107 protein-coding genes (2 of these 107 running past the window's edge) are annotated in these 115,343 nt (G+C 37.8%); 29 read left to right on the forward strand and 78 right to left on the reverse strand.

Annotated elements, in window-relative coordinates; translation table 11 throughout:
* Positions 1–1,299, reverse strand: partial view of a beta-N-acetylhexosaminidase gene (gene nagZ, locus ACSKT4_RS05445; protein WP_186870355.1) — the 5' portion only. The gene continues 300 nt to the left of window position 1, outside the view; 1,299 of the gene's 1,599 nt are visible here — the first part of the coding sequence; its start codon is at positions 1,297–1,299; the stop codon falls past the left edge of the window.
* Positions 1,300–1,320: 21 nt separating this feature from the next.
* Positions 1,321–2,037: a PIG-L deacetylase family protein gene (locus tag ACSKT4_RS05450; protein WP_186870356.1), complete on the reverse strand. Its 717-nt coding sequence runs from the start codon at positions 2,035–2,037 to the stop codon at positions 1,321–1,323.
* A 321-nt stretch (positions 2,038–2,358) separates the two neighbouring features.
* On the opposite strand from ACSKT4_RS05450, the gene ACSKT4_RS05455 reads away from it, so the two are divergent.
* Positions 2,359–3,927 (forward strand): SpoIID/LytB domain-containing protein, encoded by a 1,569-nt coding sequence (locus ACSKT4_RS05455; RefSeq protein WP_186870357.1) that lies wholly within the window; start codon positions 2,359–2,361, stop codon positions 3,925–3,927.
* A gap of 341 nt (positions 3,928–4,268) precedes the next feature.
* Here the strand turns inward: ACSKT4_RS05455 and ACSKT4_RS05460 are convergent, their stop codons facing one another.
* The 13 genes from ACSKT4_RS05460 to ACSKT4_RS05520 all read right to left on the reverse strand — a co-directional run bounded on the left by ACSKT4_RS05460 (position 4,269) and on the right by ACSKT4_RS05520 (position 20,229).
* On the reverse strand, positions 4,269–5,147 hold the full coding sequence (locus ACSKT4_RS05460; protein WP_186870358.1) for a MurR/RpiR family transcriptional regulator: 879 nt from the start codon (positions 5,145–5,147) through the stop codon (positions 4,269–4,271).
* Between the two features lie 24 nt (positions 5,148–5,171).
* Entirely contained in the window at positions 5,172–6,137 is a 966-nt protein-coding gene (locus ACSKT4_RS05465; protein ID WP_186870359.1) for an N-acetylglucosamine kinase, read from the reverse strand.
* A gap of 11 nt (positions 6,138–6,148) precedes the next feature.
* Positions 6,149–7,024, reverse strand: a complete 876-nt coding sequence (gene murQ / locus ACSKT4_RS05470) for an N-acetylmuramic acid 6-phosphate etherase (RefSeq protein ID WP_186870360.1) — start codon at positions 7,022–7,024, stop codon at positions 6,149–6,151.
* A 12-nt stretch (positions 7,025–7,036) separates the two neighbouring features.
* On the reverse strand, positions 7,037–8,203 hold the full coding sequence (locus tag ACSKT4_RS05475; RefSeq protein WP_186870361.1) for an exo-beta-N-acetylmuramidase NamZ family protein: 1,167 nt from the start codon (positions 8,201–8,203) through the stop codon (positions 7,037–7,039).
* Between the two features lie 14 nt (positions 8,204–8,217).
* Entirely contained in the window at positions 8,218–9,063 is an 846-nt protein-coding gene (locus ACSKT4_RS05480; RefSeq protein ID WP_186870362.1) for a carbohydrate ABC transporter permease, read from the reverse strand.
* A gap of 12 nt (positions 9,064–9,075) precedes the next feature.
* Positions 9,076–9,942, reverse strand: coding sequence for a carbohydrate ABC transporter permease (locus ACSKT4_RS05485; protein WP_186870363.1), 867 nt, complete (start codon positions 9,940–9,942; stop codon positions 9,076–9,078).
* A gap of 244 nt (positions 9,943–10,186) precedes the next feature.
* Entirely contained in the window at positions 10,187–11,482 is a 1,296-nt protein-coding gene (locus ACSKT4_RS05490) for an ABC transporter substrate-binding protein (protein ID WP_465822952.1), read from the reverse strand.
* A 940-nt stretch (positions 11,483–12,422) separates the two neighbouring features.
* The gene (locus ACSKT4_RS05495; RefSeq protein WP_465822953.1) at positions 12,423–13,442 is read right to left on the reverse strand and encodes a LacI family DNA-binding transcriptional regulator; all 1,020 of its coding nucleotides are present in this window, start codon (positions 13,440–13,442) and stop codon (positions 12,423–12,425) included.
* A gap of 29 nt (positions 13,443–13,471) precedes the next feature.
* Positions 13,472–15,805: a glycoside hydrolase family 31 protein gene (locus tag ACSKT4_RS05500; RefSeq protein ID WP_465822954.1), complete on the reverse strand. Its 2,334-nt coding sequence runs from the start codon at positions 15,803–15,805 to the stop codon at positions 13,472–13,474.
* A gap of 47 nt (positions 15,806–15,852) precedes the next feature.
* Entirely contained in the window at positions 15,853–16,692 is an 840-nt protein-coding gene (locus tag ACSKT4_RS05505) for a hypothetical protein (RefSeq protein ID WP_465822955.1), read from the reverse strand.
* A gap of 41 nt (positions 16,693–16,733) precedes the next feature.
* Complete coding sequence (locus ACSKT4_RS05510; protein ID WP_186870368.1) at positions 16,734–17,585, reverse strand: sugar ABC transporter permease; 852 nt, start codon at positions 17,583–17,585, stop codon at positions 16,734–16,736.
* A 2-nt stretch (positions 17,586–17,587) separates the two neighbouring features.
* Complete coding sequence (locus ACSKT4_RS05515) at positions 17,588–18,895, reverse strand: carbohydrate ABC transporter permease (protein WP_465822957.1); 1,308 nt, start codon at positions 18,893–18,895, stop codon at positions 17,588–17,590.
* 65 nt (positions 18,896–18,960) lie between these two features.
* The gene (locus ACSKT4_RS05520; protein ID WP_186870370.1) at positions 18,961–20,229 is read right to left on the reverse strand and encodes an extracellular solute-binding protein; all 1,269 of its coding nucleotides are present in this window, start codon (positions 20,227–20,229) and stop codon (positions 18,961–18,963) included.
* Between the two features lie 410 nt (positions 20,230–20,639).
* On the opposite strand from ACSKT4_RS05520, the gene ACSKT4_RS05525 reads away from it, so the two are divergent.
* Positions 20,640–22,400 (forward strand): glycoside hydrolase family 13 protein, encoded by a 1,761-nt coding sequence (locus ACSKT4_RS05525; RefSeq protein ID WP_211742506.1) that lies wholly within the window; start codon positions 20,640–20,642, stop codon positions 22,398–22,400.
* 145 nt (positions 22,401–22,545) lie between these two features.
* Here the strand turns inward: ACSKT4_RS05525 and ACSKT4_RS05530 are convergent, their stop codons facing one another.
* Together ACSKT4_RS05530 and ACSKT4_RS05535 are read right to left on the reverse strand one after the other, a co-directional pair.
* Positions 22,546–23,301, reverse strand: coding sequence for an acyl-[acyl-carrier-protein] thioesterase (locus tag ACSKT4_RS05530; RefSeq protein ID WP_186870371.1), 756 nt, complete (start codon positions 23,299–23,301; stop codon positions 22,546–22,548).
* A gap of 194 nt (positions 23,302–23,495) precedes the next feature.
* Positions 23,496–24,989 carry a peptide MFS transporter gene (locus tag ACSKT4_RS05535; protein ID WP_186870372.1) on the reverse strand — a complete coding sequence of 498 codons (1,494 nt, stop codon included), beginning with the start codon at positions 24,987–24,989 and terminating at the stop codon, positions 23,496–23,498.
* Between the two features lie 314 nt (positions 24,990–25,303).
* On the opposite strand from ACSKT4_RS05535, the gene ACSKT4_RS05540 reads away from it, so the two are divergent.
* Both ACSKT4_RS05540 and ACSKT4_RS05545 read left to right on the forward strand, forming a co-directional pair.
* Positions 25,304–26,308 carry an SEL1-like repeat protein gene (locus ACSKT4_RS05540; protein ID WP_186870373.1) on the forward strand — a complete coding sequence of 335 codons (1,005 nt, stop codon included), beginning with the start codon at positions 25,304–25,306 and terminating at the stop codon, positions 26,306–26,308.
* Positions 26,309–27,013: 705 nt separating this feature from the next.
* Positions 27,014–29,074, forward strand: a complete 2,061-nt coding sequence (locus tag ACSKT4_RS05545) for a thioredoxin domain-containing protein (protein WP_186870374.1) — start codon at positions 27,014–27,016, stop codon at positions 29,072–29,074.
* 20 nt (positions 29,075–29,094) lie between these two features.
* Here ACSKT4_RS05545 and ACSKT4_RS05550 read toward each other — a convergent pair whose 3' ends face one another.
* The 3 genes from ACSKT4_RS05550 to ACSKT4_RS05560 all read right to left on the reverse strand — a co-directional run bounded on the left by ACSKT4_RS05550 (position 29,095) and on the right by ACSKT4_RS05560 (position 30,237).
* Positions 29,095–29,454, reverse strand: coding sequence for a carboxymuconolactone decarboxylase family protein (locus ACSKT4_RS05550; RefSeq protein WP_186870375.1), 360 nt, complete (start codon positions 29,452–29,454; stop codon positions 29,095–29,097).
* Positions 29,455–29,768: 314 nt separating this feature from the next.
* Complete coding sequence (locus ACSKT4_RS05555) at positions 29,769–30,038, reverse strand: DUF2691 family protein (RefSeq protein ID WP_366481223.1); 270 nt, start codon at positions 30,036–30,038, stop codon at positions 29,769–29,771.
* A gap of 46 nt (positions 30,039–30,084) precedes the next feature.
* Positions 30,085–30,237 (reverse strand): hypothetical protein, encoded by a 153-nt coding sequence (locus ACSKT4_RS05560; RefSeq protein WP_186870378.1) that lies wholly within the window; start codon positions 30,235–30,237, stop codon positions 30,085–30,087.
* A gap of 118 nt (positions 30,238–30,355) precedes the next feature.
* Here ACSKT4_RS05560 and trpB point away from each other — a divergent pair, with 118 nt between their 5' ends.
* Positions 30,356–31,522 (forward strand): tryptophan synthase subunit beta, encoded by a 1,167-nt coding sequence (gene trpB / locus ACSKT4_RS05565; protein ID WP_465822960.1) that lies wholly within the window; start codon positions 30,356–30,358, stop codon positions 31,520–31,522.
* Between the two features lie 117 nt (positions 31,523–31,639).
* On the forward strand, positions 31,640–31,774 hold the full coding sequence (locus ACSKT4_RS05570) for a hypothetical protein (protein ID WP_255488130.1): 135 nt from the start codon (positions 31,640–31,642) through the stop codon (positions 31,772–31,774).
* An 85-nt stretch (positions 31,775–31,859) separates the two neighbouring features.
* On the opposite strand, the gene ACSKT4_RS05575 is transcribed toward ACSKT4_RS05570, so the two are convergent.
* The 4 genes from ACSKT4_RS05575 to ACSKT4_RS05590 all read right to left on the reverse strand — a co-directional run bounded on the left by ACSKT4_RS05575 (position 31,860) and on the right by ACSKT4_RS05590 (position 35,408).
* On the reverse strand, positions 31,860–32,099 hold the full coding sequence (locus tag ACSKT4_RS05575) for a DUF362 domain-containing protein (protein ID WP_186870380.1): 240 nt from the start codon (positions 32,097–32,099) through the stop codon (positions 31,860–31,862).
* A 113-nt stretch (positions 32,100–32,212) separates the two neighbouring features.
* Positions 32,213–32,653 (reverse strand): GNAT family N-acetyltransferase, encoded by a 441-nt coding sequence (locus tag ACSKT4_RS05580; protein WP_186870381.1) that lies wholly within the window; start codon positions 32,651–32,653, stop codon positions 32,213–32,215.
* Between the two features lie 113 nt (positions 32,654–32,766).
* Positions 32,767–34,944 (reverse strand): DNA topoisomerase III, encoded by a 2,178-nt coding sequence (locus ACSKT4_RS05585; RefSeq protein ID WP_465822962.1) that lies wholly within the window; start codon positions 34,942–34,944, stop codon positions 32,767–32,769.
* A gap of 50 nt (positions 34,945–34,994) precedes the next feature.
* Positions 34,995–35,408, reverse strand: a complete 414-nt coding sequence (locus tag ACSKT4_RS05590; protein ID WP_186870383.1) for a hypothetical protein — start codon at positions 35,406–35,408, stop codon at positions 34,995–34,997.
* 184 nt (positions 35,409–35,592) lie between these two features.
* Here ACSKT4_RS05590 and ytaF point away from each other — a divergent pair, with 184 nt between their 5' ends.
* The gene (ytaF, locus tag ACSKT4_RS05595; RefSeq protein WP_186870384.1) at positions 35,593–36,231 is read left to right on the forward strand and encodes a sporulation membrane protein YtaF; all 639 of its coding nucleotides are present in this window, start codon (positions 35,593–35,595) and stop codon (positions 36,229–36,231) included.
* 147 nt (positions 36,232–36,378) lie between these two features.
* On the opposite strand, the gene ACSKT4_RS05600 is transcribed toward ytaF, so the two are convergent.
* The 12 genes from ACSKT4_RS05600 to ACSKT4_RS05655 form a co-directional block, all read right to left on the reverse strand.
* Positions 36,379–36,756, reverse strand: a complete 378-nt coding sequence (locus tag ACSKT4_RS05600) for a 5-carboxymethyl-2-hydroxymuconate Delta-isomerase (protein ID WP_186870385.1) — start codon at positions 36,754–36,756, stop codon at positions 36,379–36,381.
* An 11-nt stretch (positions 36,757–36,767) separates the two neighbouring features.
* Positions 36,768–37,523 carry a fumarylacetoacetate hydrolase family protein gene (locus tag ACSKT4_RS05605; RefSeq protein ID WP_186870386.1) on the reverse strand — a complete coding sequence of 252 codons (756 nt, stop codon included), beginning with the start codon at positions 37,521–37,523 and terminating at the stop codon, positions 36,768–36,770.
* Positions 37,520–38,311, reverse strand: a complete 792-nt coding sequence (locus ACSKT4_RS05610; protein ID WP_186870387.1) for a fumarylacetoacetate hydrolase family protein — start codon at positions 38,309–38,311, stop codon at positions 37,520–37,522. Before ACSKT4_RS05610 ends, ACSKT4_RS05605 begins: the two co-directional genes overlap by 4 nt.
* Positions 38,312–38,405: 94 nt before the next feature.
* Entirely contained in the window at positions 38,406–39,638 is a 1,233-nt protein-coding gene (locus ACSKT4_RS05615) for a dihydrolipoamide acetyltransferase family protein (protein WP_211742425.1), read from the reverse strand.
* 10 nt (positions 39,639–39,648) lie between these two features.
* Positions 39,649–40,791 (reverse strand): Leu/Phe/Val dehydrogenase, encoded by a 1,143-nt coding sequence (locus ACSKT4_RS05620; RefSeq protein ID WP_186870389.1) that lies wholly within the window; start codon positions 40,789–40,791, stop codon positions 39,649–39,651.
* A 31-nt stretch (positions 40,792–40,822) separates the two neighbouring features.
* Positions 40,823–41,299, reverse strand: coding sequence for a flavin reductase family protein (locus ACSKT4_RS05625; protein ID WP_186870390.1), 477 nt, complete (start codon positions 41,297–41,299; stop codon positions 40,823–40,825).
* Between the two features lie 197 nt (positions 41,300–41,496).
* Positions 41,497–42,480: a 3,4-dihydroxyphenylacetate 2,3-dioxygenase gene (gene hpaD / locus ACSKT4_RS05630; protein ID WP_211742423.1), complete on the reverse strand. Its 984-nt coding sequence runs from the start codon at positions 42,478–42,480 to the stop codon at positions 41,497–41,499.
* 12 nt (positions 42,481–42,492) lie between these two features.
* The gene (gene hpaB / locus ACSKT4_RS05635; protein ID WP_186870392.1) at positions 42,493–43,959 is read right to left on the reverse strand and encodes a 4-hydroxyphenylacetate 3-monooxygenase, oxygenase component; all 1,467 of its coding nucleotides are present in this window, start codon (positions 43,957–43,959) and stop codon (positions 42,493–42,495) included.
* Between the two features lie 15 nt (positions 43,960–43,974).
* Positions 43,975–45,459: a 5-carboxymethyl-2-hydroxymuconate semialdehyde dehydrogenase gene (hpaE, locus tag ACSKT4_RS05640; protein ID WP_465822966.1), complete on the reverse strand. Its 1,485-nt coding sequence runs from the start codon at positions 45,457–45,459 to the stop codon at positions 43,975–43,977.
* 13 nt (positions 45,460–45,472) lie between these two features.
* Complete coding sequence (gene hpaI / locus ACSKT4_RS05645; protein WP_186870394.1) at positions 45,473–46,393, reverse strand: 2,4-dihydroxyhept-2-ene-1,7-dioic acid aldolase; 921 nt, start codon at positions 46,391–46,393, stop codon at positions 45,473–45,475.
* A gap of 177 nt (positions 46,394–46,570) precedes the next feature.
* Entirely contained in the window at positions 46,571–47,245 is a 675-nt protein-coding gene (locus tag ACSKT4_RS05650) for a GntR family transcriptional regulator (protein ID WP_255488131.1), read from the reverse strand.
* A 320-nt stretch (positions 47,246–47,565) separates the two neighbouring features.
* Complete coding sequence (locus ACSKT4_RS05655) at positions 47,566–48,465, reverse strand: AEC family transporter (protein ID WP_211742420.1); 900 nt, start codon at positions 48,463–48,465, stop codon at positions 47,566–47,568.
* A gap of 163 nt (positions 48,466–48,628) precedes the next feature.
* Between ACSKT4_RS05655 and ACSKT4_RS05660 the strand changes: the two genes are divergently transcribed.
* From ACSKT4_RS05660 to ACSKT4_RS05680, 5 genes are all read left to right on the forward strand, one after another.
* Positions 48,629–49,009 carry a GntR family transcriptional regulator gene (locus ACSKT4_RS05660; RefSeq protein WP_186870395.1) on the forward strand — a complete coding sequence of 127 codons (381 nt, stop codon included), beginning with the start codon at positions 48,629–48,631 and terminating at the stop codon, positions 49,007–49,009.
* Positions 49,006–49,854 carry an ABC transporter ATP-binding protein gene (locus tag ACSKT4_RS05665; protein ID WP_186870396.1) on the forward strand — a complete coding sequence of 283 codons (849 nt, stop codon included), beginning with the start codon at positions 49,006–49,008 and terminating at the stop codon, positions 49,852–49,854. The genes ACSKT4_RS05660 and ACSKT4_RS05665 overlap by 4 nt, the downstream gene beginning before the upstream one ends.
* Positions 49,855–49,859: 5 nt before the next feature.
* Positions 49,860–50,498: an ABC-2 transporter permease gene (locus tag ACSKT4_RS05670; protein ID WP_465822969.1), complete on the forward strand. Its 639-nt coding sequence runs from the start codon at positions 49,860–49,862 to the stop codon at positions 50,496–50,498.
* Positions 50,499–50,510: 12 nt separating this feature from the next.
* The gene (locus ACSKT4_RS05675; protein WP_465822970.1) at positions 50,511–51,173 is read left to right on the forward strand and encodes an ABC-2 transporter permease; all 663 of its coding nucleotides are present in this window, start codon (positions 50,511–50,513) and stop codon (positions 51,171–51,173) included.
* A 418-nt stretch (positions 51,174–51,591) separates the two neighbouring features.
* Positions 51,592–52,437, forward strand: a complete 846-nt coding sequence (locus tag ACSKT4_RS05680) for a CvfB family protein (protein WP_211742417.1) — start codon at positions 51,592–51,594, stop codon at positions 52,435–52,437.
* Between the two features lie 40 nt (positions 52,438–52,477).
* On the opposite strand, the gene ACSKT4_RS05685 is transcribed toward ACSKT4_RS05680, so the two are convergent.
* Complete coding sequence (locus tag ACSKT4_RS05685; protein ID WP_186870400.1) at positions 52,478–52,768, reverse strand: hypothetical protein; 291 nt, start codon at positions 52,766–52,768, stop codon at positions 52,478–52,480.
* Positions 52,769–52,932: 164 nt separating this feature from the next.
* Between ACSKT4_RS05685 and ACSKT4_RS05690 the strand changes: the two genes are divergently transcribed.
* Both ACSKT4_RS05690 and ACSKT4_RS05695 read left to right on the forward strand, forming a co-directional pair.
* Positions 52,933–54,135 carry a dicarboxylate/amino acid:cation symporter gene (locus ACSKT4_RS05690; protein ID WP_186870401.1) on the forward strand — a complete coding sequence of 401 codons (1,203 nt, stop codon included), beginning with the start codon at positions 52,933–52,935 and terminating at the stop codon, positions 54,133–54,135.
* Positions 54,136–54,397: 262 nt separating this feature from the next.
* Positions 54,398–54,586, forward strand: coding sequence for a hypothetical protein (locus ACSKT4_RS05695; protein ID WP_465822973.1), 189 nt, complete (start codon positions 54,398–54,400; stop codon positions 54,584–54,586).
* A 208-nt stretch (positions 54,587–54,794) separates the two neighbouring features.
* On the opposite strand, the gene ACSKT4_RS05700 is transcribed toward ACSKT4_RS05695, so the two are convergent.
* Positions 54,795–54,923: a hypothetical protein gene (locus ACSKT4_RS05700; RefSeq protein WP_281413789.1), complete on the reverse strand. Its 129-nt coding sequence runs from the start codon at positions 54,921–54,923 to the stop codon at positions 54,795–54,797.
* A 166-nt stretch (positions 54,924–55,089) separates the two neighbouring features.
* Between ACSKT4_RS05700 and ACSKT4_RS05705 the strand changes: the two genes are divergently transcribed.
* The gene (locus ACSKT4_RS05705) at positions 55,090–56,787 is read left to right on the forward strand and encodes a M3 family oligoendopeptidase (protein WP_186870403.1); all 1,698 of its coding nucleotides are present in this window, start codon (positions 55,090–55,092) and stop codon (positions 56,785–56,787) included.
* Positions 56,788–56,821: 34 nt separating this feature from the next.
* Here the strand turns inward: ACSKT4_RS05705 and ACSKT4_RS05710 are convergent, their stop codons facing one another.
* Both ACSKT4_RS05710 and ACSKT4_RS05715 read right to left on the reverse strand, forming a co-directional pair.
* Positions 56,822–57,244 (reverse strand): DUF7878 domain-containing protein, encoded by a 423-nt coding sequence (locus ACSKT4_RS05710; RefSeq protein ID WP_186870404.1) that lies wholly within the window; start codon positions 57,242–57,244, stop codon positions 56,822–56,824.
* A gap of 36 nt (positions 57,245–57,280) precedes the next feature.
* Positions 57,281–57,733, reverse strand: a complete 453-nt coding sequence (locus ACSKT4_RS05715; protein ID WP_211742412.1) for a GNAT family N-acetyltransferase — start codon at positions 57,731–57,733, stop codon at positions 57,281–57,283.
* A 161-nt stretch (positions 57,734–57,894) separates the two neighbouring features.
* On the opposite strand from ACSKT4_RS05715, the gene ACSKT4_RS05720 reads away from it, so the two are divergent.
* Positions 57,895–58,680 carry an HAD family hydrolase gene (locus ACSKT4_RS05720; RefSeq protein WP_465822975.1) on the forward strand — a complete coding sequence of 262 codons (786 nt, stop codon included), beginning with the start codon at positions 57,895–57,897 and terminating at the stop codon, positions 58,678–58,680.
* Between the two features lie 135 nt (positions 58,681–58,815).
* Here the strand turns inward: ACSKT4_RS05720 and ACSKT4_RS05725 are convergent, their stop codons facing one another.
* From ACSKT4_RS05725 to ACSKT4_RS05735, 3 genes are read right to left on the reverse strand one after another with little or no spacing between them, the layout of a single operon-like run.
* Positions 58,816–59,349, reverse strand: coding sequence for a chromate transporter (locus tag ACSKT4_RS05725; RefSeq protein ID WP_186870407.1), 534 nt, complete (start codon positions 59,347–59,349; stop codon positions 58,816–58,818).
* Positions 59,349–59,909, reverse strand: coding sequence for a chromate transporter (locus tag ACSKT4_RS05730; RefSeq protein WP_186870408.1), 561 nt, complete (start codon positions 59,907–59,909; stop codon positions 59,349–59,351). The genes ACSKT4_RS05725 and ACSKT4_RS05730 overlap by 1 nt, the downstream gene beginning before the upstream one ends.
* Before the next feature lie 28 nt (positions 59,910–59,937).
* Positions 59,938–61,482 (reverse strand): gamma-glutamyltransferase family protein, encoded by a 1,545-nt coding sequence (locus ACSKT4_RS05735; protein WP_465823026.1) that lies wholly within the window; start codon positions 61,480–61,482, stop codon positions 59,938–59,940.
* A gap of 270 nt (positions 61,483–61,752) precedes the next feature.
* On the opposite strand from ACSKT4_RS05735, the gene ACSKT4_RS05740 reads away from it, so the two are divergent.
* Both ACSKT4_RS05740 and ACSKT4_RS05745 read left to right on the forward strand, forming a co-directional pair.
* On the forward strand, positions 61,753–62,202 hold the full coding sequence (locus tag ACSKT4_RS05740) for an Lrp/AsnC family transcriptional regulator (protein ID WP_186870410.1): 450 nt from the start codon (positions 61,753–61,755) through the stop codon (positions 62,200–62,202).
* A gap of 576 nt (positions 62,203–62,778) precedes the next feature.
* Positions 62,779–64,086, forward strand: coding sequence for a trypsin-like peptidase domain-containing protein (locus ACSKT4_RS05745; protein ID WP_465822977.1), 1,308 nt, complete (start codon positions 62,779–62,781; stop codon positions 64,084–64,086).
* A 41-nt stretch (positions 64,087–64,127) separates the two neighbouring features.
* Here ACSKT4_RS05745 and dhaM read toward each other — a convergent pair whose 3' ends face one another.
* The 16 genes from dhaM to ACSKT4_RS05825 form a co-directional block, all read right to left on the reverse strand.
* Complete coding sequence (gene dhaM / locus ACSKT4_RS05750) at positions 64,128–64,496, reverse strand: dihydroxyacetone kinase phosphoryl donor subunit DhaM (RefSeq protein ID WP_211742408.1); 369 nt, start codon at positions 64,494–64,496, stop codon at positions 64,128–64,130.
* Entirely contained in the window at positions 64,497–65,114 is a 618-nt protein-coding gene (gene dhaL / locus ACSKT4_RS05755; RefSeq protein ID WP_465822979.1) for a dihydroxyacetone kinase subunit DhaL, read from the reverse strand.
* Positions 65,115–65,129: 15 nt separating this feature from the next.
* Positions 65,130–66,119: a dihydroxyacetone kinase subunit DhaK gene (gene dhaK, locus ACSKT4_RS05760; protein ID WP_465822981.1), complete on the reverse strand. Its 990-nt coding sequence runs from the start codon at positions 66,117–66,119 to the stop codon at positions 65,130–65,132.
* Positions 66,120–66,188: 69 nt separating this feature from the next.
* Entirely contained in the window at positions 66,189–67,685 is a 1,497-nt protein-coding gene (glpK, locus tag ACSKT4_RS05765; RefSeq protein ID WP_465822982.1) for a glycerol kinase GlpK, read from the reverse strand.
* Positions 67,686–67,712: 27 nt separating this feature from the next.
* Complete coding sequence (locus ACSKT4_RS05770) at positions 67,713–68,543, reverse strand: MIP/aquaporin family protein (protein ID WP_186870417.1); 831 nt, start codon at positions 68,541–68,543, stop codon at positions 67,713–67,715.
* Positions 68,544–68,809: 266 nt separating this feature from the next.
* On the reverse strand, positions 68,810–70,057 hold the full coding sequence (gene fdhA, locus ACSKT4_RS05775) for a formaldehyde dehydrogenase, glutathione-independent (protein ID WP_343221467.1): 1,248 nt from the start codon (positions 70,055–70,057) through the stop codon (positions 68,810–68,812).
* A 397-nt stretch (positions 70,058–70,454) separates the two neighbouring features.
* Positions 70,455–72,299 (reverse strand): asparagine synthase (glutamine-hydrolyzing), encoded by a 1,845-nt coding sequence (asnB, locus tag ACSKT4_RS05780; RefSeq protein ID WP_186870499.1) that lies wholly within the window; start codon positions 72,297–72,299, stop codon positions 70,455–70,457.
* A 389-nt stretch (positions 72,300–72,688) separates the two neighbouring features.
* Positions 72,689–73,642, reverse strand: a complete 954-nt coding sequence (locus ACSKT4_RS05785) for a dipeptidase (RefSeq protein ID WP_186870419.1) — start codon at positions 73,640–73,642, stop codon at positions 72,689–72,691.
* A gap of 141 nt (positions 73,643–73,783) precedes the next feature.
* Complete coding sequence (locus ACSKT4_RS05790) at positions 73,784–74,497, reverse strand: gamma-glutamyl-gamma-aminobutyrate hydrolase family protein (protein WP_465822983.1); 714 nt, start codon at positions 74,495–74,497, stop codon at positions 73,784–73,786.
* A gap of 203 nt (positions 74,498–74,700) precedes the next feature.
* Complete coding sequence (locus tag ACSKT4_RS05795) at positions 74,701–76,197, reverse strand: tripartite tricarboxylate transporter permease (protein WP_186870421.1); 1,497 nt, start codon at positions 76,195–76,197, stop codon at positions 74,701–74,703.
* Between the two features lie 12 nt (positions 76,198–76,209).
* Entirely contained in the window at positions 76,210–76,668 is a 459-nt protein-coding gene (locus ACSKT4_RS05800) for a tripartite tricarboxylate transporter TctB family protein (protein WP_186870422.1), read from the reverse strand.
* A 79-nt stretch (positions 76,669–76,747) separates the two neighbouring features.
* Complete coding sequence (locus ACSKT4_RS05805) at positions 76,748–77,752, reverse strand: tripartite tricarboxylate transporter substrate binding protein (protein WP_186870423.1); 1,005 nt, start codon at positions 77,750–77,752, stop codon at positions 76,748–76,750.
* A 154-nt stretch (positions 77,753–77,906) separates the two neighbouring features.
* Positions 77,907–78,590, reverse strand: a complete 684-nt coding sequence (locus tag ACSKT4_RS05810) for a response regulator (protein ID WP_186870424.1) — start codon at positions 78,588–78,590, stop codon at positions 77,907–77,909.
* Complete coding sequence (locus ACSKT4_RS05815; protein ID WP_465822985.1) at positions 78,583–79,059, reverse strand: sensor histidine kinase; 477 nt, start codon at positions 79,057–79,059, stop codon at positions 78,583–78,585. The genes ACSKT4_RS05810 and ACSKT4_RS05815 overlap by 8 nt, the downstream gene beginning before the upstream one ends.
* Before the next feature lie 115 nt (positions 79,060–79,174).
* Positions 79,175–80,185, reverse strand: a complete 1,011-nt coding sequence (locus tag ACSKT4_RS05820; protein WP_465822986.1) for a PAS domain-containing protein — start codon at positions 80,183–80,185, stop codon at positions 79,175–79,177.
* 159 nt (positions 80,186–80,344) lie between these two features.
* A complete protein-coding gene (locus tag ACSKT4_RS05825) occupies positions 80,345–80,542 on the reverse strand; it encodes an alpha/beta-type small acid-soluble spore protein (protein WP_186870426.1) in 198 nt (65 codons plus the stop codon).
* 182 nt (positions 80,543–80,724) lie between these two features.
* Here ACSKT4_RS05825 and ACSKT4_RS05830 point away from each other — a divergent pair, with 182 nt between their 5' ends.
* The gene (locus ACSKT4_RS05830; RefSeq protein WP_186870427.1) at positions 80,725–82,752 is read left to right on the forward strand and encodes a LuxR family transcriptional regulator; all 2,028 of its coding nucleotides are present in this window, start codon (positions 80,725–80,727) and stop codon (positions 82,750–82,752) included.
* A 47-nt stretch (positions 82,753–82,799) separates the two neighbouring features.
* Here the strand turns inward: ACSKT4_RS05830 and ACSKT4_RS05835 are convergent, their stop codons facing one another.
* The 4 genes from ACSKT4_RS05835 to ACSKT4_RS05850 form a co-directional block, all read right to left on the reverse strand.
* Entirely contained in the window at positions 82,800–84,128 is a 1,329-nt protein-coding gene (locus ACSKT4_RS05835; protein WP_186870428.1) for an FAD-binding oxidoreductase, read from the reverse strand.
* A gap of 147 nt (positions 84,129–84,275) precedes the next feature.
* Positions 84,276–85,826 carry a Na+/H+ antiporter NhaC family protein gene (locus ACSKT4_RS05840; RefSeq protein ID WP_186870429.1) on the reverse strand — a complete coding sequence of 517 codons (1,551 nt, stop codon included), beginning with the start codon at positions 85,824–85,826 and terminating at the stop codon, positions 84,276–84,278.
* 100 nt (positions 85,827–85,926) lie between these two features.
* On the reverse strand, positions 85,927–86,790 hold the full coding sequence (locus tag ACSKT4_RS05845; protein WP_465822987.1) for a chemotaxis protein: 864 nt from the start codon (positions 86,788–86,790) through the stop codon (positions 85,927–85,929).
* Positions 86,791–86,871: 81 nt separating this feature from the next.
* Positions 86,872–87,369 (reverse strand): hypothetical protein, encoded by a 498-nt coding sequence (locus ACSKT4_RS05850; protein ID WP_465822988.1) that lies wholly within the window; start codon positions 87,367–87,369, stop codon positions 86,872–86,874.
* A gap of 191 nt (positions 87,370–87,560) precedes the next feature.
* On the opposite strand from ACSKT4_RS05850, the gene ACSKT4_RS05855 reads away from it, so the two are divergent.
* Positions 87,561–87,872 carry a hypothetical protein gene (locus ACSKT4_RS05855; protein WP_186870432.1) on the forward strand — a complete coding sequence of 104 codons (312 nt, stop codon included), beginning with the start codon at positions 87,561–87,563 and terminating at the stop codon, positions 87,870–87,872.
* Between the two features lie 446 nt (positions 87,873–88,318).
* Here the strand turns inward: ACSKT4_RS05855 and ACSKT4_RS05860 are convergent, their stop codons facing one another.
* The 3 genes from ACSKT4_RS05860 to ACSKT4_RS05870 form a co-directional block, all read right to left on the reverse strand.
* Positions 88,319–89,362 (reverse strand): C39 family peptidase, encoded by a 1,044-nt coding sequence (locus tag ACSKT4_RS05860; protein WP_465822990.1) that lies wholly within the window; start codon positions 89,360–89,362, stop codon positions 88,319–88,321.
* Positions 89,363–89,416: 54 nt separating this feature from the next.
* The gene (asnB, locus tag ACSKT4_RS05865) at positions 89,417–91,270 is read right to left on the reverse strand and encodes an asparagine synthase (glutamine-hydrolyzing) (protein WP_465822992.1); all 1,854 of its coding nucleotides are present in this window, start codon (positions 91,268–91,270) and stop codon (positions 89,417–89,419) included.
* A gap of 274 nt (positions 91,271–91,544) precedes the next feature.
* The gene (locus ACSKT4_RS05870) at positions 91,545–91,676 is read right to left on the reverse strand and encodes a hypothetical protein (protein WP_255488135.1); all 132 of its coding nucleotides are present in this window, start codon (positions 91,674–91,676) and stop codon (positions 91,545–91,547) included.
* A gap of 313 nt (positions 91,677–91,989) precedes the next feature.
* Between ACSKT4_RS05870 and ACSKT4_RS05875 the strand changes: the two genes are divergently transcribed.
* Positions 91,990–92,454, forward strand: a complete 465-nt coding sequence (locus ACSKT4_RS05875; protein ID WP_465822994.1) for a CoxG family protein — start codon at positions 91,990–91,992, stop codon at positions 92,452–92,454.
* A gap of 62 nt (positions 92,455–92,516) precedes the next feature.
* Here the strand turns inward: ACSKT4_RS05875 and ACSKT4_RS05880 are convergent, their stop codons facing one another.
* Positions 92,517–92,780: a YciI family protein gene (locus ACSKT4_RS05880; protein ID WP_465822995.1), complete on the reverse strand. Its 264-nt coding sequence runs from the start codon at positions 92,778–92,780 to the stop codon at positions 92,517–92,519.
* Between the two features lie 133 nt (positions 92,781–92,913).
* Here ACSKT4_RS05880 and ACSKT4_RS05885 point away from each other — a divergent pair, with 133 nt between their 5' ends.
* On the forward strand, positions 92,914–93,369 hold the full coding sequence (locus ACSKT4_RS05885) for a YndM family protein (RefSeq protein ID WP_186870437.1): 456 nt from the start codon (positions 92,914–92,916) through the stop codon (positions 93,367–93,369).
* 62 nt (positions 93,370–93,431) lie between these two features.
* On the opposite strand, the gene tkt is transcribed toward ACSKT4_RS05885, so the two are convergent.
* From tkt to ACSKT4_RS05905, 4 genes are all read right to left on the reverse strand, one after another.
* Positions 93,432–95,426: a transketolase gene (gene tkt / locus ACSKT4_RS05890; protein WP_186870438.1), complete on the reverse strand. Its 1,995-nt coding sequence runs from the start codon at positions 95,424–95,426 to the stop codon at positions 93,432–93,434.
* 117 nt (positions 95,427–95,543) lie between these two features.
* On the reverse strand, positions 95,544–96,896 hold the full coding sequence (locus ACSKT4_RS05895) for a PTS ascorbate transporter subunit IIC (protein WP_186870439.1): 1,353 nt from the start codon (positions 96,894–96,896) through the stop codon (positions 95,544–95,546).
* 31 nt (positions 96,897–96,927) lie between these two features.
* Positions 96,928–97,209 carry a PTS sugar transporter subunit IIB gene (locus ACSKT4_RS05900; RefSeq protein WP_186870440.1) on the reverse strand — a complete coding sequence of 94 codons (282 nt, stop codon included), beginning with the start codon at positions 97,207–97,209 and terminating at the stop codon, positions 96,928–96,930.
* Positions 97,209–99,242 (reverse strand): BglG family transcription antiterminator, encoded by a 2,034-nt coding sequence (locus ACSKT4_RS05905; protein WP_465822998.1) that lies wholly within the window; start codon positions 99,240–99,242, stop codon positions 97,209–97,211. The genes ACSKT4_RS05900 and ACSKT4_RS05905 overlap by 1 nt, the downstream gene beginning before the upstream one ends.
* A gap of 196 nt (positions 99,243–99,438) precedes the next feature.
* Here ACSKT4_RS05905 and ACSKT4_RS05910 point away from each other — a divergent pair, with 196 nt between their 5' ends.
* Complete coding sequence (locus ACSKT4_RS05910) at positions 99,439–100,293, forward strand: Cof-type HAD-IIB family hydrolase (RefSeq protein ID WP_186870442.1); 855 nt, start codon at positions 99,439–99,441, stop codon at positions 100,291–100,293.
* 87 nt (positions 100,294–100,380) lie between these two features.
* Here the strand turns inward: ACSKT4_RS05910 and ACSKT4_RS05915 are convergent, their stop codons facing one another.
* The 3 genes from ACSKT4_RS05915 to ACSKT4_RS05925 form a co-directional block, all read right to left on the reverse strand.
* Positions 100,381–100,725, reverse strand: a complete 345-nt coding sequence (locus ACSKT4_RS05915; protein WP_186870443.1) for a hypothetical protein — start codon at positions 100,723–100,725, stop codon at positions 100,381–100,383.
* A 104-nt stretch (positions 100,726–100,829) separates the two neighbouring features.
* A complete protein-coding gene (locus ACSKT4_RS05920) occupies positions 100,830–101,780 on the reverse strand; it encodes an ABC transporter permease (RefSeq protein ID WP_186870444.1) in 951 nt (316 codons plus the stop codon).
* Complete coding sequence (locus tag ACSKT4_RS05925; RefSeq protein ID WP_186870445.1) at positions 101,773–102,696, reverse strand: ABC transporter ATP-binding protein; 924 nt, start codon at positions 102,694–102,696, stop codon at positions 101,773–101,775. Before ACSKT4_RS05925 ends, ACSKT4_RS05920 begins: the two co-directional genes overlap by 8 nt.
* 226 nt (positions 102,697–102,922) lie before the next feature.
* Here ACSKT4_RS05925 and ACSKT4_RS05930 point away from each other — a divergent pair, with 226 nt between their 5' ends.
* Positions 102,923–103,639, forward strand: coding sequence for a response regulator transcription factor (locus ACSKT4_RS05930; RefSeq protein ID WP_186870446.1), 717 nt, complete (start codon positions 102,923–102,925; stop codon positions 103,637–103,639).
* Positions 103,636–105,378, forward strand: a complete 1,743-nt coding sequence (locus ACSKT4_RS05935; protein WP_465822999.1) for a sensor histidine kinase — start codon at positions 103,636–103,638, stop codon at positions 105,376–105,378. Before ACSKT4_RS05930 ends, ACSKT4_RS05935 begins: the two co-directional genes overlap by 4 nt.
* 73 nt (positions 105,379–105,451) lie before the next feature.
* On the opposite strand, the gene ptsG is transcribed toward ACSKT4_RS05935, so the two are convergent.
* Together ptsG and glcT are read right to left on the reverse strand one after the other, a co-directional pair.
* Complete coding sequence (ptsG, locus tag ACSKT4_RS05940) at positions 105,452–107,509, reverse strand: glucose-specific PTS transporter subunit IIBC (RefSeq protein WP_465823001.1); 2,058 nt, start codon at positions 107,507–107,509, stop codon at positions 105,452–105,454.
* Positions 107,510–107,685: 176 nt separating this feature from the next.
* Positions 107,686–108,531 (reverse strand): glucose PTS transporter transcription antiterminator GlcT, encoded by an 846-nt coding sequence (gene glcT / locus ACSKT4_RS05945; RefSeq protein WP_186870449.1) that lies wholly within the window; start codon positions 108,529–108,531, stop codon positions 107,686–107,688.
* 161 nt (positions 108,532–108,692) lie between these two features.
* Here glcT and corA point away from each other — a divergent pair, with 161 nt between their 5' ends.
* The 3 genes from corA (at position 108,693) to ACSKT4_RS05960 (ending at position 112,350) form a co-directional block, all read left to right on the forward strand.
* Positions 108,693–109,640 (forward strand): magnesium/cobalt transporter CorA, encoded by a 948-nt coding sequence (corA, locus tag ACSKT4_RS05950; protein ID WP_186870450.1) that lies wholly within the window; start codon positions 108,693–108,695, stop codon positions 109,638–109,640.
* A gap of 130 nt (positions 109,641–109,770) precedes the next feature.
* Positions 109,771–111,369 carry an esterase/lipase family protein gene (locus ACSKT4_RS05955; RefSeq protein ID WP_465823002.1) on the forward strand — a complete coding sequence of 533 codons (1,599 nt, stop codon included), beginning with the start codon at positions 109,771–109,773 and terminating at the stop codon, positions 111,367–111,369.
* Positions 111,370–111,573: 204 nt separating this feature from the next.
* Positions 111,574–112,350 carry a hypothetical protein gene (locus ACSKT4_RS05960; RefSeq protein ID WP_211742390.1) on the forward strand — a complete coding sequence of 259 codons (777 nt, stop codon included), beginning with the start codon at positions 111,574–111,576 and terminating at the stop codon, positions 112,348–112,350.
* Between the two features lie 28 nt (positions 112,351–112,378).
* Here the strand turns inward: ACSKT4_RS05960 and ACSKT4_RS05965 are convergent, their stop codons facing one another.
* Positions 112,379–112,993 carry a hypothetical protein gene (locus ACSKT4_RS05965; protein ID WP_186870453.1) on the reverse strand — a complete coding sequence of 205 codons (615 nt, stop codon included), beginning with the start codon at positions 112,991–112,993 and terminating at the stop codon, positions 112,379–112,381.
* Positions 112,994–113,109: 116 nt separating this feature from the next.
* Here ACSKT4_RS05965 and ACSKT4_RS05970 point away from each other — a divergent pair, with 116 nt between their 5' ends.
* Positions 113,110–113,976: a YitT family protein gene (locus ACSKT4_RS05970; protein ID WP_465823005.1), complete on the forward strand. Its 867-nt coding sequence runs from the start codon at positions 113,110–113,112 to the stop codon at positions 113,974–113,976.
* 275 nt (positions 113,977–114,251) lie between these two features.
* On the opposite strand, the gene ACSKT4_RS05975 is transcribed toward ACSKT4_RS05970, so the two are convergent.
* A protein-coding gene (locus ACSKT4_RS05975) for a UDP-glucose dehydrogenase family protein (RefSeq protein WP_465823007.1) crosses the window boundary here: on the reverse strand, positions 114,252–115,343 show its 3' portion. Its footprint extends 225 nt past the window's final position; only the last 1,092 of its 1,317 coding nucleotides appear in the window; its start codon lies off the right edge, out of view; the stop codon is at positions 114,252–114,254.

Genomic DNA, 115,343 nt, shown 5'->3' on the forward strand with positions numbered 1-115,343 from the left:
ATCGGTCGGAGGATTAGAAAGCTCGATTACTTCGGTGTTTTCATGGAGCTTCGCTACCGCTTCTCCTAGACTAAACGTCGAATATCGCTTATCCTCAACTTGCATGGCGTAGCTGTTCGTTGCATATACTACTAAAACTCGATCTGTACTTTCTAGATGTAGGGGAATCTGATTATCATTTTTCACCATGGTAATCCCTTGCTTATAAATTTCATATGCTTCAACCTCATGTAGTTTAGCTCCCACATCCTTTGAGACAATCGGTTTAGCATCCAATGAAATATCATTCCAAGATAAGTAGTTATGCTTTAAAACCATCACGCGGTTATATGCCTGTTCGATGATTTCCTCTGCGATATCCCCCGTTTTAACTGCTTCCTCTATTAGACTTAAGGCTTCATATTGCCTAGATTGCAAGTGTGAAATCATGATTAAATCGACTCCAGCCTTTAGGGCTTCAACTGCTCCTTCTGCTGTTCCAATTCCTTCTGAGATTGCATTCATTTCCATACAGTCTGTTGTCACAACACCGTTAAATCCTAATTCTTCACGCAGCAATCCAGTAATTACCTTCCTAGAAAGAGTTGCTGGTACATTTTCTTGATTTTCAATAGCTGGAAAATACACATGTGCGGACATAATCGTATCTGCCCCTTGCTCGATTACATCTACAAATGGTTTTAATTCGATTTCCTTGAGTCGTCCTATAGGGTGGGAGATAGTGGGCAAATCAAGATGAGAATCCACATTCGTATCTCCATGTCCTGGGAAATGCTTTAATGTCGTAATGACACCAGCATCCTGCATTCCTTTAACCGCTTGCTTTCCAAACGCTGAAACAAGTTCCGCCTTTTCACCAAATGATCGAACACCGATAACTGGGTTATCTGGATTATTGTTCACATCTAGTACAGGAGCTAGATTCCAATTGATGCCTAATGCTTTTAATTCCCGCCCAGTAAGCAGGCCAGTAATATAGGCATTTTCACTTCGTCCAGTTGCCCCAAGCAGCATAGCACCAGGAAGTATTGTTGCTCCTTCACCAAGTCTACGCACAACTCCATTTTCTTGATCAATACAAATTAGGAGTGGCTTTTTATGTCCTGCTTTTTTAGCTTCGCGTTGCAGTTCTGTCGTCAGGGCTAAAACTTCCTCTGTTGTTCCTATATTCCTTCCAAAAAGGATAATTCCACCAATATGTCGTTCACGAATAAGCTTCTTTATCTCTGGTGTTGCGGTTTTTCCTTTAAATCCAAACACCATGAGTTGACCAATTTTTTCTTGTAGTGTTTCTGTCATTATGTATCACTCCACATTCCGTTATAATTCAAAACCTGGGATTGCAATTCCTTTTCGAATGTTCGCACCAACTGGATACTTCAATGTTTGGGCATAGATTGTTCTAGCTAAACAACCACGCATCGTACCTAGAGCTTTATAGTAATCGTAATAGCGAAAATCACTAGAATTCATGATGAACCAATATTGGGATAATGCCTCTAAATACGTATCAAATTCATCGGAAACATCCACATAAACATCCGGTATATACCCTTCCATGTCTTCCCAATTCTCACTATGAAACATTCTAGTTAACGAATGAGGTGGTAATCCATCTATATCAAATCCAGCCAGCGCAGCTTTCAGCCATGCAGCTTGAACAATTCGTGGGCAACGTGCATGGTCTGGATGCATACTATTTTCCCAATGGGTTATCACGATAGTTGGCTTTAACTCTCGAAATATTTTCGCAACCCTAGTTATCGTTTCATCCTCCTCATTTAGTTCTGCATCCTTATAATCAAGGGTAATACTTTTCCCACCGAGTATTGCTGCAGCCTTTTCTGCCTCCTTCATTTTCTGCTCTCGATAGTCCTCTACAGAAATATGAGGTGGATTCCCCTTCTCTCCAGCGGTTAAATGTAAAAATGTTACGTCATGCCCTGCCTTTGCATATTTATAAGCAATTGCACCTGCTTGAATTTCCGCATCGCCACAATGTGCTCCAACTACCATTAGATGAATTTTCTCACTCATCTTTCACACCTCATTTCAGAAATATAGTGCCAGCTTTTGATATCGCTTACATTTCAAAATAGATAAATAATTTAAAATAGAATTAATGTTATATCCCTTTAAAAACTACTTTTATTATACATGAAAATAATCACTTTAAAATAGTAATTCATGATTTTTTTATTAAAAATGTCATCATATTTCATTTCTATTATGCCGACAGACCTATTAGAACAATGAAAAAGGTTCTTTTTGCCTACAAAAGTGAAAGAGGATTCTTGGTCTATTTGTTGAATAGTTATATTGTAAGCGTTTTATTTCATTAAAATGGAGGTGGAATGGTTGAAGAAACTAGCTATGGTATTATTGATTAGTTTATTAGCTTTTTCTGGAATTTTTTCAGGTGGGATTACTAGTTTTGCAGAAAGCAACACCCAGATGATTCGGATTGGGGTTGTGCCGACAGCTGAATCGGTTAACATCGGAAGCAATCAAGGCTTCACCATTACGGATAAAGAAACAGGTGAAGTGATGTATACTGGTGAAAATGATGAGGTTCGTGTGGAATTAGCTTCGTCTGGAACAATCGAAACGAATTATCGTTTGCAAACTTCTTGGACAACGAGTGTTCCATATATGCAGGATTGGTTAAACAGAGCCGAAGCTGCAGGATATGATACGTTTGTCGAGGACTATAATGGTGGATGGCGTCTATTAATCGGAAAGTTCCCGCAGGATGCTAGCTGGGGAGATCGAGAAACATTTCGTCAGCAAATGATTACGGAAGGGTTTGCCGGAAGTGATTCCTATTGGCGCTTGATTACCGAATCGTCTGGAGAAACACAAATTCGCATTGTTGCAGATGACGTTGAGGCTCTTGTTTCTAATGCGGTACAAATTAGTTCCGAAAATGGTATCGTGAAAATCAATGGTAGTCAATATCGTGGAATTGGTGAGGTCGGATTCAACAGTGCAGGTACGTTAGCGGGAATTAATGAATTACCTTTAGAAGAATATTTATATGGAGTAGTACCACGAGAGCTCCCACCAAATCCATATGGGGAATTAGAAGCGCAAAAGGCTCAGGCAGTAGCTGCTAGAACTTATGCGATTAGAGGGCTTGGAAAGCGTAGTGCAGACGGGTATGATTTATTACCAACTACTTCTGACCAAGTATACGGTGGATATGATGTAGAGCACCCAATTTCTACTCAAGCAGTTCAAGAAACAGCGGGGATTGTGGCAACCTATAATGGAGAATTAATTGATGCCGTCTATCATTCTACTAGTGGTGGACATACAGCCAATAATGAAGATGTATGGAACTCTGACCCAATTCCTTACCTTCGTGGCGTACCAGATTCCCAGCGTGGTAAAGCATTAGATAATGTACCTAATTTGAATGTCTTCAAAAACAGTGCTAATCCGAAATCCCTTAGGGCACAGCGAAATGGAGATTTCGAATCCGATTGGTCCAGATACCATCGTTGGTATTTTGAATGGACAAGTGAGGAGATCAGCCAAGTATTAAGTGACTATTTCAGTACAGATGTCGGGCAGGTCTATGAAATTAATGTGTTAGAACGAGCTAATTCCGGTAGAGTACTAGAAATTGAATTTGTAACTGAAAATGGAACCTTCTATGAATATAAAGATCGTATTCGTTGGGCTCTGCAGTATTTTAATAATGCTGGAGCAAAGAGTGTTTTATTAAGTACGCTATTTTACATCGAACCAGTAAAGGAAAAAAGAACAAAAGAGGTCATTGGGTTTGAAGTATATGGCGGAGGCTGGGGCCATGGTGTTGGTCTATCACAAACAGGCGCAATGGGTATGGCTACTAAAGGATTTACGTACGACGAAATCTTGAAGCATTACTATCAAGGTATTGAATTGGAAGAAATCTATTAAAAAAGCTTATAAAAAATTACTATAAGGTGGGGACTGGGACAAAACTAAAAGAATTAAATGTAAAACCGAGTAATATACGATACTAGCTCCGGAAATATAGGTAGACTCCTGCGGGAGGAAAGGGCAAGGTTGAGACCCCTAAAGAAGTAGCACGAGGAGGCTCACCAGCCGTCCGGCGGCAAGGTAGACACTGCGATGGTTCTATCGAGCAGATGTCGCCCCTGTACTGGAAGTGAAAGCGAGGTATACTTCCGGAGCGTGGTCGTAGCTCATCATTCGTTTTTTCCTTTAAGGTAAATCTTTTGTCCCATCCTCTCTTCATTATTAAAGAAAAACGTCAGTTAATCTCTTCGCTTCCCATTTAACTGTCGCTTAACATAACTTGCTGCTTCTCTTGTGGAATCCAAGTATCCAACCGTCTTTTCATATTCCTCTGAGGCCACACACATAAATAGAATATCAATTAAATGGAGTTGGGCAATTCTTGATGATGTAGCTCCACTTCGATTAACTGCCTCTTTAGCAGTTGATGTAAATAAATTAATATCCGCATGACTCGTTAACATGGAATTGCCATACTTCGTAATACTTATCGTCCTCACATTCCTTGATTTAGCAAGATCTAACAGCTTCGCAACCTCCACCGTATTACCAGAAAAAGAAATCCCAACTACCACATCATGTGAGCCCTTATTCGCGATAGCCGTAGATGCCATATGAATATCGGAAAATGCATGAACTTGTTTATTAATTCGAATAAATTTTTGCTCTGCATCTTTTGCGGTGATAAAGGATGCCCCGAACCCGATAAACGTAATCGAATTAGCATGGATTATCGTATGGACTGCTTCTTTTAGTTGGTCAAAATGGATCATATTGACTGTATCCTTAATCGCCTGAATGGTATTAGAGGTAACTTTTTCAATAATCTTCTCATAATCTTCCTTCGGTTCAATATCACGAAATTCGCTCTGGCTATCTTCCTGAAGATCACCGGCAACGCGTAGCTTTAATTCCTGAAACCCATTAAATCCAAGTGACTTACAAAGTCGAATTACCGCAGCACCACTCGTTTCACTATTCTTCCCTAGTGCTTGGGCTGTTAATAAAACCGCTTCTCTAGGATGGTTTAAAATGTATTCTGCAATCTTTCGTTCTGAATTTGGTAGACTCTTTACCATTTCTTTGATAATCGTTAATCCACCTTTTAAATTGGCCATCCTTTACACCTGCCTTTTCGACATTCACATCTTACGGAGATTATCTATGATGCTAGTAGAAATTGTTTGCTTATTTTCTAGTAATGCACCAATAATTGAGCCTGCGACTGGTAGAAGTTCTGGTAATATAAAAGAGACTGGTTTAGAATAGCTTTTAAACTCCAATTCTAATAAAGGTGGTAAAATCATTCGATTAGAAAATAATCCACCACATAAAATGACCTCTAATTCATTATTAGTAGTAAAAAGCTTCTGGTCTAGTGTTTTAATACTATGGCTAATTTCCTTTGCTACATGCTGCATCATAGTTGCCACCACAGCATCACCGGCCTCGTAGGCTTGGAAAACTAGCTTGGATACTTGTGCTATAGTCATTCTAGGTGCTCGGGAATGGTAGATTTGATCAATAAGCTCTCGACCAGAAGTAACTTGAAAATAGGAGAAGAGTATATCCTTTAGCATCGTACTTGGTCCCCGACCATCTTCATGTTGTAATACTGCCATAATCCCTTTTCTTCCTAAATCATAACCACTGCCTTCATCACCTAGTAAATATCCCCAACCACCAACACGGCCATGTTGGTTATTCTCATTTACTCCAAATGTGATGGAACCAGTCCCTGATATTTGCACGATTCCAGGCTTCCCATAAGTACCAGCGTATAATGCATTGACCGAATCAGGTTCTACTTTAACTTTTACATCTGATGGAAGAGTGGATTGAATTACTTCCGTTACTAGCGATGCGGATTGCTGACTACCAGCTCCTGATATCCCTGCAAATATAGTCGATACGTTACGTACGACATCTGGTACACTTTGCTGGAGATCATGAAAAATTGTTTGAAACGTATCGATTAGTTCACTCTTTGAAACGGCATTAGGATTCGTAGAACCATATTGTGTATGGGATACTACTCTCCCCTCCATATCGGTTAAGACGACTTGTGTTTTTGTTCCTCCACCATCAATCCCAATTACATACTCCATCTCTCATCACCCTAATATACAGCGCTTATGGCATCCAAATATTCCATTGAATCTCTTAGATTTTCCTCGTAATCTTTTAGAATCTGTAATGCTTCGGTAGCAGATATATGGTATTTGCATACTAAGACAGCTCCTTTCAATTTATTCCCACAAGCCACAAGGGCTTCTCTAGCAACCTCTTCCTCTACACTTGTAATGTCACATATAATACTAATCGTCCGCTTTCGCAATTTATCATTGGATGCTTGTACATCAACCATATAATTTCCATAAACCTTGCCTAAGCGAATCATCGTAATCGTGGAAATCATATTCAAAGCTAACTTCTGGGCTGTACCAGACTTTAATCTAGTTGAACCCCGGAGAATTTCTTCGCCTACCAGTAATTCGATTGGGCTATCAACAAGGGATGCTATTTCAGAATTGGGTTTACAGACTATCCCTACTGTATGTATCCCCATTTCTTTCGCTTTCTGGATTCCACCGATAACATATGGTGTTTTACCACTTGCTGCTATCCCAATTAGGACATCCTTTTCCGTAGCGTGCATTTCTATTTCTAAAGCTCCCTGAACCTTATCATCTTCAGCATTTTCTACTGCATATCGAATTGCCTGCTCCCCGCCTGCAATCATCCCGATAAAGACGTCTGCTTTTACACCAAATGTAGGAGGGCATTCGGATGCATCTAGTACACCGAGTCTACCACTGGTACCTGCTCCCATATAGATTACCTTTCCACCATTCTTAATTGCCTCGACACAAGCATCAATCACCGGTTTTATTTGAGGGAGTGCTTTTTCCACCGCTAATGGCACTTGTTTATCTTGCTCATTCATTGCAGTTAATAATTGATCGACCGACATTGTATCTAATTCTAGTGCCATATTACCACTTCCTTATGCCATATCGTTTGTTGGATATAATAAATAATTCTCTCTCATTGCCATAAATTGTTGTACTGCGGTTGGTAGTTGTTCACGAAAATCCGTCGTATCCCCTTGTATAATCTGTTTTCTTAACTGATCTGTTCCAGCTAATAAATCGATGAAATAACGGTTCTGTTCCCCTGCTTGAATAAACGTCATTTGCTCTGGATAAAGACGATAAATGGTTTCTAATATGGAAATTCCAATATCAAAAGCGGAAAGTGTATCTTTATTAGAAATATGAACCTGGATTCCTTCACATACTTCACCGGCAAACTTTTGATACATTGGTTTAAAAACTGCCGGTCTAAACTGTACACCTGGTAATGATAGAGATTTCAATGCTTCAGCAAGCTTCCTTCCATCAATAAAGGGCGCGCCAATCACTTCAAACGGTTTCGTCGTTCCTCTACCTTCCGATATGTTCGTTCCTTCTATTAAACAAGTACCAGGATAGAGCATACACATATCAATTGTTGTTGTATTCGGGGTTGGGGAGACCCAGTATAAATCTGTCTGATCAAAGTACTGTTCTCTATTCCAGCCCTCCATCGGAATGACTTCTAAGTCACATGCTATATTAAATTCATGTTTAAATAACCTTGCTAACTCGCCAATAGTCATTCCATGGCGCACCGGAATCGGAAACTTACCAACAAAGGAGCGAAACGCGTCTTGAACTAGATTTCCTTCTACGTCTATACCATTAATTGGGTTCGGGCGATCAAGAACGACAACCTTTTTCTCTTCTTGACCACAAATTTGCATCGTGTTTGCCATAGAATAAATAAAGGTATAATATCTCGTCCCGATATCCTGTAAATCGCAAAAGACAACATCCACGTCTTTTAACATCTCGACATTAGGCTTCTTATCCTTATTATAAAGACTATGAATTGGAACACCTGTATATGGATCAACACTCGAATCAATTAGCTTTCCTTCTTGAACCTCACCACGTAAACCGTGCTCCGGTCCGAACAACGCAGTTAAGTTTAAATGTTGATGTGAATAGAACAAGTCAATTGTTGATTCTAGTTGGTGATTTACACCAGTTAAATTCGTTAATAGACCAATTCTTTCCGTACTATAATCTTTCGTATATTTTTCTAAAAAAACTTCTAAGCCAAGCTTCATTTGCTTCCCCCCTCTTATCCTTTAACTGCACCTTTCATTGCCCCACTAATAAAGAATCGTTGTAACAGAAGGAAAATCGTAATAATTGGAATCATCGAGATGATTGCACCAGCGGCAATTAATCGCCAATCAGATGTAAATGTGCCAGATAACATATTTAAACCAAGTGGTAATGTAAACATATTCTGATCATTCACTATGATTAATGGCCATAGGAAGTCACCCCAAGCCGAAACAAATGTAAAAATGGTCAATGTGACAATCGAAGGTTTAACCAGTGGTATTAATATCCGGTACCAGATTTGGAAGCTATTTGCACCATCCATTCTTGCTGATTCATCCAATGAATTCGGAACAGTCATAAATGCTTGTCTCATTAGGAATACACCGAAAGCAGTTGTCACATGTGGTAAAACCATTCCTAAATACGTATTTTGAAGTCCAAGCTTTAAGGAAATAACATATACCGGAATCATTAATAGCTGGAAAGGAATCATCATCGTTGCAATAATAAGAATGAATATGATATTTTTTCCTTTAAAATTCATTCTTGCTAATGGATATGCTGCTAGGGAACAGAATAATACGTTCAATATAACCGTTAATACTGCTACAATGACACTATTCAATAAATATCTCCAAAAAGGGAAAACATCTAACACCTTACCGAAGTTTGCTAAAGTAGGTTCTTCCGGTAATAATTTCGGTGGATATTGGAAGATATTTTCACTACCTGATTTTAATGCAGTGGACAGTAACCATAGAAATGGACCAATCATAAAGAGCGTGATTAATACTAAAAGAATATATGAGGATATCTTTTTAACTGCTTTTCTAGATGAGTTTGATTGTTTCGCCATCATGATTCCCCCTTATTCCGAATTATCCTTACCCATAACTTTTAAGTTAATGAGTGAGAATACTAAGGTTAATAAGAATAAAATTACGCCTGCAGCACTAGCATAGCCCATGTTCAGACGCTCAAATGCTTGTGTGTAAATATAAAACACTAACGTTTCCGAGCTATGTAGCGGTCCGCCACCTGTCATCACATAAATTTCTTCAAACACTTTCATCGCCGCAATGGAAGACATAATCGTAACGATAAGAACAAATGGCATCAGCATTGGAATAGTTACACGCGTCATCTTCTGCCACCAGTTTGCCCCATCAATATCAGCTGCTTCGTATAAACTCTCTGGAATAGATTGCAAGCCAGCTAAGTAAATAATCATATAGTAACCTAAACCTTTCCACACCGTCACCACCATGACGGCAAATAAAGCAGTCTGGGTTGAAGTTAACCAAGGAATAGGTTCAGTAATTATATTCAATAGTTCAAGTACATAATTAAGTAGCCCATTTTCTTTATACACCCAGTCCCAAGCAATACCTGCGACTACTAAAGATGTTACAACAGGGATATAGTAGGCACTACGGAAAAAAGCAATCCCTTTTAATTTTTGATTGACTAGTACAGCTAAAAATATCGGAATGACAACTAATGCAGGTACTACCCCTACTAAGTAAATCAAGGTATTCGTTAATGTTTTCCAAAATAATGCATCTTGGAAAAGATTTTGATAGTTATCAAACTTTACAAATGACGCTTCCGTTATCATATTATAATCAGTAAAACTCAACCAAATCGCCTGTAGCATTGGATAGAAAATAAATGCTCCTAATATAAGACAGCCAGGTAATAAAAATAAATATGGTGTAAGCTTATTCGTTCTCAAGGATTCCACCCCGTTCTCTTAAGCGGTTCTATATTTAAAACAGTTAAGTTTAGAACACAACTGTTTCGATTAAAAGAAAAACCGAATGAATAACATTGCCCCCGAACCGGAAATATCATGCATCATTCGTTTCTTATGCACAGCTTTTTCGATGCGTCCTAACCTCGTAATTTGTTCTTATCCAGATCGGAAAATTTCTACTTACTAAACTAATAGAGAGGGGATAATCCCCTCCCTTGTTAAGTTATTGTGCTAAAATCTCATTCCACTCTGCTTCTGCTTTATCCAGTGCTTCTTGTGGAGTCATCTCACCAAGCATCGCAGCTGAAATAGCATCATACATCGCTTGTCTTAATTCCGTATAATTGTTCATTGGAGGAACTAATAGTTCAGCACTTTCTAATTGTGATGCTGATACAATACGCACTAAATCCGTAGGCTCCGCATCATCATCAGCTTCTGTAAAGTAAGGATCAGCTAACGATTCTACATTTGATGGTAGAATTGGTGTTAATTTGGAGAATTCTAATTGGTTTTCACCATTCGTTAAGAATAATGCAAATTTAACTGCTGCCTCTTGATTTTTAGTTTGTTTTGGTACAACCACGTTTTGTACGGACATGGTTTTCTTGCCAGATTTACCTGTAATTGCTTCAGAAGGTAATGTATTTTCATAGATTTCAGGTGCATTTTCTTTAACCTGTACGATGAACTGAGATCCATCAAAGAATGCTACTTGTCCAGCTTGGTACATATCGATTGTAGCACGTTGATCGCCAGTTAATGCTTCACGCGGGATTAGTCCTTCGTTATATAAATCAGTGAAATATTCAAAAGCATAAAGACCTTCTGGAGTATTGAAAGCTGCTTCTGTTCCATCTTCATTCGTTAATTCAGCACCCATCATAACCATATGCTGTAGAACTAAAGATAGGTCAAGAGATGGGAAATATCCATACTTTCCTGTTTCATCTTTAATGATTTTGGCATATTCTGCTGCTTCTTCATACGTAGTTGCTGGTTTTTCAGGATCAAGTCCTGCTTCTTCAAATATTTGTTTATTGTTTAATGTAACAGAAGTTGATAGATACCAAGGAATCGCAAATGTAACATCGCCAATTTGGTTTGCTTCCCAAGCACCTTTTACATATAATGCTTTATCATCTTCAGATACAGCTTCTTCCATATTAACAAGTGCATCAAGTTCTGCAAGCTGAGATGCAAATGTCGGATTCAAGTTGACAACATCAGGCGCTGTGTCTGTACTTACCGCTGAAAGAATTTTCTTATCTAGATCCTCAGCCGGTACATCTAGCCAATCGATTTTTATGTTTGGATTTTCTGCTTCGAAGTCTTCAATAATACCATTAATGTAATCGGTGAATGTTGGTTGCAATTGCATCGTCCAAAATTCAAGTGTAATTTGCTCACCATCTGAATCCCCACTCTTGTCTGAGGCACTGTCATCATTTCCACATGCAGCTAAAACCACCATAGACATAGCCAGCAAAAAGGCTAAGAAACCTAATTTCTTCTTCATGCTTTTTCCCCCTTTGATCCATATCAAATTTGTATTAAATAGTGGATAATCTACCAATCTACTATTTAATCTCGATAGAACGCTTTTCAACGCAAAATTGAAAACCCTTTCAAACATAACCCATTATATTAAATATTATTCCAATAGTCAAACTGTATTTTTGAAATAATATTTCATTCATGATAGATTAAATTAGATTATATAAGAACCTTTATATAATAATTGGCTATATTCGAAGTCTATCTGTTTTATCAATCTTTCATTATATTGAAATGATTTTTTAGAAGCTTTTTCTTTGTATAGAGGGCGGTTATCTGACTCCCATCAAAAGGAGCACGAGGGGGATTTCTCTGTTACATTTTCTTCTTTTCCTTTCTATTTTGGGGCACGGAGAAGCTCTATCTGTTACCTTTTCTCCCTGTTCTCCACCAAAAAAGGGCTCCGAGCAAACTCCCTTCCTTTCCATTTAGGGAACTGAGGCTTTCTCTCTGTGCCCTTTTTCCGCTTTCCTTCCTCATTTAGGGCACTGACAACCTCTCTCTGTGCCCTTTTTCCGCTTTCCTTCCTCTTTTAGGGCACTGATAACCTCTCTCTGTGCCCTTTTTCCGCTTTCCTTCCTCATTTAGGGCACTGACAACCTCTCTCTGTGCCCTTTTTCCGCTTTCCTTCCTCATTTAGGGCACTGACAACCTCTCTCTGTTACCTTTTTCCGCTTTCCTTCCTCATTTAGGGCACTGATAACCTCCCTCTGTGCCCTTTTACCGCTTTCCTTCCTCATTTAGGGCACTGACAACCTCCCTCTGTTACCTTTCTCCTTGTTCCTCACCAAAAAGGGCTCCGAGCAAACTCCTCGATTACCTTTTTCCTTTGTTTCCCCACACAAGGAAATAGACCAGACGCCATTCTTTCCTACTAAAAAAAGCTATCCTAAGGAATTCCCTTAAGATAGCTGACTAACCGAGTCCCGATAAACAATTTCATATGGAATAATGATTCGTTTGGCGGGCTCATTTTTATTTAATGTTTTTTCAATAAGCGCCTTAGCTGATTGCGCACCTAGTGTATAGATTTGAATGTCAACCGTTGTAAGTGCCGGTCTTGTGATTTCGGAAAGATAGACATTGTTAAAGCTTACTAATGAAATATCCTGTGGGACTCGTAAACCGTAGCTCTCTAGCATACTTAAAATCCCTAAACTTATTAAATCGTCACTAACTACTAAGCCGGACGGTGGTGTTGATAAAGACATTAGATGCTCTACAGCTTCTCGTCCACCAGATTTCAGAAATTCCGTATGAATTTTATAGCCTTCACACTCCTGAATTCCTGCCTTTTCTAAAGCAGCGACATAGCCACTTTCACGGTCACGTGTAACTAGTAAATCTCTAGAACCACCGATAAATCCAATCTTCTCATGCCCCATATCTAATAAATGCTGCGTGATCTCTTTTCCAGCTCTAACATTATCATTATCGACGTGGGTTATTTCGGTATCATGCTCTTGGGGCTTACCAACCATAACAAATGGAAACCCTTGCTCCCTTAAAAAATTGGTAACCTTATCATTAATACGGGAATAAAGAAGAATAACACCATCCACATAGCTACCGTACACCATTCGCTGAACTTCACTTAGAATCTCTTTTTCTGTCTCCCCTGTTGATAGATACATGGAATACTCGGCTTCATGAATAACCGAGCCAATTCCTCTTAAAATTTCTGGAAAAAAGGGGTTTTGTAAAGCTACATTTGCAGAAGATGGCATAATAACCCCTATTGCTTTAGTCGATTTTGCGACTAAATTCCGAGCATTTACATTGGGGTGATAGCCTAACTCTTTCATTGCTTTACGGACTTTCTTCTTTGTGTCTTCACTTATTCTTGAGTTATTGGCAATAACACGAGAAACTGTAGAGGGGGAAACCCCACTAACTTTTGCTACATCTTTAATTGTTACCACTCTTCCCACCTCTACCTCTGAACGTAATTTTATAGTTTAATTATACTACTTGGTTTCCCATTAACGAATATCGTACGATCTGTACCGATTAGTTCTACCTTTATTTCATTATATGCAGGCTGATAATTTCCTTCTTTTGAGACCACCTGGATATCTACTTTATCGGCAAAAGATTGAATATCAAATGTCATTTTAACAAATTCTAAGGCTTCATAAGCAAATGTTTCACCATCATCATCATAGAATGTGAAGGAATACTTCTCTTCCAAATCAGATGGAGCTACTTTCATCGTAAGCGTCTTTGTTTGTTTATCGTGATTGAAGCTCCATTCACCTTGCATCAGGGCTGTACCTTTACGAACAAAGACTGGTAAATCCTCTAATTCTGCATGTATAAGGTGCACCCTTTCCCCTTCATAGGATTCTTTAGTAGTATATTCTATCCATTCACCTTTAGGAAGATAGACCACTCGATCTGTTACAGAAGGATTTAAAATTGGTGCCATAATAACGTTATCTCCTATCATGAATTGGTCATTCAAGTTATAGGTTTTCTCATCCTCTGGATACTCCATTAATAATGGTCGCATCACTGGTAACCCTTCTTTACTAGCTTGATAGAATAGTGAGTAGAGCTGCGGCATCCATTGATAACGCATTTGAATATATTTTTTCATAATGGTTTCATATTTCTCACCGAATTGCCATGGTTCTTGATAACGGAAACCAATTGCTGAATGGTTACGGAAGAATGGTGTAAATGCCCCGACCTGTGTCCAGCGCGTTAATAATTCTGCATTTGTATCATGGGCAAAACCACCAACATCAGGACCAGTAAATGGAACGCCAGATAAGCCTAAATTCATCACCATTGGTAAAGACATTTGTAAATGCTCCCAAAAGCTTCGATTGTCACCTGTCCACACAGAGCCATAACGCTGTACACCAGCATAACCAGCACGAGTTAATAGGAATGGACGTTTACCATTTAGCTGCTCTTTCATTCCTTCATAGGTTGCTTTCCCCATTAATAGCCCATACACATTGTGTAGTTCTCGGTGGGTAGTCGGATTCCCATCATTACGGTGCATAACGGTTAAATCCATTGTTTTCGTTTCATTAAACACTGCCGGCTCGTTCATATCATTCCAGATTCCCTCTATCCCGATGGAGGTATAGAAGGCATGCTTATCCCCCCACCATTTACGAACCCTTTCCTCTGTGAAATCAGGGAAAGCACTCACTCCTGGCCAAACATCACCATAGTAAATATCGCCTTCGATATACTTACAGAAATTGTCCTCTAAGACACCCTCTTGATAAATCTGATATTCAGAATCCTTTTTAACACCTGGATCAACAATCGGCACAACACGAATACCCATTTCTTTTAAATCGGCAATTAGCTGTTTAGGATTAGGGAATCTTTCTTTATCAAAGGTAAATACCCGGTACCCATTCATATAATGAATATCTAAATGAATAACATCTATTGGTATATTTTTTTCAATAAATGTTTTCGCAAGTTCTCTAACTTCCTTTTCTGTTTCATAGCTATAACGAGACTGGTGATAGCCGAGTGACCACTTTGGCGGTAGTGGCATTCTACCTGTTAAAAAGGTATATTGCTCAAGTACTGTTTTTGGATGAGGTCCAGCCATTACATAATAGTCTAGCTGCCCACCCTCTGCCGAGAAGGAATAGTATTCCTCCGATGATTGCATATCAAAGTATGTTTTAAACGTATTATCAAGGAAAATCCCATGAGCCTTCCCATCTCGAAGTGTCATAAAATAAGGAATGGACTCGTAAAGTGCATTCGTTTCTGGATTATGCGGTGCATACACATCGGTATTCCACATTTCTAATTTTTCACCACGTTTATCTAAATGCCCTGACTTTTCACCAAAGCCATAGAAGTGATCGTGATCATACATTTCTTTAAAGGCTATTACTTCACCGTTTTCTCGGAAAGCCATACCGTGTTTGTCCTCGGATACGATTACCCTACCGGTCGTATCTTCTATCGTTAAACGAAATGGTGACTTCGTTATACGAAGTACCAGTTTATCTGTACGAAGTAATAGGGTGTCTTCTGTATTCACTTCTTCAATCGCTACATCTTGAGGTTGTCCAACTACCGCCTTGGAATTAGTCAATAACGGTTTTTCCTCTGGGTTCATGATTATGCGAACGATTGAATCCGTATAAAACTGTATGTGAACGAATCCGTTACGACAAGAAAATAAATATCCATCAGAGCTTGTTGAATAAGAATCTACGTTTCCAATATCACGGTAGACGACTGCCCCATCCTTTTTTTCTTTTCCTGGGTGTATGGCAAAGCTTGTATCTTGAAGCATGGATGTACCTCCTAAAAATATAATGTTAAGTAATCATTCATAACCGGTCATCTGTTGTTCCCCAGTTGTGCTACGACCTCATCACTGAAGCGAGTTTTCATAAATACGAAAAGTAGCATCATAATAAAACCGAATGTTTGTATCATAATCATCGTAATAATATTAAATTGAATTAAACCAAGGATCAAAGCCACTACTGTCGGCATTCCTAACGTATTCACAATTAAATTCACCGATTCTTTATACGTTCGAATCGTAGATATCTGTCCTTTCTTCGTAAGATAAACAAAGATAGAAGATCCTAAGCTTATAACGACAATACTTACAAGCAATAAATTAAATAAAGATAATAATAGACTGCCAACAATGAAACCTTTATTTTGAATAAACCATTGTCTTGACAGTTCGTCCTTTAACATCTGAACCGTCGTTATCTCTTCAATGGCAAAATCATTCGTATACGTTACCGATGTTACTGGATTTTCCTGGTCCTTTATAACAATTTCTTCCTCTTGAAAAATCAGTGCATTTTCTGCTTTTAAAGCATGCTCTTCATCAGAAGTGGATATATTTCCCCCAACTATTCCATGTTCATTTTCTACTAAAAACCTATTTGGCAAAGTCAGTTGACCTTGTGCATATGCTGCATCCTGCAACTCACCAATCACAGCTTCATTTAGTAACGAAAAGGCATTTGGATAGGTCTCTTCTACAGGATAGGATTCCATTTTCGCTATATTAATGGATAACGGAATCATCATCAATCCATTCAAAAATAATAAGACAATGATGATTTGAAACCAATTCAGTTGTTTTCTACCAGTAAACACGCGCTTCGGCGATATAATGCTTTTAAAATAATTGATTGGAAATATATCTTTTTTCATTGTTCACTTCATTCCTTCAGAGATTCTGTTTTCACCTAGGACTATCCTTTGGTACCACCTGATGTTAACCCAGCAACGAAATGTTTTTGCAGCATGAAGAATAATATGGTGATAGGAATAGCGATTAAAATCGCACCCGCTGCAAATAGAGCTACCTTTTGATTTTGTGGGTTGTTAATAAATGTCTGTAAACCAATTGCAACCGTATAGTTTTCTGGCGTTCGTAGTAAGAACTTCGCTAACATGTACTCACCGAACGGTGTCATAAAGGCCCATAATGATTGCACAGCAATCATCGGTTTAACCAATGGTAGTACGATTTGGGCGAAAATACGGAAGTGGCCCGCACCATCCAATTTTGCTGATTCGTCTAAATCATATGGAACTGTATCGAAATATCCTTTCATTAACCAGGTGTTCATCGGAATACCACCACCAATATATAGGAACATTAAGAACCAGCTTTGATCTAAAGCTCCCATCAATAACGCCATAACATAGAAAGCAGTTAACGCTGCAGTCGTTGGAACCATTTGTATAATTAAGAAAAAGAGCAAACTCTTCTTCCGACCAACGAAACGATATCTACTATAGACGTAACCTGCCAGTGTAATAAAGGTAACCTGAACAATCATGGTCACGAAAGCAATGATTAATGTATTTACATACCAACTACCATATAACGTTTCTGTAAATAGTCTTTGGAAATTGACTAGTGTCCATTCCGCATTAAAGTTTAAATTAAATGCAGTTACGTTACCAGCTTTAAAAGCAGAACTTGCTGTAATAAGTAGCGGATAAATGATGATCACCGCTAATAGGATTAAATAAAAATAAGTGAATATTTTGTTGATGATCCGGGAGGTTTTTTGCGATTTCATTATTCTGCTCATATCTAATCCTCCATTTCAAATGCTCTCGTTTTCTTAAAGACAATTAACGAAATAATAATGACAAATAAGGAAATAAACAATGTCACAGCAGAAGCAATCGAATACTGTGGAGATGTTCCTGTTGTCAGCTTATAAATCCATGAAATAAGAATATCGGTTGAACCGGCACCAGCTCCTATACTTCCAGGTCCTCCCTCATTAAATAGATAAATCATCGAGAAGTTATTGAAGTTACCGGTATACTGTGTAATAAAAATTGGAGCAGCAATCGTAAATATTGCTGGCATCGTAATATGTTTAAAGCGCTGTATCATACCAGCCCCATCAATTCGTGCAGCTTCATACTGTTCTTCCGGAATGGATTGTAAAATACCAGATACAAGTACATAAATAAACGGAAATCCAAGCCACCCTTGAACTAAGATGATAGCTATTTTAGTGAAAAATGGATCTGTCTTCCATGGAAGACTTCCGATCTCAACAAAAGGTACTAAGGCATCGATTAGCGGAATAACTTGTGTATTAATGGCGCCAATACTATCATTGAACATATTGGAAAAACTCATAATCGTAATAAATGCTGGTACTGCCCACGGTAATAAGAAAATAATACCGAATACACGCTTGAATTTAATGAATTTCTGGTTTAATACAAGCGCTGTAAAAATACCAATTACGATTTGTAGTGTGGTTGCTGCTAAGGTCCATATTACAGTCCATCCAAAAACTGCAAAAAAAGTATCCCGATAAGAGCTTAAGAAAAATATATCGGTAAAGTTAGAAAAACCAACCCAGTCAATTAGCTTAGCTGGTGGAATATGATAGAAATCATAGTTTGTAAAAGCGATAAATATGGTAACTAATACCGGAAATACAATTGCAAATATCATCGCGATATAAGCAGGTATAGTAAATAAATATGGAAAACCTTTATCCACCATATTCGTTAGAATGGTTTTCGTCTTAGTATTTACTTTCTTGCCCTCAGCCCATAATCTTGCAACTTTTCTAGCATCATTTAAATTAATTACGTAAAAAAGTATAAATAGCAGAAGAATTAATAGTTGCAGTGAACCTTCAATTAACATAAACAGTGAATGGTCTGTACCAGGAGTACTACCTAGTGTTACTAAGCCTACTAGCGCTTCTGCACCAAAATTAATCATTTCTATAATAAATAAAACAAATATGGCAAGAAAGGCTATCCCTTTAAACATCTGTTTGTTATACATTTGTCCTATACCAGGAATGATCGAGAGTAATATTGCTTTTCTAATGCGTTGTTTGCCATCTGTTTCTGTATAATCCACCAGTTCTCACTCCCTTTTAAATAAACTTTGGCAGAGAGCTGATCTCTGCCAATTAGATTACATTATTAGTATTTTTGAGAGATATTTTCACTAATAACGTCTACCGCATCATTTGCTGATTCTTCTGCAGTTTTGTTACCAGAAGCAGCATCAAACATTAATGTTTCTGCACCTGTCCAAACTTCAGCCATTTGAGGAATATTTGGCATAGGAATTGCATTATTATATTGGTTAATCACCGCAGCAGTCAGCTCATCTCCAGCTTCTGCAACTGTTGCTCTTGTCATTTGATTCGCTGGTACCTCACCTTTATCATCATATAGCTTTTGTTGATTTTCTTGGTTAGTCACAAAGTCTAACCATTTTTGTGCAGCTTCAGGGTCTTTAGCATAGTTGCTTGCAATCCAAGCTTTACCACCAGCAAATGGTTGATATTCTTCACCATTTGGTAATGTAGGAATCATGGAAACACCATAATTTATACCAGCTTCATTATAGTTGGAAGCGGACCATGGTCCACCGATAATAGCAGCAGCTTTACCAGTTGTGAATTGTTCATCAATAAAGTTACCTGCTGTTGTAGAATCTAACATCCCTTGTGGCCATTTGTTGAACCATTCTGTTGCATATTCAATACCTTCAATGGCACCTTCTGTATTTAGTCCAATATCAGATGGATCAGAACCATTGTCACCGAATACATAACCACCGTAAGCAGAAAGTAATCCGTATGTGCTATAGAAATCTAACCAATTAGCTAAAAATGCTGTTGTTCTTCCAGATTCCGAAGAAAAAGCGAAACGATCATCCTCTGCTAACGCTTCTAAATCTGCAAATGTTTGAGGAGCTTGATCAACTAAATCTTTATTGTAGTAGAGTACTAGTGACTCAATTACGAATGGAGCACCGTAAATTTTGCCGTCAATCGTAACCTGTTGTTTATCTAAGTCATCATAGCGACCATCATCAGGAAACGTGTACTCCGCTAAATGACCTTGTTGACCTAAGTTACCAACTCTGTCATAAGGGGCAACCATAACATCAGGAGCTATTCCAGCAGGTCCATCCAATGGAAGGGCTTCCAATGTTTCGAATAAATCTCTTTCTGTTACTTTTACTTTAATTCCTGTCTCTTCTTCAAATGCCGGAACGATTGATTTTACATAATCAATATATCCATCCTCTACACCAATTTCTAATGTACCAGCACTACTGCCGCCATCCTTCTCAGAACTAGAGTTATCACCATCTTTATCTCCGCCTCCACATGCAGCTAATACAAGTAAACTCGTTAACATTGCTACAAAAGCAAGATTCTTCCATTTGATTTTCATAATTTACAAGTCCCCTCTTTCATTTTTGGTTATCACGTAACCAATAGATTATTATTTTTGTAAAACGCAATATCTATTTATCTTGTAAGGTAATGCATCAGACAAATAAAAGTCCACTTTATTACAAACTAATATTGCCCCCTTCTAAAATTGTTTACTTGGTATAGTGAAAACGTTTGCGCAACCTTACAATGAAATTGTACCCTTATTTTATTTTTTATGCAATCGTTTTCATAATTTTTTCTTTAAATTTTTTTACAACTACTTTACGTTTCAAATTTTATTTGACTTTATAAAACGCTTACAGTAGATTAATAGTATAAATTTAAGGGCAATGCTTTGTTATTAAACAACAACCCCGTTTACAAATAAAAGTAAACGGGGTTATTTTTATGAAAAGGAGAATTGTGATGATTAAGGAAGCCATTTTTCACAGACCAAAAAACAATTACGCCTATGCCTATGACAACGATACACTACACATCATGTTGCAAACGAAAAAGGATGATATGTATTCTGTTGAACTCTTATTTGGTGATCCATATGATTGGGTAGATGGGAGTTGGCAAACTATTACTAAACCTATGACCAAATCAGGTTCGACCTCTCTTTATGATTATTGGGTTATTGCAGTTAAGCCTGAATTTCACCGTATGCGTTACGGATTCAAATGCTCTGATTCAAACGAGACTTTATATTATATGGAAGGAGGCTTCTTCACCTCTGCTCCAACTGACATCGCGAATTATTTCTGTTTCCCTTATGTAAATAATATTGATGTATTTCAAGCACCAGCGTGGGTTAAAGATACAGTCTGGTACCAAATATTTCCTGAGCGATTTGGAAACGGGGATCCGTCTATTAATCCAGAAGGTACATTACCATGGGGGAGTACTGACCCGACTCCATCTAACTTTTTCGGCGGGGATTTCCAAGGAGTCATCAATCATTTAGATCATTTGGAGGAATTAGGCATTACCGGAATCTATTTTACGCCTATTTTCAAAGCATACTCCAATCACAAATATGACACGATTGATTATATGGAAATAGACCCACAATTTGGAGACAAAGAAACATTCCGTCGCCTTGTCCAAGCATGTCATAAGCGAGGAATCCGTGTCATGCTAGATGCTGTATTTAACCATAGTGGCTATTATTTTCCTCCATTTCAGGATGTCTTAACACAGCAAGAGGAATCTAAGTATACGAACTGGTTTCATCTATGGAACTTCCCAGTTGTGACTGAACCTAGACCGAATTATGATACATTTGGGTTTGTTCCTTCCATGCCAAAGCTTGATACAGAAAACCCTCAGGTTAAAGCCTATTTACTAGATGTAGCTCGTTACTGGGTGGAGGAATTTGATATCGATGGATGGCGTTTAGATGTAGCGAATGAGGTAGACCATGCATTTTGGCGGGAGTTTCGCAAGGCTGTAAAAAGTGTGAAGCCGGATGCCTATATTCTAGGTGAAATTTGGCATGATTCGATGCCATGGTTGCAAGGAGATCAATTCGATGCCGTTATGAATTACCCATTCACAAATAGTGCAATCGATTTCCTAGCAAAGGATTGTATTTCTGCACAAGATTTTGCCGATTCAATTGTAAAAGTGCTTCATATGTACCCTAAAAATGTAAATGAGGTAGCGTTTAACCTATTGGATAGCCATGATACACCACGTATTCTAACACTCGCTAATGGAAATCGTGACCGAGTTAAACTCTTGTACTTATTCCAATTAAGCTTCATAGGATCTCCATGTATTTATTATGGTGACGAAATTGGAATGGACGGAGGACAGGATCCTGGCTGTCGTAGTTGTATGGAATGGGATGAGAAAAAGCAGGATAGAGACTTATTTGAATACGTCCGATCTTTATTAAAATGGCGTAGAACCGAGCCAGTCTTTGGGAACCATGCAGATATCCGCTTCATCGATGTTAATAACGAAAAGAACTATATCATTTATGAGAAATTCAATCAGGATACTTGTTTACGATTTATTATCAATAATAGTCTAAATCCCGTCGAAGTCTCTAGTGATGCGTTGAATATGGCTACCATTCAGGAGTGGGATATAGAAAGTGACCAGAAGAAAGAATTCACTTTAGGTTCAACGATTCATGTTAGCCCACTAAGTTTTCGTATTTTCGAATTATCATAGAGGATGAAAAGTACCCGAATATATGCCATAAGGTATTCGGGTACTTTTCTTTGCTATTATATTGCTAATTAGTGTCGTTAGACTAAATCCCATTGCCGGTGAATTGTTACCTGGTACTTGGTTAGCTATCAACACTCACATATGTTTATTTTCCCTCTACGATCACTTTAGAACGAAAAACAATCTTTTCATCCGATTCGCGAACACCATCTACGAAAAATGTATGATTCGACTTATTAGTAGAATCTTTCTTTAAAACAAGTCTATCACCAGGTAAGACTTCATTTAAATAATTCACCTCAATCGAACGAATAGGATAGGTATGAAGATCCTCTAAAGAGAAGCAATCCATAATAAAATCGACATATTTGGCATTATTCAAATGTCCATTAAAATCAATATCACTATAGCCAATCGTTTTCTGATAAACATCTTCTAGATTCGCTGATACTTTTATCTTCCCTAACGTTATGTTAATTGCTCTATCCTCCGTATATTCCGGGTAATCTAAATTAATTGCTTCACTTCGTTTTAAACGACGCTTTTTCAAGTCCATAATAACCCAGACAGATACAGCACGGGCAATCACTTCACCATTTTGGTCACGGACCAGATAATCCCGTTCAAACTCGAGCTTCCCTGGCCTCAGTGGCCACGTTTCAATCGTAATCTCCTCGTCTAATATTGGATTACGGATCATATCAACCCGAATTCGCATTATTACAAATGCTACACCATACTTTTCCAATAGTTGATTGATTCCTACTCCCAGATTCTCAGCTGCTAAATTTGCTATATCTTGAAAATACCCAAATAATGCACTTAGCCTTAATTCCTTTTGAAAATCGACATCGCTTAAGTCTACATGGTAGTTTTTCTTATATCGAATTGTTGGTTGCATGTTTATCGCTCTCCTAAATAATTTCCCTATCAATAGATTACCATAAACTGGTTGAGAAAGTGGGCCATGGCATTCTATCTTTCACTTGTACCCTATTCCCCCTCCATTTTACAGTTAGTGGATTAGCTTCTTATACCCAAAAGAGCTGATACGTAAATGGAACGGTATCCATTCACGTATCAGCTCTTTCATTACTAGTTTAACCCTCTCATAAATTCTTTCAGCTTAGGAGAGAACAAATATAGAATAATACCCAATAGAATAGCAATACCACCAATAACACCGAAGTACATAACTTCTGTTTCAGTTGAGTAAAATTTCACGACCTGTGCATTGATTGCTTGTGCTGATGAGTTGGAAAGGTTCCATAAACTCATCATTTGTGCAGCAAAGGCAGCTGGAGCAAGTTTCGTTGATGCAGATAACCCAACTGGTGATAATAGTAATTCACCTAATACTACTAGGAAGAAACTTAGTACTAACCATAAAGGACTTACTAATGATTCGGTTCCGTTGAAGTAAGCAGGGAACATCATCACAATAAAGGATAATCCTGCAAAAACTAATCCAAACGAGAATTTCTGTGCAACAGATGGTTGTCTATCTCCTAATTTTGTCCACATGCCTGCGAATAAAGGAGCAAACATGATAATGAATAATGGATTAAGTGACTGGAACCATGATGCTTTCAATTCAATTCCGAGGAAGTTCAAATCGGTACGCTCATTAGCATAGGTTGCAAGAATGGTTGATCCCTGTTCTTGGATTGCCCAGAACATCATTGCGGCAACGAACAAAGGGATATAAGCAAGTAAGCGTGACTTTTCCTCTGAAGTTGTTTTAGGACTGCGGAACATAAAGATAAAATATGCAGTCGGAATAATAACCCCAAGAATACTAATAGAGAAAATAACGCGATCAACAGTTAGCCAACCACCGTTTATACCTAACCAGCCAACTATACCTAATATCACTATGACCGTTAAGATAATAGATAATAGGCGACCCTTTTCTTCTTTCTTCAATGGATTAGGAACAATTGTACCTGCTAAACCTAGATATTTCTTACGTGTTACAACATATACAATTAGTCCAACTAACATCCCTACTGCAGCAACACCAAATCCTAAGTGGAAGCTAACACCTTCCCCTAATGTTCCTACAATATATGGCGCAATAAATGCACCCATGTTAATTCCCATATAATAAATACTAAATCCTGAATCACGACGTGGGTCTGTCTTACTGTATAGATCCCCAACCATACCACCGACATTCGGTTTAAGTAGACCAGTACCGATGATAATGAATCCCATGGATACGAATAGACCAGGTGCTCCAAATGGTAGAGCAAGAATAATATGACCAATCATAATAAGTACTCCACCATGGAAAACAGTCCGTGCAGTACCTAATATTCTATCAGCAATCCAACCACCAATGATACCGGACATATAAACAAGTGAGCCATATATCGCCATAATGGAATTAGCTGTTGTTTGATCGATACCAAGTCCACCGTCGGAAACCTCATAATACATATAAAATAGTAGGATAGCACGCATTCCGTAATAGGAAAAACGTTCCCAGAACTCAGTGAAAAATAGCGTCGATAAACCTTTTGGATGCCCGAAAAATCCCTTCTGAGGAATGGTCTTTAGAATGGCATCTCTATCTAGTTTTTTCATTGATGAAAAGCCTCCTGATGTTTTTAAATTTCTTAAATAAACTGAAAACTATTTCGAAGTCGACTTAAACATTTTAGGACAAATTAGTATTGACGTAAAGGGGTTTTAATGAAATGAAATTGTTCTAAAAAATAGTAAAATAGCCAATCATTTTAATGTAATCGATTAACACACCGATATTATAACGTTTTACTTTTTTTCGTATAGTAAAATATGGTAATCATATTAATTGTTCCCTACAATTGTAATACGTGATTCTAAACATGAAATATGAGATACTCTATAAAAATGAATTGTAGAAAGGTGTCTTTTCGGTGGACAAGCAGGAATTACAGAGAGAATTATTGAACAAAGGCTTTACCTATACGGCACATAATTTGCAAAATATAGCATTTAGGAACAACCCTATCGTTGAGATACAGCAAATATTAAACGAATGTATTTCTCCTAATATAGAATTACCAGATGATATCTATATGTTGTACAAGCAATTGCATCATGTATCCTCTATACAAGAAGAAACGAAACCGATGGTTATTCAAGATTTGCGGACAATTGTCATGGAAATAGTGATGCCTTCAGATGAAGAGTCCATTATTTATATGGAAGATGAGGAATTAGATGAAGCGGTTTCCCTTTATAGCGAAGCAGCAAATGGGGTTCAAGAGGCACAGGTTCAGCTCGGGCATTTGTACAGACTAATAGAACGGAACGAATGGGCTTTTCCGTGGTTTAATATCGCTGCTCAAGCTGGAAGTCCTGAAGCCCTCTATTGGCTAGGTAATTATTATTACATGGGTAAGGTAGTGAAAAAGGATTTAGAGAAGACATTTTTATGCTATAAAGAGGCAGCCGAAAAAGGCTATCCAGATGCGATTAACAATTATGCCGATATGTACTTACGTGGTGAATATGTTGAAAAGGATAATAAGAGGGCTCTTAAACTATTCAAAAAAGCGGCAGAACATGGAGTACCTGAGGCGATGTATACATTAGGTTATATGTATGAAAATGGTGTCGGAACAGATATTGATTTAGAACAATCCAAAGCATGGTTTACGAAATCTGCCCTAGCTGGCGATGTTTATGCAGCAAACCGCCTAGGTCATGAGGCAGTAGAAAATGGAAAAGGCGAAGAGGCGATTTCTTGGTATATAATGGCGGCAGAACAAGGCGATTCCTATGGGGAATTTAATCTCGGACTATGCTATGAGAACGGAATCGGAACTCCTATGAACATAAAGAAGGCAAGAATCTGGTACCAAAAAGCGGCGTTAAAAGGAGATGAACAAGCTAAGGAGAGACTGAAAGGATTATAATTACCTTTGATGAATGACAATATGTTCTATTGTCTTTCTTGTATAACAAAATAGATTAGAACGATAAAATGAGCCGATTATGAATGAAAAACTAACACATACTTCCTTTCGTGAATGTGTTAGTTTTTCTTATTCTGGCGGGAGAGATTTTATACAAGACAATCCCCCGCTATAAGCTTCTGTTACCTTTTTTCGCTATTCCATCCCAGTAAGGGCACTGATGACGCTTCTCTGTTACCTTTTTCCACTATTCCATCCCAGTAAGGGCACTGACCAACTGCTCTCTGTTACCTTCTTCCGCTTTTCCTACCCATTATGGGCACTGATGACTGTTCTCTGTTACCTTCTTCCGCTTTTCCTACCCGGTAAGGGAACTGATAACCTCTCTCTGTTACCTTTTTTCCCTATTCCACCCCAGTAACGGCACTGACAACTCCTCTCTGTTACCCTTTTCCGATACTCCACCCCAGTAAGGGAACTGATAACCGCTCTCTGTTACCCTTTTCCGATATTCCACCCCAGTAAGGGAACGGACATTCTATCTACCTTCTCATCCCTTTACCTTTCCTCATTAAAGGAAAAAATCTCTCTTACCCTCCCCAGAAATAATGTCATATTCCCAACCAAGACTATTCATTTACTTTCCGTGTACCAATCGCGCACATAGGATATACTTAAAACAAGAATGAATGAAAGGCGGATTCCATGCAAGAAAATACTAATCCTAACTACTTGATTAACGAAAAATCACCTTACCTACTACAACATGCCTACAACCCCGTAAACTGGTACCCTTGGGGTGATGAGGCATTTGAAAAAGCAAAACAAGAAAATAAACCAATCTTTCTATCTATCGGCTATAGCACATGTCATTGGTGCCATGTCATGGCTCATGAATCATTTGAGGATGAGGAAGTAGCACAAATATTAAATGAGCATTATATTTCCATTAAGGTGGATCGTGAGGAACGCCCAGATGTGGATTCTATTTATATGAAGGTATGTCAAATGATGGCTGGTCATGGTGGATGGCCACTTACGATTTTTATGACTCCAGAAAAAGTACCGTTTTATGCGGGAACTTATTTTCCTAAAGAAAGCAAGTACGGGAGACCTGGTTTATTAGAAGCATTAGAACAACTGCATATCAAATATACCTCAGATCCTGAGCACATTTCTGAGGTAACCGAAAGTGTGAAACAAGCCTTAGATAGCTCTACTCGTGCCAAAAGCGAACATCGTTTAACAAAAGAAGCAGCTGATCAGGCCTATCAGCAGTTAGGAAGAGGGTTTGACTTTAATTATGGTGGGTTCTTTGAAGCACCTAAGTTTCCACAGCCACAGAATTTACTATTTTTACTCCGTTATTATCATTTTACTGGGAAAACGGCTGCTTTAAAAATGGTGGAAAGTAGCTTGCAAAACATGGCTGCCGGTGGGATATGGGATCACATAGGTTTTGGTTTTGCTCGATATTCAACAGATGAAAAGTGGCTTGTACCTCATTTTGAGAAAATGTTATATGATAATGCGCTTCTACTCATCGCCTATACCGAATGTTATCAAGTAACAAAGAAACCGTTTTATAGAAAAATTGCCGAGCAAATTATCGATTTTGTGAAACGGGAAATGATGAGTACGGAAGGTGCTTTTTACTCCGCTATTGATGCTGACTCGGAAGGGGTAGAAGGTAAGTATTATGTTTGGGACGATGAAGAGATATTTGACATTCTCGGGGAGGATTTAGGAGATATTTATACGACCGCTTACGGTATCACTCCTTATGGTAACTTTGAAGGAAAGAATATCCCGAATCTAATTCGCTCGAGTCTTCAAAGTGTAGCAGAAGAATATGATATAACAGTAGAAGCTTTAGAAACACAACTGGAAGAAGCAAGACAAAAGCTCCTTCAAGAACGGGAGAAACGTGTCTATCCACATGTAGATGATAAAATACTAACCTCATGGAATGCTATGATGATTGCTGGCTTAGCCAAGGCTAGTAGAGTATTTCAAAACAATCAATATTTAGATATGGCGAAAACAGCAATTTCATTTGTAGAGAAAAAGCTCTATGAGGGCGATAAGCTCATGGCCCGCTATCGTGATGGGGAAACAAAATACCATGCTTATCTAGATGATTATGCCTATTTAGTTTGGGCATATTTAGAATTGTATCAAGTTGATTTCAACCTAGAATATCTATCCAAAGGAAAACATCAACTGGATGTAATGATTGATTTATTTTGGGACAAGCAAGATGGTGGGTTCTTCTTTAGTGGTAAAAATAATGAACAGCTAATCTCGAATGATAAAGAAATTTATGACGGGGCAACTCCTTCTGGAAATAGCGTTGCAGCACTAATGCTCGTCCAAATGGGGAGCCTAACTGGAGAAACAAGTTACTTAGATAGAGTAGCGGAGATGTCCTCCACCTTTTATGAAGATATCACCAGACAACCTTCTGCTGGGGTATTCTTTCTCCAAAGCGTACTACTTACTGAGAATCCGTCAAAAGAAGTTGTTGTTCTAGGTGAATCTGATTCTTCCAGAGCTAAACTCTTACAATTACTCCATGATCGTTTTATACCGGAGATAGCATTACTAGTAGCAAATGAACCAGAACAATTTAGAAATATTGCTCCATTTGCAGCAGAATATAAAACACTAAATGGACAAACAACTGTATATGTATGTGAGAATTTTGCCTGTCAGCAGCCAACAAACAATATGGACATCGCTCTAGATTCGATCACTACAAAGTAAAAGAGGTGCAAGTGCACCTCTTATTGTTTTAACTGATTTAAATCTTGAATACTATCTTGTACAAGGGTAACCGCTTGGCTCATTGCTGCTCCGCCACCAAAGGCAGCCGTAACACCAATTGCCTCTAGGATTTCCTCTTCTGTACATCCTTGATCCAGGCAACCTTTTGTATGATAGATCATACAATACTCGTCCTGTGCGTATAAACTAACTGCTAATGCAATTAATTGTTTATGCTTTTTAGATAACGCACCTTCTTTGAAGCATTCTTCTGTAAAAGCATTATATAATTCGGCTAGCTTTGGCATCTTTTTCGTGAACATGCCTATTCCTTCTTTATAGTCTATTAAAGCCTCTTCTGTAAGATTTCTTGCTTCCATTTGATCATCTCCATTATTCCAGATTTGAAAGTCTACTGTTAGTATGAACGAAAACAATCAGCATAGTCGTTAAATTAATTAATTTATAAAGCTGTTTTCTATTAGACACTTCTGTCCTCTCTGCCACAAAGACAACTGTTATACCAATTAGAAAGAAATTAATAGCGTCCACTAGTCCCCCTCTTACACCGTTATTTTACAATGCATCCAATACCCAACAAATAAATTGTCAATCCTCCCATTTAGTGTTAAGCAAAAATAGACTGTCGATAAAAGATTTTATACTTTAGTAGCAGCAACATTTGATGATAGAACTAATCGAAACGTAACTTTACACAATCCTCTACATCCATATATCTAAGATCAGAGAAATTATATTGAAAGTATTTTTTCTCCATATCTGTAATAACATCATTATCCTTTGATAGAAATGTCACTTCTGTAGTATCTACAATACTAATTAACACATTGCAAGATGAATTCAAGAATTCTTTCCCATTTAATATTGAACTACCAATTTCTCCATTCGTTAAATATCCGGAAATGTAGCTATTATGGGATAGTAACTTCCAAACGAAACATATCTTTTCATTTGATCATTATTCAGCGTCTTTAGCCTCTCTATATTTTTCATTTCAGAATTAAAATCGTCAGAAACAATATTTCTATATGATTCCCTTTTCTCCATATATACTTATCTTCTTCTAATAAACTACCTAACAGATCTGATAGTACTTTTCCGTACGTATTTGGTACCCGAAAAAATAGACCTATCTTTTCCAATGTAACGCCCCCCTTTCGAACTAAATGCTTATTGGTGTTGGCCCACTTTTATGTTACAATAATGAGCAAGTATTCTGAATAGAATACAAAAAAATAGAATAGAGGAGAGTTTAGAGAGATGAGAGAGCAGAGTGTAGTGGAGACAGGATTTTATGGTGAATTTGGAGGTAGCTTCATCCCTGAAGATTTGCAGAAGGTGTTAGATCATTTAGCACTGGAATTCGAGAAGTACAAGGATGATCCAGAATTTCAAAGGGAATTCCGGTTCTATCTTAGGGAGTATGTGGGGAGAGAAAACCCATTAACGGAAGCTAAAAACTTAACCAAAAAATTAGGCGGAGCAAAAATCTATTTAAAGCGTGAGGATTTAAATCACACAGGAGCCCATAAGATTAATAACGTAATAGGGCAAATTCTACTGGCTAAGCGAATGGGAGCAACAAGAGTCATTGCAGAAACTGGGGCAGGTCAACATGGTGTTGCTACTGCTACTGCTTGTGCCATGTTTGATATTCCTTGCACCGTGTACATGGGTAAAGTGGATACAGAAAGACAGGCTCTCAATGTGTTTCGTATGGAGCTGTTAGGAGCTAATGTTGTCCCTGTAGAAAAAGGGCAAGGTCGTTTAAAGGATGCTGTTGATGCTGCGCTAGAAGACCTTGTAGAAAATTACCAAAACACATTTTATCTGCTTGGATCTGCAGTTGGACCACATCCATATCCGTCCATAGTGAAGCATTTCCAGGCTGTCATCAGTGAAGAATCAAAACGGCAAATACTGGAAAAAGAAGGCAAGCTACCTACTGCAGTTATTGCTTGTGTAGGTGGTGGCAGTAATGCCATTGGAGCATTTGCTCACTACTTAAATGAACCAAATGTCCGATTAATTGGTGCTGAACCTTATGAAGCTCCAGCGATGACAGAAGGTGTAGCCGCTGTTATTCACGGATTTAAATGTTTAACATTACTTGATGACAATGGGGAGCCGAAACCGACGTATTCCATTGCCGCAGGGCTTGATTATCCAGGTGTTGGGCCAGAACATAGTTACCTAAAAACGACTGGAAGAGCAGAATATGTAACGGTTACAGCAGATGAAGCTTTAGAAGCTTTTCAAATACTATCAAAAACAGAGGGAATTATCCCTGCTTTAGAAAGCTCTCATGCCATTGCCCATGCGATAAGGCTTGCACCAACACTAACTGACGAGGACATCATCATCGTCAACCTATCTGGTAGAGGCGATAAAGATGTTAATCAAGTATTTGATTTATTAAATAAATAAATAATTCTATCCCCCCAAGATTTCGCTTTGGGGGATTTTACATATCATTTCCATTACATAACATTAGCTTCACTACTTGCAGTTCGTTATAATGAGAATAGGAAGGGGTTAGAGCTTATGATTAAAGTAAAAATGAATGTTCAAACTGCTTACCATGGAGAACTATTTCGGGCAGGGAAAGTATATGAAGTAGATGAAAAAACAGCCAAACGCTGGATAGCAAGTAAACTAGCAGTAGCTGTAGAAGAATAAGAAATGATAATCTTAAAAATTCAAGGAAACCTACATAAAAATCCCGTTAGTCTCTTATGAACTGACGGGATTTTACTTATACTGATTAACGGTTGGCAAAGAATTCTTCTGCTTTTTCTAAAAATACTTCTTGTTCTGGAGTCAAATCATATTCTTCCTCAATCGCATTTACTGGGCAGGCTGCTTTACAAGCACCACAGTCAATACAAATATCTGGATCTATGTAGAATTGATCTGGACCTTCTTCTATACAATCAACTGGACAGACACTAACACATTCAGCTGCTTTTTCTTGTCTGCATGGATCTAAAATAACAAAAGCCATCTATGTTTACCCTCCTAATCTATTCAAGGTACATCTTCATTTTAATGATACATCTACTATTAATTCAAGTAAACCGTTTCAAAAAAGAAAATTGGCGCTAACGAAAATAAGCTCTATACCATCAAATCCTTCACCATCACAATATGCGGTCCAATTGGTGGATAATCAAATACGTTACCATGTGGTTGAAAACCTAACCGCTCATAATAGCCTTGTACCGATGTCCTACCCATACACCACAATAATTCGATATTCTTTTCTCTTATCCGTTTCTCTGCATAATCAATCACTGCTCTTCCTGCTCCTAGCCCGCGATGAGTAGGTAGAGTTGCCATCGCCCGTAGACGATATTGCTTCTCTTTAGTAAACTCGGGATTCTTTTCTTCATAAAAAGATGCAACACTTATTAAGGTACCTTCGTAAAAAGCACCAACATGAAAAGTAGTTACATCACGGTCTGTATCATATATGCAGGCCTCAAATGGTTGATGTGGCCTTAAAATAGCATGTCTTAGTTCATAGGTAGTTTCAGGACTAACCTCTCTAACCTCCATCTCTCTATCTCCTCCTTACAAACATTACTTACCATATATATTCTTGTTTTTCTCTAAAAATCCTTCCATGAAAAAATGCCTAAGAAAAAGTTATCCTAGGCATCCATTAACTATTATTTTTTATCCTTTAATTTCGCTAATGCTTCTGCTAATGCATTATTTGTAAATCCGTCATCTTGCTTTTTAAGATATTTATTGACATCTTTCTTAGAAACTTTACCCTTCTTCTCTTGTTCCTTACGCTTATTAAAGGTTGATAGCTTTTCACGGTGACCACAGGAGCAAGTGAACATTTGCCCTTCTCCTTCACCACGCAACTCTAATCGTTTATGACAATTCGGGCAACGGGCATTCGTCTTTTTGGCAATATTCTTCTTATGACCACAAGCACGATCCTGACATACTAGCATACGACCATGCTTATTATTCACTTCAAGCATCAACTTGCCACAATCCGAACATTTAGTGCCAGTCATGTTGTCATGCTTGAATTTACTATCATTTCCTTTAATTTCTTGAACAATTTCCTTCGTGTAATCTTTGATTTCCGTTATGAATTTATTCTTGTCCAGTTTACCTTCTGCAATCAAGCTTAGCTTTTGTTCCCATTCTGCTGTTAAAGCTGGAGAACGTAAATCCTCTGGAGCAAGCTCTAGCAACTGCTTACCCTTTGAAGTAAGGAAAATATGTCTTCCCTTCAGTTCCATATAGCCACCATTGAAAAGTTTATCAATAATGTCTGCTCGCGTAGCTACGGTGCCAATACCTCCAGTTTTTTGCAGTGTACCAGCTAAGTGTTTTTCATCTGGATTCATGTAACGTACCGGATTTTCCATCGCTTGTAAAAGGGCACCCTCTGTAAAGCGTTCTGGTGGCTTCGTTTCACCTGTCGTTACAGCTAACTTAATAGTAGTAAAAACATCTCCTTGCTTCACCATAGGTAACTGTTGATCATCCGAGTCCTCTTCTTCAAAGGTGCGATCATAGATTGCTTTCCATCCTTGCTTCTTCACTACTTTTCCTTTAGCAGTAAAGGATTCATTTCCGATAACAGCATGAATCACGGTCTGCTCATACTCATAAGCATCCATCAGAACTGCCAAAAATCGTTTTACGACTAAATCATATATTCTACGTTCCTTATCATCTAGGTCTGCTAAAATAACAGGTTCTTCAGTCGGAATGATTGCATGGTGATCACTTACCTTCGAATTATCTACGACCGACTTCGGTAGCTTGTTAATCCCATTTCGAAGGATTGTTTGGGCAAAGCGAGCATATTGATCAACGCCACAAGCTTGAAGACGATCCTTTAACGTAGGGACTATATCTGTTGAAATTACCCGTGAGTCGGTTCTTGGATAGGTTAATACTTTATGACGCTCATAAAGCTTTTGCATAATCGATAAGGTTTGTTTACCAGAAAAGCCAAACATCCGGTTCGCATCACGCTGTAATTCTGTTAAATCATATAGTTGTGGTGAATATTTCTTTTTTGCTGTTTTATCAACTTTTACAATTTTTAATGGTTGATCTTTCAGTTTACCAAATAGACTATCTGCTTTTTCCTTAGAAAAAATTCGTGTATTACTTTTGTTATCCTGCCAAGTATAGGTTACTTTTCCTTGTGCTTTCGCTTGGACACCATAATAGGTTTGTGGCTTAAAATTCCTAATTTCCTCTTCTCGTGCTGCTACCATTCCTAGTGTTGGTGTCTGTACACGACCACTGGAAAGCTGTGCATTAAATTTAGTGGTAAGTGCTCTTGTCGCATTAAGACCGACATACCAGTCCGCTTCCGAACGTGCTACAGCAGAAGCATATAGATTCTCATACTGTTTGCCTGGCTTCAGCCGTTTAAACCCATCACGAATTGCTTTATCTGTTACCGAAGAAATCCAAAGTCGTTTAATTGGCTTCTGGATACGGGCCTTCTCAATAATCCATCGGGCAACAAGCTCTCCTTCACGACCTGCATCCGTGGCAATAACAATTTCACTTACGTCCTTCCGAATCATTTGGGTTTTGACGGTACTAAACTGCTTCCCCGTCTTTTTCATTACAACTAACTTTAGATTAGATGGGAGCATTGGTAAATCCTCTAATTGCCATTGTTTATATTTATCATCATAGGTCTCTGGATCAGCTAATGTAACAAGATGTCCAAGCGCCCAGGTCACAATATATTTCGATCCTTCCATAAATCCATTTCCTTGCTTGGAGCATTGAAGTACTCGTGCAATATCACGACCTACGGAAGGTTTTTCTGCTAATACTAATGTTTTACTCATTTTTGTGTATTTCCTCTCTTAAAACTTCTATCCTAACACTATATCATATTTTAATTCGAACTATTTCTATCTGTTAGGAGTGATACATAATAATAAACTAAAGCGGCAAGAATCCCACCAATAATGTAGGTTAATGAAGCTTGGGATAACATGACAAATCGATCGTCCGTTATGGAGACTATCACAATATAAATAATGGCAACGAATACCCCTGCTACAATATATAGACCATACTTACTATAGTGACGCGCTAATTGGGATGAAAAGTTTCTTTTCTTTAAATAGGATTCAATTAGATAAGATAGTGGAATTCCACCAATTACATATACTGGGGCAGCATATAGTATAAAGTAACCCATCGACACCCATAGGTTATCCGATGTGTACGTCAGATAACTGATAAGACTTAATAAAAAACTAAAAATCACAGCTGATAAAAACGCTGTTAATAATTTCTTCCACATTAATTTTCCTCCATCATTTCCTGAACAAATTTTCATTACTTGCCTTTCCTTATTCCAACGATACCAAAATCTTGCGAACAAGAACAGGATTAAGTAACATTTTGTTCAGTCCAATGTAGGAAGCACATAACTGCCCATTTTTCATACAATACAATACACTAGAACAAGAAAAGGATATGGTGCTATGATTTTATTTTACACAGGATTATTATTCCTAGTAATTGCAGTAAGTTTGGATGGTTTTGGAGTGGGGATTACCTACGGGATGCGTAGAATAGTAGTCCCAAAAAGTGCCTTATTCATTATCATGATGTGCTCAGGGGTTGTAGTGCTTCTATCTATGTTAATTGGTACTGTATTAAATTCGTTCCTATCTGTCAGCGTCGCTGAAACGATAGGTGGAGTGATTTTAATCGTAATTGGTTTATTTTCCTTAATTAACATTATTCGAAATCAACTAAAGCAAGGGGAAATAGATGAAGAAGAACACCAAGCAACCACAGCAGGAAATTTCCAAAGCTTTAGAACGGTTATTGCCAAACCAGACAAAGCAGACCTTGACCGTTCTGGAACTATTTCTTTAGGTGAGGCAACATTGCTTGGTACCGCTCTAGCGCTAGATGCCTTTGGTGCGGGTATCGGAGCCGCTATTTTAGGCTATTCTCCATTCATTACACCAGTTTTAATCGCCATTATGAGTGGTGTTTTCGTTCATCTAGGAATAAAAGTTGGCGTTATCCTATCCAAGAACAAACGACTAGAGCGAATGAACTTCTTACCTCCGATTTTATTAATTACACTCGGTGTGTTGAATTTGATTTAAGAGATGATTCTGCGCGTAATGCTTGTAAAAAATTATCTTATATTAACTTCGGGATACTATTGTGGGACGTTTTAATTCCACACTGCAAAAAAACGATAATCCGAGGATTATCGTTTTCTTATTTAAGTCATATAATATAATCATCCATCACCGATATCGATGATGGATATTATTTTTCTTGTATGTCGGATACATAAACTCAAATAGTTCTAGTGATAATGCAATATAACGCGTGGCAAATTGCTTTTCAAAATGATTTTCTAGTAAAGCAAATATTCGGTCGCACGTCACTTTTTTAACCTCTTCTGTTCTACCTGGACCTATTTTTAATGTGACATGGATAAAACTATCCTCTTCAGACGTTCCATCTGCTATAACATAATCCTTTAATTCGACTGCTCTTGAACGGATGCCCCCAATTGGAAAGCCTTCATCAATCAGAATTTCATTAATACGCTGTAACAATTCTTTCATATTACCAGCTTGTTTTAGATTATCGGTATACTCTACTGTAATATGTGGCATCGTTACACTCCTTATCTCGAAAAGACCTTATCACTAACAATTCTATTTCGTAGTGACCCGATTCCTTCAATTTCTACGACAACTTCATCCCCTTCGTTTACATTGACCGTTCCCTTAGGTGTACCAGTTAAAATAATATCGTTTTCATATAGTGTCATAAAGCTACTTAAATATTCAATTAAATACGCGATATCAAATACCATATCCTTCGTAGAGCCCTCTTGCTTTAATTCACCATTCACATAAGTAAAGAGCTTCAAATTCATTGGGTCTGGAATATCTTCTTTTTCCACAAACCACGGGCCTATTGGGGTTAGCGTGTCTCGATTTTTCACCGCTAAGTTAGGGCGATAATAGTTCTCCAGATAATCCCGAATGGCATAGTCATTAGCAATCGTATAGCCAGAAATATATTCATAGGCATCGTTCTGCTTAACATTTCGAGCGGTTCTTCCAATCACCACAGCCAACTCACACTCATAATGCATCATTTCAACATCTACTGGTCTTCTCGTTTCACCATTATGTCCAATTAATGTATTCGGGCCCTTTAAGAAAACAAGTGGTTCCTCTGGTGCCTGAAAGCTAATTTCGCTCGCGTGGTCTGCATAATTTAGTCCGAGTGCAAAAATGGTCCCTGCTTCAATTGGTGGTAACCAAACAACCTCATTTTCATCTACTAAACGCCCACTACTTAATTTCAGCTTATTTCCGGCTTGAACAGCTTCATGTATTGCGCCAAGACAAGCAACTCTTGCATATTTCAACGCTTCTCCCCTCCTGCAATCTGGACATTTTCATAAACAAATCGATTCTCTAAGCTACCAATATAATCAATTTCTATCCGGATAGTATCTCCATGCTTAGCAGTTGGGGGGTGATTCGGCAAACCAACTAGTAACAAATCACCTTTTGCAAGTGTCATATACTCCGTGACATCTTGAATAAGACGAGGGATAGGTCGAATTAAATCCTTTGTGTTATTTACTTGAATCAATTCATCATTTTTAAATGTCCAAATCATTAAGGAATCTGGTTCAGGGACATTTTCCTTTGGAACAACCCACGGACCGATTGGACAAAATCCATCACGAGCCTTTTGTTTAATAGCAGGACGAAAATAACTTTGATGTGGAATGGAAACATCATTGACAATCGTATAGCCTTCCACATAATCAAAGGCATCTACCTCCTTTACATTGGTGGCCGTTTTGCTTATCACGATCCCAAGTGTCCCATTCACTTCGATTTCGTCTACATCCAGAGGAATTGCCACCTCTTTCAAATGCGCGTTAATCGTGTTTCGTGGCTTAATATATAACACTGGGCGCTCTGGTGCTTGATGATAAGGTGGCTTCTCAAATTGATTCTTTAAGGCATCCATCTGTTCCTGAAAATTTAGTAATGTACCATAAACTGTTCCAGTTACAGGAGATTGCCAGGATAAGGCATCCTCAGTAAGCTTTTCACCCTTCCACTCAATATAAGACTGTGCAACAGCTATATCCTCGAGGCCAATCCCGTTAGCAAATCTTGCTTTTGCATGATACATCATGAACGCCTTCCCCCTAACTATTCATGTTATTTTCATAGTTTATTCCAAGGTGAAAGGGCAGAGAACAAAAATTAGCTGCAAGCTGCCCGTACTGTTAGTGTAAATATAATAGAAGCTTTTTTGGATGTTCGATTAATTCTATAAAACGGTTCGTAAACATAACAGAGTCCGCCCCATCTATAATGCGATGATCAAAAGATAAGGACATCGTCATAATAGAACGAATTTTGATTTCATCATCCCCCATTACGACTGGCATTTTTTTGGTCTTATGGAAAGCAATAATACTTGTCTGTGGATGATTAATGATTGGTGTTGCTGCTATACCTCCAAGTGGACCTACATTGCTTATCGTAAATGTTCCACCCTTCATATCGTCTGCAGCTAGTTTTTGCTCCTGTGCTTTCTTTGTTAATGCTTTCATTTCATCCTGCACCTGTTTCAATGACTTCTTATCGACATCACGTAGTACCGGGACAAGTAATCCTTTTTCTGTATTCGTTGCCATACCTATATGATAATCCTTCAATAGTTTAATCACATTATTTTCTTCCTCTAACCGTGCATTGAATAAAGGAAATTCCTTTAGTGTAATAGTGAGCGCTTTTAGAAAAAAGGCCACAACAGATATATGCTCCCCTGCCTCTTTTAGCTCCCCACGATATTCTAATAGATTCGTTAAATCCACTTCATCAAAGTGGGTTACATGTGGAATCGTAGAAAGTGACGCCGTCATTTTCATGGCAATTTGTTTGCGAATACCAATGAAAGGTATTGTGTCTGCTGCCGATACTTTCGTTTCTTCGGCTTCCCTTACTTCTTTCTCTACTGCAACCTCCTCTTCTCCCTTTCTTCCCCTATCTCGAATAAATCGATAGATATCCTCATCTGTCACTCTTCCTGCTGATCCGGAGCCAACCACCTGTTCAATATCCACATCATTTTCCCGTGCAATTCTTCTTGTATGTGGTGCAGCGATAATCCGCTTAGGAGCTTGTTTGACAATTGGGGGATGAACTGGTTTACTCCTCTTTTCAGGTGCTAGCACAGCAGCAACCTCTTGCTCTGAACTTGATTCCGCCACCACTGCTATGCCATCATCAATTTCTAATAATACAGAGCCGATTGTAATGGTCGTACCCTCTTCAACATGAATCTTTTTCACGATGCCAGAAGTTGGCGAAGGGATTTCAGCGACCATTTTATCGGTTTGCATTTCCACTAATGGCTGATCAACCTTTACCCTGTCCCCTACCTTTACTAAATAATTTACAACTTCGCCCTCTGTCATTCCTTCGCCAATATCATGAAATTTTACTTCAACCATTGGTTACACCTCATTTATAAAATGTCCATTTCGGGCTTTTTTCTCTTTTAAAGAAATTATTACGACCTTGCTGTTCTTCTAAGCGTTGCTGGCATTTACGATTGGCCGCTTCGAGTGTTGTAATCGCATCTAATTCTGATTGATGATAAATCGCCAAAATCGATTGATAAATTGCTTTAGTCTTCAATAAAACACGAGCTTTATTTGCTCCATATAGTTCATCGGCAACTTGGATTAATCCTCCTGCATTGACGATATAGTCAGGCGCATATAATATTCCTTTATCATGAAGTGCTTTTGCATGAAAATCTTCCTTCAACTGGTTATTCGCTGAACCGACAACTGCCTTAACCTTTAGCTTTTCAATCGTTTCATCATTTAAAATCCCACCCATAGCACATGGAATGAAGATATCTGCGTCAACCTCGTAAATGTCATCCAACTCAACTACGGTTACCATGCCTGGATAATTGGTAGCTTTTTCACGGATAGCAGTAATTGCCTCTTCAGAAATATCGGTTACGATGATATGTGCTCCAACCTGTAGTAATTGTTCCGCAACTTTAAATCCTACCTTACCCAAACCTTGGATTGCGTAAGTTTTCCCAGCTAGAGTTTCATTGCCAAACAAATATTCATTTGTCGCTTTTAATCCGTAAAGCACGCCCTCTGCAGTAGGGACAGACGAGTCACCTCCACCGCCGAATTCTTCTGGAATACCATTAATGAAATTCGTTTCCTTCGATGCTTGCACAAAATCATCCATTGTAGTACCCATATCTGTTCCGGTATAAAATCGACCATTCAAGGAATCTACAAACTGCCCATAAGCTCGAAATAGTGCTGGTGATTTATTCGTTTTCGGGTCTCCAATGATTACACCTTTACCACCACCAAAATCAATATCCGCGGCTGCACATTTATAGGTCATTCCCTCTGACAGACGTAACACATCCTCCAATGCTTCCTCTACATTGGCATAAGGATACATTCTAGTTCCACCAAGTGCTGGGCCGAGTGTCGTGTTGTGTATCGCTATAATTGCCTGTAAACCTGTACTAGGATCATTGCAAAATACGACCTGTTCGTGCCCACTTATCTTTTCAAATATATCGATTGACTTCACGGCTGATTGATCTATTTGCTGTTTCATGGTCAACCCCCCATTCAGCAAGAATATGAATCTATTTAACTCGTTCACTACTCACTAATTCCCGATATTTCCCTTCATAAAATGCTAGAGGTTCTCCATCTCGCACCTCTAAATCAGTAACCTTCCCTATAAAGAGGGTATGGTCGCCAGCGTCAACAGCATCATGCAGCTCGCAGACGAGATTCACTAGCGCTTCTTTTATCGTTGGTAATTCATGAAACCAATGAAAATCGATTTCTCTGGTTTCTTTCATTTGGCCTGCGAAATAGGCTGAGAGTTCTTTTTGGTCTTGATTTAAAAAACTAATAGCGAATTTCCCAGAATGATTGATATAGTGTTTCATCGTCGCTTTATGGTCAACAGATACAAGTACTAATTTTGGGTTTAAGGATACGGACATGAAAGCATTTGCGGTCATGCCGTGGATATCGTTTCCAAGCTTTGTTGTAATAATGGTAACTCCAGTAGCGAATTTCCCCATTGCATGACGGAATGCACGATCATCCATTAACTAACCCCCTTTTAAATGTTTTCTACTCATACATGGCATATACCTATACTTTTCATATGGTGATGCTCCATTTTTTAGGAATCCCTGAGCTTATACTGTGGATTTAGCCGCCCTAATTAATCTCATAAAAGTATAGTCAGACTGCTCCATGTATAAGCTTCTATTCCTAACCACTATGCCAAGCCTTCTAAACATCAAATCACAAATGTCGGTTTATGTTGTTTTAGTTTAGCCGCTTGTATAGGTACTTCTTTACCAGTGTGTACATGTAAGACAGATGATGCCTCGGTGAACCATTTATCTGGTGCTGCATGCCCCCAGAAGGTCTGACGCATAGGATCATTGATATCCCAACGTATCGGTTCAAAATCTGGGTCACTTGTTAGGTAATCCCCGCTATATAATTCAATTCTATGTCCATCCGGGTCACGTAAATATAAGAAGAAAGCATTGGATAGTCCATGTCTGCCCGGTCCACGTTCAATTGATTCCCCGTAACCACTGGCCGCCAGTACATCACACGTATGGATAAGTGATAATTGATCAGGCAACCAGAAGCCTATATGATGTAATCGAGGTCCTTTTCCGTTCATAAATGCAACATCATGTACATTTTGCTTCCGGTGTAGCCATGCTGCCCAAATACTACCTTCAGAGGTCTCGGTATATTCAGAGCATGCAAACCCTAATTTTTCTTTATAAAAATCATATGCTGCTTCTACATCTGGAACAGCACAATTAAAGTGGTCAATTCGTTGCATCTTGGAGCCTTTGTATAAATCATAACGCTGTAATAGCCGGTCTACCGTATCCATCTCCGCAAAGAACTCTAATGGTAAACCAGAAAGATCGTTTACACGTAATGCCCGCCCCATCGCATGCTGCTCTCCTTTTTCGATCCATTTCGTTGGATAGCCTTCTTTTTCAAACAGCAGTGCTAACGCTTCTAAATCATGTTCTGATGAAACCTTATACCCTAATGCCTCCACTACAGGCTTATCGGACTTTTTCAGCAGTAAACTATGGTGATTATGCTCCTCTAATCCTCGAAGAAAAATATGTTCTTCATCAGATTCTGTTTCAATAAACCCAAGCGTATCGACATAAAACCTTCTTGATGCTTCAAGATTGGTTACATGAAGAATAGCCCTAGCACAGCGAATCACATTATAATCCATCGTAATCCTCCTTTAATTAGAAGCGTTCACACTGCTAGTTTTTTTCAAAAAATCCTGGATATATTGTTTAAATGGCTCTTTATCGTATTGATCAAAATATGTCATTCCCATACGTATTGGGTCGCCAAAGAAGTAGTATTCGTAATGTGTCTGTCTGCTTCCAAAGGCACTTAAGGTCATATCCCAAGCAAGACGGAATAATTGTACTCGTTCATATCCTTCTAAATTCTTTCCTTGTAATCCACGGTGGATGATTGGACCGATTTCCTCATGGTTGAAATCTTTTTCTGTCGGGATTCCCATTAGCCCTGATGCTCCTAAAATACGAATTATCTCAGATAATCTCGGATACACTCTTGGGTACCAATTACGTGCCGCATCTAATGCTTCAAAGTCCGGTGTCATCGTGCCTGATTGATCAAGCTTAGCATTATGCTCTGCACGATACAGATGCGATTTCATCGTCTCCAGTGTCAGCATTATCTCTGATCCCTTATCCTGAACATGCTGGAATCCGTCAATTCCAATTACATCCATCATACTTAGTGCAACCCCAAGAACAAATTCGGTTTTTACAATATTTTTGGCAACTACTTGATGGGCCATATGGACAACCGCATTCGTTTCTTTAAATGTCCGGTTACATACAGAGGAGTTTCCACAAACGAAAACTCGCTCCCACGGGACGAATACATTTTCAAACGAAACAATGGCATCGCCCTCTTCGAATCGTGCACCTAGTGGATGATCCCATTCACTCTTGCCATAATCGAAGGATTCACGGCTAATGAATTTCAAGCCAGGTGTATTGTTTGGAATCGCAAATGCTAAAGAATAAGGATCATCTAGCTCGCCGGCTTTTTTTACAGTGGAAGGAAATACTAAAATCTCATCGGTAATACCACCTTGAGTAGCCAGTAGGCGAATACCGTCTACAATAATTCCATCTGGCCTTTCTTCCACTAGATGAAGGGCAACATTAGCATCCTTTTGCTGATGCTGTGCCTTTGCACGGTTAACTTGTGGGTGGATTAATGTATGGGTTAAACTAATGTCATTCTCTCGAGCGAATTCATAATAATTACGAGCATTATCTGCAAACTGTGGATTCCCCTCGGCAAATAGGCTATTATTTACTCCCATTGCCATCACTTCTGCATTTAAATAATCAGGTGATCGCCCCATCATTCCACCCGATGTTCTCGCCCACTCTTGCATCGCTTCACGTCGCTTAATCAAATCATCGACAGTTCTCGGTTGTAAGAATGTCATTCCTACTTTGTCCCCGGTAGTTGGGGATGTATATAGCATTTTCTCAGGTTTCTCGTATTGTAAATCATATAAATTTGCCATCGATTTAATGACATTTTTAAATGCTGGATGCTCTGTAACATCCTCGACTCTTTCCCCGTGAATATATATATTATTATTTGCCTTCTTCAATCCCTCGATATATTCTTTCCCTTTTTTTGCTGGCATGTTAGTCCCTCCTTATTATTTTATTCCAAATTTCGGTATAGGATGGTCTCCAATGGCGACATGAATCGCTTTTGGTTCAGTATAAAATTCAAACATCGCAAAGTGTCCACCTTCTCTACCAATCCCGCTAGCTTTCATTCCACCAAATGGAATGCGTAAATCCCGAACATTTTGCGAGTTTACCCAGATCATTCCTGAATCGATTGCTTGTGCTACACGATGAGCTCGCTTAATATCATTCGTCCATACATAGCCTGCAAGGCCATATTCTACGTCATTGGCCATACGAACTACTTCTTCTTCCGTTTTAAATTCCATAACTGCCATTACAGGTCCAAATATTTCTTCCTGGCAAACTCGCATATCATTCTTCGCATTTAGTAATAAAGTGGGCGGTACAAAGTTGCCTGCTTGATATTCTTTCGGTACTGTTCCTTGAAACACGTCACACCCCTCTTCTTTTGCCAGTTCAATATATCCTGTTACCTTCCTGAAGTGACCTGTATCGATAAGCGGCCCAAGCTCTGTATCGTTTTCTTTCGGATCACCAACAATAATGTTTTGGACACGCTCTTTTAAAGCTTCAACGAATTGCTCTTTTATAGCTTGATGAACAAATACTCTAGAATTTGCTGTACAGCGTTCCCCGTTAAAGGAGAATATTCCCCAAACCGTCGCATCAAGGGCTTGCTGAAAGTTTGCATCATCAAATACGATTAATGGTGACTTCCCCCCTAACTCCATCGATGTTTTTTTCAACGAATCTGCGCTATTTTTAATAATTCGTTTACCAGTAGTTGTTTCCCCTGTAAACGATATCGCCTTCACGATAGGATGCTTGACAAGCGCTTCTCCAGCCGTTTCTCCAAATCCATGAACTACATTAAATACACCTTTAGGTAGTTCTGCCTTTTGGATAACATTTGCAAGTATATTAGCGGATAGTGGTGATAGCTCAGCTGGTTTTAGTACTACCGTATTACCAGTAGCTAAAGCAGGTGCAACCTTCCATGTTAATAACATAAATGGCGCATTCCAAGGCGTAATTAAGCCCACTACACCTAACGGTTGGTAAACCGTGTAATTCATAAACTCATTGTCAACCTGATAGGCATCTCCATGTAATCTTGCCTGAACCATTCGAGAGTAAAAACGGAAATTCTCAGCACCTCGTGCCGCCATTTTACGAGTTTGACTAATTGGTAATCCAGAATCGAGCGACTCCAGTCGTGCAATTGTTTCTGATTCCTCTTCAATTAAGTCTGCAATTCTTTCAATATATTTCATTCGTTCTTTAACCTTCATCTGTCCCCAAGGTCCGTTTGTGAAGGCTTCTTTTGCCGCTAAAACCGCTTTATTAATATCAGCCGCATCACCTTTAGCGATGTGATTCATTACCTCATTGGAGAAGGGGTTTTTATTTTCAAAGGTTTCATTTGTTGTTGCATCCACAAATTCTCCATTGATAAAGAGCTGGATATTCTCTAATCTCTCTTCCAATTACAGTCCCTCCTTACAGTTGGACATCTTCTGTAATAAGCTGGTAATTTAATAATACTTCTCTAATCTCAGCCCGGATTTCAGGTGAAGGAACATCTAAAGGCTTTCTAAGTATCGGCTTAATTTTCCCCATCATCCCTAATGCAGCTTTGACAGGGGCTGGATTAGTATCCCGGAAAAGCACATCATTTAATGGCATTAATTCATAATGTAAATCCTGAGCGCTCTTTATATCCCCCATTGCCCATCGGTTATATACCTCTGCAACTTCCCTAGGAGCTACATTTGCAGTCGCACTAATATGGCCAGCTCCTCCAATAGCAAGCATTGGATAGCAAAGCACCTCAATTCCAGAATATAAGTTAAAATCTCGCCCACAATGAAGTAGTACGCTATTGACATGTTCAAAGTCCTTATTCGATTCTTTCACTCCGATAATATTTGGACAGTCCTCTGCAAGTCTTGAAATTGTAACCGCTTCCAAATTTATCGCTGTTCGACCTGGTATATTGTATAAAATGATAGGAATGTCTACTGAATCTGCGATTGCTTTGAAGTGTTTGTATAATGCGTGTTGGTTAGGTTTATTGTAGTATGGGACAATGACCATAGCAGCATCTGCTCCCATTTCTTGTGCTGCTTTTGTCATGCGGAGTGTTTCTTGGTGGTTAGTTGATCCAGTTCCTGGTATAAAGGGAACTCTACCATTCACTGTTTTACAGGCAATTTCCATTACTTGAATACGCTCTTCTTCGGACATGGAGCTTGGTTCACCCGAAGTACCTGTTACGGAAATACCATGACTTCCACTAGCAATTTGCCAATTAATTAATTCCTGAAACTTATCAAAATCAATCTGCTCATCTTCCTTAAAAGGTGTAATCACCGGTGCAATCGAGCCTCTTAATCGTTCCTTCGCCTCTTCAAAAGCCATTTGATTACCTCACCTCATTGTTTTCATTAATATTAATTTTCAGAACAATTAAATCATATATGATTTCATATGTTATGTCAACATAGAATTTTTGTAGTTTTAGCTGGATATGCCACTAGCAGTTTGCTAGGATTCTAGTCTAAAAAAAAGAACTAGATCTTATCTCTAGTTCTCCTCTTATGAAGGAAAAATATTGGTATCAATTAGGTTCTTTCTTCTTTTTTCGAAGTTGAGAGCCGTTTTTATTTTATGTTCTCTAGCAACCACTTCTAATTGTTCTCCATCCCCTGCTTCTAATAGGTTAATAATTTCCTTATGTTCTTCAATTGATTCTTTTACCCGCTTTGAATAAAGTGTTGATCCAGTCCCTCGGATGGAATCAATACGATTCCACGTATTCTGAATCGTTTCTAATAAGTATGTATTACCACATTGTTCGCAAATGATTCGATGAAATATAGCGTTTCGTTTGCTAAACTGGATAATGTCAAAATCCTCTAAAGCCTCCTCCATTTGCTCATTTAACTGCTTTAACTGAACTAGCTTTTCTTGCGGAAAATTCCGTGCTGCAAGCGATGCTGCATAGCCCTCCAGTAACGCTAGAACACGAACAGTATCCAAATAGTCCGACTCATTTACTTCTGCTACAACAGGCCCGACATTCCGCTTATAGACAACTAAACGCTCTGCTTCTAATTGCCTAATCGCCTCACGTACTGGTATCGAACTTGTTTCCAGCTCCTTCGCTATTTGGTCGATAACAATTCGTTGACCTGGAACATATTCTCGTTCTATAATTCTTCCTTTTATTATTCGATATACTTTTTGCTGTTTGTTTTCTTTTATCATCATACTTATTATAGTATAGGAAATGATATATAATGTCAATATTCTGAAAACAAAACTTGAAAGGTTGGTGCATAAATGAAAAACCGAATGACACGCGGTCACACTCCAGCGGGTGGATAGGAAAAGGGTGACTCCTCTAGTCGACTAACCACCCTACGGAGTAAGGTCTTTAGTTATCATTCGTTTTTTCCTTTAAATAATTATTTTTTGTCCAACCCTAGTCTCTATAGTGATAAGTACCATATAGAACTATCATTCTAATTCTTAGTTGGCATGGTGTAAACACTTGGAAATCATAACAAGAGACCTTGTCTAATCTACTATTAATATGGAATCATATTTAATAACACAGTTATCGAAACTATACTGAATAATGTGGAAACCAATGTAATACTTGATACTAATTCTGGTTCTGTATCGAACTGTATTGCATACATCGTTGTCGTTGCTGCACTAGGCATGGATGCTACAATTATTAAGACCGCTGCGACTATTGGATCGACATCTACTAGATTTATAAAACCGAACGCAATTAGAGGCCCAATTAACATTCTTATCGATACGGTAGAAATAATGACTTGCCAATTAAATGTAATAGAAGTGATTGATGCTAACTGCATTCCTAGGATTACCATCATTACTGGAATTGCCGCTCCACCGACCATCGAAAGTGTGGAATAGACAGTTTCCGGTATTTCCCAGGAAATATTTTGTAATATTATGGCGATTAATGCCGCATAAGTAGCTGGCAATGTAAAGACCTTCATAACCGCTCGCCTAATCCCACTAGAACTCCTCGATGCATAATACACCCCAAAAGAATTCATGAACATCGTCTGAATAACCATAAAAAATATGGCATATGGTAATGCTTGTTCTCCAATAGCAAACATAATCACAGGTACTCCGTAATTACCGGCATTCATAAATCCTGCTGTTAATATTGAAGCACTTTCCACTGAATGGGACCATTTAAATATGTGCTTAGCTAATTTGCTTAAACTTATCATCAAACCCAATTGAACAAATGCAAAAATCAATAATATCGTATAGCTTCTATCAAATGTCGCTTCATATAATTTCGTAAATACTAATGCTGGTAGAAATACATAGATAAATAGTGTTGACACTGCCCTAATATCAATTGGTTTAAACCGCTGCAATATAAATCCTGCACCAAATACCGCTATTACTGGAAGGATGACATTAAAAAATATGCTCATTTCTTCTCGACCCCATTACGCTTCATTTACACTATACATTGTATCTCACTTTTTGTTTATCTTGTAAATTAATTTCAGAATTATGGTTGACTTTTTTATTCTCAACTTATATATTGTGTATATACAATATATACAATATAAACATTTATTAGGAGGTGTAAGCATGAACCTAATTATCTCATCTAGCAACAAGGATCCATTGTTTCTCCAGATTAAAGAGCAAATAAAACAGCAAATTTTCTCCGGTGATCTAAAGGAAGGAGATGCACTTCCATCGATGCGTTCTCTAGCAAAAGATTTAAAGGTTAGTGTCATCACAACAAAACGAGCGTATGAAGAGTTAGAAAAGGAAGGTTTCCTCGTTTCAACCGTTGGAAAAGGAACTTTCGTTGCAGGGCAACAGCCGCATGTTTTACGCGAGTGGCAAATTCGAGAATTGGAAAATGAATTAGAGAAGCTTGTAATCGCCAGTAAACAACTTGGACTTTCAAAGGAAGAATTACTAGAAATGCTTAACATCTATTACGAGGAGGAGAGCCGATGAATACTGTTGAATTCAAAAACGTCGCAAAAAATCGAAAGGACTTCACCATCCAAAACCTTTCTTTTACGATACCAACAGGCTTTATAACTGGCTTTATTGGACCAAATGGAAGCGGAAAAACAACTACTATCCAAATGATGATGAATTTATTACAAATTGACAAAGGAGACATACGAATCTTTGGAAACTCCCATAAAAATCATCACAACAAACAAAGAATTGGCTTTGTTTATGATGATCTCTACATGTATGAGGATTTTACAATTGCTAATATGAAAGCTTTTATTGCACCACTCTATAAAACATGGAATGAAAATCTTTTTCAGCGATATTTGGCGCAATTTGAACTTCCATTAAGAAAGAAGGTAAAAAAGTTTTCAAAAGGGATGAAAATGAAGACCTCCCTCCTATTTGCCTTAAGTCATGAACCTGAATTTATCGTCATGGATGAACCTACTTCTGGCCTTGATCCGATATTCCGTAGAGAGCTTCTTGATTTATTACAAGATCTCATGATTAATGAAAAACAAACCATTTTCCTTTCCTCACATATCACAACAGATTTAGATCGAATTGCCGATTATATTATCTTTATCTATCAAGGAAAAATTCTCTTCCAAAAAAGTATGGAGGAAATTAAAGAGACTTTCCATGTAGTGAAGGGGAAAAAAGAGCTGATAGATGATGATACAAGAGAACTATTTTCTGGGTTACAACTATCCAACACTGGTTTTCAGGGCTTATTCGAGGGAAATCCAGCCTTATTTGAACCTTTCGGACAGGATGTCTTCATTGAAAAAGCTACATTAGAAGATATTATGTATTTCATGACGAGGAAGGAGTAGTGCACTTGAAACAATTATATGTTAAAGATTTAAAGATTTCTCGTCTATACATCATTCTCTTTGCCTTGTTTATTCTCCTAACTTATCTATTCCATGTAAACAGTATGGGAATAAACATGACTGTCATATTAGGATTTCTAATTTTATTGTTTTATTTCGATTATCAGCATCATGTACTGCGCTCTCTAGTCAGTATGCCACTAAATCGAAAGCAAATCGTTCGAACAAGATACGTATTTTTGTATTCATTGACAATCGTATTCATGCTTTTCATTTGGTTAGTCGATTCGATTGCAATCAACAACCTATACCTAGGAAACTTTACTTACTTAACTGCAAAAGATATCGTCCATTATTTTGTCATTGTTACGGTACTGTTAGCTATTTATTTACCAATTTTTTATCTTATTAAAAACTTTATGCATGCCGTGTCGGTGTTTATGGTTTCCCATTTTGTTATCGTCTTCACGTATAGCATCAGTAGAGGAAATCCATATATCACACTAGATGACAAAATTGCATCTCTCATTGAAGCCCTTTGGAATATACAACCTTTCGTCATACCTTTGGTTGTTTCGTTACTCGTGATGTTTGTATCTTATCTAATATCTAATTGGTTCTTTATAAAATTCGATTTGGAATAGGAGGTTAATCCATTGAAATCTTTATTAATTCGGGACCTAATCCTTTCTAAAGGTCTAATACCCTATACGCTCATATTAATCCCGCTAGGCTATATCTTATCATTGCCTCCATTTATGATTAGCTTAGCATTCATATTACAGGTTATTATCCTATCTATATTCTTTCTAGATCATCGAGCAGGAATAAATTCCTTTGTAACTAGTTTACCGCTAAAACGTAAAACCATTATGATAAGCCGGTATTTTTCTTTCGCCATCGTATGGATTTTCACCGTGTTATACCAGTTTGCAGTTGGTCAGCTATTAGAAAACTTAATTCCTTACGCGATATATACCTTTGGTTGGAAGGAAATAGTCGTTTTACTAAGCTTAGGATTATTAATTATTGCCATTTACATCCCTTTATTTGTCGTGACTCGCTCTTTCGTCATTCCTTCTACCCTAATATTGGTATGTTTCTTTATTACCTTTTTAATATCAATCGATGCTTTAGTGACTGTATCAGGAATGACAACAAGCCTTATCTTTAATGATCTAGACCAATGGATCATCCCATTGATTGAAGAAAAAATAGTCGTATATCCTTATCTAGTTTTACCTATTTTTGGGCTACTCTTTTATGGCTTATCTATTGCCATTACTACGAAAGCCTTTCAAACTAAGAGCTCAATTTGACAATTACAGTAATATATGCCATAATGAACTAGTTACTAAAGTAACATTCGAATCTGGCATTCTACAATGTTTTTGTTGATGCTTATTCACACTGGCGCGACTAAGGGGTCGCAAGGACGTAAGAGCAGGTAGGGCTTACGTTGCTTAAGTTAGAAGACATCGGATTGATTCCTTGCTTTTGGCAAAAGCTAAACAATCCAGTGGAAAATTTACCGCGGTTAAAGTGAAATTCTATGAAATTCGGAAGCGTTACCGAATAAAACAACTAATAATAAATCTTAATTACGAATTGAATTTCCCACCCAAAACAAATTGGGATAAAATATAAATAAACGATGTGTTACTTTAGAAATATAAGGGGTACCCTATAACTTGGGTATCCCTTTTCCAATACATATAAGAAAGAGGGTTAGCGTAAATGGAAATTGGTACAATTCAAACAATGACAGTTGATCGCAAAATTGATAGTGGTTACGTACTAAAAAAGGATATGACAGAAGCGCTTTTACACCATAATGAAACAGAAAGCGTATTAGAAGTCGAGCAAGATGTAGATGTTTTCTTATATCAAGATAAAAAAGGTAATTTAACTGCAACTACTAAGCTTCCGGAAGTCGTTATGGATCAATACGGATGGGCAAAGGTTGTTAGTGTTCTTCCTAATTTAGGGGTATTTGTTGATATTGGGACGACAAAGGAATTTCTAGTCTCTATAGATGACTTACCGTTGTTTGAAAATGTTTGGCCTAAAGAAGAAGATATGCTATTTGTAACTTTAGGTAAGGATAGAAAAGGAAGATTACTGGCCATTCCCGCAACAGAAGGCGTCATGCAGCGAGAATTCGAGCATGCACCTGAATCATTGCTAAATCAAAAGGTTACAGGTCGTGTTTATCATACGAGCAGGGAAGGTACAACCATACTTACTAATGAACATTATCGTGGATTTATCCATCATACCGAACGAAAAACCGAGCCTCGTTTAGGTGAGCTTGTCGAAGGACGAGTGATTGAAGTTCGTTTTGACGGTACATTAAATGTTTCCCTTCGCCCGCTAAAACAGCATGGAATGATCGATGATGCTGATTTAATTTTAACTCATCTAGAGGAACATGATGGTGTAATACCATTCAGTGATAAAAGTGATCCTGAGGACATTCGAGGGACATTTAATATAAGTAAAGCAGCTTTTAAACGAGCGCTCGGTAAGCTAATGAAAGAAGGAAAAATAGAACAACGAGATGGAAAAACATATCTGAAATAAGGAAAACATCGCACAGTTAATCAATCTGTGCGATGTTTTTTTAAGCTTCGTTATCATGAATTTGAAAAGCATGGCTAACACTAGTAACGATAAAGCTAATACCTGCTGCAAAAAGAGCTGCTATTGCCCATCCTCCTAGTCCAACTTCTCTTACCATTACGTCCATCGGAGCAGCAATACAAGCAAACACTATCCCTGCTAAAGTTAGAAGGGCACTTGGATAATAAGGTACATACCCCTCGCCTCCGGTCATTTTTAACAATACAAACCCTAAAACAATGCCAATTACAGCCAAGATTGCTCCAATAGTTATAATTGTCTGTACTAACATGTTTACACCTCACTTTTATTACCTATTTATATTAGTATCGTAAATTTTTTATGTTTTACTAATATATTTTCAGAAAAATTTGAATAGTTATAAACAATCGTTATTTTAGTTAACCTTAATAAGGTTTTCTTGTTTAACATACCAAAAGAAAGGAGTATTTATTTATGAAAAACCGCTTTTTGTGGCAATTACTTGCTGCTTTTGTATTAGCTATTATAGTTGGGTTGTTATTAGGTGATAGAGCGGCATATGTTCAGCCACTCGGGGATTTATTCTTACGTCTCATCCGTTTCATTATCGTACCATTAATCTTAGCCACGATTATAGTTGGTGTAACGAGTGCTGGTAGTATGAAGAAACTCGGTAGATTAGGTGGGAAAACTATCTCCTTTTACCTTGTGACTAGTTTTTTTGCGATTACCATCGGTCTAATAGTTGCATTACTACTATCTCCAGGCACAGGGGTTGATGTAAGTCTAAATGAAGAAAATATCCCATCAGGTGAAACACAAAGTGTGATGGATACACTGCTCAATATTATTCCTACGAATCCCATTGAATCACTTGCAACCGCTAATATTTTACAAATTATCTTTTTCGCTATCTTTCTAGGACTAGGTATTACACTGGCAGGTGATAAGGCAGCACCTGTACAACGATTTTTCGATGGGCTTGCTGAAGTAATGTATAAAATTACCGCAGTAGTAATGAAGCTAGTTCCCCTTGGTATCTTTGGCTTACTTGCTCCAATTGTCGGGCAATACGGTCTTGATGTCTTAATGCCATTAATGAAGCTAATAATCGCCATATTAATTGCTAGTGTGCTTCATATCGTCGTAATCTACTCTATTGCTCTTAAAACAATAGGAAAAATGAGTCCCTTACAGTTTTTAAAAGGCATACTCCCCGCTGTAACAGTAGCATTTACAACATGTAGTAGCTCAGGCACACTTCCTGTTACCATGAAAAACACACAAGAAAATCTTGGTGTATCAAAAGAGACCTCCAGCTTTGTCTTGCCATTAGGTGCTACCATTAATATGGATGGAACTGCAATCTATCAAGGGATAGCTGTTATGTTTACTGCCCAATACTTTGGCCAATCGCTATCTATCGGGCAACTTCTAATTGTTGCTCTTGTTGCAACCTTAGCTTCTATCGGTGCAGCAGGTGTTCCTGGTGCAGGCATGGTTATGCTAACCATGACATTAGCAGCCGTTAATCTCCCACTAGAAGCCATTGCGCTTGTTGCTGGAATTGACCGTATTTTGGATATGATTCGTACAGCGGTTAATGTGATGGGAGATGCCACGGCAAGTGTAGTAGTGGATCAATCGGAAAATAAAAATAAGGCTGTAGCGGCATGATGCAACAAGACCATCAGTGTTAACTGGTGGTCTGTCCCTTATTCCCTAATAACAGCCCCTCCTTTTCCTATTTACCTAGTAGTAACAACATAGAAACCTATATCGATATACAAATGGTTTATTTTACATTTCATCATTTTCAAATAAAATGGATGATACGTTAATATGAAAATATAAGGAATTAAATGCACATTTAATAAACTGCTATGTTACGGGAAGCTTTATTGAATAGAATTAAGTATTAAAACGGAGGGGTAAAGTGATGGGCAATAACAAGCTTGCAGTTGTTTATTTGTTACTATTTGTTGGTGTTTTTGGTCTACTAAACTTGGTATTAGGATTCACCGACTTCTCTTTTATCAAAACCATTTTATTTATTGGCGGCATTGTTTTACTTTATATTGCTATACATAAGCAAAAGTCAAAACCGCAATATGTAGAAGCAGGATAATTTTTGAGCGAACCGCATGAAACAGATGTATTATGAGAGAGTGGGACATAACTAAAAGAATTAAATGTAAAACCGAATGATACACGATACTAGCTCCGGAAATATACGTAGACTCCTGCGGGAGGTTAAGACAAGGTTGAGACCCCTAAAGAAGTAGCACGAGGGGGCTCACCAGCCGCCCAGCGGCAAGATAGACACTGCAATGTTTTTATCGAGCAGATGTCGCCCCTGTGCTGGAAGCAACCGCAAGTATATTTCCGGAGCGTGGTCTTTGCTCATCATTCGGTTTTTCCTTTAGGATAAATTCTTTTGTCCCGGCCTCTTTTCGTTTTACCATAAACGAGATTTAGTATTTAAGAAACCCCCTTTCCCTTTCCTCCATTCGCTATCAATACTGATAAACAAATATTCACATTCTTCCAACCAAAAAAGTCTTCATTTCCTCCAAAATAGTGTACACTATAATAGAAAATTGATTTCATTAATTTTAAGGGGGAATTTATTTGCTAACGTTTGAAAATTATACATATGAAAGACCAGATTTTGAGCAAGAAAAAGACAAGTTTGCAAAGCTATTAGAAGCTTTTACCAAAGCTAAATCGGTAGAAGAACAGAATGAAGCTATTGAAGCAATCAATGCTTTCCGAAATCACATTTCCACTTTATTTAATCTTGTTTACGTTCGTGCCTCCATTGATACAAATGATGAATTTTATCAAAAGGAACGTGATTATTGGGATGAGATTTCCCCTGAGGTGCAAAAATTAAATACTGATTTTTACAAAGAATTAGTAAAGACACCATTCCGAGCAGATTTAGAGGAAAAATGGGGATCACAATTATTTGAAATAGCGGATTACTCGATTAAAGGATTTGCTCCTGAAATAATGGGACTACTGCAAAAAGAAAATAAATTAACATCCGAGTATTCGAAATTAGTTGCTTCAGCTGAAATAGAATTTAATGGCAAAACGTACACATTAGCTCAGCTTGGTCCATTCCTACAGGATAAGGATCGTGAAGTCCGTAAAAACTGTGCTAGAGCTTCTGCTCGCTTCTTCGAGGAAAATGCCGAGAAATTTGATGACATTTATGATCAATTAGTAAAAGTTCGTCATGAAATCGCGACCACGCTTGGTTATAAAAACTTCGTAGAATTAGGCTATGTTCGCATGATGCGTATTGATTACAATGCAGAAATGGTTGCAAATTACCGGAAGCAAGTACAAGAATACATTGTGCCTCTAGTAACGAAGCTTTATGAAAAGCAAGCTAAACGCATTGGGCTTGATTCCTTGAAGTTCTATGATGAAAGCTTCCAATACAAAACAGGAAACGCGAATCCAAAAGGTTCACCAGAATGGATTATCGAAAATGGGAAAAAGATGTATGAAGAGTTGTCACCAGAGACGAATGAATTCTTTAATTTTATGATTGAACGTAATCTAATGGACCTTGAAGCGAAAAAAGGAAAAGAATCTGGTGGCTATTGTACATTTATCGAGGATTATCAATCACCATTTATCTTCTCTAACTTCAATGGTACTTCAGGAGATATAGATGTATTAACACACGAAGCAGGTCATGCCTTCCAAGTGTATCAAAGTCGTAGTATTGGTATCCCTGAATACATTTGGCCGACCTATGAAGCTGCTGAAATACATTCTATGAGTATGGAATTCTTCACTTGGCCATGGATGGAATTGTTCTTCCAAGAGGATACAGACAAATATAAGTATTCCCATCTATCAAGTGGATTACGTTTTCTTCCATATGGAGTAGCTGTTGATGAGTTCCAGCATTTAGTTTATGAAAATCCAGACTGGACACCTGAAGAACGAAAAGCAGCTTGGAAACAAGTAGAGGAAAAATATCTACCACATCGTGATTATGATGATCTGCCGTACTGGAGTACCGGGGCAATTTGGCAGCGCCAAGGACATATTTATGATGTGCCATTTTATTACATCGATTACACTCTAGCACAAATCTGTGCCTTCCAATTCTGGAAACGCTCAAGAGAAAACCGTGAGGAAGCTTGGAATGATTATTTGAAGCTTTGTAAATTAGGCGGTTCTAAACCTTTCTTAGAATTAGTAAAAACAGCAAACTTAAAATCTCCATTTGAGGAAGGTACTGTCGAATCCACTGTGAAAGCAATAGAAGCATGGTTAGATAGTGTGGATGATAAGGCTTTATAATTAGGAAAACCGGAGAGCTATCTCTCCGGTTCTCTTATGTTCTTGGTAAATATTTATCCAGTTTTACAGCGTAATTAATCGAATTCAATTCTGCGTGTAACTCATGTAAAAAATCATTCGTAGCTTGCAGTAAAGTGTTTGTAGGAATAATCTCATCCACACTAAATTTTTGCCAAATTGACGTAAGCTTCCACTGATGATTATCCCTATACACAAAGTTAATGATCGGCTCATCATGATCAATAGATAGATAATTCATATCCATCATGCGACCACTATTTACATTTTTAATCCATTCTCCTAATTGAACTCCAAGCTCCGCTATCGTTATATAGGGTTCGTGAAAGAATACATGGCCATTCACTAAAATCGTTAAATCCGCTTCAAGAAAGCCAAGCTGATAGGCATCCTTTGTTGTACTTTCCTTCGTTAATTGAAAGCAGAATTTTATATCCATTTTACCGTTCCTCACTATTAATACTTCTCCCTTCCCCTATAAATCTAGCTTTAACCGAATCATATCTCTACATTGAATACCATATTCAAAGATTTCTTCCGAATAATTACGGATAAAGAAGTCTGGATCGATTCCGATAATGCGAAATCCACATTTTTGATATAGCGCTAGTTGATTAATACTAGAATTACCAGTACCAATTTCAACTGCGTTATATCCACCTATTTTTGCTTTTTCAATCGCATCTTGAATAAGTTTTTTCCCAATACCTTTACTCTGATATTCTTTTGAGACAGCAACATTTACAATCTCCATCGTTCCAGGTCTTGTCGGAAGTAAAACAAAAACCCCTACTATTTCACTATCTAACTCCGCTACATAGCAATCTCCACGTTGTAAGTATCCCATAATCATTTCTTCTGATGGATCTGCAAGTAGTAATAAATCAATTGGGGGCACTTCATCTTTTAGCAATTTTCGAATGATCAAACTATATCTCCTACCTTATGAGAAATTAAGTAATATTAAGTTATCCCTATTATAAAAGATATTAAAATAGTATTACAATTATTTATCTTTACAATCTGTTTTCGATTCCTTAATCGTTCTATGATACACTATAGTCATCACTACATTAAGAGGAGATTGACATGACATATCAAGTATTATTTCTAGACATTGATGGCACGATTTTAAAACCAGATCATACGTATCATCCAAAAACAAAGGAAGCGATCGCTCAAGTACAAGAATTAGGAATGGAAGTTTTCTTAGCAACTGGCAGGCCTTCCCACGAATTAAGTGAGCTTGCTGCGGATTTAAATATTGAATCTTTCATCGGCTATAACGGAGCCTATGCCATGTATAAAGGTAAAAACATATTAGATGCTCCAATGGACCCTACCATTGTAAAAAGATATCTAGCAATTGCCGAAGAGCATGGCCATGACATCATTTTCTATTCCAGTGAAGATAATTTCGTTACGTCATTAGATTCACCTCCGTTGATAAAATTCGCTGAAATGTTTGCATTATCAAACCTAAAACCAATGAATAAGGATATTATCGAACATATTTTAGGTGCAACCTTAATTAATGTAACACCTGAAGAAGTGAGTTTATACGAAATAGATGATGATATTAGGCTATCACAAGTAAATGTTAATGGTGCGGAGCAATGCTATGATGTCATTCGAAGATCCGTTAATAAAGGAGAAGCTGTTAAAATAGCATTAAAACATCTAACTATTTCTGCTGAAGCGTCTATCGCCTTTGGAGATGGAATGAATGACAAAGAGATGCTGGAGACAGTCGGTGCAAGCTTTGCCATGGGTAATGCCAATCCGGAACTATTTCAGTACGCCAAATATGAAACGAAGACTGTATCTGATGCAGGTGTATTCTATGGATTGAAGGAACTAGGATTAGTGAAGTAGCGTACATATTAAAAAGATGATGAGAACAATGTCTCATCATCTTTTTTGATTGAAAATGTATAATACGATAGCCGACTTATCCCATTTTTAAGCCAATATGAAGAAAGCGCAAGCCATCCTATTAGGAATTTCTCCTTATAATAACAATCCACCATATAAAAATGCACCTAAAATAACAAAGGCAGGATTTATTTTAATTCGTTCGATTAAGAGGTAGCTCGCTAGTGCAATGATAACTGTATGTAACAATCCAATACCTTCATACGACTCAAAGAAGAACCTCCATGCCATATATCCAAGTAAGATTGCTATAACAGGACGAACAAATAATGTAATACGTTTTACTTTAGGAGAGTGTTTAAATTTATTCAATAAGTTCAATAGTATAATCAAAATAATTAATGATGGTGCTACAGTGGCAAAAATAGCAATAAAAGCACCTATTATTCCACCAACTTCATATCCAACATAACCTGCCATTTTTGTATTGATGGGGCCAGGTAGTGAATTTGCTAAAGCCAACACCTCACTAAATTCCTGAACGGTCATCCATCCGTATCTACCAACCACTTCATTTTCAACTAGTGGAATAGCTGCTGGACCGCCACCATAGCCAACGATTCCTGGAATAAAATGGGATATAAAAATTTGCCAATACGTTAGCAACATTAACGGTCCCCTCCTTTTTCACGTTGTTTATCTCGGATAAGCAGAGCAGCAACTATGAGTATGACAATTATTATTGCTGGGTGGATATCTAAAATATATAAAAATATAATAGTCCCAATAGTCATTAATATCGCTCGAATCCAGCCCATCCCTTCTCTTGCTTTATCAAAGAATTGCCAGGTTAATGTAGCCATCATCATTCCAACAACAGGGACGATTGCTGCAGTCATTCCTTTTACCCAGTGGATATCTTTAAAGGATGCTAGTGTTGATAATAAAACAATCAATAATACGACAGTCGGTAATATCGTTGCTATCAGTGCATTCATCATCCCTAACCAACCAGACATTCGGTAGCCAATATATCCAGCTAATTTGGTAGCAATTGGACCTGGGAGTGTATTCGCTATCGCTAATACATCCCCGAATTCCTCATCATCCATCCACTTGTATGTACTCACAACTTCCTTATGCATCAGTGGAATGGATGCCGGGCCACCACCATATCCCAGCATTCCCACTCGAAAGAAAGCTAAAAACAAATGCCATTGTGTTTTCATTTAAACCTTAACAACCTTTCTGTTCATATTACCAAGCTGCAACTGTTCCATCTGTTCTAGTTTCCGTACCACCGACTAACACTCCCGTTTCAGGGTCACGCCAAATAATCTGCCCGCGTCCAAAGCTATTCGGTTCAAGAGCTATTTTTATATGATGCCCTTTTTCTGCCAAAGCTTGTGCTAAATGATGCGGGAAACGATTTTCTACTTCAACGACTTTCTCCTTCATCCATTGCCAACGAGGTGCATCGAGAGCAGCTTGCGGATTTAAACCAAAGTCTACGGTATTCATAACTACTTGCACATGTCCTTGTGGTTGCATAAACCCACCCATTACACCAAATGGTCCGACTGGTTGGTCACCCTTGGTCATAAATCCAGGAATAATAGTATGGTATGTACGTTTTCCACCTTCTAAAGCATTGGCATGTTCAGGATTCATTGAGAAATTATGTCCACGGTTTTGCAGTGCAATTCCTGTACCTGGAACAACAATACCAGAACCAAATCCCATGTAGTTACTTTGAATATAGGAAATCATATTTCCTTCTCCATCAGCCGCTGCTAAGTAAACCGTACCACTTAGTGCTGGATCACCAGCTTCAGGAAGGAGTGCTTCTTCACCAATTAGGCTTCTACGCTTTTCTGCGTACTCTTCACTTAATATTTGCTCAGAAGTAACCCTCATATGCGCTTCATCTGTAACATATTTTTCAGCATCAGCAAAAGCTAGCTTAATTGCTTCAATTTGTTTATGATACGTATCAACAGATTCTTTCTCTGGGAACTCAAAGCCTTTTAAAATATTTAATGCTTGTAATGCAACAATTCCTTGACCATTAGGTGGGATTTCCCATACCTCATAGCCTCGGTAATTCACATGGATTGGGTCAACCCATTCTGCGTTAAAATCTACAAGATCTTCCGCTGTTAAATAGCCACCAGTTTCTTTAGAGAATTGGACAATCTTCTCTGCTAGCTCACCACGGTAAAATGAAGCTGCCTTCGTTTTTCCAATCGACCTTAGTGTAGCTGCATGCCCTGGTGAAGACCACATCTCACCAATCTTTGGCGCCCGACCGTATGGTGCAAAGGTATCAAACCAATGCTTGAATTCATCACCTGTTAGACGTTGTTTAAATGCTTTATAGGCTAAGTTCCAATACTTCCCTAATGTTGGTGAAACAGGATATCCTTCCTCGGCATAACGAATGGCTGGTGCTAACACTTCATCCAGTGGAAGCTTGCCAAATCGCTCTGATAATTCAGCCCATGCGCCCGGAACACCTGGAACCGTTACTGGAATCCAGCCGTGAGTAGGAACTTCCTCATGGCCAGCTTCCTTTACAGCTTCAATGGAAATATTCTTTGGTGATTTCCCACTAGCATTTAGTCCATGGAGCTCTCCCTTTGTCCAAACAAGGGCAAAGGCATCACCTCCAATACCATTAGAGGTTGGTTCTACAACAGTTAAACATGCAGCAGTTGCTATTGCAGCATCAATTGCATTCCCGCCCTTTTTCAAAATTTCTAGACCAGCCTGTGCAGCAAGTGGCTGAGATGTTGCTACCATTCCATTTTTTCCATATGTAGAATGTCTCGTGTTCGCATACGGATATGATTGATGATTAAATGTAACCAACTAAAACCCTCCCCAATAAATGCTCGAAATTATATATCATATTACGAAAGAAAAACTAATCTGTCAATCTAGGAATCTTCTATAATAAAGTAAAATTTCATTCATACTTTCCTTTCAATCAAATTAACGATGATTTACTTTCATTTTGTTTAGACATCTTCTATAATGTTAACAAAATATCTACTCAGGGAGCGATCAGAAATGAAATACGATGAAATAGATAAAAAATTACTATCCCTATTAGCTGAAGATGGACGTTTATCTTATGTTGAGCTTGCAGAAAAAGTAGGCTTATCCCGTGTTGCGGTAAAAGATCGAATACAAAACCTAAAAGATAAAGGCGTCATCGAAAAATTTACTGTTGTCATTAATTCAGAAAAGATGGGAAAAAAAGTTTCAGCGTTTTTCGAAGTAGATGTCGAACCAAAGCAATTACAAACCGTAGCACAAAATTTAGCAGACAATCCAAATGTCGCAAGCATTTATCAAATGACTGGTCCAAGTACGTTACATATGCACGTATTAGTAGAGGACTTCCAAAAATTAGAAACATTTATTAACGAAGAGCTTTATTCAGTAGAGGGAATTACACGTGTGGAAAGCTCTGTTATTTTAAAACGATTTAAGAGTAGAACAGGGTATAAATTGTAGCTTACATATTTCATTTTGATGGCTACTAACCTAAGGGTAATCTGGTATAGGGGGGAGGTGGGCAACTATTTGGCTTTGGGGGTGTGTATCTATACTTACACACATTATTTGACATCCCCTATATTACACTCCCTGATACCCGCTTTGGGCACATGTAATTTAGGTTTGGGAGCATCTGTATTACTTTTGGCTTATGCTCTCCTACTTTGGTGATCATGCTCTCCTGACGCGGGCTTATCTTTTCTCTTTTGGGCTCATCTCTCCACCCGTGGTATCATCTTTCTCCTTTTCGGGCTCATGCTCTCCACCCGCGGGCTTATCTTTTCTCTCTTTGGGCTTCATCTCTCCACCCGTGGTATCATCTTTCTCCTTTTCGGGCTAATGCTCCCCTCCCTCGGGATCATCTTTCTCCTTCTCAGGCCCATGCTCTCTTTCCCCCGGCTCATCTGCTCCTCCCTCAGCCCCATACACTATTACCAATCTCCATATCTATAAAAATGTGAAACAGCAGGCTTAAGATTAAATTAATCATGATATAATAATAGTATCTACTACGAAGAAAGAAGGAGTTCGAATATGTACTGTCAATCTTGTGGGAAAGAGAGACGGCCAAACTCAAAATTCTGCTCTTATTGTGGGTCCAAACAAGTACAAAAGCTAAGTCCTTTTACCGTTATATTTCTATCGTTACTATTATTTGGTGCCATTGGGGTTAGCATTTTTATTGTGACAAATTTTTATGGAAACAGTGCAAATAGCTTTTTCGCTGGGGCACCTGTTACGGAAAATCAGTTGAATGAAAAGGGCCCCGAGCAGGTAGCAGAGTTTACAGCTCCTGAAATAGAAAAACAAGAACTGCAGGATGAACAAAAACGGGAACTAACTGAAATCATTGCGGCTGCTCAAGAGACCGTTTATACCGTGTTTACACCATATAGTCAAGGCTCGGGCTTCTTATACAATACGGAAGGAGCAGTAATCACGAATGCGCACGTAATTGAAGGGGAAACCGATATATATGTTAAGACAATTAATGGAGTCGAGTATCCTGGTACGGTTATTGGTTATTCGAACGAAACCGATGTTGCAGTCATTCTTGTACCAGATTTAATAGGGGTAGAACCTTTTAACTTAGAAGTCTCAAATTCTTCTAATATTGGAGAGGAAATTATTGCACTTGGTAGCCCATTAGGGTTAGAGAATACTGCAACAATGGGGTATATAACAGGGAAAAACCGTAGTTTTGTCATTGATTCTTATGTCTATGAAAATTTATATCAAATCTCCGCACCTATCTCACCTGGCAGTAGTGGTGGGCCACTTATTTCGAAGTCCTCTGAAAAAATTGTTGCGATTAACTCAGCTGAAAGTCTAGAGGATGCTATGATTGGGTTTAGTATTCCACTGTATACCGTACATTCTCTTATTGAATCTTGGATTAATCAACCAATGACAGAGAAGGAGATTCTCGCCCAATATTATGGAGATGATGTTCGTTATGATTCATGGAGTGATGGATATTTTGACGGTGGCGAGTATTCAGATGATGAAGGGTTTTATCACTATTGGGAATACGGTTATAAAGATTTCTGGTCAGAGCTAGGGGATGTTCTTTGGGAATACTTTGGTGATGATGACTCATACTACGATTACTGGTATGATGAGGAGTACGATGATTATTTTGAGGAGAAATGGTCAGAGGATGGCTATTTCGATGAAAATATCTATTATGATGAAGATACTGGTGAGTGGAGTTATTATGATGAAGTAGAGGATATATGGTATTACTATGATGGTTACCTAGATGCATGGACATACTATGATGAGAACGACGGCATGTGGTATTACTATGATGAAGTGTTAGATGAATACATTCCATATTAATAAACTAAGGCCAGACTTGGATCGGTCTGGCCAGATTATGATCAAAACTCTTTCATCACCGCTTCGTATACCTCTTCCAATGATTTAGCCATATTGGATTCTACTGCCGCAACATATGCCCCCTCCACTAATGGTGCATCAACGATTTTCACGGTAGACTCTGCTAATTCCAATGCGACTTCGGCATTCATTTTAGCACTACCAAGGTCATAAAAGAGGACTACTCCTTTTCCAGTATCCGCTTTTTCAATAGCTGCCAAGACCTTTTCTACACTCGTGCCAATATCTCCTTCTTCTGTTCCACCAGCTATTTCTACTGGAACCTCATGAATGACTTGACGGATAATATCTCGTAATCCTTCAACTAGCTTTATACTGTGGGATACGAGTACAATACCAACATAACTCATCTATTCCTTCTCCTTTATCACTTCTGCCAAAGCTTCAAAAATCAAATAAGAGGAAGCAGATCCGGGATCAATATGACCAATAGATTTTTCTTTAAAATAAGCTGCCCTGCCCTTTGTAGCGATTATATCCTTGGTATTTTCCATTGCTTTTCGTGCCGATTCCGTGAGATCGTCTGGCTGAAAACCGGCTTTATGAAAATAGTCTACAACGGGTCCCCATACATCAATAAGTGTCTTTTCCCCTATCTCAGATTTCCCGCGTTGCTTAAGCCCTGTAAGTCCTGCTTCTAAACCATTAGCTAAATCTTGAAGATTCAGTACTTCTTTCACTTTAACCTCCATAGACAATTTCAAAAAAGCCGTACCATATAATGGACCAGATGCACCTCCAACTTTGGACAATAATACCATGGAAGCATCCTTCAACACCTCAAAAGGAGCGTTATACTCTTTAGCCTGTAATGCAAGAACAGCTTCTTGATATCCTCTAGCCATGTTAATTCCATGGTCGCCATCACCAATTGGTTGATCTAGTTTTGTTAAGTATACTTTATTTTCTTGGATTTTTTCATTTGCTAACCCGAACCACTTAATCATATCTTCTACATTTAGTTCCATGGAATCACTCCCTTCCTAGATTCGAAATGCAGGAGCTAATGACTCTGCATCTAGTAATTCCTTTAATTCCTCGTCTAATTTTAGTAGGGATACAGAGCATCCCGCCATTTCTAATGATGTCATATATTCGCCTACAAATGTTTTATAAATTCTAATCCCCTTATCAGCTAAAAGGGCATGAACCTTTTTGTTCACGATATAGAGTTCCATTTCCGGCGTTGCCCCTAATCCATTTACTAGTACAGCTACCTCACCAGAAAAATCATAGTCTTCCAGAATTTTCTCTGTTAACGTCGTAGCAATTTCATCGGCGCTAGCTATTAATCCACGATTAATCCCCGGCTCTCCATGGATTCCCATTCCAATTTCCATTTCATCTTCCGCTAGCTGAAAGCTTGGCGTTCCTGCTGCAGGAACCGTACAAGGCGTCAAAGCCATCCCCATGGAACGGACATTGGCTACTACCTTTTCTGCAACAGATTTCACCTCTTCCAAGCTTGCGCCAGATGCAGCCTTCGCTCCTGCAAGCTTATGAACAAAAATAGTTCCAGCTATACCACGTCGTCCTGTAGTAAATGAACTATCCTCTACAGCAACATCATCGTTAACAATGACCTTCTCCACTTGAATACCTTCCATTTCTGCAAGCTCAGCAGCCATTTCAAAATTCAACACATCACCGGTATAGTTTTTAATTACTAATAATACTCCTGCACCACCATCTACTGCTTTTATTGCTTCCAACACTTGGTCAGGTGTTGGTGATGTAAACACCTCACCACAAACCGCAGCATCTAGCATTCCCTTTCCTATATATCCAGCATGGGCAGGCTCATGTCCACTACCACCACCGCTAACAATGGCCACTTTTCCCTTTACCGGTGCATCCTTTCTCACTACTACAAATGTTTCAGGCACTTGCTTTAATGTAGTGGGATTAGCAGCGACAAGTCCGTCCACCATATCTTGTACGACTTGATTGGCATCATTGATAATTTTTTTCACTTGGCGTTCCCCCTTTGTCTCTATATAGTATGAATGGCCCTAGCGGTACATTCGTTAGGGCCATATCTATTATCGTTTAAATTCTCTTGTAGCCGCCACGGCCTTTTGCCAACCGGCATATAAATTATCTTTTTCCTCTGCATCCATTTGGTTTTCAAATGTTTTATCAATTTGCCATTGCTTAGCGATTTCTTCTTTATCCTTCCAATAGCCAACAGCAAGCCCTGCAAGATATGCTGCCCCTAGTGCTGTTGTTTCTTGTACGACTGGGCGGTCTACTGGTACACCTAAGATATCACTTTGGAACTGCATTAAGAAATCATTCTTAACCGCGCCACCATCAACACGCAATGTTTTTAACTCAATTCCAGAATCTGCTATCATCGCATCCAGCACGTCCCTTGTTTGGTAGGCTAGCGATTCTAATGTAGCTCGAATAAAGTGTTCTTTTGAGGTTCCACGAGTTAAACCAAAGACCGATCCACGTGCATCACTATCCCAATAAGGTGTACCAAGTCCGACAAATGCCGGTACTAAATATACCCCATCAGTCGACTCAACCTTTGAAGCATAATCTTCACTTTCTGGGGCATTTTTAATAATTCGTAGCCCATCCCGTAGCCACTGAATTGCAGAACCTGCAACAAAGATACTACCTTCTAAGGCGTACTCCACTTTTCCATCAACACCCCATGCTAATGTTGTCAGAAGCCCATGTTCTGACTTCACACCTTCTTCCCCCGTATTCATAAGCATGAAGCAGCCAGTACCGTACGTATTTTTTGCCATACCTGTTTCAAAGCAAGCCTGACCGAATAACGCTGCCTGCTGATCCCCTGCAATTCCAGCAATCGGAACTTCATGACCGAAGAAATGGTAATCTACGGTATGGGCATAAACTTCAGATGACTGACGAACTTCTGGAAGCATTGATTTAGGAACGGTTAGAATTTCCAACAATTCATCATCCCATTTTAGCTCATAAATATTAAACATCAATGTACGGGATACATTTGAATAATCTGTTACATGGGCTTTTCCACCGGAAAGCTTATACACTAGCCATGTATCAATTGTTCCAAACAAAAGATCACCGTTCTCTGCCTTTTCCCGTACGCCTTCCACATTATCAAGTATCCACTTTACTTTTGTTCCAGAGAAATAAGCATCGATTAATAGTCCCGTCTTATCTCGAAACAGCTCATTGTAACCCTTTTCATTCAATTCGTTACAAATATCTGCAGTTTGACGAGATTGCCATACAATCGCTTTATAGACTGGTTTTCCTGTATTCTTATCCCATACAACCGTTGTTTCGCGTTGATTCGTAATACCGATTCCCGCTACCTGACTTGGATCAGCATCCGCTTTTCTTAGTACCTCCGCAATACACGCTAATATCGAAGTCCAAATCTCATTTGCATCATGTTCTACCCAACCTGGTTTCGGGAAAAACTGTTCGAATTCCCGCTGAGCTGTTTCTACAATTTCTCCCTTATGATTAAAAAGAATCGCTCTTGAGCTTGTTGTACCTTGGTCTAAGGCTAAAATATATTTCTCTTCCATCAAGATATCCCTCCCTAATAATGACTATTATACCGCTTCTTTGTTAGTCTGACTTCTACTTGCTCCTTGTTTTTTAAAATCTTCATTCACTGCCCCTACAATAACAAGTAACATTAATCCACTCATAATCCAAAATAATACGGAAAAGTCTCCTTGAAATATGGCATGATAGAAAACCGCCCCATAAACACCACCAAAGATTGGCCCAAGCACTGGTATCCAGGAATACCCCCAATCGGAGTCCCCTTTACCAGCAATAGGTAATACCGCATGAGCAATTCTTGGTCCTAAATCACGAGCAGGATTAATCGCATAGCCCGTAGGACCACCTAAAGACATTCCGATTGCTACAATTAACAGACCAACAATTAACGGATTTAGCCCCTCCGTAAATTCATTTGCCCCAATAAACATTAAGCCTAATAATAAAACAAATGTACCTATTGTCTCCGTTAAGAAGTTTGCAAACATGCTACGCTCTGCTGGTGCGGTCGAGAATACGGAAAGCTTAGTCGCAGGGTCATCCGTTTTACGCCAATGTGCAATATATGTTAAATATACAATGACTCCTCCTATTATTGCCCCTAGCATTTGGGCTGTTACAAATAATGGAACCTTAGCCCACTCAAGCTCTCCAACAGAAGCAAAACCAATTGTTACTGCCGGATTGACATGCGCTCCTGAAATACTACCTACAGCATAAATTGCCATCGTTACTGCAAGACCCCATCCGATCGTAATAACTATCCAACCGGCGCCTTCTGCTTTGGAGTTTTTCAGTACAACGCCCCCGACAACTCCTCCACCAAAAATGACCAAAATCATCGTGCCAATTAATTCCGCCATAAACTCTGACATCTTACCCAACACCCCTTTTTCAGTTTATAAGTCCTACTACAGGAAATTTGGCCTGTTTAGGAGAGTAAACTAGAACCAAATGTCCTATTTTAAATATATTCTATTAATCTAATGAACATGTCATTATCTTAAGAAAACCCACATGATACAGCTACTTTTTCTTGTAAAGGTGTGAAACTATTTTCGCTAATTATTAGTTGAAAAAGCCTACACTTTCCTTTCCCGTAAGTGTAGGCTTCTATTTGCTAGATATAATAATCTATTTCTTATTCTGCATGGGCACTTGCAGAAGCAGAGACACGATTTTTCACCGAACCATGTGGGTCAATAACAAATTTGCGAGAAACGCCTCCATCAAATTGCTTATAACCATCTGGTGCCTCATCAATAGATATTAATGTTGCATTTACCGCTTTCGCAATTTGGGCTCTTCCACTAAGTATTGCCTTCATTAGATCGCGATTGTAACGCATTACTGGTGTTTGACCTGTTACAAAGATATGTGCCTTTGCAAATCCAAGTCCAAAGCGAATTTTTAAGGTACCTTCTTTCGCATCATCATCCACTGCACCTGGATCTCCTGTTACATACAGCCCCGGAATACCTAGCCTTCCACCTGCTTTCGTAATACCCATTATAGAGTTAAGTACGGTAGCTGGTGCTTCGCCGGCATTTTTACCATGGCCACTAGCTTCAAATCCTACTGCATCAATAGCACAATCTACTTCAGGAACCCCTAGAATCTCGGCAATTTGCTCTCCTAGATTATCATGCTCACGTAGATTAATAGTTTCACATCCGAAACTTCTTGCTTGCTCTAGACGAGCCTCATTTAAGTCACCAACAATAACTACAGATGCACCTAATAGTTGGGCTGAATGTGCTGCAGCTAATCCTACAGGTCCAGCTCCTGCAACATATACGGTAGAGCCCATTTTGACTCCAGCACTTACCGCTCCATGGTAGCCGGTTGGGAATATATCCGATAACATTGTTAAGTCTAGGATTTTATCTAATGCTTGCTCACGGTCAGGGAACTTAAGTAATTGGAAGTCCGCATATGGTACCATGACATATTCGGATTGTCCACCAACCCATCCCCCCATATCTACATAACCATAGGCAGATCCTGGACGGTCCGGATTTACATTCAAGCAAATATGGGTATCCTGACTTTTACAATTTACACAACGACCACAGGCAATATTAAACGGTACGGAGACAATATCACCCTTCTTAATAAATTCAACATCGCTACCAACTTCTACTACTTCACCAGTAATCTCATGTCCTAAAACCAATCCACTAGGAGCAGTAGTACGACCACGCACCATATGCTGGTCACTACCACAAATATTCGTTGTAATGACCTTCAAAATAACCCCATGATTACATTTTCTCCCAACATTCAGTGGGTTTACACCAGGACCGTCTCGTAGCACTAAATCCGGATAGCCAATATCCCGTACCTCCACCTCACCAGGCTTCACATAAACTACCGCTTTGTTACTCACATGAACCACTCCTTTATAATTGATGGATATTATTTGTAAGCGATTACACATTCTATCCCAACTATATCATCTTGTAACACTATTTTCAATAATCAGTAAATTGAATATTGATTTTATTTTATGACCATTTAACTGTTATTTCGACTTAATTTTCATATTACATTTAGAATATACAACTTATTCCTCGAATCTTGTTGAATTAATTTTGGGAAAAGGGACTGTTCTAACGAAGGAAAATGAACCGAATCTAAAATGAAGTAGCTTGTCCCTGTTTATTAGAAAGCGCTTTTCTTGTGGCACATATAGTGGATGCCTTCATTTTCTCATAGGGTGGTTTAGTTAATTAGCCAGTAAAAAAAGTGAACCATTATAAAAGATGATTCACCATTTTTACTAGCTATTCCGATATTTTAACCTGATATGTCCTTAACCAATAATCAATCTGACACAAATGAGCAATCAGTTGTGGCCCTTTCATCAACTGACCATACCAAGGATCTTTAAATTCCTTTCCTTCGCTTTGAACTATCGCTTCGACTTTCTTTTTATCTAGAAATTCGAATAATGGTGCATCCTTATCCGAAAGTATTTCCTTCATCCAGTTTATTACTTGCTGTGTATATTCAGGCTGGAAGGTCTTTGGATAAGGACTTTTCTTACGGTATAAAACCTCATCTGGTAAAACTCCTTCTAAAGCCTTACGCAGAATTCCTTTTTCTCGATTATTATACATCTTCATCTCCCAAGGAATATTCCAAACGTATTCTACTAAATGATGATCAGCAAACGGAACCCGAACCTCTAGACTTGCCCCCATACTCATCCGATCCTTCCGATCAAGAAGCTGTTGCATAAACCAATGAATATTTAGATAGAATAATTCTCTTCTTCTTGCATCCTGCTTCCCTTCTCCATCTAGTCGAGGAGTTTCTTCAATGGTTTCCCGGTATCGGTCATGGACATATGTTTTTAAATCAAGCTTTTCTTGCCATTTTGGCTTTAATAAATCAATTCTAGAATCAAGCGAACGTACCCATGGGAAGCCGTCCTCCGCCGAATCCGGGTCATGGAACCATGGATATCCACCAAATATCTCATCCGCACATTCACCAGATAAGCTTACCGTTGTATGCTTCTTCACTTGCTTACAGAACCAAAGTAAAGAGGAATCAATATCCGCCATTCCTGGTTGATCACGTAGTATAACCGCTTCTTTTAAGTAATGTGCCAATTCTTCCCCAGAAATTATCTCGTCATGATGATCTGTTTCAAAAGCTTGCACCATTTTGTCTATAAATGGTTTATCAGTGGATGGCTGAAATTTACTAGCGACGAAGTGTTTATCATTTCCTTCATAATCAATCGAAAAAGTAGTCAGTGTCCCTCTCCCATTATCTTTAAAATACTCCGATGCTACTGCGGTAATCGCACTAGAATCCACACCACCTGATAAGAAAGTAGATACTGGTACATCTGCTACTAACTGGCGCTGTACTGCATCAATAAAAAGTTCTCTCACTCGTTGAATCGTCTCTTCAATAGAATCCGTATGCTCCCTACTCTCCACATTCCAATAACGCCAAGTCTTTAACCCATCTTTTGAAAAGGTTAGCGAATGTCCCGCACGCAATTCTTTCATATGTTTAAAAATCCCATGACCAGGAGTACTTGATGGACCTAATCCAAAAATTTCTGCTAAACCACTATAATCAACTTCTGCTTTTACACTATCATGAGCCAATATTGCCTTTATTTCCGAACCAAATAGAAAACGATTTTCATCTTCTAAATAAAATAAAGGTTTTACCCCTATTCGATCACGTGACATAAATAGCTGTTGTCTAGCATCATCCCATATCCCAAAGGCATAGATTCCATTAAGATACTCTACACAATCTTCCTTCCATTCGATATAGGAAGTCAGTAATACTTCTGTATCAGAAGTCGTCTGAAACGTATAGCCGCGATTTAGAAGCTCTTTTCTTAATTCCTCTGTATTATATAACTCGCCATTATAGACAAGTGTATACGTATTGCCACCAGCTTTCTTTTGCATTGGCTGTTTCCCACCTTCTAAATCCACAACCGCCAATCGCTTATGTCCAAAACCCACAAAAGTATTTAACCAAAGATTCGTATCATCTGGACCTCTTAATGACAACGTATCTGTCATACGTTGAAGTATTTCCTTTTCTTCACGCACAAAATTATTCCAACTTACAATACCGGTTATCCCACACATCGCTGCATTCACTCCTAATGAATTAATTGCACCGGTATTTTCCCTGTTATCAGGAAAAATAGGCCACATATCATCATATGCAAACAAATAAACGTACATGACAAACAACTTAATATTATATGATTGGAAGGGTTTTCTATGCATGAAAAGATTTGGATTTGGTTAATTTGTTGGGGGGGTTGGCATGTGAGAAGAGTTTGGGTGGGTGGGGTGGGTTCATCTTCTTCCGCTTTAGGCCCATGTACTCGCGGAGTGGGCCCATGTACCCGCGGATGAACTTCACCCTCCTACAGGACATGCGCTCCCTTCTGCCAATCAGCCTCTTCTACCCGCGAATCAGGTACGTCCAGCACAACACTAAGTCATTTATTCTATGTAGACACTCTACATTAATCAATTACATTCACATATTGATTAATAAAATTTAGGTAGGCAAAACCTTTTACTTCTTCCTCTGAATAGTACTTTAATAAGTCATTTATTAGATTTTGATATTTCGAGGCGTCCTCTAAATCTGTGATAAAGGATGAGATACCATCAAAGTCTGATCCAAACCCGATGTTCCGTACGCCACCGAGCTCACATAGATAGTCAATATGACGAATTAAATCTTCTATACTCCCATCTTGGCGCTCATGGTTAATAAAAGGAGGCCAAAATACAACATCAATCATCGCATTTCGTTCAAACATCGCTTTAATCTGTTCATCATTTAAATTACGAGGATGTGGGCAGAGGCTATAAGCATTGGAATGACTTGCTATTGGATATTTTGCTAGTTCCATTACATCCCAAAAGGCTTTAACAGATAAATGGGATACATCTGTCAATACACCGTGCTCATTATTTAATTGGACAACCTCTTTACCAAATGCAGTTAGGCCCGCACCTCTAGGTTCTTCCACACCATCGGCACATAAATTAGCATTATTCCATGTAAGACCAATGGACATGACACCTAAACGGTAAAGTAATCGGAGCTTTGCTAAATCACTACCAAAAGCATCTGCACCCTCGAGTGTTAATACTGCACCGATTTCTCCATTTTTTAACTTCTTTATATCTTGCCACTCTTTAATATGCTTCATCTCTGGATTTGGTTCAAGAATATCGGTATGAAAAATATCAATTTGCTCAAGGGCATGCTGCCATTTTGCTTCGACAGGAATGTCCGGCATAATAAAAATAGCAAAAAACTGTACCTTCACCTTTCCTTTTTTAAGAAATCCAAGATTAGTATTTAACTCCTGTGCGTCCTTAAACTGAAGTAGTTTTTTATCATATTGTCTTTTGGAATATTGTATTTTTAATAAAGCGTCACAATGGGTATCGATTATATTCAATTTAATAATCCTTTCTCCATATAGAAAATATTACATACTCCCTTTATAGCATGCTTAGTATTATCTTAACAGAAAAAAACATAAACATTTTCCCTCCCAGCAATGGAAACACTACCGCATTCACTTAAGACAAGTAAATGCCTAGTTTTGCTTACAAGCGGAAATAAATCCCTTAAATATTGCCGCGGAGGGCGTGTCATTCGCCATAAACATATTTTCTGGATGCCACTGCAGCGCAAGGGCGAACTGGTGTTCCGCGCTTTCAATTGCTTCGATAACACCGTCACTGGCGGTTGCACTAATTTGAAGCGGATTGGGTACGTTTCGATTTGCTTGATGATGTCTACTATTTACCCTTAGTTTCGTCTCACCTGTTAAGCGATGCAAAAGGGAACCCTCTTTAACCTCAACAAAATGGGAGCCGTGGTATTTCGGCGCATTCTGCCGGTGCTGTAGTAACGTACTTGGAATTTGTGCATAAATATCCTGATACATATCCCCACCTAGTGCAATATTTAATGTTTGACTTCCACGACAAACCCCAAGAATCGGTTTTTCCAACTCCAGCATTTTCTTCATGATCGATATTTCAAATGTATCTCGTTCTGGTAAAATTGTTCCTAGATTTGGATGAGGTTCTTCTCCAAACAGAGTTGGATCAATATCGTATCCGCCTGTTGCATAAAGCCCATCTATCATCCCTGCAATCGCTGTTAAATCCTCCTCCTGCTCATAGTAAGGAAGTAATATTGGGACTCCACCAGCTTTTAAAATAGCATTCACATTATCTTTTCCTTCATAATACACATCTCCATCAAGGTCTGTCGAAGTAATCACACCAATTAACGGTTTCATTTTGGCATCCTCCTCGTAACTCTTTTGATTACTATGATACACGTACTCGTAATATAATGGGACTATTTTTTTGAAAAGATAAAGTTTTCCATTTATTATTCGACAACTATGTAAAAAGCTCCTTAGACACTACAACCCTAAAAGCTTGATCTTACTTTCGGTCTAGCGCCATAAGGAGCTTTATTATAGGGAGTAACCCCCCCCTAGCTTACTTCTTTCCGTTTACGACGAAAATGTCCTATGATTGGGAACAAGAATGATAATAAACCAAAGATTAATAACGTTAACGCTATCGGGCTATTGACAAAGACCATATAGCTTCCGTTAGAAATGGTTAATGATTGTCTAAATGCTTGCTCCATCATACCACCTAATATAAATGCTAGAATAAACGGTGGTGCGGGGAAGGAGAATAGTCGCATTAAGAATCCAATAACCCCAAATAAAAGCAGCATATACAAATCAAAGGTATTAAAACTAATTGCATACACCCCAATAATACTAAACATGATGACCAAGGATATTAGTAATGGGCGTGGTATTTTTAGTATTTTAGAGATGTACGGAATCAATGGTAGATTTAAGATTAATAGAAATACATTACCGACATACATACTAGCAATAATGCCCCAAAAAATCTCTGGACGATCGGTCATTAACAGTGGTCCTGGTTGAACATTCAAAACTAGAAAAGCACCTAGCATAACTGCAGTCGTACCCGAACCGGGAATTCCTAAACTTAATAAAGGAACAAACGCACCACTTGTTGCTGCGTTATTCGCTGTCTCTGGTGCTGAGAGACCTCTGACCGAACCCTTTCCAAACTCTTCCGGCTTTTTAGAAAGACGTTTTTCAGTAATATAACCGATGAAGGAAGCAATCGTTGCTCCTGCGCCTGGTAGAACACCGAGAACAAAGCCTAGAAAAGATTGTCTCGTCATCGGTCCTTTCATCTCTTTAAATTCTTGTTTCGTAATCTTTAGACTTCCTAGCTTATGTTTATTATCAAAGGATAAATCCTTCCGCTTAATAATGAGTGTACAAACCTCAGCAAGTGCAAATAGTCCAAGAGCAATAACTAAAAAGTCAATCCCCTCTAGTAAATTAACATTTCCAAATGTAAAGCGTTGTGTCCCTGTTTGTGCATCAATTCCAATCGTCACAACCATAAAGCCAATTACAGCTGAAATTAACGCCTTAATAGTGGATCCTTCTGACAGACTAGTAATAGCGGTTAGACCTAAGAACATTAATGCAAAATAAGCAGGCGGATCAAATGATATCGCTACACTTGAAAGGACCGGTGCAAAGATCATTAATAGTACAACACTAATTGTACCTCCAACGAAGGAGGAAACAGCTGCAATCGCTAATGCTTTTCCAGCTTTTCCTTGCTGTGCCATTGGATACCCATCAAAAGATGTTGCAACCGCCCCAGATACACCTGGTGCGTTTAATAAGATGGAGGAAGTAGAGCCACCAAATATCGCACCATAATAGACGCCCGCCATCATGACAAGGGCTGGAGCTGGATCCATTCCAAATGTTATTGGAATCATAACCGCAATGGCACTAATTGGTCCGAGACCAGGTAGCATACCAATAAATGTTCCAACAAGGACCCCTATTAAAACAAACATAATTCCTTCAAGACTTAACGCTACTTGAAAACCAGCTAAAATACCTTCAATCGATCCCATATGCTCCCTCCTTTAGAACGGCAATATTCCTTGTGGTAAATTTATCTTTAGAAAATTAGTAAATAAAAGGTACATGAATAGAGGAAACAAAATAGCTACAAGTCCATTCGTAAGATGTTTTTTATATCCTAAGAACCAAGAACAACCAAAAACAAACATGGCGGTTGTTACAACAAATCCTAATATCTCTAAGAAGAATATATATAAGAATACAAATGCGAAAACAGCCATTAATACCCCAATATCTTTTTTAGGTATATTTCTACGTGCTTTTTGCTCCTCCGTCTCGGAATCCTTCGTAAAAAATAACCCAATCGATAGTGCAATCAATAAAAATCCTAATCCCTTTGGCACTACATCAGCATCGACAATCGAATAGGAAAATGAAGGTAATTGATAAGCAAGTATGAGATATAAAGTGGCCAGCACTAGTAATACCAGGCTTACTCGTTGGTTTAATGTTTTGAACATACTTTCACCACCTCTATAAAAATAAAAAATAAACGGAAGTCAATGACATGGGAATCATTGACTTCACAGAATGGTTATTTTACTGACCTAGTCCTAACTCATTTAATAAGATTTGAACAGTATCATTTTGCTCATCTAAGAAAGCCTTATAATCTTCCGTACCTAAGAACATTTCATCCCATCCATATTGGTGACGAATAGTAGCAAATTCCTCTGATTCACTTAACTCCTTAAATTTTGCTTCATAGTAAGCAACTGCTTCCTCACCCATATTTGGTGGCCCAAAGAACCCTCGCCAATTAACAAATGAAGCGTCAATTCCTTGCTCCATCGCAGTCGGAAAATCTTCTAGAACTTCTCCAGATAATCTTTCTTCTGCCGTAATACCAAGAACCTTAATAGTTCCAGCTTTTACTTGTTCTACTGTTTCCGCAACACCAGTTGAAAATACTTCAACACTACCATTTAATAACTGGGTTAACCCAACGCCATCCGGGTCGGTAACATATTTAATTTTTGTAATATCGACACCTGCTGCTTTGGCAATCTGTACGAATTGGATATGGTCCATACTACCTGGTGAGGATGTTCCAACTACCGAAATACTCTCTGGATCCGCTTTCATATCTTCAAATAATTCATTTAAGTTATCCCATGGTGCATCTGCTCGGACAGCGAACGCTCCATAATCGGCAATAACATTAGCAATCGGTGTGAAGTCATCATAACCATATTCTGATTGTCCGTTTAATGGAACTAGAATAATAGGTGGTGAAGCAACAAATAAGTGATGATTGCTTCCATCCTGTCCTGCAACATATGCCCAACCGACAGCACCACCGCCACCAGGCTTATTAATTACGCCAATACTTTCATCAATAATTCCTGCTTCACTAAATACTTTAGCAGCCATCCTTGCTGTTGTATCCCAGCCACCACCTGCTCCAGCTGGTGCAACCATTTCAATGGCTCTATCTGGCTCAAACTCTCCCGATTCATTATCACCAGAAGTGTTATTCGCCGAACAAGCAGCAAGAATCGTTATTAAGATAACAATTGAGAAAAGTGCTAAATACTTCTTCATATTTATATCCCCCTTAAAATTCTGAAAAATCAGTGCTTATTTTCCACTATAATTCACTACTAATCTAATGTAACCGTTTTCAAAATAATGAATAAAAAAACAAAAAAATACATTTTGTTCATTTTGTTCACAGAAAAAGAGACTGTCGCATTAATCAGTCTCCTTTGTTTACTACGTGATATTTTCTTTCTGGTCGTCCCACAATCCCATATTCTAATTCCGCCGCTACTTCTCCTACCGAAATTAGATACTCTAAATATCTTCTAGCAGTGGTACGTGATGCACCTATCTTGGCTCCCATCTCTTCTGCTGTTATTCCCCCTTTTAACGTGTTTATAATGTCAGATACCTTCTCTAATGTTAATGGATCAATTCCTTTAGGAGTTTCTTTCTGATCTAACGTAGCCGATTGGTGGCCAAAGTACTTATCTAAAAATGATTGATCAACCTCCTTTTTCCTCTCGAGGTTTTCCTTCATTTCCCGGTAGCGTTGTAATGTCTCAATAAACCGTTCCATTTTTACTGGCTTAATAATATAGTCAAACACGCCATTTCGAATGATTTCACTCACCAGTTCTGTTTCCGTAGCCGCCGTAACCATAATAAAATCGATATGTGAATTTGTTTCTCGAATCGTATCTATTAGATTCGCTCCGAGAATATCTGGCAAGTAGACATCTAAAATTACTAAATCTACACGCTTCTCAGCTATTAGCTGGATAGCTGTCTCTCCATTTAATGCTCTGCCTACTACCCGAAAGCCCGAAACCTTCCCAATAAACTCTTCATGAATTTTAGCGATTCGAAAATCATCTTCCACTATGACAACATTAATCATATTCTTCCCCCGATTTTCCTTGTTTTGGAATAAATACGGAAAACACCGCTCCCCCACTTGGTTGATTATGAACTTCAATTTGACCGCCTAGCTCCTTCACCGTATCCTTAACAATGGCTAGACCATATCCTCTTTCTACATCATTCTTACTGGAATAACCTAGTTCGAATAGTTTTTGTACATCCTTATCTGGTACACCATCACCAGAATCCGCTATCTCGAAGACAATATCCGCTCCTATATCTGTCCCAAAAAAAATAACTTCTTTCTTTTCCTTTTTCTCCACTGCCTCCAATGCATTATCTAGTAAATTTCCTAGAATGGAAATCATCTTGGCCATATCTATATGCTTCGGCAACTCGCTTATATAACTGTTTCCATCTACTTTAAACTCAACCTTCTTCTCCGATGCTTTCCCCATCTTGCCCAACAATATTGCTTGTATTGTTCGGTCCTTTATCTGTTCCATTAATATTCTATTAGCATGAATCGTTGCCCTTGATTCTAGTTGAATTAGATCAATTGCTTCTTTATAATGCCCTAATTGTAACAGTCCAGATAGAACATAGAGTTTATTCGTATACTCATGGGTTTGTGCCCTTAGATCTTCTGAGTATTTTTCTTACCTCTGATAACGTATTGAGCATTTCATTAATTTCCGTCTTATCCCGAAAGCTCGCTACCACTCCAACTACGTTTTGCTTCTCATCCAATATTGGTGTTCGATTAACAATTACAAGGCGGTTATTTAACACCATTTCATCATCTCTGACTGCTTTCCCTGATTTTAAAACGTCATACATTTTAGTATTAGGAAACACTTCTTCAACTCTTTTATTCGTATAATTATCTATTAATCCAAGTATCTTCTGGGCAGATTCATTCATAACCGTAATTCTACCATGAGAATCTATTGCAATGATCCCTTCTTTTATCGATGACAAAATAGCACTTCTATCCTGAAACAATGATGCTATTTGATAAGGTTCTAGACCAAACGTGTCTTTTCGTATATTACCGGCAAGCATCACACTGCCAATTATCCCCAACACTATAATCACTACTGCCGAGCCACTAAATTTTTGTAAGCTATTATAAATAATCGCTCGAATATCATCGAGCATAAATCCAACAGAAATAATGCCAACTACTTCTCCATCCTGATTGAAAACCGGAGCTTTTCCTCTTAGAGATGGACCTAGACTACCATCTGCTTTGGAAATATAGTATTCGCCATTGTTTAACGCTCGGTCATTATCACCACCAACCATCCGTTCCCCAATTCTCTCTCTATCTGGATGTGCATAGCGAATACTATCTGCATTTCCAATCACAATAAACTCTGCCCCAATTACCTCTCTAATTTCTTCCGCAATTGGTTGGAGAACCTCTGATGGATTTTCCAGTTCAAACGCTTCCACTACAGTTGGTATGATGGATATCGTCGTTGCGGCATTTAAAGCACGCTCCCCAATATGCCTCTCTGTATCCTTTGATTCTAAATAGGCGAAAATACCGATTAGAGAAATTGTAATAAACGTAATTAAACTAACAATTAACACTAGTATTTTGGATTGTAAGGAAATTTTCTGCAAGTAGCACCACCCTAGAGCATTAATATTCTAAATTTACCATATTCATAGTCTTATTTAAATACAGAAGATTACGTGAAGTATTGTATAATTTGATTGTAATGTAGTATAAAACCATTTAAAAAGGAGCCTCCATAATGGAAGCTCCTTTTCCAGAGCAAGCTACTTGTTCCCATTTTGCATACTCTGTTCAGCGATTTTGATCATTCGTTTGACCATCTCGCCACCCACGGATCCGTTTTCGCGTGCAGTTGTGTCCGCACCAGGCTGAACACCAAGTTCATTTGCAATTTCCTCTTTCATTTGGTCAATTGCATTCCTTGCACCAGGCACTAACAATTTATTATTGTTTCTAGCCAAAACCGATCACTCCCTTGTGGGTAATGGAACAGAAGATTCTGTTCCATATTAGGGTGCGAATAATGGTTACTTATTATACTTTTAATCGAGTTAACATAAGCTTGACAGTACTTTTTTACTACTTTATATTTTTAATAATAAGACTCTTCTAATATAAAACATTAGAATTGGGGGCTATATGATTGAACGTTTATCAAGATACTACAGAAAGCGAAGAGCGTATAAATGAACTGATTCAAGATGTAGAGGAAAAATATTTTATTGGTAGAAGTAAAGAGTTAACGTTCTTTCAAGAGTATATTCGAGAAGACAATCCAGGTCAAAAAATCATCCATTTTTATGGTGAAGGTGGAATCGGTAAAACCTTTTTATTACATGAATTTGCTAGAGTTGCAAAACAAAAACAGATTCCTTTTTTCCTACTCGATAGTCAGGACTTTGTACAAAACGTTCAAGGGTTTATTGATCATTTATATCAAACTTTGGCTTGTCATCAAAACGAACCATTGAACTATTCACCACAAATAAGCTTACAAGATTGTCTTTCTCTAATTGATCGGTTTCAATGTCGAGTAATCATTACAATAGATACATTTGAACAAATGGAGTTAGAACGTTGGTTTCGAAATACCTTTATTCGATTTTTACATCCAAGTGTCACGATCATTCTAGCAGGAAGAAAACCTTTAATCGGAGAATGGCTGGAATCCCCTGCATGGAGAAAAATTACTAGACAGATAAAATTAGAGCCCTTTACCGTGGAGGAAACAAGTAATTTACTGGAACTAAATGGTTTTAATAATAATCAAGAAATAAGAAAAATATGGGAGTTTACTAAAGGTAATCCATTACTATTAACACTCGCTACTATAATTAATCTCTCAGAGGAAGAGCATAATCGAAGTTTTAACAATAACATAGATATTTTGACTACCCTTACCAAAAGATGGTTAAGAGAGGTAACCAATGAAGGATTAACAAGAATGGTAGAAGCTGCTGCCATGTTTCATCAATTTGATCAACATTGTCTATCCGAGGTACTAAATCGTGAAATACCTAATCAAGAATTCTACCAACTTACCTCTCTATCTTTTGTAAAAAGGTCACGAAGGGGATGGAGTATACATGATTTAGTTCGTGATGCTATTCGTATAGAACTCCAACAACGTAATCCCAACCAATATGAACGAATAAACAAAAAAATTATTGATTTTTATTACCATCGAATTGCCAAACGACCAACGGAAGAAGATATTGCTTCTTTTTTTTATCATCTTGGAGATGATGTTATTCAATCGGTCTTCTTTCACGATGCCACATTTGATAACGCTATGTATTTAGAACCGATTGGCGACCATAATTTTCATGCTGTAGAGGATTTCTTTGCCTATCTAAAAAATAATCCAACAATGACAAAGACCCATTATTTTAATCGAACAACTAACCATTCCTTCCAATTCCATTCACCATTAGTACATAAACAACATGAGCAGGAATTAGTTGGACCTGAATACATTAAAAAAATCGGTTATAACGGTTCAAGCTTACTAAAAAACATTCATGATGAGGTAATCGGTATATCCATTATTGTTCCAGTTAATGAACAGACATTACCCTTCCTTGCAACTCAGCCTGTTTCTAGTGCATATTTTGGTAATTTGACCAAGGAGGAAATAGACTTTTATAATGTACCAGTAGAAAAGACTGCCGGATATTATATCCGTTACCAAGAATATAAAGATCCAACTAATAATTCTGCCCGTTCATTTTTATTATATAGTCTATTACCATTAATCTTTTCAGGTGGAAAAATTTCTACATCCACCCCTTTACGATTCTATCAGGATTTGCTATACAAATTTGGGTTTCAAACCGTACCAGGGGCAGAGCATCGTGATTTTGAAACAGATGTCCCAACCCCGACATTCTTATTGGATTTGAGCGGACCGAAACTACTACCATATCTCAAACAATTCTTACACGATATTACCCAACAACAGAAGTTAGATATATTAGCAGAAAAGTTTTCCTTAACAGAAAGGGAACAGGATATTACGAAATTGATTCTAGAAAACAAAACGATTGCTGAAATTGCTAGTGAATTGTTCATTGCTCAAATTACGGTCAAAAAAAGTCTAAGCAGGATATATCATAAAGCAAATGTCCGAAATAGAAGTCATTTCTTAAAGAAGATGATGGATATTCTATAGAAAAGACGTCTCCAAGAGCCTGAATTCTTTGGATGACGTCTTTCATTTTAGTCTATTAAATTATGCTCTGAGCAAAAAAGATTATTCGGGTCATATTCCTTTTTAAGCGCTACTAATTTATCCGCAATAGCTCGATAAGCATTTCGAGTTACTTCCTCGTTATCCTGTGTGCTATTTAAATAAGATATTTGATTATAAGAATAGGGAAGAAGCTTTTTATATAAGTTATCGAACCATGTTTGCGTTTTTGATGGATCGCTACTAATCTCAGCTTCAATTACTAGAAGGTAGCTCGCATCACGAATATAAAATGCTGTTTCTTGATGGGAGATTTGGTTTACTTTACCATGCATTTCGATAAGATGAATGACGACGAGTAGTTCACTCTCATTGACTTCATCCATAAGCAGTTGAATAACATCCGGGTGTAATTCATTAAAGAATAAGGAAATTCCTTCAAACGTAATCCCCTCTTGAATATACGAGTCAAATTTACATTGCATGTCACCATACAGGGTGATTTCTGTATTATCAGCAAGTGGTGTAGCTAGCTCCAACAATGGTTGAATTATTTCTTGTTCTGACTTTATATTTAACTCCCCGACATACATTCCAACTAACCTTACACATGGAAAGTTTTGGTTCATTTTTGTTATGATAATATTAAATGAGATATCCTCAACCGCATGCTGACGATATCTCTCAGCTTTTTCTAGTATTTGTTTACAATCTTTATAATCATAAACAACATCTATGCCTAGAATATATTGACCGACAGGATGTAATTGAAATTCAAATTTTGTTACTACACCAAAGTTAGCCCCAGCACCTCGAATTGCCCAAAAAAGCTCTTGATGTTCGAATTTATTAACGTAGAGTAATTGACCTTCTCCCGTAACAAGATGAACGCCGACGACATTGTCACTTGTCAGTCCGTATTTCCCTCTCAAATGTCCGATTCCACCACCTAATGCAAGGCCTGAAATGCCGATTTGAGAGTTCATCGATAACGGAACTGCCAATCCATATTCTTGAGTTATCCTATCTACCTCTGCCGTTATCGCGCCAGCTCCAACAATGGCCAATTTACTAATTTCGTCTACTTGAATCTCATTCATCTGGGAGACATCTATGAGCACGGCATTATCTTTAACCGTTTTCCCTGCCGGATGAAAACCTCCCCCTCTTACACTAACCTTTAATCCATGTTCATTGGCATAATGGACAGCCTCCAGTACATCTTGTACACGTTGGCATTCAAAGATCACAGCAGGATATCGATCAACATGAGAATTCCATACTTTTCGTTTTAAGTGATATAAAGGGTGATCACATTCAATTTTCTGGCCAGACTTTTGTTCGATATCTTGACCCATGAAAATTCCTCCATTTACTAGTAACGATAGGGTACACCTACTCCGTATTTCATAGCTAGAAATTAATACACCCCTGTTAAAACTAGAATATCATATGACAGTATATTTGTAATGTATACCTAGGTATATATTTTAATAGACTACTTATTATGTTATGGAATAGTTGTCTGGTATTTTCTGCCCCCATTTTCTTTGTAACAAGTATGTTAGAACAATAAGTACAACAATTCCAATTGCAAGAGACAATAGTGCTGATCCTGTAACTCCTGCTATAAAGAAAGAAACTAATCCGCTAATTCCAGCAGTGATGGCAAATGGTGTTTGGGTATTAACATGATCAATATGGTCACTGGCACTTCCGGCTGATGAGAGAATTGTTGTATCAGAAATTGGCGAACAATGATCACCAAAAATACCTCCACTTAATACCGCAGCAATGGCTAAAAACATAGACATCTCATCCATTGCATGTGCTAATGGCATGGCAATCGGTACCATAATGGCAAAAGTGCCATAAGATGTTCCAGTCGTGTAGGCAACCACTCCTGCTACAATAAATAATAGGATAGGAATCATTGCTGGTGATACAGACTGCTCAGCAAGACCTACAATAAAATCTGCCGTACCAAGTGCTTGTGTTACGCTGCCTATAGACCATGCTAATGTTAGTATAATATAAACTAACATCATACTTTTGAAACCGTTTACAATTAATTGCATGGATTCTTTAAAATTAAAAAGTTTCTGTTGTAGGCCCATTAGCAATGCTACTACAATTGCGGCGAAGGCAGCAATTAATATGGATAGTCCTCCATCCGCTTCTCCTACAGCAGTAACTAAATCATTTTCTGGAAATCCACCAGTCCATAGAAACATTGGCGGTATCATACCAAGAAGTACAATGATTGGAACTAAAAAATTGCGTTTCTTTGGATTCCCCGGTATTGTCTCGAACTCATGCATCGAATCATCTGAAGGAGGCTCAGCTCCATCTCTGAGAACTTTCCCTGTCGTTCTTGCCCTGTATTCTGCCTTTGCCATTGGACCGAAATCCCACCGTTTGAAGATAACGATAGCAACTAAAAGTAGTGCTAATATCGAGTAAAAATTAAACGGTATTGTTGCTAAATACGTAACATATTCCGAACCTGAAATTCCAAGTTCCACAAATTGTGCGCCAATTAATCCCATCACAAATACGACCCAAGTCGATACTGGAGCAAGTAAACATAATGGTGCTGAAGTCGAATCGACTATATAGGCGAGTTTCTCTCGCGATACACGCATCTTATCGGTTACCGAACGCATAACACTTCCTACAGTAAGCGCATTGAAATAATCCTCAAAAAAGATAATAACTCCAAATAGCATCGTCGACCCCTGTGCACCACGATCGGTTTTTACTCTTTTCGAAATGGATTGAGCAATCGCCTGAGCACCACCTGTTTTTTGTAAAAATGCAACTAATACGCCAAACAAACCACAATAAAGCAATACAGTAGCACTCCACTCATCCCCTAAATTTGGTAAAATAAATTCACTAAAGCTAGCATACATGCCGAGTAATGGGTTCCAATCATGAACCATAGTAGCCCCAATCCAGACGCCGGCAAATAAGGCAGGTATGACACTTCTAGTAAATAAAGCTAGCAGTATCGCCAATACTGGTGGTAAAAGTGATAATATCCCAAATTCCACTGTTATTCCCCCTCTTTCCATTTTAGAGATATACTCCCCCTATACTTTATGTATGGAACAGTTTAGTAAAAAATTCCTTCAATAAGAGGAAGCGATGATTTTACACAGTTTTTCTATTCACTTTCTTCCATGTTCGAACAAGTCCATTCACTATTGGTTTAATAACCTCCTTTTCAGTATCATATTTAAGATGAGATAGTGGATTCCAGCTAGTAAAAATGCCACCTACATTTACTTGAACATCTTCCGTAACCGCTTGGTTATAAGCTTCATTTATTCCTTTTAAAGGAAATGCGAGAATATCATCTTTATCATAGAAGTTTAGCCATTCCCCTTGTAAATTGGGATAATATAGTTGAACTAATGGCGAGGGGACCGCTATCGGTGAACCAAAATCAATATAACGTAGGGACCACATCGCCATCGGACTACCTAATGTATAAAAAAGTGTTAGCGTCTGACATTGTTCAATTGCATTCTGACTCGTACAATATTTCGTTTCCTTGCCAATGTTTTCTTGCTTGTATTGCAAGTCATAAAAGTAATTACTTGCGATAATCGTACCAAGGCTATGACTTATTACACATAGAGGTGCCTTCTCACCGGCCTTCTCCCGTAAACGTTGCATCGACTTTGCCAGTAAAGCGTGAACCTTATCATAATTTTGATTCTCCATTTTTGTAGGTTGATAGGCTACAGCATCTGCAAGAAATTCTAATACAAATCGGCGCAGCCGCGAATATCTTAGTTTCCTGTATGTCTTGAGTTGTTCCCATAACTTCACTTGTTCAGCAGCAAAGACACTAGACCAAAACACTGGTTCAAATACAATCTCTTTATCTGCTTTTTGTTCTGGTAGCATATTGTTAAATTCTTTCGTAATTCTAGCTATTAACTTATCTGCAAAATTCACCTTAGGAGTGCCAGCGCCATGAAGAATCAATACGGCAATTTTTTGACTCATCAAACCTCCCCCTTGGATTCATAAGACATGCCTTTTTCTTATTTTACAGAAAAGTGGGTAATTTTAAAAGATAAAGATTAGTTATTTTTCTTCTAGATCTTCTATAATCCCTGTCTTTTTATAATCCCAAAGTATCGTCCACTTTCCATCTAAAGAAGTAGCATAAACATCCTGTACAATCTCAAAGTTCCCGTACAATCCTTGGTAATATTGGACAACAGTAACTTTATAAACTTCATCGATTGGTTCAACTTCCTCTTCTATTTGCCAATTGCGAATCAGCTTTGCTTTTTCCAACGTAAAGGTAAACGTATTAACTCCAAAATGATGAAAGAAAACATGCGGCCTATCTTGTAAGTAATCACCTTTGTCAAATCGTTCCTTCATATATGGATGGAACATTTCCCATGATTCAGAAAACGCCCCCTCCTGTTCATATTCGTAAAACTTCTCAACTGCTTTCTCTGCATGATTGGAAGGTGTTTGAAAAATAAAAAAATAAACAAAACCACTAAGAAGTAAGACAATAATTACGAAGAATATAACGATAAAAACCCTTCTGTTCCTATTTCGGTTCATTCGTAACCCTCCCATTTGAGATTGGACTACTTCATAACTATTCGATGCAAAAGATAATTATAAGTAATTTACTAATAAACAAGTTCCACAATAGGTTAAGGATATTTGTCGACTTAGTACCAAAGTTTTGCCATAATTTTGTTGCACTATTTAAAATATTAATACATATAATTTCTTGGAGGTGAAAATTCATGTCAACTTCTCGAATCATGAAATGGATAACGGGTGGTTTAGAAGCTTTGTTAGGGTTTCCGATTTTAGGTGCTACCATAATTGTTGGATTACTTTGGACGCCACTTTTAGTCATGTTATTTCTACATATCATCACTTTAGTTCTGACACAAAGAGATGGTGGCGCATCTACAGGAAGTATCCTCGGTATTATTACTTCTTGTATTGGTTGGATTCCATTCGTTGGAATGATTATGCATATTCTTTCTGCCATTTTCCTCATGATTAATGCCGCAAAACCAGATAATGCTTCAATAGGTGTAGCTTCTTAACAGTAAGATGGGGTTCGGACAAATTTAAACAAAGGTAATAAAAAACGAACCATCACCACATTAGCCCCCGGAAATATACGGAGACTCCTGTGGGAGGAAAGGCATCGGTGAGACCCCAAGGGAGCGTTAGCTCCGAGGAAGCTCACCAGCCACCCGACGGTAAAGAAGACACTGCGAGGTTTTCTCGAGCAGATGTCGCACTTATACTGTGATAAAGTGTAAAGAAGACACTGCGAGGTCTTTTCAAGCAGATGTCGCCCCCTGTACTGGAAGCAACCGCAAGTATATTTCCGGGGCGGTTCTGATGCGCTAACTTTAATGTTTGGTTTATCCTATGTTAGAAATAGTTTTGTCCCATCCTCTTTTCTGATTTATTCCTTTCCATATTCTAGTAAATACATGTAAACGTAAAAAAACCACAGACAACACATAGTCCGTGGTTTTCTTTACCGTACAACCATTGCATGGCTTCCAGCTTTCTTATAAATTTCAAAAAATTGATCCATCGGATAGGATACATTTCCTTTTAACGGATCCATTACAAATACTTCCTCTTCACTAAATCCAGTCAACACTACCGTATGCGAATTTCGGATAACATCGATTGATTTTTCAGTCCCATGCACATACCAAGAATAATTAAATAATGGCTCCTTAAGATCAATCGTAGTCCAAACAACTACTGGAATCCCTTCCTGAACATAATTGTTTAACAATTCTTCCGGACTACTTCCTGTTATGTCTTCTGTTTTATGATGTCCCCCCACCTCTTTAAAATAGCGGTTGACTGTCTCTATAATAGGTGGGGCATAACTAAAGAACCCTTGGTTTCTACTTCTTGGTTCACCTGCATAAGCATTATATGGGTCTGCACCATATAGCTTACCATTCTTAACCTCGAAGGGAATCTTTGGTAAATACTTATCAGAAAGTACCGTTTTGTCTACTTCATACCCATAATAATGTAAAACGGAAGCTAATGAGGTAACCTCACAACCATTCGGTAGCTCTGGTTCTTGTAACACAGTATCTACCGATAAATTCATTTCAGTCACAACGACTTCATCTTGATCTGTTCGTTCATAAGTGGTAACGGAGGGTTGAACATTATTCTCTATAGCAATTTCTTCCTCCTCCGATAACAATGCTATGGTTTGAGGATCTGTATTTAATTGATATGGCCAGTAAATATCCGTTTGGATAATTTGATAAGTTTTATTTTGTGGAAGGTCATTAGTCCGTACAACACCGTCACTTCCGGTAGTGAGCTCTGCTAGAACTTCTTCTGTTTCTGAATCAAGCAGTTGAAATGTAACATCTTTAATTGGAAAGCCTTGTTGAGCATCGATACTCACAATGGTTATTACTCCTTCATTCTTATCAAATACCTCAGAGACAAAAGCATTTATCTTTTCGCCTTTTAACACGACAAGAATAATACTTAAAAACAGAAAAAAGAAGAGTATCGAATTTCTAATGATAAGTTTCACCTATGAGCAACTCCCTACCATGCTCTGATTTCATCATCATATAAAACTGCTTGCTTAGTCCTCCATATCAATAAAGAAACGTTTATACCACACTAAAAATACATAAACCGTCCAAATATAGCGAGCACGGTTAGCTTGCCCGTGATAGTGCTCATCCAGAAACTTTAATAACATATCCGTATGGAAGAATTGTTTCGCAATATCAGATTCAAAAACTTCTCTCACTTTATTATAGTACTTCGATTGTTTAAGCCATTCTCGGAATGGTACAGGAAATCCAACCTTTGGACGATTTGCCCATTCATCTGGTAATACTTCATTTGCTGCTTTACGTAAAACATATTTTGTATCAATATCATTTACCTTTAAATGTGCTGGAATTTTTCCTGCCATTTCCATCACTTCTTTATCCAAGAATGGAACGCGAAGTTCAATAGAATGTGCAGAACTCATTTTGTCTGCCTTTAATAGTATATCTCCAGGTAACCAGTGCTTCATATCGACATATTGCATCTTCGTCACATTGTCTTTACCTGGAACTCTTTCATAGGATTCACGTACAATTTCAACTGCAGTTGGTGCATCCTTATAATCATCCTTTAGGACTTTCATGGCATCCTTCTCATCAAATACCTTCGCCTGGCCAATAAACTTCTCCTCAACCTTTTGACCACCTTTTACGAAGAATGTAGTAATTCGATTTTCTGGAAGTTTCTTGGCAATATTAGATAAAATGCGTCGGAAAATAAATGGTATTTTCTCATAGGCACGCATTTCTTTTGATGTTTCATACCATGCATACCCACCAAAAATTTCATCTGCACCCTCTCCGGAAAGAAGCACTGTTGCATGCTGACTTGCAAGCTCTGCTAAGAAATATAGCGGCACAGAAGAAAGATTAGATTGTGGCTCATCCATATGATATTGAACCGTAGGAATGATATCAAAGAACTCATCTGCACTGATTATTTTCTTATGATTTTCAATTCCTAATTGCTTGGACAGATCTGCAGCGATATTAGTTTCATTGAAAATACCTTCGTAATCCTCAAAACCGACTGAGAAGGTTTTGTCTGGCTTTAGAAGTGCTGTAATATAACTAGAATCCACACCACCAGATAAGAAGGATCCCACTTTCACATCACTGATACGATGGTACTTAACAGATTCCTCCATTGTTTCTTTGATTTGTTGAACATAGTATTCTAGTGAATTTTCCTCTGTTTCAAATGGCACATCCCAATATTGGTTAATTTCCATTTCACCATTCTTATAAATCATATAGTGACCAGGTCTAAGCTTGTAAACTCCTTTAAAGAACGTTTCATCAAGCGCAGAATATTGGAACGTTAAATATGGCTTTAATGCTTTTTTATTTAATTCCTTTTGGAAACCAGGGAATTTCATAAACGATTTAATTTCTGATCCAAAAAGTAAAGAATTATCAGTAGTATTTTGTGTATAATACATAGGTTTAATACCAAAGAAATCACGAGCGATAAATAACGACTCATCTCTTTTATCCCATAATGCAAAAGCAAACATTCCTCGAAGCTTTTGAAGGATTTCTACTCCATATTCTTCGTAACCGTGGATGATTACCTCTGTGTCACTTTGGCTTTTAAATACATGACCTTTTTCCTTCAAATCATCCATTAAAACTTGGTAATTATAAATTTCCCCATTAAAAATTAAGGCAATCGAGTTATCCTCATTAAACATTGGCTGACTAGCATCGGGTGTTAAATCAATAATTTGCAATCTTCTAAAGCCTAATGTAACATTTCCATCTACATGATAGCCGTCACTGTCTGGACCTCGGTGCCCAATAGTATTCATCATTTCTTGTATAACGGTTGCTTTATCTATATCAATTGTCTTGGTTGCGAATCCAACAAAACCACACATGGCAGTATCTCCTCATATTTCCAATTCTACTATGTTATCTAACTAGTAGTTTATTTAATTCTTCCTTAAATTTATACCTATTAATTTTACCAAGTTAAGGAGACAATCTCAAGAGGGAACACAACAGTATTCGGCATTATTCGACTAAACTTAAAATAATGTGGAATAAGAATCAATCGGGGGACGACTGATTCTTATTTATTTTGACATGATGAGGATGCCTTGCGAGGAGGATTGAGGGATTTTATTGGATTATGTAGTAAGAATGAGAAGATTAGAGTGTATTCAATAGTTTTATTTCGGATAGGCGACGGTTTGTAGCGGCAATAATTTCAAGAAGTTGTACAATTGTTTTTTCGTGTTGCTCCACCTTCCTTTTTAACTCTAAAAATTCATTATAGTTCACTTTACCCCCTCCTTTCTTCCTTGGTTATATCATAAACAAAGACAATAGAATTTTTCCAATTGCGATTTTTAGTATTTTTGACCTAATTCGACAAGAAAAAGCTAATAATCATACATTTTAAGGGAAATTTTTATAGGATAATTTTATTTTAGACCGCTTAATTTATAAGAAAACAAATTAATTTCTTTTTTTCAACATCATTCGACATTTTCATTAGGTAACTTGTCCTATAACCGATTAAATTGCAGTTTTCTCGAATAAAAAATGATATTGCTAATATACTTGGTAACATGGATTAAAGGAGGTTATTGGCATGCCTGGAGGTTCATTTTCAAAAGAAGTAGATGTACCTATTGAAGTTGTATGGGGATTTGTCAGCGATATGAACAAATGGGCTCCACTGGTCCCTGGTTATATCGAGCACAAGGTTCTCAATGAAAAGCAGTCCACTTGGAAATTTAAAGGAGATGTTGGAAAGCTACAGAAGACAGTTAGTATGAGAATTGATATTGTCGACTGGAAAAGGCCAACTACAGTAAGTTTTACGTTAACGGGATTAAGTGAAAATGTAACGGGTAGAGGGTATTTTGAAGCAAGAACGATAACAGACTTCCAAACCGAGATGACTGGAAATTTGAACATAACAGCAAAAGGTTTGATGGGACCTGTCATTAATCCTATTTTAAAAACATTAGTTCCAAAAGCAGTAAGGCGACTAACAGAATCAATTGTAGTAAAAATAATGGATAATCAACGGCAAGTGGCAAGAGGTTATTAAACAGAGCGAACCTTCAGAGATTAATGAGAGGCCAAAACGAGTCAGTTCGTTTTGGCCTTTTCTTATGCTTGTGTCATTTCCCATTCATGAATTTCATAGCCTCTTGCACCTTTTAGAACATAAGGATCCTTTTTCACCATGTCTTCTACTTGTTCTAATAAATCAGCTTTATATATTACTAATCCACCTGCTCCATCCACAAATCGTCCCTTTGCAAAAATAAAGCCTTCCTCTTGTTTCTCCTGTAAGAACTGTAAGTGTTCTTCGCGATACTGTTTACTTTTCTCTTCATCCTTCATCGGTAAAAAAACGGAAAAAAATTTCATAAGGTAGTCCTCCATCTAAGGATATTTATTTGTTATTGATATCATATTTTCAGGCAGTTTGCCAAATACTACTACCAGCACTTGTGTAATTTCCCAATTCTATCTTAACTCTCCTGAAAGGATGTTTCGTTAAATGAATTTAAAAGCACTTGGGATTAAGTTTATCATAAATATGATTATCGTTTTTTCGATTTTTGGCATATTTTATGATGCTTCCTTAGTTAATTTATTTATTATCAGTGTATTAACCACTGCAGTTGCATATGTTGTTGGTGATTTGTTTATCTTAAGACGTTTTGGAAATGTCGTAGCAAGTATTTCTGATTTCTTTTTAGCTTTTGTAACGTTGGCAATGCTTGGGATTATATTTATTCAAACGGACATGCCTATCGTATTAGCTTCCTTATTCGCAGCTTTTTTCATTACAATCACCGAACCCTTCCTACATGCGTACATGCAAGAAAAAGGACCGGATGAAAAGAGTACCCGTCCACTAACTAGAGGAAGATATCAAACCGAAATTGCAGAGGAATCCACACCAAACCGTATAACAAGAAAGACTGATAAGAGAAGAGATCCAACCAAATAATAATGATGCTAACAAAAGTGCCAGTACTATCTTGGAGCATATATAGTATCTGGCACTAATCATTATAAACGTTTAAATTGCTCTACAACATGATCCACCGTGAAACCATATTTCTCCATCACTTCCTCGCCTGGTGCTGATTGACCAAATTTATCAATACTCATCACTTTCCCATTTAAACCAACATAGTCTTTCCACCCAATTTTGGAACCCATTTCAACAGAAAGCCGTTTCGTTAGTTGTCTTGGAAGAACAGTTTCTTTATATTCATCTGGTTGTTGATCAAAAAGATCCCAAGATGGCATGCTTACTACATTGACATAAATACCTTCCATTGCAAGTTCTTGTTGTGCAGATAATGCTAAATTCACTTCAGAACCTGTTGCAATGATGATTCCACAAGGATCTGCTACTGGAGATACAACATATGCTCCTTTTGTCACTCCATTCATTGCCAGTTTACTAGTTTCCTTCAGTGTAGGGAGTCCTTGGCGCCCTAATACTAGAATGGTAGGCTTGTCGGTGGATGATATGGCTATCTTCCAAGCGACTTTTGCTTCATTGGCATCAGCAGGTCGAATAATAGATACTCCAGGCATGGCACGGAGCGACGCAAGATGTTCAACCGGCTGGTGAGTTGGTCCATCTGCTCCAACTGCCACACTATCATGCGTAAATACATAAGTTACCGGTAATTTCATTAAAGCAGCTAAACGAATTGCCGGACGTAAATAGTCGGAGAATACAAAGAATGTACTTACAAATGGTTTTAAATAATGCAGTGCCATCCCATTAGCAATTGCTCCCATAGCAAATTCTCGGACACCGAACCACACATTTCTTCCACCATAACTACCAGGTTTAACATCACCATAATGAATTAAATTAGCTAGAGTAGAAGAGTGTAAATCAGCTGCACCACCAACAAGTTCCGGAAACCTATCCGCTAAAGAATTTAACACCTTACTAGCTGAGGCCCTTGTCGCAATTGATTGTCCTACAGCAAAGTTAGGGAGATTCCCATCCCATTTATCTGGTAATTCTCTATTTACTATCCGTTTAAATTCATGAGCTTCAATAGGATAATCCGCTTCATATTTAGCCAATAGCTGATTCCACTCTTTTTCCTTTTGTATTCCATTTTCACGTATAGACCGAAAATCCTCATATACCTCGTCTGGAACATAAAATTCCTCTTCAAAGTTCCATCCGAGGTGTTTTTTCGTGCGTTTAATCTCTTCTTTTCCAAATGGATTACTATGTGCCTTATGTGTACCTTGTAATGAAGGGGAACCATAACCGATTACCGTTTTCACTTCGATTAAGGTTGGACGCAGCTCTTCAATTCGTGCTAGGTTTAGTGCTTCTTTTATTTCCGTTATATCATTACCATCTTCAACACGAATGTACTGCCAATGCATCGATTCAAAACGTTTTTGAATATCTTCTGAGAACGAATGTTGGAGATCACCGTCTAAGCTAATATCGTTGGAGTCATAAAGGACAATGAGACGCCCCAAGCCAAGATGTCCTGCCAGTGATGCTGCTTCATAGGAAACACCCTCCATTAAATCACCGTCACCACAAATAGTATAGGTGAAGTGATCGACTATCGGATAATCTTCACGATTAAAGACTTCAGCTAAGTATCTTTCCGCAAGAGCCATCCCTACTGCTACTGGTATGCCTTGACCAAGTGGGCCAGTAGTGGCTTCTACTCCTGGGGTATGACCATACTCCGGGTGTCCTGGAGTTTTACTATTCCATTGTCTTGTATTCTTTAAATCGTCTATTGTAATATCAAATCCTGTTAAATGAAGTAAATTATACAACAGATTCGAACCATGACCTGCTGAAAGAACAAACCGATCACGGTTTGCCCAAGTTGGGTTTAGCGGGTTAACAGATAAATAGTTTTTCCATAGTGTATATGCCATTGGTGCCGCCCCCAAAGGCATACCGGCATGTCCATGCTGCGCTTTTTCTACACTATCAAGCGTCAACGTACGTATCGTATTAATCGATAGCTCAGATCGTGCTTTTTCTGTAATTGTCATCCATTATTCCTCCATTTCTTATGTGTTCTGTAATTATGTATCCAAAATAATGGTTAGACCCGAATCCAGATTATTCCTATCAATACTAAATTGGATTCGGGTCACGGACCATTATTATTAATTTTTAGCTATTTTCTTTTTATAAGGTATTGCCATAAGCAATAGAATAACTACTAAGCTAATTACTATGGCAATTGTTCCAAAATAGTTCGCAAGTGATCCGAAGAAAATACCGGCTACACCGAAGTCAGCATCGGAGAAGGTAGAGTTTGCAAATCCTAGATCTCCAAGTACTGGCATTAAGAATACTGGTAAGAACGAGATGATAATTCCATTAACGAATGCGCCAAGTATAGCGCCTCGAACTCCACCAGTAGCATTACCAAATACCCCGGCTGCGGCACCTGTAAAGAAGTGAGGCACAACACCTGGTAAAATAATGACACTACCTGTAAAGGCCATTACAACCATGGATACAATACCCCCAATAAAGCTAGAGAAAAAACCAATTAATACCGCGTTTGGGGCATACGTAAATACAATTGGTACATCAAGTGCCGGCTTTGCATTAGGTACTAGTTTTGTGGAGATACCTTGGAATGCTGGAACAATTTCAGCTAATACTAATCGTACCCCGGCTAAAATAATGAATACCCCTGCTGCAAAATTCCCAGCCTGGATTAACGAGAATACGATATAATTTGTGCCGTCACTTAATTGCGCTTCAATAAATGTAGGACCTGCAAATAATGCTACGATAATATAAATAATTGCCATAGTTAATGCAATACTAACCGTACTATCACGTAAAAATCCTAATCCTTGCGGAAAATTGATTTTTTCAGTCGAAACAACCTCTTTTTTCCCTTTTACTGCCTTACCTACTAAACCACTAACTGCATAACCAACAGCACTAAAGTGACCTAATGCCACATTATCATTGCCAGTTAATTGGCGCATGAATGGTTGTAGAATGGCAGGTGATAACGTCATGATGATACCTAATGCAACAGAACCAACCGCAATTAATAGCGGTGTACTAAAACCAGCTACCGCCATAATAACAGCTAACATACATGCCATGTAAAGGGTATGGTGACCTGTTAAGAAAATATACTTAAAAGGTGTGATTCGAGCAATTAAAACGTTTACAATCATACCAAAAAACATAATAAGAGCCGTAGTAGTACCATATTCCGTTAGAGCTAATCCAACTATTGCCTCATTATTGGGAACTACCCCAGATACATTAAATGCTTCCTGGAACATTGCTCCAAATGGTTCAAGTGCAGTACCTAAGATACCAGCACCAGCAGAGATAACAAGGAACCCAACAAAGGTTTTCGTTGTACCTTTTATCGTATCCGATAATTTCTTACGTTGTAGTAATAATCCAACAATTGCAATTAATGCAACTAGAATTGCTGGTTCACTTAAAATATCAACTAACGTACTTAAAAACGAATTCATGCTGCTCTTCCCCCTATTGGTTTAAATTATATTATATTAAGTTTTTCTCTTTCATAAGCGCTGTAACTTTCTCTCTTAATTCATCCATATCAATAATATTGTTAAGAATGACTACTTCACCAAGTTGTGAACCACCTTCTGCGATATCCTTTGCTAGAAAGAATACATCTGCATCACCAGGCGATACAGAACTTAAATCCGAATGCTCGACTTCGACACCTGTTACCCCTAGTTCTTGTAGTACATTTTTAATATTCATCTCCACCATAAAACTTGTTCCTAAACCATGCCCACATACTGTCATTATTTTCATTATTCTTCCCCCTCTTTTATAATATGGATTACCTCTTCAGCAGTCTTAGCTCCTTTTAATAAAGTAAGCTTTTTATCATCTGCTAGAATTTTAGTTAAATGAGATAATGCTTTTAGATGAGCTTCATTATCGATTGCAGCAATACAAATGAAAATATCAATTGCGTGCTCTTGTTTATCCAGTAAAAGAACTGGTTTAGTTGTTCGCAGGAATGACATACCAATATGATTCACTCCAGCCTCCGGTCTTGCGTGTGGGATGGCAATACCTTTGCCGATGTGAATGTACGTTCCTACCTCTTCGACATTATGAATCATGGCATCTACATAACCTTGTTCGATATTACCTGACTCTAACAGTGGCTTTGATGCATAAGAAATGGCATCTTTCCAGTTGAGGTCTTGATCGGTAAATTGAATCATATTTTCTGTTAGTAATTCTGAAAGCATTGGTGAAAATCTCCCTTTATCTGTGTTTTTTAAATAGAGTAGGTTAACTAATTCAGAGAATAAACGATCCTCATCATGGATTTTGGCATATTTTGTAATCACTTCCATAATCCTATCCACTGAGATATTCTTAACGTTCATTCTTGGGAAATCACTGGTAACCTGTTGAATAAGATAATTTTTTTCTACTTGAGATAGCAGTGAAGGAACAACATAGGTTGGCTTTCCAGTCGATGGAACTTCTACTGTTGAAAAGATCATATCGTAATTTCTTGGTGACATATCCTTCAAGAAATGGGTACTCGAGAATTCTATATCTGGAAACATCTGACTTAACTGCGCCTTTAGCATCATGGAAGAGCTAATCCCATTAGCACAAATGATTAGTGCCCGTAATCTTTCTCTGTATTGCCTTCTATCCTTGGTTATATGACCACCAAAGTGAAGTGTGAAATAACCAATCTCTTCGTCACTTATCGTCTTTCCTGTCCACATAGCAAGTGGAGATAGCGCCTTACGCACAAATTCAAATAGATCTTTGTAATCCTCCTGAATCCGCTCTTTCAATGGATTCACCAAAGGGATGCCAAAGGAGATACGGAAGTATGCTGGTACTAAATGATTGTACAAACTCTTTCTTAGAAAGGTTTTATTCTCTATTGGTAACAATGTAACCTTCTCAAACTCCATAATAATCCTATCAGCAAGCTCTAGAAGAGTAGGATTTTCAACTGTATCCATTTCTTGTAAGGACACTAGAAGTTGTAACGTAACAAAAAAACTTTCTTCTATGGTTCCAGTTGGAAATAATCTGGCTGCTAGTTTTTTACCCGCTTCATACACATCTTGTCTACCTAGAATACTTTTCTCATAATCTTTAAAGGTTAGATTTTCTTTAGGAGTTCTAGCCCGAAAAAAGGTTAGTCGTGTTATCATTTCTTTTTTTCTACTCTTTACTAGCGAGATATTTTCTTTCTGGATAAATTCATCTACAATACATTTGGTATGGACAATTTCATTCTCAAATGCCCAGCTTTTTAATATGATTATTACGATTTCTTTTCCTAATGGCTGTGAAGTCAACATATCACTACAGTATGCAGCAAGTCTTCGCTTATCCATCTCACTTCCGATGGCATGATACCCCTCTGCTCTTGAATAAACCCATTCCAAATTCCATTCCTCGCATAATTTCTTAACACGCTTTACATCCGCTAATGCCGTATTTTTACTAACACCAAGTAGTAGCTGGTAATGGTAATTCGATACTACTTCCTTGCGAATGAACGTATAAAGATAAATGGCAAATACTCGATCCTGTTCAGAAATGATAAACATACTGGAGTCCACATTGGCCAAAAATCCTGATAAAATCCTTTCTTTCAATACTCCAGGAACATGAAATAGACTATTTTCTAAACTAACTTCTGGTAGTTCTAAATTATTCAGCGTGTTATTTAATTTGTCTAAATCATAATGAAGTTGTCTATCTGTTATGCCAAGCTTTCTCATCACCTCTGATTTCGTAATCTGGTAATTAGAAGTAATTTCTTTAAATAGTAAATAGGAGCGTTGATCTATCAAGACATTACCCTCCACTTCTTACTTAAATTGTATATCGCTTTCATTTCATCTTTCAATCCCGATTGGCCCCAATCTATGTAATACACCCTGTACACGAATTGTGCTCAGTGCTGCCCCATCCAACGGTAATAATCTTCTATAATGAATGTATATCAAAATACTACTATAACGTAAAATCGAAATGTGAGGAGATAATGTGAATATAAAAGCCATAGCTTTAGATATGGATGGAACATTACTGAATAAAAGCGGGATGGTAGAAGAAAATGTAATCATTAAACTAAATTCGCTCAGAGAACAAGGAGTGAAACTCTTTGTTGCCACTGGTCGTACAAAAAAGGAAATTGCAGATGTTTTACCTGCCCATTTGGATTTAGATGGCTATGTGACCGCAAATGGGATGGGGGTATATACAAAAGATAAACAACTAGCACGATTTTCTTTAGAAGAAAACTTACTTCAAAAAGTTATTGCCAATGCGCGGAAAGATAGAATTTACTATGAGGTACATCCAGAAGAGGAAAATCGCTTTGCCTTAGAAGAAGATAAAGCATACTTTGCTTCTGAGCTAAAAAAAGAATTCCCAAAGACACTGCTTGTCAACGAATGGAATTCTAGAAAGGAAGCGTTGAATAAAAATATTTACTGGGTTAATCAGTTAAGCTACGCGAATATAGTTAAAGTATATTTCTTCAGTATGGATATCAATAAAATTGATCGATGGAAAAATGCGTTAATCGAGCTAAAAAAAGACCAAAATTTCTCCATGTCATCTTCATCAAGACATAATGTGGAAATGATGGTAGCTGGTATATCAAAAGGAACCGGTATGCAATTATTGCTGGATGCGTATAATATGTCCAAACATAATCTATTAGCAGTAGGTGATGGGGAGAATGATTTGGCTATGTTTGAATTAGCTGGGCATGCTGTTGCGATGAAAAATGCCAATAGCCGTGTACAAGCACAAGCAGATGAAGTAACTGATTACACGTACGAAGAGAATGGATTACTTCATTATCTTAATAAATTATTCGAGATATTAAATTGAGGAAGGCCAATAATTTTTAACTCCTTCTGCGATATATGTATGCTTTCAACCAGAAAAAAATGAGAACCATTCATATGGCTCTCATTTTTAATGCCCATCTCGATGTTTTTCACTATGTATAACCTCGTCTAAAAATGTTTCTACTTTCGTATGATTATGGATATCACAATAATATACAACCGTTTTTATTCGGTGTGAGATGGTACATGTTCGTTTACGCTTCATAAAATTTTTCCAGTACGTGTACTCATGCTCACCCACTAAAATGGTATCATAATGCACACTCGATTGCTGCCAATTATGTTCTTCCGTTGTTGTCGGAATTCTTTCAGCCATAACAATTTGTTGAGCACCAAAAAATAATACAGTAAGAATAACTAAGCATCGAATTATTTTAATCCTACTCACCCCACCAATTTCTATACTTTTCATTAGCTTTTCCAATTTAGACTACTTTTATGTACGTAGTCGGCGGTTTTTACTATTAATTAGGTGGGGTGTTTACTCTATAGGATAACACGGTTATAATCAATCCATTAACTAGCTACATCACGCTTGGTAAATACAAGCCAAGAAGCAATAATAAATATAGCAAAATAGATACCCAGTACGATAGAAGAAAACGTTAAACTCATTCCTTCAATAAAAGGTTCACTACCATTTAAATATTGGCTCAAATCTGTATTGGCAAATAAAATATATTTAGACCAACTATGCTCCGCAAAGAACAAGACAATCGAATTACCTGCCAACATTAAAAACACTGCTGTTCCAATTGCAATTCCACTACTCCTGAAGATGCTAGATATCATAAAGGCAAATGTAGCCATCATAACAAGATTCACAACTTTTAGCCCATATCCTACCGCTACTTCTTTTATAATTGGTGCGTATTCTAGGCCACTTGCTTTTTCCACTACCATATATGGGTTAAGACCATCAATACCAAAGAATAATGCTCCGACAATTACTGAAAAGATAACGAGAAAAATAAGCGTGTAAATAGCAAATAACAATACTGCGACATACTTAGATAATAGTATTTTTGCTCTAGAAATAGGGCGAATTAGAATCAGTTTAATGGTCCCCCACTTAAACTCATTTGCAAGAATTCCAGCTGCAACAATGATCGTAAATAAACTAATAAGCGAAACTAGAAATACATTTTCTAGTACATATTGCCATGCTCCATATCCAGGCGGTTGAATATCATGTTCTAAGTAATAATTATTTTGTTCAATTAGACTCGTATTAATATCACCAAGGAGCCCAATCTCTTCTATTTCCTCCATGAGTTCCGTATTCTCCGCTTGTAATTCCTCTCTCCAATTGTTCTCATCATAATCTTTTACAACTAAATCTGTAGTAAGATTGATAATTGCCCCTACCAAAACAATTAAAGCGAGTAGGATGTACATAACCCAGGTCGATTTTTGTATATATATTTTTTGTACTTCATTATTAACTAGCCTGTAAAATTTAACCAATTGTATTCTCCCCTATCAAATCAAAAAATTTATCCTCTAATGACGTTTTCGATACTTCTACTTGGTATATAGAGATATCTTCTTTTACCAATGTTTGAATGAGGATTGGGATTTGTTCTTTAGGACATTGGAATTTTACCAAGCCATTCTCAAACTGAGTATCTATATGATGAACATTCTGAATGAGTTCAACAGCCTTTTTGGCAGGCTTTCCTTCAAGTTGCACCTGGATGGTAGAATCTTTTACATTTGTAGACGGCTTGACAGACTGAATCGCTACAAGTTCCCCATTCTTGATAACACCAATCCGGTCACACATAAGTTCTATCTCGGACAATAAATGGCTTGAGATGATAATCGTAACATTGTGTTCTGTAGCTAATTTCCGAATGTATTGGCGAATCTCCCTTATACCAGCTGGGTCAAGTCCATTTGTAGGCTCATCTAAGATCAATACGGATGGATTATGTAATAATGCTTGCGCAATTCCTAGGCGTTGACGCATCCCAAGTGAATACTTCCCAACCTTTTGATTGATTGCTTTCTCCAGTCCTACTAATGAAATAACCTCTTGAATTCTTTCCTTCGTTATTCCTGGCATCATACGTGCAAAGTGATTTAAATTTTGTAATCCTGTCATAAATGGATATAATTCTGGGTTCTCTACAATGGCTCCAACTTCACGGATCGCCTCTTTATAATTGTCTTTTATACTTTTCCCTAATATTTGCACATCCCCGTTCGAGATTTTCATTAGACCTACCATCATCCGAATGGTTGTAGTTTTACCAGCTCCATTCGGTCCGAGAAATCCAAACACCTCACCAGATTGAATTTCAAAATCCAACCCTTTAATAATTTGTTTCTTTCCAATAGATTTCTGCAGATTAATTAACTTCATTGCTGTTTTTGTCAAATTTTCTCCTCCTTGCCTTGTTCATCAGAATTTTGCGCTGGTAAAATTTCACCAAACGCTTGTTAAAGTTCCTACGAAGCTCTATCAATATCTTAACAACAACAGGTTTCTTTCAATTGAACGTTTATTTACCATTGGATAAATTTTTACGTATTTTGTTCAACTAATGGTAAACTTCAAATGGTATCATAAAGTGGAGTAAAGCTTCATACATAGGGGGACAAGGATGGATAATACAACGATTTTAATTGTCGATGACGAGCAATCAATTGTAACCATGTTAGAAACAATGTTAAAAAAAGAAGGATTCCATAATATTTATAAAGCCCACACAGGTAACGATGCGTTAAAAATTATAGAAAATCATACGATTGATATTATTATTCTTGATGTCATGCTTCCAGATGGAAGTGGCTTTGATTTTTGTCCGACCATTAGACAGCGGTCCAATGCTTATATACTATTCCTGACCGCTAGAGTATCGGATTTAGATGTACTTACAGGCTTTGCAACAGGTGGTGATGACTATGTCACCAAGCCATTTAATCCTCTAGAAATTGCAGCTCGAATTAAAGCACATATGAGAAGATTTGAAACAAAGTCAGATACTAGTAGTGATTCCAGTCATCCTAAACGGTATGATTATGGACGATTTGTCTTGGATGAAAATGCTGGTGAATTAATCGTAGATGGACAAGTAATTGGTTGTCCGACACAAGTCTACTTACTATTACTTTATTTCTGCAAATATCCCAATACCGTATTTTCGAAATCCGCTTTATTAGAAGCGGTATGGGGATTCGATCGATATGTAGATGATAATACGGTTTCCGTACATATTAGAAGAATTAGAGAGAGAATTGAACTAGATCCAAGTAATCCGGAATACTTAGTTACTGTTCGAGGTCTTGGATATAAGCTTGTAAAGGAAATTTCATCATGAAAAAGTTAAGATGGCGGTTATTTCTAAATTTTTTATTTCAATTTATTTTAATAGCTGCAACGATGCTATTTCTTATCTTGATTACGTTGATGTTTGCAGTTATTTTCTTTACGAAGGATTATTCGGAACAAAATTATTATCAAGCCATGCTCGAATCTATTTCCATGGATACGGGAAATTCCTTACGTGATTTACAGATGGCAGAGGGATGGGACGATAATTTAAAAGAACAGGAGGTATGGGTACAAATTATAGATGAGAACGGGAATGTAACAGAGTCAGGAAACGTGCCCGAAGATATTCCGAATCATTATAGTCAATATAATTTAATTACGATGAAGCAAACAAAGGAGATAAATGGATATTCCTTAGCTTTTTATTTGGAAACTTTTTATGAAAATAATTATTTATTCCTCTTAGGTTATGAAGATTTCGGGAACCATTTATTGCAAACTATCCTCGAAGATTACGGAGAGAATGGTCAAATTCCAGATTCTCATATTCCAGAAGTGGAAAGGATACTTAGCGAGAGTAATGGGAAGTTGGAGATTTTTGATTCCAATGAAACGCTTCTTCTGACAATCGGTAACGATTTAAAGGTTAAAGAGAAACCTTTAAATGTATTCTTAAGGGAGTCTTCCCCGAATACATTCCCTACTAACCAAAATTTCTATAAAGATCCCGAATCCGATACATTATGGGTACTTTATACTCCAAATGATAATGCTAAAGAGCTCGAGTTAAAGCAATATCACGACCTCGGTATTGCGTTTGCTATTACAGGAATCATCGTACTTTTTATTACCATCATGATATCCATATGGAATGGTTTTCGCTATGGTCACCCGCTCTTTATCTTTTCGAATTGGTTGAGTAGGATGGGAAATCAAGAGTACGGAGAAGTACTAACTGCTCAAGAAAAGAAACAGGTTTACAAAAGAAATGGGAAGCTTAAGATCAGGTATCGATTATTTAAGGAAGTATTCCAGGCATTCTATGAAATGGCTGAAAAACTAGACCGTTCCAAAAAAGAAAGAGAACTATTGGAGAGGACAAGAGAGGAGTGGATGGCAGGGATTTCTCATGACCTACGTACACCACTATCAACCATGCAAGGATATGGAAATTTACTAGAAAGTAGTCAGTATAATTGGTCGAAGGAAGAATTGGCTGAAATTGGTGAAACCATTAAGAATAAGAGTGAGTATATGCTTAGACTCATTGAAGACTTTACGTTGAACTTCCAATTGAAAAACGAATCTGCCACCATACTTTTACAGAAAAGAAAGATAAACCAATTTATGAATGAATTAATTCAGAAGTATAAACAGGATCGAACGATTGAGGAATACTCCTTATCCTTTGCACCATTAGAAAAGGATGTTGAGGTCGAGATTAATAAACGCCTGTTTGAAAGACTAATTGATAATCTTATTTATAACGCGATTAAACATAATCCAATCGGAACAAAAATTGAGATTCTGTTGGATAAAACTACCTCTAATCAACTAAAGCTTACGATTAAAGATGATGGAGTTGGGATGGACGAAAGAACAAAACAACATTTATTTGATCGTTATTATCGTGGAACAAATACAGACGAAAAAACTGAAGGAACTGGCTTAGGAATGAGTATAGCGTTACAAATTGCGGTTGCTCATCGAGGAGAAGTTCAAGTTGATTCTATAGTTAACGCAGGGACTTCTGTATCTGTCACATTACCATTATCAACTGAATAGTGATTAGACTATATTTAAATATAGAGGGAGAACAGGATAGCATGACCATCCCGTTTTCCCTCTCTTATTTACATTAATTTGCTTCTATTTTAACAATACCTTTTTCTTCGATGGAGACACTACCTTGTTTTACTATTACAACCTGTTCTCCTTCTTTCAAGTTTGTAAAAACAATTGGCGTAATAGATGATGTCGCATGTTCTTCAATATAAGCTAGATCGACTTTTAATAGTGGCTGACCAGATTGCACGGTATCGCCTTCTTCTACTAATAGTTCAAATCCTTCACCTTTTAGATTTACTGTATCTAAGCCAAAGTGAATCAGAACTTCTCTTCCACCTTCAGATAGAATTCCTAAAGCATGCTTTGTTGGGAATGCATTGATGACTTTACCATTAACCGGTGAAACAACTAGCCCGTCAACTGGTTTAATAGCAAATCCATCCCCCATCATTTTCCCAGAGAATACTTGATCAGGAACCTCCGTGATTGGAACAATTTCACCTTTAATTGGCGCAATAAATTCTTCCTCTACATTGGTATTTTGTAACGCTTCCGGATTCACTTCTTCTATTTGTTGCTGTACTTCTTTATCTAGGTCAACCTTCTGCGCTGGGCGAGGCTTCTTACCAGACATAATGTCTTGCATTTGCCCTTTAATAATTTCAGAGCGTGGACCGAAGATAGCTTGGATATTATCCCCAACTTCTAGCACACCCGCAGCACCCAGATTTTTCAACTCATCTTTATTTACATTGCCAATATCATTAACCGATACACGTAGTCTTGTAATACAAGCATCTAAATGCGCGATATTTCCTTGTCCACCCATAGCTTCTAATACATTGTACGCTAGGTCTCCTGCTTCACCTTTTGATTCAGTAGTTTCCTCTACTTCCTCGCGTCCTGGTGTCATCAAGTTAAACTTCTTAATAAAGAAGCGGAATAAGAAGTAGTAAAGGACACCAAATCCAACCCCAACTATAATGGCTAGCCACCAAGGCTCTTTACCAGGTAAGATTCCAAATAGGGCAAAGTCAATAAACCCACCAGAGAATGTATAACCAATATTAACACTTAAGAAGGTCATAATCATAAATGATAATCCATCTAAGATTGCATGGATTAAGAATAAAAATGGTGATACAAACATAAATGAGAATTCTAATGGTTCGGTAATACCCGTTAAGAATGAAGTTAAAGCCCCTGAAGCTAATAAACCAGCAACAAGCTTTTTCCGTTCTGGTCTAGCAGCATGATACATAGCTAATGCCGCGGCAGGTAGTCCGAACATCATAATAGGATATTCCCCAGCCATAAAATTACCGGCTGTGATTTCAACATTATCACGTAACTGCGCGAAGAAAATCGTCATATCTCCACGAACAATCTCTCCAGCAGCAGTGGTATAAGAACCAAATTCATACCAGAATGGCGCATGGAAAATATGATGTAAGCCAAACGGAATTAATAAACGTTTAATAAATCCAAACATAAATACAGCTAAATAGGTTCCTTCTTCAATCAACCAATACGAAGCATTGTTCATCGCTGTTTGAATTGGTGGCCAAATAAGCATTAAGATTAATCCAGCAATGAATGAAAATACTGCTGTCGCAATAGGAACAAAACGCTTACCAGCAAAGAATCCAAGGAATGAAGGCATTTCAATATCATGGAATCGATTATAGGCAAAGGCGGCAATTAATCCGACTATTATTCCCCCGAATACCCCTGTTTGCAAGGTTGGTATACCTAATACACTTGCATAACTCGGATCGGTTGCAATCATTTCTTCGGTTACACCAATCCAAGATCCCATAACCTGATTCATTACTAAATAACCAACTAAAGCAGCAAGTCCCGCGGCACCATCCGCTGCCAAACCGATTGCAACACCAACCGCAAAGATTAATGCCAGGTTAGCAAAGATAATATTACCGGCGTCCTCCATAACAGATGCTGTTAGCTGAATCCAATCAGCATTTAGAAATGGCAGATAATTAAGTGTTGTTTCTTGCTGAGCGGCATTACCTAGCCCTAGTAATAAACCAGCAGCAGGTAACAGTGCCACAGGCAGCATAAGTGCTTTACCAATCTTTTGTAAAACACCAAAAGCCTTTTTAAACATAAATATCCTCCTCTATGATCAAACATATCTTGTCCCAGCAAACGATAAAGAATAAGTTAGACAAACAAAAAAGGCATGAATAGAGATAGGAAACAAGAAGTTAGGGATAGTTTTCCCACTTCTTCTCATTTCATCAATTCTCTACTCATGCCTGATCGAATCAGTAACACGTAAGATTATGAATCATATTTAATTACTAAACGCTGTAAATGCATGGTTAAATAAACAGCCTCTGCATCATATACAGGTTTCTTTAACGTTTGCTGCATCATTTTGATAAGCTTCCACGCCAGATTATAACATACAGGATATTCGTTTTTCAATAGATTTGCTAACTTCATAGGCTCTTCCATTTTTTCCCCTTTTATAACACGTTCAATTGTGTAACGAATATGACGTACTAGGCGGAGATAATCAATTCCTTCTCGATCAATGTCTATCTTTAATTGTTCCTCTATCGTATGGGTTAACCGAGAAAGTAAATTAGAGTATACACTTATATCAGATAAGGATTTTTCAGTAATGGCACTATGAACATGCAGGGCAATAAATCCTACTTCTCCCTCTGGCAATTGGATATCCAGAGACTGGTTCATATTATCTACTATTTCTGAAGCAAGTTCATATTCAAAAGGATACAGTGCTTTTGTTTCTGATAAAAATGGATTCGTAATTTCCATTCCTCGCTTTAAGCGCGTAATAGCAAATAAAATATGATCGGTTAAGGCGACATGCACTTTTTCATTTATTAATGTATTTGACCTTCGTTTAATCATTTCTATAGCGGTGATAATAGCTTCTAGTGTCGAATCCTCCATACTAGGCAGTAATTTTTTATAATTTTCTTGTTCCGCTTTATTACGGAGTTCAAAAAGCTTCTCAACTGTATCTTCCTGAATAATATCATTTCTTTTCTTGTTAAAACCAATCCCTTTTCCAATTAAGACAACCTCTTGGTTGTCATTATTTAACGCAATAATGACATTATTATTTAACGCCTTTAAGACAGTATAAATTCTCAAAACCTCCGACTCCTTTTCCCCTCAAACACTTGTCCGTCAACCATATCTTTATCTAATTCGTAATAAATGATTCACCACACAAATTTATATCATACATAAATGTAGTGGTTGAGAGCAAACTTTTTAAATAAAAGCTACTTTCTGAAGAAGGAGTACTAACGTTGATTCAAGTCATTGCAATAACAGAGAAAAACGAAAGAATTACTTCCTTATCAATCGACGAGGTTGACTTTAGTATGTATAAATGGTGGTGGGTTGATTTTAATCATCCTACAGAAGAGGAAATCAAAAAGCTTGATACTGTACTACATTTTCATCCATTATCTATAGAGGATTGTATCCATGGTCAACAACGCCAAAAGCTTGATTACTATGATGATTTTTCTTTAATCGTAACCCATACTATTGGTCCTGATGATTATGACCAATTTGAAGTCAATTTTTTCATTGGAGAAAATTATATCGTGACAGTCCACCGCCATGATTTGATGGAGGTTAACCAAGTCTGGAACACCTTTATAAACCTTGACAGCATGAATAAGTGGGACGAATATCGTGTTCTCTATGAAATATTTGATAAAGTTGTTGATAATTTTTTCCCGATTATTTACGAATTAGAGGATGATATTAATCAAGTTGAAAAGAACCCACATGGTGTTTCGATGCATATTGAATTAGATAAGTTATTTCAATTTAGACATAAATTGTTAAAGTTACGACATGCTATCCATCCTATGCGTGATTTACTTTATCGAATTCTAAATTCCCACCATCTGGAGATTCAAACCCATCGAGAATTTTTTGTTGACATTTATGACCACCTATTAAAACTGTCAGAAATGGTTGATTCTAATCGAGATATTACCAATGATATTCGAGATAATTTCATTTCCTTAAATTCTTATCAACAAAATAAAGTAATTCAGATTCTAACCGTTATTACCTCTATCTTTGCACCACTAACCTTTATTGTTGGTATTTACGGGATGAACTTTGTTAACATGCCAGAGTTGAATTGGCATTATGGTTACTTTATCGTGCTTTTATTTATGCTAGTCATTAGTTTCATGATGATTCTTTGGTTTAGAAAAAAAGGTTGGTTTAAGTAGTTTATTTTAGCATTTTATATATGACCCTATCCCTCTATTATCTGTCTATCAACTTTCCCAACCTCCTTCCCTCATGAATCCTTTTTCATCGGAATAAGATGAAAAAGGACTATTTATGAGGAGGGATAGAATGTGTAAAAAGCTTTCGATGGTCTTTATCATTTGTATGCTTGCATTTGGTTTAGCACTTCCGTTATCCACTACTGCCAAAACGAGTCAACCAACGGAAATATCTGATCCTACTCCACACAACCAATCTGAGCTAAACTTCTCTATTACAGGTAAAGCTAACAATGGTAACACGGAAACTCCAGGTGAATGGTATAGCGGTGAAACACCACCAAATCTTGACCCCAATAATCCTGTATTACTCTTTGTCCCAGGACTAAATAATGTTGCCCAAATCTTTTGGACTGACAATGATATGTACCAAACCGCCTATGATGCTGGCTATCAAACAGCCTTCATCCAACTATATGATGCTGGTGGTGCTTCTGCAGATATGTGGGATAATGGTGCACTACTTGCGGGAAAAATAGCAGAAATTTCGAATCACTTTGAGGGAAAGAAAATCACAGTCGTCGCTTATAGCAAAGGCGGTGTAGATACCCAGACCGCATTAACTTATTATGATGCTTGGCGATATGTAGATAATGTCATCACCCTATCTAGTCCACATCATGGCTCCCAATTAGCAGATTTGGCTTATAGCTCAGGAGCAGGTTGGCTAGCTAATCTGCTTGGAGCACAGGGGGATGGTACATATGCCTTGCAAATGGGTAATATGGCAAATTTTCGAAGTCAAATCGATAATGAACCTAGGGCATACCATAATCATTACTACACATTAGGTGGAACAAGCTGGGGTTCTGTATTTTCTTCTACATGGTTCGGAGGGGTGTATCTATCCCAATATGGAGCAAATGATGGCGTTGTCACTGCGGCGAGCAGTGCTTTACCAGGAGGACAGCAGATTTCGATTGGTGACTGGAATCATACATCCATCAGGAGTGGGATAACATTCCCTATTTTTCTACCTTACTTATTCAATAGCACGTCCTATGGTTCGCCAACTAAGCAAATCATGGATATAGTAGATAAAAACACCCCAAGCTTCAACCACTGGGTTGATGGAGGACCTCTAAATACCGACAAAGCAAACAATATAACTATTACAGTAGAAAACGATGTAAACAACCTATCTTTAAACCTAATGACCTCCAATTATCTCGCAGATATTAAACTCGTTTCACCTTCTGGAAAAATAACTACCCCTACCATGAAATCAACCAAATTAAACGATGGCATCTTCTTAGGTGCAATCCAGCATGTCATTTTACTTGATAAGCCAGAAAGTGGAGAATGGTCCTTACAATTAACCGCTAAAGAAAAAGACGCCTACCTATTAGTCGCAACCTTTGATTCCCCAACTAAATTGGCATATCGTTCGAATACTAGAATCGTTCAAACTAATGAAATGATTTATCAATTACAAGCAAATAGTCATTCTGTAGAAGAAAATTCTCTAAAGGCTACTTACGAGATCACCCAATCGAATAACCCATCCAATAAGAAGAACTTCACCGTTCAAGGTACTCCAAACTTATCACAGTTAATTCCATTCCATAACCGAGATGAAGTGTATAACATTACCATTGACGTAGAAGGACGAACAAAAAGTGGGGAGAAATTCAAGCGGACTATAATAGATTCTGTATACGTAAAATAACTATCCTTCATTCCGTTGTAAGAGCCCTTGCCAAGCAAGTGCTTGTATGGCATTGGAACGGAAATCATTTAATCCCTTTCTATATTCATTAATGTATTTCAACAACATTTAACCTCTGAATACAATCACAAAATCATAAAATGGCATAGGACAATTTATCCTATTCATATCTTTTACAAACAATAGGAAGGGGGCCCGAGTCAATTGGATATAATCCGAATCGAATGGGTTCCATTTCAGAAAATTAATGCCCGTCACACGAATACTATTCCACTAACTAGATATGCATATCAGAACCATATGGAAACCCATATACCATATATTCATATTATTCGAAACCAACAAAATGACTTCCTACTCGCAAAGGGGATTGAAGCTTATAATAAGCTATACTCAATAGATTTCCATAGAAGCATCCCGGTCTATGTCATAACTAATCCACATATCACCTTGTTAGAATGGACATACCAATTATTTCAGTCCTGCATGCAAGAAAGAGTTAATCATAGATTGAAATACGAATATATTACCCTTTTGCTCAAGGAGACCCGTAACGATATAGCCAGTATTTGCAAACATACCAGATGTACCAAAGAAAACATTTACCAGCTATTATTTGACTCAACCATACCCGAAAAATATAAAGACCTTGCGATAAAACATAATCGTATTCAACTCATCAATTCCATAGCCACAAATCCAAAATTACAAAACTATCGATCTGTACTTTACCCAGCTGTTTTCCAGCATAACAATCGACTAACCTATGAGAAATTAAAGCTTTTCCTTACTTATATCGATGAAGGATATCAATTACATGTCAACTCTATCCTTGCTTTAGAAAACTTCAACAAAATAGTGGATCAAGCGCAAGCATTAAAATATTATTGGGATAGCTTGGAATTTCCTGATACGCAGATAATGGAAGGAATTTTTTATTACAAGGGCGATAAACATTCTAGAATAAAGGTAAGATTATAAGAAGGAGTTTGGGGACCAAACTCCTCTTTCATTTACGGATATAATTTCGTAGTGAATCTATAGTAATTTCTTCTTTAATACCTTCTTTAGCCATTAAATAATCTACTATTTCGTCTTCCCCAAGCCCAAGTTCCATTAATCCACATGCAATGACGTTTAAATAGGGTACGGACGGTTTAGTAAACGTAACATTGCTTATTGGCAGACTACTCGTAAAGGTGAAGATTGGAGCACCGTCTCTCTTCCCTAAGTACACCATGCGATCATACCAACCATGATGAATATCAATATATCCTTTACGCTCTATTTCTATTAAATCTAATTTTACTTGCAATCCATTGTTTTCTTGGGATACAACATCCTGAAATTGTTCTTCCGTTATTAAATACATTCTCCCAATCGTTTTTTCTTCATTCGAAGCATCTGTCCCGATAAATGCTACCCCACCTTCGCCCCATTTACTTCGCTCCTTGGAAAAGTAAAGTGGAAATGGTATATCGATGCGCTTACTATCCTTTGGTGTCGTTTTATCTCGACATCCTTGTTCCGATTGATTCGATCCTGGTGGCTTCCCCCCATAAATATAGGCTAAAAGTCTATCTTTCATCAAATTAGACCCATAACTAGCATACCAAATGTCCATTTTAATACCCCCATTGGATTTACATGATTGTCTACTTTAACAACGCATCATAATGCTATTTCATGTATACTATAAACGTAACATTTTTTTGAAATTTAGTTAAGAAGGTGTATCCAATGGGAAAACAGCATAAAAAGGAATCTATACCTAGTATTATTCGTCGCTATATTATGATGCTCATCGGCGCAACACTAGCAGCTGTGGCTCTGGAATTATTTTTAGTACCAAATACCATTATAGATGGTGGAGTAATAGGTATCTCTTTAATTACAAATAATTTAACTGGATTTAACTTCGGTATTCTAATACTTATCATTAACCTTCCATTCTTAATCGCTGGTTATAAATATATTGGAAAAAGCTTTGTTATTGCATCACTTTTTAGTATCATTGCCCTAGCTTTGATTGAACCAACCTTACACCATGTTCCAGCACTAACAGAGGAACCATTACTTGCGACTGTCTTTGGTGGTCTCATTCTTGGTGTTGGAGTAGGTATCGTTATTCGTAATGGTGGTGCCTTAGACGGTACAGAAATTCTTGGAATTCTCCTTGCTCGCAGATTACCATTTTCAGTTGGCGAATTTGTTATGTTTTTTAATATTTTCATTTTCGCTTGGGCAGGATTTGTCTTAGGATGGGAGCAAGCCATGTTCTCCATCATTACGTACTTTATTGCCTCTAAAGCGATTGACTTCGTTGGTCAAGGACTTACTGGTGATACAAAAGCAGCTGTAATTGTTACTAATGAATATGTCGATGTTGGTGAAGCCATTCAGGAACGTCTTGGTCGTATGATTACAAACCTGTATGGTAAAGGCGGGTACAAAGAAGAGGATAAAGAGGTCATATTTGTCGTCTTAACACGTCTCGAAATAGCTAAATTAAAATCGATTGTATATGAAACCGATCCAAAAGCATTTATAACCATTATTGATGCGCAAGAAGCACATGGTGGCAAATTCAAGAGTGCAATTCATTAAAAAATGGCAGCCTCATATAAGAAGAGGAACTATCTCCATTACCTTTATTGGGGATTTATGTACATCTAGGTAACAGAGGAACTTTCTCTGTTACCCTTTTTTTAGCTCTGCTCGCTCTTTTTGGGCACTGAGGCGCTCTCTCTGTTACCTTTTTCATCGTTACATACACATTTTGGGTACTGAGGTGCATCCTCTGTTACCCTTTTCAACTCTACTTGCTCTTATTGGGTACTGAGCGCTTTTTTAAACTACACATATTAGATAACATCGGCCATTTATTTAACTATCGTTATTGGTATATTCGGTCTACCAATCGAATAGTATTCGATTTGCATTTCAGCCATCACCTCTGGTGCGTAGCAATTTCTCCCATCAAAAACAATTGGTGACTTCATCTGCTTGAAGACCTGAACATCCACCTCTTTAAATTCATCCCACTCGGTTAAAATTAGAGCAGCATCACTATTTCCTAACGCTTCTATCATATTGCTAGCAAAAGTTATCTCTGTATTTAATATTCCTTTTGCGTTGTCCATAGCAACTGGATCATAACAGACAACATGAGCACCTAATTGGATTAAGGATTCCGTAATGATGATAGATGTCGCTTCCCGCATATCATCTGTATTAGGCTTAAAGGATAACCCTAGGACCGTAATTTGTTTCCCTTCAATAGAGTGAAATCGTTCTAAAAGTCTCTCCACTAGAATGGTTTGCCGTTCTTGATTAACTTTTACGACGCCTTCCAATAGTTTAAAATCATAAGCTACATTCCCTGCCAGTTGAATTAAAGCCTTCGTATCCTTCGGAAAACATGAACCACCATAGCCAATTCCTGCTTTCAAAAACGGGTGACCAATCCGCTTATCCATTCCCATTCCCTGTGCAACTAAATCAACATTTGCTCCAACTCGTTCACAAATATTGGCTATCTCATTTATAAAGCTTATCTTTGTCGCTAGAAATGCATTGGAAGCATATTTAATCATTTCTGCACTTCGAATGTCTGTTTTAAATATAGGGATACCAAAGGGCTTATTCACTTCTTCTAGCATCTCAAACGCTTTTAGATTATTAGCCCCAACTACAATTCGGTCTCCTCGAAAAGCATCTTCTATAGCAGAACCTTCGCGTAAAAATTCCGGATTAGAAGCAACATCTACTCTAACGTTATGTTTAAGATTTTCTTGTAAGAGCTGATAAATTCTATCATTTGTTCCTACAGGTACCGTACTTTTCATAACAACTACTACATCATCTCGTATCGTAGTGGCGATTTGTTTTGCTGCTTGTTCAACAAATTGCGTATTAGCAGAGCCATCTTCACTTTCTGGTGTACCGACAGCTATATAGATTACTTGCGCTTG

This window comes from Ornithinibacillus liuyingii (genome assembly GCF_055550225.1).

Excerpts from the sequence above, each read along its gene's own strand:
- ACSKT4_RS05795 (WP_186870421.1), bottom strand. The coding sequence starts at position 76,197 with ATGGGATCGATTGAAGGTATTTTAGCTGGTTTTCAAGTAGCGTTAAGT.
- ACSKT4_RS05590 (WP_186870383.1), bottom strand. The coding sequence starts at position 35,408 with ATGTGGAAGAAATTATTAACAGCGTTTTTATCAGCTGTGATTTTTAGT.
- ACSKT4_RS05465 (WP_186870359.1), bottom strand. The coding sequence starts at position 6,137 with ATGGAGTATGTAATTGGGATTGATGGTGGAGGAACAAAAACACAAGTC.
- ACSKT4_RS05815 (WP_465822985.1), bottom strand. The coding sequence starts at position 79,059 with ATGGAACAGATAAAGGACCGAACAATACAAGCAATATTGTTGGGCAAG.
- ACSKT4_RS05790 (WP_465822983.1), bottom strand. The coding sequence starts at position 74,497 with ATGAAACCGTTAATTGGTGTGATTACTTCGACAGACCTTGATGGAGAT.
- ACSKT4_RS05620 (WP_186870389.1), bottom strand. The coding sequence starts at position 40,791 with ATGAAACAGCAAATAGATCAATCAGCCGTGAAGTCAATCGATATATTT.
- ACSKT4_RS05845 (WP_465822987.1), bottom strand. The coding sequence starts at position 86,790 with ATGAGTCAAAAAATTGCCGTATTGATTCTTCATGGCGCTGGCACTCCT.
- ACSKT4_RS05720 (WP_465822975.1), top strand. The coding sequence starts at position 57,895 with ATGACATATCAAGTATTATTTCTAGACATTGATGGCACGATTTTAAAA.
- ACSKT4_RS05805 (WP_186870423.1), bottom strand. The coding sequence starts at position 77,752 with ATGAAGAAGTATTTAGCACTTTTCTCAATTGTTATCTTAATAACGATT.
- trpB (WP_465822960.1), top strand. The coding sequence starts at position 30,356 with ATGAGAGAGCAGAGTGTAGTGGAGACAGGATTTTATGGTGAATTTGGA.
- hpaI (WP_186870394.1), bottom strand. The coding sequence starts at position 46,393 with ATGGCTTTTGAAGAGGCGAAGGAACGATTAAGAGGCTCGATTGCACCG.
- ACSKT4_RS05810 (WP_186870424.1), bottom strand. The coding sequence starts at position 78,590 with ATGATTAATGTTGTCATAGTGGAAGATGATTTTCGAATCGCTAAAATT.
- ACSKT4_RS05615 (WP_211742425.1), bottom strand. The coding sequence starts at position 39,638 with ATGGTTGAAGTAAAATTTCATGATATTGGCGAAGGAATGACAGAGGGC.
- ACSKT4_RS05550 (WP_186870375.1), bottom strand. The coding sequence starts at position 29,454 with ATGGAAGCAAGAAATCTTACAGAAGAGGCTTTAATAGACTATAAAGAA.
- asnB (WP_465822992.1), bottom strand. The coding sequence starts at position 91,270 with ATGTGTGGTTTTGTTGGATTCGCAACCAAGACAATTGATATAGATAAA.
- asnB (WP_186870499.1), bottom strand. The coding sequence starts at position 72,299 with ATGTGTGGGATAACCGGTATTGTAAGTTGGAATAATTTTGTGCGTGAA.
- ACSKT4_RS05725 (WP_186870407.1), bottom strand. The coding sequence starts at position 59,349 with ATGTTGCTAACGTATTGGCAAATTTTTATATCCCATTTTATTCCAGGA.
- ACSKT4_RS05850 (WP_465822988.1), bottom strand. The coding sequence starts at position 87,369 with ATGAACCGAAATAGGAACAGAAGGGTTTTTATCGTTATATTCTTCGTA.
- ACSKT4_RS05520 (WP_186870370.1), bottom strand. The coding sequence starts at position 20,229 with ATGAAAATCAAATGGAAGAATCTTGCTTTTGTAGCAATGTTAACGAGT.
- ACSKT4_RS05450 (WP_186870356.1), bottom strand. The coding sequence starts at position 2,037 with ATGAGTGAGAAAATTCATCTAATGGTAGTTGGAGCACATTGTGGCGAT.
- ACSKT4_RS05490 (WP_465822952.1), bottom strand. The coding sequence starts at position 11,482 with ATGAAGAAGAAATTAGGTTTCTTAGCCTTTTTGCTGGCTATGTCTATG.
- ACSKT4_RS05955 (WP_465823002.1), top strand. The coding sequence starts at position 109,771 with ATGTGTAAAAAGCTTTCGATGGTCTTTATCATTTGTATGCTTGCATTT.
- ACSKT4_RS05970 (WP_465823005.1), top strand. The coding sequence starts at position 113,110 with ATGGGAAAACAGCATAAAAAGGAATCTATACCTAGTATTATTCGTCGC.
- ACSKT4_RS05855 (WP_186870432.1), top strand. The coding sequence starts at position 87,561 with ATGTCAACTTCTCGAATCATGAAATGGATAACGGGTGGTTTAGAAGCT.
- ACSKT4_RS05665 (WP_186870396.1), top strand. The coding sequence starts at position 49,006 with ATGAATACTGTTGAATTCAAAAACGTCGCAAAAAATCGAAAGGACTTC.
- ACSKT4_RS05530 (WP_186870371.1), bottom strand. The coding sequence starts at position 23,301 with ATGCAACCAACAATTCGATATAAGAAAAACTACCATGTAGACTTAAGC.
- ACSKT4_RS05745 (WP_465822977.1), top strand. The coding sequence starts at position 62,779 with ATGTACTGTCAATCTTGTGGGAAAGAGAGACGGCCAAACTCAAAATTC.
- ACSKT4_RS05585 (WP_465822962.1), bottom strand. The coding sequence starts at position 34,944 with ATGAGTAAAACATTAGTATTAGCAGAAAAACCTTCCGTAGGTCGTGAT.
- ACSKT4_RS05685 (WP_186870400.1), bottom strand. The coding sequence starts at position 52,768 with ATGTTAGTACAGACAATTATAACTATTGGAGCAATCTTGGCTGTAATT.
- ACSKT4_RS05580 (WP_186870381.1), bottom strand. The coding sequence starts at position 32,653 with ATGGAGGTTAGAGAGGTTAGTCCTGAAACTACCTATGAACTAAGACAT.
- murQ (WP_186870360.1), bottom strand. The coding sequence starts at position 7,024 with ATGGCACTAGAATTAGATACAATGTCGGTCGATCAATTATTAACTGCA.
- ACSKT4_RS05935 (WP_465822999.1), top strand. The coding sequence starts at position 103,636 with ATGAAAAAGTTAAGATGGCGGTTATTTCTAAATTTTTTATTTCAATTT.
- ACSKT4_RS05600 (WP_186870385.1), bottom strand. The coding sequence starts at position 36,756 with ATGCCACATATTACAGTAGAGTATACCGATAATCTAAAACAAGCTGGT.
- ACSKT4_RS05875 (WP_465822994.1), top strand. The coding sequence starts at position 91,990 with ATGCCTGGAGGTTCATTTTCAAAAGAAGTAGATGTACCTATTGAAGTT.
- ACSKT4_RS05740 (WP_186870410.1), top strand. The coding sequence starts at position 61,753 with ATGAAATACGATGAAATAGATAAAAAATTACTATCCCTATTAGCTGAA.
- hpaB (WP_186870392.1), bottom strand. The coding sequence starts at position 43,959 with ATGCCAGCAAAAAAAGGGAAAGAATATATCGAGGGATTGAAGAAGGCA.
- ptsG (WP_465823001.1), bottom strand. The coding sequence starts at position 107,509 with ATGTTTAAAAAGGCTTTTGGTGTTTTACAAAAGATTGGTAAAGCACTT.
- ACSKT4_RS05735 (WP_465823026.1), bottom strand. The coding sequence starts at position 61,482 with ATGGTAGCAACATCTCAGCCACTTGCTGCACAGGCTGGTCTAGAAATT.
- ACSKT4_RS05695 (WP_465822973.1), top strand. The coding sequence starts at position 54,398 with ATGGGCAATAACAAGCTTGCAGTTGTTTATTTGTTACTATTTGTTGGT.
- ACSKT4_RS05535 (WP_186870372.1), bottom strand. The coding sequence starts at position 24,989 with ATGAAAAAACTAGATAGAGATGCCATTCTAAAGACCATTCCTCAGAAG.
- ACSKT4_RS05800 (WP_186870422.1), bottom strand. The coding sequence starts at position 76,668 with ATGTTCAAAACATTAAACCAACGAGTAAGCCTGGTATTACTAGTGCTG.
- ACSKT4_RS05650 (WP_255488131.1), bottom strand. The coding sequence starts at position 47,245 with ATGATGATAAAAGAAAACAAACAGCAAAAAGTATATCGAATAATAAAA.
- ACSKT4_RS05880 (WP_465822995.1), bottom strand. The coding sequence starts at position 92,780 with ATGAAATTTTTTTCCGTTTTTTTACCGATGAAGGATGAAGAGAAAAGT.
- ytaF (WP_186870384.1), top strand. The coding sequence starts at position 35,593 with ATGATTTTATTTTACACAGGATTATTATTCCTAGTAATTGCAGTAAGT.
- ACSKT4_RS05770 (WP_186870417.1), bottom strand. The coding sequence starts at position 68,543 with ATGTCAGAGTTTATGGCGGAATTAATTGGCACGATGATTTTGGTCATT.
- ACSKT4_RS05525 (WP_211742506.1), top strand. The coding sequence starts at position 20,640 with ATGATTAAGGAAGCCATTTTTCACAGACCAAAAAACAATTACGCCTAT.
- ACSKT4_RS05475 (WP_186870361.1), bottom strand. The coding sequence starts at position 8,203 with ATGAAGCTTGGCTTAGAAGTTTTTTTAGAAAAATATACGAAAGATTAT.
- dhaM (WP_211742408.1), bottom strand. The coding sequence starts at position 64,496 with ATGAGTTATGTTGGTATTGTACTCGTATCCCACAGTATAAAGCTAGTT.
- ACSKT4_RS05930 (WP_186870446.1), top strand. The coding sequence starts at position 102,923 with ATGGATAATACAACGATTTTAATTGTCGATGACGAGCAATCAATTGTA.
- ACSKT4_RS05500 (WP_465822954.1), bottom strand. The coding sequence starts at position 15,805 with ATGCTTCAAGATACAAGCTTTGCCATACACCCAGGAAAAGAAAAAAAG.
- ACSKT4_RS05660 (WP_186870395.1), top strand. The coding sequence starts at position 48,629 with ATGAACCTAATTATCTCATCTAGCAACAAGGATCCATTGTTTCTCCAG.
- ACSKT4_RS05730 (WP_186870408.1), bottom strand. The coding sequence starts at position 59,909 with ATGAAAACACAATGGCATTTGTTTTTAGCTTTCTTTCGAGTGGGAATG.
- hpaD (WP_211742423.1), bottom strand. The coding sequence starts at position 42,480 with ATGGATTATAATGTGATTCGCTGTGCTAGGGCTATTCTTCATGTAACC.
- ACSKT4_RS05700 (WP_281413789.1), bottom strand. The coding sequence starts at position 54,923 with ATGGTAAAACGAAAAGAGGCCGGGACAAAAGAATTTATCCTAAAGGAA.
- ACSKT4_RS05625 (WP_186870390.1), bottom strand. The coding sequence starts at position 41,299 with ATGGATGATCGTGCATTCCGTCATGCAATGGGGAAATTCGCTACTGGA.
- ACSKT4_RS05610 (WP_186870387.1), bottom strand. The coding sequence starts at position 38,311 with ATGATGTATCATGCAAAAGCAAGATTTGCTAACGGGATTGGCCTCGAG.
- ACSKT4_RS05895 (WP_186870439.1), bottom strand. The coding sequence starts at position 96,896 with ATGAATTCGTTTTTAAGTACGTTAGTTGATATTTTAAGTGAACCAGCA.
- ACSKT4_RS05710 (WP_186870404.1), bottom strand. The coding sequence starts at position 57,244 with ATGGATATAAAATTCTGCTTTCAATTAACGAAGGAAAGTACAACAAAG.
- tkt (WP_186870438.1), bottom strand. The coding sequence starts at position 95,426 with ATGACAATTACAGAAAAAGCACGATCTGAGCTATCGATTAATACGATA.
- ACSKT4_RS05460 (WP_186870358.1), bottom strand. The coding sequence starts at position 5,147 with ATGGCCAATTTAAAAGGTGGATTAACGATTATCAAAGAAATGGTAAAG.
- ACSKT4_RS05545 (WP_186870374.1), top strand. The coding sequence starts at position 27,014 with ATGCAAGAAAATACTAATCCTAACTACTTGATTAACGAAAAATCACCT.
- ACSKT4_RS05965 (WP_186870453.1), bottom strand. The coding sequence starts at position 112,993 with ATGGACATTTGGTATGCTAGTTATGGGTCTAATTTGATGAAAGATAGA.
- ACSKT4_RS05900 (WP_186870440.1), bottom strand. The coding sequence starts at position 97,209 with ATGAAAATAATGACAGTATGTGGGCATGGTTTAGGAACAAGTTTTATG.
- ACSKT4_RS05575 (WP_186870380.1), bottom strand. The coding sequence starts at position 32,099 with ATGGCTTTTGTTATTTTAGATCCATGCAGACAAGAAAAAGCAGCTGAA.
- ACSKT4_RS05885 (WP_186870437.1), top strand. The coding sequence starts at position 92,914 with ATGAATTTAAAAGCACTTGGGATTAAGTTTATCATAAATATGATTATC.
- ACSKT4_RS05655 (WP_211742420.1), bottom strand. The coding sequence starts at position 48,465 with ATGAGCATATTTTTTAATGTCATCCTTCCAGTAATAGCGGTATTTGGT.
- ACSKT4_RS05480 (WP_186870362.1), bottom strand. The coding sequence starts at position 9,063 with ATGGCGAAACAATCAAACTCATCTAGAAAAGCAGTTAAAAAGATATCC.
- glpK (WP_465822982.1), bottom strand. The coding sequence starts at position 67,685 with ATGGAAGAGAAATATATTTTAGCCTTAGACCAAGGTACAACAAGCTCA.
- ACSKT4_RS05570 (WP_255488130.1), top strand. The coding sequence starts at position 31,640 with ATGATTAAAGTAAAAATGAATGTTCAAACTGCTTACCATGGAGAACTA.
- ACSKT4_RS05690 (WP_186870401.1), top strand. The coding sequence starts at position 52,933 with ATGAAAAACCGCTTTTTGTGGCAATTACTTGCTGCTTTTGTATTAGCT.
- ACSKT4_RS05680 (WP_211742417.1), top strand. The coding sequence starts at position 51,592 with ATGGAAATTGGTACAATTCAAACAATGACAGTTGATCGCAAAATTGAT.
- ACSKT4_RS05505 (WP_465822955.1), bottom strand. The coding sequence starts at position 16,692 with ATGAAAAAAGATATATTTCCAATCAATTATTTTAAAAGCATTATATCG.
- ACSKT4_RS05510 (WP_186870368.1), bottom strand. The coding sequence starts at position 17,585 with ATGAGCAGAATAATGAAATCGCAAAAAACCTCCCGGATCATCAACAAA.
- dhaL (WP_465822979.1), bottom strand. The coding sequence starts at position 65,114 with ATGGAACTAAATGTAGAAGATATGATTAAGTGGTTCGGGTTAGCAAAT.
- ACSKT4_RS05835 (WP_186870428.1), bottom strand. The coding sequence starts at position 84,128 with ATGGGTCAAGATATCGAACAAAAGTCTGGCCAGAAAATTGAATGTGAT.
- ACSKT4_RS05915 (WP_186870443.1), bottom strand. The coding sequence starts at position 100,725 with ATGAAAAGTATAGAAATTGGTGGGGTGAGTAGGATTAAAATAATTCGA.